The organism is Candidatus Marithrix sp. Canyon 246, assembly GCF_001723685.1.
Classification (GTDB): domain Bacteria; phylum Pseudomonadota; class Gammaproteobacteria; order Beggiatoales; family Beggiatoaceae; genus Marithrix.
The window spans coordinates 229733-327178 of sequence record NZ_MCBX01000038.1 but is presented as its reverse complement, the minus strand read 5'-3'; the positions used below and the strand labels follow the sequence as shown (position 1 = coordinate 327178).

Here is a 97446-nt window from a genome sequence, read left to right as displayed (position 1 = left end):
AGATGTGTATAAGAGACAGGAGCGATAGCGAAACCCACCATTGTTATAAATTTAAACGATTTGGTGGGTTTCGCTATCGCTCTACCCACCCTACATATATTTTTTGTATTTCAATTATTTAAATACTTATGTATAACTATGAGTGTTGGAACGTGGATGAGTCTGTTAATGGAATTATTTGATGTGTTTTTTTATGTTCCATTAGTCGTTTTTCCCAACTGGTTTCTATCAGGCTTATCATTTCATTTTGAAATCTAGCTTTGGAGAAGTATTTGGCATGTTCATGAATTTTCTTGGGTATAAATACTTGTTGTTCAAAACGTTGAACTGCCTCAATTATAGATTCTTCTGTTTGTTCTGAAAAAAATAATCCAGTTTCTCCATCTTTCACAGTCTCCGTAGCTCCGCCTTTGCCAAAAGCTATAACTGGTGTGCCACAAGATTGTGCTTCTACTGGTGTTATGCCAAAATCTTCTTCTGCGGCAAATACAACACATTTCAATTTATTACGCTTACTGGAACAAAACTCAAATATAAACCAAAGAGCCATAGCAAAAGAACTGCAAATAAGCTTAGGCAAAGCCAACTACTGCTTAATAAAATTGATAAATGATGGTTACATAAAAACCACAAAAACAGGCAAGAACAAATTCTTATACATATACACACTAACATTCAAAGGAATACAAACCAAAGCCAAGCTGACAGTACAATTTTTGAAAAGTAAGATCGAGAGGTCTAAACAATTGCAGGCGGAAATTGAAGAATTGAATCAAGAAGTTCAGCGATTAATTACAAAGACCTGACAGGTCTATACTGTTAAATCCACTTTTCAGGTGCAAAATTTGATACAATGCATGTTCACTATTTAAGCAAATACCATAATGAAATTAAAGCAAATAACCATAAATAATTTCAAAACCTTTGATGACTTTAAAATAGAAGGCTTAACGCAAATTAACTTAATTTCTGGAAAAAACAATATCGGAAAAACCACATTCCTAGAATCTTGTTATATAAATTTCGTTAGCCATGATATTGAACATTATATTAGTTCATTTATAAAACGAGGCAGCTTAAAATTTTCTGATTTTAGAAATAACAAAAAATTAGAGAAAATTTGTATTAATTCAAATCTTAATAAAACGGCTGTTAATGTTGAGACTGATTCTATCATTATAGAAGTAAACGGAATCAGTAAAATTTATCCTCATTATGAAATGCCAAAATTGATGGGGAATAGAACTGTTGATAACAACAACATCAACTTTATACCTTCTTTTCCTATCAATAATGATTTATTATCATATCTATTTTCAAAAATTCAAATAGCCAGAAAGAAAGATTTACTGAATAAATCCTTAGCTGAAAATTTTGATGAAAACATAGTAGAATTTGACTTCATTTTGGGTGAACCGAAATTATTTGTGTTAAATAGAGAAGAAGCTTGGGTACCTTTATCTGAATTTGGAGAAGGTATCAAGAGATTTATCAGCATAATTTGTGCTATTTGGGCTTCCCAAGATGGTGCTTGTTTTATTGACGAAATTGAAGACGGAATTCATTATCTTCACTATAAAAAGTTATGGAAAATTATATTTAATACTGCTAAAGAAGCTAACTGTCAAATCTTTGCCTCTACCCATTCAAAAGAAATGATAGAAAATTATTATCAAGAAGCCAAAAACTTAGAGATGAAAGATATATCATTTACAACTTTGGTTAGAGACAAAAAAAACCATATAAAAGCTATCAACTATGATTTTGACTGGTTCATCCATGAAATGTCTCAAAATCATGAGGTGAGATTATAAATCAGATTTATAAAATTGGATATCCAAATGAACCGTACAATTATGAACATCCTAATTTTAACGAGTTGAAGGAAAAGCTTAAAAAATTATATGTAAGACAGCAGACATAATAAGAAAACAAGGAATGCTCTGGAGTTCAAAGCGCAGCTTTGTTCTTCTATAGTACAACTAATTTAGAAATAAACTAATTTAATTACAAAGACCTGACAGGTTTTAAAAATCTGTCAGGTCTAGCAGCATAATCAAGTCTATAAAATAACACAACTTTTCCCTCAAACCTGAATATTTTTCAAAAACTGCCGTTAATGTAAAAGCTCGTAGGGTGTATAAGCGAAGCGTCATACACCCTACATAAATATGTTTTTATATCAATGATACATATAATTTTTGTAGGGAAAATCCTTTGTGGTTGCCCTTAAAATTGCATTACCCCCACCTCATCAAGTCTATAAAATAAAACAACTTTTCCCTAAAAACTGAATATTTTTCAAAAACTGCCGTTAATGTAACTAATAAAGAGTTGCAGACTAAAAATCACATTGAAAATATTAACAGTATTCGGCACACGCCCTGAAGCCATCAAAATGGCACCAGTAATTAAAGCACTAGATTCTGAAACAAACATTGAGTCAAAAGTTTGTGTTACTGCTCAACATCGTCAAATGTTGGATCAAGTTTTAGACTTATTTGCTATTAAGCCGGCTTATGATTTAAACATCATGCAAGCTAGGCAGGATTTAACAGACATTACTTGTTCAGTATTAGCTGGTTTAAAAAATATTATCAATGATTTTAAACCTGATAGAATTTTAGTGCATGGTGATACAACAACTACATTTGTAGCAACACTAGCAGCCTATTATCAACGCATTCCTGTTGGGCATGTAGAAGCAGGTTTACGAACAGGCAATATTTACGCGCCTTTCCCAGAGGAAATTAACCGTAAACTGACAGCAAGTATAGCCGATTTAAATTTTGCACCCACAGACAAAGCTAAACAAAATTTATTAGCTGAGGGTGTCAAAGAAGATGATATTTATATTACTGGCAATACCGTTATTGACGCTTTATTAGAAACAGTTGACAAATCTTCATCAAATATTAAATTTCCTTTTTTATCTAAAGATAAAAAAATAATTTTAGTTACAGGGCATAGAAGAGAAAATTTTGGTAGTGGCTTTGAAAACATATGTCATGCACTAAAACTACTAGCACAACGAAAAGACTTACAAATAGTTTACCCAGTTCATCTAAATCCAAATGTTAGGGAACCTGTATTAAGAATATAAGGTTTCAATAACACGCTAAGACAGCGTGAATAGCACTATCTGGCAATCATGTGGGGGCTATTTGGCATTTTATTTCTATATATCATAAAACATTATGTATAACATAATTTATTATATATAACTATCCACAGAGGACTACCATATTTGTTAATCCTGCCGAATTAAATTTTGTATCCCCCTGAATTTAATAATTATAAACTAACTATTTGAAACATATATTATATATAATGTTGTTAGGTGTTAATTAATTTGATTTATTATCTGTATAATTTTGAAATATTTTGAAACAAAAGTTTATTTTTATGGTAAGTAGTTACAAATCAAAAACTTTACAAGACTTATTAAAAGTATTATCGGGAAATATTGTAGCTCAAGGAATCGGATTTTTAACTATTATTCTTATTTCAAGAGACCTTGGTCCTGAGCAGTATGGAATATTCTCATTGCTTTTATCAATATTTACTATTGCAGTTCAAGTTTCAGATTTTGGAGTATCTACATCCTATGTAAAGTATGTAAGTGAAAATTTAGTTAAAGCAAAAGATATATTTGTTACTGTAGTACTCAGTAAGGTTATATTGTCTTTTTTAATTACAACAGTTCTGTTTTTTACATCTGATTTTATTTCTCTATACTTTTTTGAAATTTCTATATATTCACAATTAATACAACTTATTGCCTTCTCTATATTTTTTCATGCTTTTTTTGGAGTGATAGTAAGTCATTTTCAAGCCATCCAAAATTTCAAAGTTTTTGCATGGCTTAATATTGTCCATCATACTCTTAAGCTTTTAAGTGTGGTATTGATTGCAGTACTTTTTGAAAATGAAAAACATTTAGAATATTTTATATTGTCATATAGCTATGCTGTAGCATTGTTACTTTTTTTGATATTGCTAACAAATATTAAGTGTCTTACACAAATAAAAATTTTTAATTTTTATTACTTTATAGAGATATATAAACTTGGTTTTTGGGTGTTTTTATCTTCCTTAGCGACAATTGTTATCATGAGATTAGATATTATTATGTTACAAAAAATGAGTACTTCCGAAGAAGTAGGATACTATAGTGTTGCTATGAATATTGCTATGATTTTTCCTCTTATTACAGCATCATTAGTAACAACTTTACTACCCAAAATGGATCAGTTTTTAAAAGAAAGAAGTGTTAAAGAATACATTTTTAGAATACTTTCAAAAGCCAAATATGTTATTGGTATTTTGATTGTATTAGAAATAATGTCACCATTTGTTATTAAAGGCTTATTTGGAGATGAATATATACAAAGTATTTCAGTATTTCAAATACTTCTTGTAGCCTTTACATTTGGAGTGATTATAAATCCTATTTCGCTTATTATGTACTCTCTAAATAAAGTTTATCTTTTGACACTTATGAATTGGATACAGTTGCCACTAAATTATTTTGGAAATATATTTTTAATACCTTTGTGGCAAGCAGACGGTGCAGCTATTAGTACAATATTATTAAAAATAATAGGTGTAATTTATATTATTACATTTTTACTAAGGTTTAAAAATGATAAATAGATTAAAAAAATATCTATTAAAAAGAAGATTAGGAATAAGCAAGAAAAATATTGATATAACAGCGAATTCTACATTTGGGAATTATGAAAATATAATTTGGCATGACAATATTTATATAGATCCTATGGCTTATATATGGGCAGTTGGTGGCTTAGAAATTTGTGAAAATGTCATTATTGGTCCTAGGGTGACAATCCATACATCAAACCATAGATATGAAGATGCAACAATGCTTCCTTATGATGGCTATAGTTATAAAAAAAAGGTAACAATTGAAAAAAATGTTTGGATAGGTGATGGCACTTTCATAGTTCCAGGTGTAACAATAGGTGAAGGAAGCATTGTTGCTATGGGAAGTGTAGTGACAAAAGATGTACCTAAATACTCTTTAGTTGGAGGAAATCCAGCTAGAGTTATAAAAGAACGAAACATAAAAAAATATAAAGAGCTTGATAAAAAAGAGAGGCATTATATGAAACTAAGAAAATAAAGTAGAATGGAAATTTATATGAGTAAAAAGATAGTTATTTCAGGATGGTATGGATCTGGTAATATAGGAGATGAAGCAATTTTACAGGCAATGATAGATACATTTGAAGAAGAATTTCCAAATTGTGTTATCACAGCTTTGTCGTATAACCCTAAATACACAAAAAATACACAAAAAATAAATGCTGTAAGACAAGTGCCATCTAGTAAAAAAGGTTGGATTCGTTCAATTATCACTTTAGATATTTTTAAGACTATTAAAACAATTAAGAATTGTGACTTGTTTGTAATGGGAGGGGGAGGATTTTTATCTGATTGGCAACCAGAAGTTCCCAAGAGTTGGCTAAAACAGATGAAAATAGCAAAATTCTTTGGCAAAGATACTTGGCTTTATGGAATAGGAGCAGGACCTTTTTTGAGTGATGAAGGAAAAAAAACCACAAGGTATTATATAAATAATTATGTAGACCAAATTACTGTAAGAGATAAAGAATCGTATCGGCAGTTGGTAGAAAATGTGGGGATAAATAAGCCAGTTAAAATTGAAATAGATCCTGTTGCTAAAATGAAAGTAGAAAAATATTTTGACAAAAATCAAGTAAGTGACAAATCAATTAGTCTTATTTTTACTGAATATTTCAAAAGTAAATATTTTGATGTAACACACCATCAAAAATGGGATTTACTTTTTGATGCATTTTGTTCGCAAATTAAGGCCGTCATTGAAAATGGATTTACCCCAAAATTAGTTTTTTTTCAAAAAAATATTGAAGAGGATTTGGCAAACAAATTTTTAAATATTTTTGGTAAAAAAATACAAATTGAGTTTCCAAGTGATTATAAAGAAGCTATTAAGGTCTTAAATAAGTCTAACGCAATTATTAGTTTCAGGCTTCATGGTAATATTTTAGCTTATGCTCTGAATAAACCGATTTTACCAATCATATATCATCATAAAACAGCTGGATTTTTAGAACATATAGATTATCCATATAAGAATTTAATTCTTGAAATTGGAGATGGCCAAAATTGGAAAGATGTAGCCATCAATCAAAATGATTGGTATAAAAAAACAAAACAGTTTTTGGAGATGATGGATTGAAAATAGCATTTCTTACAGAATATACAGAAATGGGAGGAGGAGAATCAAATCTTATTAATCTTGCTCAAGAACTAAATAAAACAGAAGATGTGACTATTTTTTGTAGTGGTAAAGTTAAAGAAGAGGCACAAAAAATAGATATAAAAACTATAGATTTTACATCTTCTAAAAGATGGGTAAAGTTTTTCCCATTAATAGGTATAAATTCAAGATTGAAAGATCTGCTTGGAGAGTTCGATATAGTTCATGCATATTCAGTAAATGTACTGCCACTTTTGATAGGACTTGATAGAAAGATAGTATGGACAACACATGGATATTGGGAAAAGCCATTTGGTTTACGGGCTAGAGTTATCAACTTATTAGTTGATAAAGTTATTGCAGTTTCTACTGATGTTGAGAAAATTTGTGAATTTCCAAACAATAAACTTACTAAAATTTTTCTAGGTGTTAAACTTAATAATTCTAAAGTTACTCCAAATCAATGGAAACATAATATAATTAGGATTGTATCAATAGGAAGATTTCAAAAAATTAAGGGGCAGGATATTTTAGTTAAAGCAGCTAAAATTCTAACAGAAAAAAATCCCAACTTAGAGCTTAAAATTATTTTTGTCGGTGATGTAAATGGTAATAACCCAGAAAATATTCAATTTAAAGAGCTTGTGGTTAATTTAGCTAAAATATATGAAAACAATAGATTACAGTTTGAATTTGCAGGGTTTAAGAATGATGTCTCTAATTATATTGATGCTGCAAACTTCATAGTAATACCTTCTCGTTATGAATCATTTAGTATGGTTGCTATTGAAGGATTATCACGAGGCCGCCCAATATTAGCACCTAACATAGGCGGTCCAATAGATATTGTAACAAAAGAAGTTGGTTTTTTTTATGCCGTGGGGGAGGCATTGGCGATGGCTGAAGCAATGAATTGCTTAATTAATAATTGCAATAAATATAGTGATAAAAATTGTATAGAAAGAGCAAAATTATTTTCTATTGAAAAACAATGTGATGCACATATTGATGTATATCAGGAATTATTAAGTGACTAAATTAAAAATATTGATAGTAACACCTAACTATCCTTTTCCTGAGAATAAAGACGGTGTTAATAAGATTATTGTTAACCTAATAGCTGAAAATCGCTATTATAAGGCAGATGTTCTGTGTATAAATGGGAATGAATTTCATAATGAAACCCCTCCTAAAGGACAAAAAATTACTTCAATAAATCATACACAAAAAAAGCTATCATTTGTCAGTTTTATTTATAGATGGTTATTTTTGGAGTTACCATTTTCAGTGACTAAATACTATGCTGATTTACCTTTGCTTGCGAAGATCATTGAAGAAAAATCAAAACAATACAATGTAATCCATCTAGCAACACCAGCTTTAGCTTTGTTATCAAAGTATTTATCACATGAAACTATAAAAAAATGTATATTGTTTCCTATCGACTCCATAAGTCTTTTTTGGGAACGTCGTTACAAATATGAGTTTAATCTTCTAAAAAAACCAATATATAATTATGAATTATTAAAAGCTATAAAATTTGAGAAAAAAAATTATAGCGCATATAAATGTATTGTCTTTGTATCACCTATTGATGTAAAGCAATGTAGGTCATTATCTATACCAAATACAACTATAGAGGCTATTCCTAATGGGGTTGATATAGATTACTTTTACTTTTCAAAAAAAGAACCAGAAAATTTTTCTATGGTATTTACTGGTAATTTGGACTATGCACCAAATAAAGATGCAGCCTTTTTTTTAGTTAATGATATTATGCCTGAAATTTTAAAAATTATTCCACAAGCAAAAATTTATTTGGTTGGTGGCGGTGTTTCTGAAAAATTATATAAATTTCATGATGGAAAACATATTATCATTACTGGTTTTGTAGATGATTTACGTGTGTACCTTGAAAAAGCACAATTATATGTATCACCACTACGATTTGGTAGTGGGATTAAAAATAAGATACTAGAAGCCCTATCTATGGGGAAAATAGTGGTGGGATCTAAAGTTAGTTTTGAAGGAATCGAAGTGCAACATGGAAATAACTGTTTTTTAGCAAATATAGATTCAGGAAAAAAGTTTGCCACCTCTATTGTTCATATAATGCTCAACAATATTGATAATAATATTCAATATAACGCTCATGAATTAGTTAAAATGAAATATTCATGGGAAGCAATTAGGAAGTTATATGGAAAATTGTACAGTACGTATGAGTAGTCATATCAAGTTATCAGAACGCCTATTTTTTATTTTCCTGTCCTTATTTATTTTTACGTTACCGACTGTTCTTGTGTATAAAATTGGAGGTGAAAATGGGGTATCTATTGCATATTTGTTTTTAATGTTGATGGTTTTTTTATTTATTCCATCTATTATTCAAAAATTTTTTAAAAAAAAATTTACTTATTCATCTATTTTTCTCGTATTATGGTTTTTTTGGATTGTTATTACTGCTTTTATTAATGGTGGTATTGAACCAATTTACTTATTATCAGTCATTGTAATAATTTCTTCTTTTTTGTTTGCTCTTAATGGGCGTATTGGAGAATATTTCTTTATAAAACTTTTAAGTCTCTCAATGGTATTATCTTTAATAGGAGTGATTCTATTTTATGCCAAAATACCTCTTATAGATTTTTCTATAGCTGGTAATGATCAATATTTTTCAATTGGTCATGAAGGTTATTTTAGAGCAATGTCTTTATTTACAAACCCTAATGCTTTTGGCTATTATTTAATATTTTCAATACCTGTATTAATAAGTTTAAGGAAAAATATAGGAAAATTATATTTTTATTTTAATTTGCTATTGTTTCTTTTTGCTCTTTTATTGACCACTTCTAGATCATCAATTGCTTCTATTGTTATGCTAATTCCTATCTATATAATTCTATATTTTACAAAAAATTGCCAAATAAGAAAGGTTTTTTTAAACACTGTATTTTTCTTTTTGTTATTTTGTTTCTTTTTAATTTTATTGTTTTTACCAAATTTAGAGGAAACTAATGTAAGGTTCATAAAATGGCAGTCTGTTTTTAATTTTTATTATGTTAATTGGGAATATATTTTTACCGGCGCTCCATTTGGAATTAATTTATTTTACATGGGAGAATCTTTTAGTGATAACATGTTTCTCTATATTTTTATTAAAAATGGTTTGATAGGTTTGTTGTTTTTTTTACTGGTTCTATGGTTTGTTATGATCAAAGCAATACGTGTGTTAATTAAATCAAAAAAATATTGCAATTATGAAATTGGTTGTTCATATTTCATGGTATTAACCTTAATACCATTGTTTTTTTCAAATTTTCTGCTTTTTTTTCCCATATCTGTATTATTTGGCATTGCTTCAGGTGTAGTTATTAGAGCGCGGGAATTAAATATTATTAATAGCTTGCAACAAAATGAATATTCTACAAATAACTCTACGCGCTGATTATGGCGGTGGACCAGAACACGTCTATCAGTTATTAAAACACCATAACAGTAATACCAATTTTTATGTAGCTTGTCCAAAAGAGGAACCCTATTGGAAACGTTATGGCTCTTTTGTTCAAACAGAAATTTGTGAATTGCCTCATAGACAGTTTACTTTTTCTGCCTTATTCAAATTAATTAAATATATTAGGCAGCATCAAATTAATCTTATTCATACACAGGGAATGGGTGCTGGCGTTTATGGTCGTTTAGCCAGTTTTTTCACAAAAGTGCCGTGCATACATACGCCACATGGTATTCATGTTCTTCAATATGGAAGAATCAAAAAAATAGTTTATAAAATCTATGAAAATCTCACTGCTTATTCGGTGAAGCATATTTGTTTTGTTTCCAATTCAGAAAAACAACAAGCAAAAGAAATAGGTTTATGGAGCAAAATTCCTAACAGTGTCATTCCCAATGGTGTAGAAATTGTTGTCACCAAACAACGCTTAGCTTGGCATAATCAAATAAGAGCAAAATTAGAAATTTCTGAACAACAGCTGGTAGTTGCCATGTTAAGCCGCTTTGACTACCCCAAAAATATGCAAGAGGCATATCACATTGCGAAACAATGTCCAGAGTTTATATTTATTTGGATAGGAGATGGTGAAGATAAAAGTCTTTTAGAGCAACAAGCTAAATCAGAAAATGTGAATAACATAATATTTATTGGTTTTACTCAACAGCCAAAACATTATCTTGCAGCAAGTGATTTATATTTAAGTACTTCTAGGTGGGAAGGTATGCCTTTAGGTGTTTTAGAAGCCATGTCTTTGGGATTGCCAGTGGTGGCTAGTAATGTAAGAGGTAACTCTGATGTGGTGTTTAATGCTGAAACAGGATTTCGTTATCCTTTAGGGGAAATATCAATGGCAAAGACTTATTTAAAGAAAATTATGCAGGATAAAGAATTTCATCAAAGATTATCTAAAAAATCTATTGAAATACAACAAGAAATGTTTTCAGTACAAAATATGGCAAAGCAAATTGTAGGTGTATATAAGGGAATACTCAATGATTAATCGTTCACTAAAAACCATCATAACAGTACCATTTCAAAAACAACATTGGGTAGCATTTTATAACATGTATCACAATTACGAAAATTTTTATTGCAATTTTCGTAGATATGTGATAGGGGGGGGTAAGTATCCCTATGAATGCAAAATAAAAACACCCATTAGTTTAATTGTTCCCACTCTTTATAGCCATCATGACTTATTGACAGTTAATGAAATATTTTGCAGATTGGATTATTTTGCGAACACTGATATTAAAGTGGTTGTTGATGTAGGTTCAAACATTGGCATTAGTGCTTTATATTTTTTAAGCAGAAATAAACAAGCAAAATGTTATTTATTTGAACCTGATCCTAATAATATTCCCAAATTGCATCATAATTTATCAGATTATAAAGCGCGATATGAATTACATGAAAATGCAGTATCCGATGAAAATGCAGAAGTTAAATTTGGAATTGAAAGCACCGGGCGTTATGGCGGAATAGATGTGAAAACTGGCAATTACATATCTGTAACTTGCTTAGATATTAATGAAGCACTTGAAGATCTTCTCTCAAAAGAAAAACAAATTGACATCCTGAAGCTTGATATAGAGGGCGCAGAATTAAAAACAGTAGCGGCTATAAAACCGTCTTTTCTGAAAAGAATCAAACATATCTATATTGAGGCAGAACCTGAAATAGCATTACATAGGGAATTGTTTGAAGGTGTTCAATATGGGAACGTCTATCAGATGACAAATAAATATTTGTGAACAAAGGATAAGTGCCGGGTTTTAGACCTGACAGGTTTTTAAAACCTGTCAGGTCTGTCGTGTACCTTACTATTCCTTGTACTATATATATAAGTATCTATAACTACAAGGATTGCATATAAACAGGGATTATATAACAATATACATTACTACTATCCTTGCTTATATGCAATCCCTGTAGTTTTTAATTGAAAATTACCTTGTCATTCCGACAAAGATCCCTCCTATTGTCGGGATGACAAAAGCGCAAATTATGAAGATTCGTTGTACTATATATAAGCATCAATTTGCAAAATTTGATACAATAAATACTGACTGTTTAAACATAAATAATTTTGAGGATATAAAATGTATGCCGTTGAATTTGATGCAACTATAACAAATGGAATATTATCTATTCCTGAAAAATATCAAGAATTACGAAACCAAAAAACCGCTAGATGTATAATAATGTATAACCATCCTACAAGTTATAACATGAGTAGAGATGAAGTAAATGAAAGAATGGATAGTGTAGATATGATATTTGATAAATTTCAAATAGATTTTTCTAATTATAAATTTGATAGAAATGAAGCCAATGCTAGATAAAATTTTTATAGATACCAATGTATTACTATACCTTCTATCAAATGATTTAGAAAAAAGTCTATTGCTAAAGAAATATTAAAAAGTAACCATCACATTAGCATTCAAGTATTAAATGAGTTCTCAAATGTTAGCTTGAAAAAGTTTCAACTATCTCTTGATGATACTAGAGAAGCTATCAAAAAAATATCTGAGAAGACAATTGTATTTGCTTTTAATGAAAATACAATTCTTTCTGCATTGGATTTAAAAGAGATTTACAAATATCAGTTTTATGACTGTTTAATCATAGCTACAGCTTTAGAAAACAATTGTACTATTTTGTATAGTGAAGACATGCAACACAATCAACTTATAGAAAATAAGTTGACCATTATAAATCCATTTATGAAAAACATAAGTGCGGTTACAAACTGAAGCACAACCTGTAATACCATTACATAGGGAATTGTTTGATGATGTTCAATATGGGAGCGTCTATCAGATGACAAATAAATATTTGTGAACTTTAGACCTGACAGGTTTTTAAAACCTGTCAGGTCTGTCGTGTACATTTAAATCATATACATTACTACTATCCTTGCTTATATGCAATCCCTGTAGTTTTTAATTTTTATAATTCGTTTATCCACGTAATTCGCTGTACTTATTACTCAATAATAACTACAGTTTTGATTTTTTGACCTTTGTTTGTAGATGTGATAGTTAATTTTGTTGTCTGAATCATAATTTACAGGATTTCACTTTGATAAAGAATGATACATTACTTCGTTACTTCGTTTCTGTAAATCCTGATTCAGACAATATTGTTATTTATTTTTTTCTAAAATTTTAGATATTATCTATAACATCATTAAAAGTTTTACTAGGTCTCATCACAGCAGAAACATTTTCAAAATCATGTTTATAATATCCTCCTAGATCAACCGCTTGTTTTTGCACAGATAGTAGTTCTTGATTTATGGTTTCTTCGTTTTCTGCAAGATTTTTAAAGACTTCTGCAAACTTAGAAGCAAGTTCTGCATCTTCTGTTTGCTTGGCAACAGCTTCTGCCCAATACATCGCTAAATAGAAATGACTTCCTCTGTTGTCAATAGTACCCAATTTTCTTTGAGGTGATTTATTATTTTCCAGAAGTTTCTCAGTTGCTTTATCAAGCGCATTTGCCAAAATTTTAGCTCGAACATTATTATCCAATGCTGCTACTTGTTCCAAAGATGGCACCAATGCTAAGAATTCACCCAGAGAATCCCATCTCAAATAATTATCTTTCAACAATTGTTGCACATGTTTTGGAGCTGAACCACCAGCTCCTGTTTCAAATAATCCGCCTCCTGCCATCAAAGGTACAATTGACAACATTTTGGCAGAGGTTCCTACTTCCAAAATTGGATACAAATCAGTATTATAGTCTCGTAACACGTTTCCAGTAACAGAAATAGTATTTTCTCCAGCTCTTATTCTCTCAATAGAAACTCTAGCTGCATCTTTTACAGGCATTATTTCAATATCCAAACCAGATATATCATAGTCTTTTAAATATTCATCAACTTTTTTTCGGAGTTCTATGTGATGCTCTCTATCTTCATCCAACCAAAAAATAGTTTTCCAACCAGATTTTTGTGCGCGATTGACCGCTAGTTTGACCCAATCTCTAATTGATTCATCCTTGACTCGCACCAATCGCCAAATATCTCCTTCTTCCACTACTTGTTCATGAATAGTATTCCCCTTCGCATCAGTTACCATGATAGAACCATCAGCCGGTACTTCAAAAGTAGTAGGATGGGAACCATATTCTTCAGCTTTTTTTGCCATTAGTCCGACATTGGGAACAGTCCCCATTTTTCTGGGATCAAGCGCACCATTGGCAATACAATTTTTGATGGTTTCATCATAAAGAGGCGCGTAACTACTATCTGGAATAATAAACTTAGTATCTTGAAGTTCATCATTTTTATTCCACATTTTACCACCTGCTCTGATAGCCGCTGGCATCGAAGCATCAATAATCACATCACTAGGCACATGTAAATTGGTAATCCCTTTATGAGAATCAACCATCGCTACATCGGCTCTTGAAGCATAGATCTTTTGAATATCCGCTTCAATTTCTGCTGGCAGCGATTCTATCTTATTATACAGATCTCCAAAACCATTGTTAAAATTAACATTTAGTTGTTCTAAGGTTTCTGCGTGTTTATTGATGACATCAGCAAAGAAAACTTTCACTGCATGTCCAAAAATAATCGGGTCAGAGACCTTCATCATAGTGGCTTTCATGTGTAAAGAAAAAAGAACACCTTTATCTTTAGCATCTTCAAGTTGTGTTTCCAAAAATTGCACTAATGCTTTTTTGCTCATAAAAGTTGCATCAACAACTTCCCCTGTTTCTAAAGGAACCGCTTCTTTTAAGACAATTTCATTGCCATCTTGGCCTCGAAAAGTAATCTTAGCTTCAGTATTTTCTCCCATAGTAATAGATTTTTCATTACTACGGAAATCACCAGCAGACATAGTAGCAACATGAGACTTAGAACTTGATAGCCATTCACCCATAGAATGAGGAAACTTTTTAGCGTAATTTTTAACCGCACTTGGTGCGCGTCTATCAGAATTGCCTTCTCTGAGTACTGGATTAACTGCTGAACCTAAAACAGTAGTGTATTTTTCCCTGATTGCTTTTTCTTCGTCAGTTTGCGGATTTTCTGAAAAATCGGGGATCTTATATCCTTTACTCTGCAATTCAGCAATAACGGCTTTTAGCTGCGGTACAGAAGCAGATATATTGGGAAGTTTAATAATATTAGCGACTGGAGTTTTAGCTAAATCCCCAAGTTTTTGGAGTTCATTATCAATTCTTTGTTCAGCTTCAAGTCTTTCGGGAAATAAAGCAATGACTCTTGCTGCTAAGGAAATATCTCTGGTTTTTACTTCAATGTCAGCACTTTTGGTAAATGCTTGTACAATAGGAAGAAATGAATAGCTAGCCATTGCTGGCGCTTCATCAGTTTGGGTCCAAGTAATTTGTGACATTATATTTATCGAAAAAATATATAATTATAACACAAATTGTTGGATAGAAGAAGGGGCGGGAGAAAAGTGCAGTTATTTGGTTGCAGAGACAACCAAATAACTTGGAAAACTGACGATGGGCTTAATTAAATAAAAAAGTCAAAAAATGCAACAAAAACAATAGTGCTAGTTATTAAACTAACAATCATCACAGGTAAGCCTTTTCTTAACCATATTTGAGGAGTAATACGCGCACTTTCTACATTAAATTTTTCTGATTCAGACATACAAATAATATTGGCGGTGGCTCCTATATGAGTACCATTACCACCTAAACCAGCCCCTAAAGCTAATGCCCACCATAAAGGTGTAATATTCACACCTTGAGATTCAAGACTTTGTACAATTGGAATCATAGTAACAGTGAATGGAATATTATCAACTATAGCACTTAGTATTGCTGATACCCACATAAGTACTAAACAAGTTATTAATAGTAACTCTGGATCTTGTGCTAACTTTGCTAATTGTATACCAGTTAAATGTAAAAAACCAGATGCTTCTAAGCCACCTACAATCGCAAACAAGCCAGCAAAAAATATGAGTACTGACCAAAGAACTTCCCCAAATAATTCACTGGGAGATGGATTGATTAAGACTAAAGCAAGCCCCACACCTATTAGTGCCACATAAGCTGGATATAAATGCAAATAGTGATGGACAAAAAACAGTATTACTACAAGAGCCATCACTAATAAAATTTTATTTAAACGTTCTGGTTGTTTAATGGCTTTAGTTTCATCCAGATTTAAATTAAAACCTTGTTTATTAGTGCTGCCAAGATATTCTCGAAACATAAATGCCAACATCACCATACAAATTATCCATACTACACTGATTATTGGACCCATATGTATCAAAAATGTCATAAAATCAATGTTGGCTTGACTACCAATCATCAAGTTTGGGGGATCACCAATAAGGGTGGCAATTCCACCAATATTAGACATGATGGCTTCTGACATTAGATAAGGCAAGGGGTTCAACTTCAGCATACGGCACATCAGCACAGTCAAAGGTGCAAAAATAATGACAGTGGTCACATTGTCTAATAACATACTGATTAAACTAACTGCGAGGCTTAAATAAACCAGTAACCGCAGCGGGCTACCTTTAGCCATTTTACCAATGATGATAGCCATATATTCAAAACCACCAGTGGGTTTGATTAAAGTGATTAACATCATCATACCCATAAGTAACAATAAGGTATTGCCATCTATAGATTGAATAGCTTGTTCTTGTGTGTAAAAACCTAACAACATACCAGCACCAACCATAGATACAGCTCCTATAATAGCTGCATTAGTCCGGTGTATGGTTTCTCTAAAAATTAGAGTATAAGTAACTATTACAATAATAAGGGCGATCCACATATCGCCGGTCATAGTTTCATTCATTATCCTTCACCTGTTTTAAAATTTTTTTTGCCAGCCCTAGCATTGTAACTACACCTAAATACTTACCCTCATCAACAACAAAAATATAATTACTCTGATAATGGCGAATAAGTGCCAGCGCCTTGAGTAGAGGCGAAGTGGAGCTAATTGTTGGCAGAGTGGCAATTACAAAAGAATCTACTGATTTTTGCATTAACTGAGTTAATTTATCTACCGGGGTTCCCAAATGCGTTAAAGAATCACCTAATAAATAAGCATTTTTGAGAATATCATCAGGTAAGCAACCGCTAGATAACACATGTTTTAATGATATTCTTCCACAAATTTCGTTGTTTTCATTACAAAAAGGAATTCCCGGCACATTTAGTGAAATCATATCTGCAAATACTTCTCCAACTTTCATACCATATCTAGCTACTGGTGTGGAAATTATAATATCGCATTGATTAATATTAGGACAGAGTATAGTGTTAGAATTTTGTGTTTCTGTATTCATAATTAATATTCTCTTTGGAAATATGATATAAAGAATGATGATCATCAATCATTATGCCACTCTTCTAGCAGAGTAGAGTGTAATACATAATATCTTATTATTAATAATGAAAATTATCATTTGATTTTATATCAGATAATTTTCAGGATGTTGAAAATACGACACATTTTATATTATAATCATTTAAACAAATTCTATTATGCCAACAATTTCAGAACAAGACTTTATCCAAAGCATTGCCGATGCTTTTCAATTTATTTCTTATTATCATCCAGTTGATTACATCAAAGCCTTGGCTGCCGCTTATGATCGTGAACAATCAGTGGCTGCTAAAGATGCAATCGCACAAATTTTAGTTAATTCGCGTATGTGTGCTGAAAGTCATCGCCCAATTTGCCAAGATACCGGTATTGCCGTGGTATTTCTTAAAATTGGCATGAATGTACGTTGGAATACTAATAACAGTATTGCAGATATGGTAAATGAAGGGGTGCGACAAGCTTATAATAATCAAGATAATAAATTACGCGCTTCAATTGTCAGCGATCCAATCGGAACTCGTCGCAATACCAAAGATAATACACCCGCAGTAATTCACACTGAACTAGTTGCCGGTGACACTGTAGAAGTCACAGTTGCAGCTAAAGGTGGTGGCTCTGAAAACAAATCAAAATTTACTATCTTAAATCCAAGTGGTAATATAGTTGAATGGGTATTAAAAACAGTGCCTCAAATGGGTGCTGGTTGGTGTCCTCCCGGTATCTTAGGAATCGGCATTGGTGGTACCGCAGAAAAAGCCATGTTATTAGCCAAACAATCACTAATGCAAGCGATTGATATTCAAGAATTACAAGCACGAGGAGCATCAAATAAACTTGAAGAATTGCGCTTAGAATTATATGAAAAAGTCAATGCTTTAGGCATAGGAGCGCAAGGATTAGGCGGACTAACAACAGTCTTAGATGTAAAAATACTAGACTATCCAACTCATGCCGCCTCCTTACCAGTAGCAATGATACCCAACTGTGCTGCCACTCGTCATGCACACTTTACACTTGACGGCACTGGTCCAGCAAATTTAAACCCACCAAACTTAGAAGATTGGCCATCAGTAACATGGGAAGCAGGAGCAACAACACGACGAGTCAATCTTGATACAATCACAGCAGAACAAATTGCTGAATGGCAACCCGGAGAAAGCTTATTATTAACAGGAAAAATAATCACTGGGCGCGATGCAGCTCATAAACGTATTGCAGATTTACTAGCCGCAGGCAAACCACTACCAGCAGGAGTAAATTTTAAAAATAGTTTTATCTATTACGTAGGCCCAGTAGATCCAGTAGCTAATGAAATAGTTGGACCAGCAGGACCGACCACAGCAACACGCATGGATAAATTTACAGAAATGATGTTAGCAAAAACTGGCATTATAGGCATGATAGGAAAAGCCGAACGTGGTCCCGAAGCCATAAAAGCCATCAAAAAACATAAAGCAATATATTTAATGGCGGTAGGCGGAGCGGCATATTTAGTATCCAAAGCCATACGTTCAGCGCGAATAGTAGCCTTTGCCGACTTAGGAATGGAAGCAATCCATGAATTTGAAGTAAAAGACATGCCAGTAACAGTAGCAGTAGATGTAACTGGCAAATCAGTGCATCAAATAGGACCAGCCAGTTATAATAAGATTAGTTATCAAAAAAGATGAAAAAATTACCAATAGGTGCATCAACCTTAACTTCAATCAAATCTGAAAATTGTTACTATGTTGACAAAACTCATTTTGTTAAACAACTGGTTGACAATGGCAGATATTATTTTTTATCTCGCCCGAGACGCTTTGGCAAAAGTTTGTTTCTTGATACCTTAAAACAAGCCTTTTTAGCTGAGAAAAAATATTTTCAAGGGCGATTTTTGGAACCTTTGTGGGATTGGAATGTAAAATATCCCGTCATTCATATAAGTTTTGGTGCTGGAGTTCTTGAATCTCCAGAGCAATTAAATGAAGTCTTAAGCTACAATTTGGATCATCTATTTGAAAGTTATCAGATAGAAAATAAATACAGCTTACCCAATATAAGATTTCAAGAACTAATCCGAAAACTTTACCAAAAATATCAACAACAAGTAGTAATTCTAATTGATGAATACGATAAACCAATTCTTGACAATATCACCGACACTCCCCTTGCCATAAAAATGAGAGAAGGTTTAAAAAATTTCTACTCAGTCATCAAGGATTGTGATCAATGGCTGAAATTTGTTTTTCTGACTGGAGTGAGTAAATTTTCCAAAGTTAGCCTGTTTAGTGGATTGAATAATTTAAAAGACATTACTTTGGATAGTCGTTATGCTTGTTTGTGTGGTTATACATCTGAAGAACTGCAAACAACTTTTCAAGATAGACTGGAAGAGGTTGATTTGTCTCTGCTTAAACGCTGGTATAATGGCTATAATTTTTTGGGAGAACCTGTTTATAATCCCTATGATGTGTTGCTTTATTTAGATAGTATGCAATTTCAAAATTATTGGTTTGAAACTGCCACGCCTTCATTTTTATTAAAACTTATTAAAAATCAACAATATTTTCTACCTAATTTAGAAAATGTTAAAAGCACCGAAACCCTGTTAAGCAGTTTTGATATAGATAGAATTGAATTAGAAACCTTGTTATTTCAAACTGGTTATCTAACCATTACTGGACAAAAACAAGTTGGAGTTAGGCAAGTGTTTAAACTTTCTTATCCTAATTTAGAAGTCCAAATGAGTTTGACAGATTATATCCTACATGATTTAACTACAACAGATCTTACTACTCAAGAAAATAACAAAATTGCTTTATATGAATCACTAGAAGCGGCAGATTTTGAAACTTTAGAAAAAACATTTCATGCCTTATTTGCCTCGATTCCATATAATTGGTATGTAAACAATCCCATGAATGACTATGAAGGTTATTATGCCTCAGTGTTTTATTGTTACTTAGCGGCATTAGGTGTGGAATTAATAGGGGAAGATACTACTAATCGTGGCAGAATAGATTTAACTCTCAAATTAGATGACAAAGTTTATATTATAGAATTTAAATTAGCTGATAACTCAAACCAAAATAGTGCCTTACAACAAATAAAACAACAACGCTACTTTGAAAAATATCAAGATAGTGCTGCTACTATTTATTTGATTGGTGTTGAATTTGATACAGAGGCTAAGAATATTAGTCGGTTTGATTGGGAATTGGTTAGTTAATTTTTGAATCCTTGCTAAGAAAAATAAAAACTACAGGGATTGCATATAAGCATGGATTTGTTAATTTGCTTTATTCATTTATCCTGATAAAATGTCTCTGAAAACTTAATAATTGAGATTCATATGAAAATTTCAAATCAGGAACAATAAAATTCCTGATAACTGATAACTGTTTATATGTAATCCATGTAGATTTTGTGATATAATTTATATCAATCAGACGCTACGCTAAATAACAGTTCTAACATTGAGACCAAAATATGAATTTCCAACTCGAAATAGAGAAAGCCAATGCAGCCGAAGATCGCTATACACAATATAATGATATACAAGGTTTAAATGATGCCATTGAAATATGGAAAGAGATTTTAAATCATCCTGAGTTTGATAGTATTGACAATGATTCACGTTTGGGGCTACTTCATAATAGTGCTATTACATATAATAATCGTTATAAAGTGATAGGTAACTTGGCGGATTTAGATAAGTATATTTCATTAAAGCAAAAAGCCTTAGAGTTGACCCCCGAGACTGATTTGCCAAAAATACTCCAAAATCTTGCTGATGGTTTCAGAGACCACTACAGTAACAGCAAGAAACTGGCAGACTTGGAAAAGATCATCTGTTATTGTAAACAAGCAGTTAAGCATACCCCAAAGGATTCGCCAGAGTTGTCAAGGAGGTTCAACAATCTAGCAGTAGGATTCAAAGAATATTACTCTCACAGCCACGACCCAGAAGGCTTGGAAAACTGCATATTGTCTTGGCAAAATGCGGTGGAACAGGCTTCCAATAATTCCTCTGAGCTGCCAAATATGCTCAACAATCTAGCTAATCGTCTCAATGAACGCTATCATCGCTATGGAAAACGGGAAGACTTGGAAAACTGCATATCATATTTAGAAAAGGCGGTGAAACTGGCTTCTGATAATCATTTATCTGAGTTACAGCTAAGCTTGCATAACAATCTGGCTACTTTTAAAGACCGCAACAATAGCAACCACAAAGAATACTTGGAAAAAAGCATTTCTAACTTGCAATCGCTTGTGAAACATACCCCCAATGATTCGCCTGATTTGCCAAATAGACTTAACAATCTGGCTCTTGCATTCAAAGATAGCTACAATCACAGCCGCGATCAGAAGGACTTGGAAGAGAGCATTTTGTATTTACAAAATGCAGAAACGCTGACACCAGAAAATTCACGTGAGCGACCAAGTTTGCTTAACAATTTGGCTAATGGACTCCGTGACTACTACAAGATTAGCGGCAATCTGGTAGATTTAGAAGAAAGTATCGCGTATTCGCAACAGGCAATAAAGTTAATCCCAGATAATTCGTCTTATCTACCTAGTTTGCTGAATACTCTGGCTAACGGACTTCGTAAACGCTATGACACTAGTGGCAAACGAGCAGATTTAGAACAAGGCAAACAAGCCTATGAAACAGCAGCACAAAAAGGATTGGAAATTGCACTTGAAGCTGGATTAACAAGTGCTAAAAACTGGCTACAATGGGCTTTTGAACGTAAATCATGGCAGGAAGTTACAGAAGCCTATTCCTATGCTTATAAATCGGGTACACGCCTTGTACAAACCCAATTGTTACGTCAACATCAAGAATCATGGTTAAAAGATATTCAAGGTTTAGCTGCTAAAGCCGCTTATGCCTATGCAAAGACAGAACAATTTGAATTAGCCGCAGTGACGTTGGAACGTGGTTTAGCACAATTATTGAGTGAAACTTTAGCGCGTGAACGGGCTGATTTAGAAAACTTAAAGTCTCAGCGGCAAGATTTATATCAGGCTTATAAAGACGCGATTGCCGCTTGGCAAAAAGCACAAAGTTTAACAAATAGAGAACAATTACAATTAGCTCGTAAAAAATTAGATGCAAGCATTGCCGCTATTCGTGAAATAGATGGCTATGAAGATTTTTTAACAGAACCAGAATTTAAAGACATTGCCATAGCTGCTAAAAATACCATGCTTATTTATCTGCTCACCACTGATGAAGGTGGATTGGCTTTGATTGTTTCTGATAACAATCTTAAACCAGTTTGGCTACCGGAATTTGAGAACTTCAACAAGCTTATAACTATCTACTTAACATCTTATAAAAGATGGCATTATGCAGAAAATAAAAACGATAAAAAATCGTTTGAAGAAAAATGGCTTAAATTCCTAGAAGAAATCACACAATGGTTATGGTCAAGCATTATGGAACCCGTAATTGAGGCTTTACCAAAAGATGCTTACTGTACTTTTATTCCAACTGGTTTATTAAACTTATTACCACTTCATGCAGCTTGGAAAGTTGATGAGACCAAACCAACTGGTAAATATTATGCCTTAGATGCTTTAACTATTGCCTATGTGCCTAATGCTCGTAGTTTATATGCAGCTCAACAAATAGCAGCACAAATCAGCCCAGATAATTTATTAGCGATTCAAGAGCCTTTGCCAGTCTCCGCTAACCGATTACCTAATACCAAACCTGAAGTTAAAACCGTTATTTCTCATTTTCCACAACATGAAGTATTAAAAGAGAAAAAGGCAACACGCGCTGCTATTATAGAAGCTTTACCAAACTATAATGTCTTACATTTTTCTGGTCATGGTTTTGCAAACTTGGAAAATCCAGCACAAAGCGGCTTAGTCATGGCAAATAATGAGGCATTAACGGTAGCAGATTTGCTAAAATTACGCCTCAAGGGCATACGATTAGTAACATTATCAGCTTGTGAAACTGGTTTAGCTGGGTTAGATTTACCTGATGAAGTGGTAAACTTACCAACCGGGCTATTACAAGCCGGAGTAGCAGGTGTTGCCGCATCCCTTTGGACAGTTGCAGATTTAAGCACAATGATGTTAATATCATACTTTTATGATTTATGGCGTATCGAAAAATTAGAACCGGTACAAGCCTTACGACAAGCACAGATTTGGATGCGTGATACCACCGATGCTGAAAAACTCAAATATTTTAAAGACGTTCGCGCTGGTAAACAAACAGTCAGAATGGCAAAAGCAACTGCAACTCATTTGCAGCTCCACATGTCAAATTCAGACAAACGGACATATCAACATCCATTTCATTGGGCAGCGTTTGGGTTTGTTGGAATATAACCATCAGACCTGACAGGTTTTTAAAACCTGTCAGGTCTAAAATTATATTGGAGTATAAAACATGACAATAACAGAATTTAGTAAATTAACTCTATGCGTACTATCCGTTGGAACTTAGAAAAGAATAAAATATTAAAACAACAACGAGGTATATACTTTGATGATGTACTAATAGCTATTGAAGATCACCCAAACAAAGAGCAATATCCACATCAAAGAATTTTTATAGTCAATATTCAAGGATATATCCATATTGTTCCGTTTGTGGAAGATAAGCAAGGAATTTTTTTAAAAACGGTATTCCCTAGTAGAACTTATCACAAGAAATATAAACACCTTATTTCATAAGAGATCACAAATATGACATACACAGATGATGAAAAAGAACTTTTAGCCGCTTTAGATCGCGGTGAATTTGAACCTGAATTAGATCAAGAAACTACTATCAATGCTATTAAGCAAATGGCGTTAAATACTACACAAAAACAGAAAACAGTTACTGTAAGTCTGCTTGAAAATGATATTTCTAGGCTTAAAGCAGAAGCTGTAAGTCTCGGTATGCCATATCAGATACTTATGAGTTCGGTTATTCATCAGTATCTTGATAGAAAGCTATAAACTAATTTTTGGAGTATAAAACATGACAAAAACAGAAGAAATTTTATCAAAAGCTCGTAATTATCGTACTGATAATGAAGAATTAGAGCAACAATTAGAACAAAAACTAGAACAAGCAGATGCTCTAGCGGCGGATATTTCAGATTTATTGGAAGATACTGATTTTATGGATCAGCCGCAACAAAAACAAGCAGAGGCAACTAGAGGATATAATCCTCTACTAGGCAAAATGATTCAAGTACCTATAGGCATTAAAGTCTATAAATGCCCAAAATGCGACTATATTTGGCTACAAAATCGAGCTGGGGAAACTCCACCAGAATGTTCTGAACATAACCAACCACTACAACTCACTGACGAAATATAATGGCACCAGATTTAAGTGAAAATTCGATGAATAGTCCGATAGATAAAGGAATAACAATCCTAATAAAATCGGGCGTACTATTTTGGTTAGGTGGATTAATAGCGTGGTTATATCATCATGGCTATGGTCCGATAGATTTAATTGAATTGATCAACAGCACTAGCAAATCAGTATTAATAGTAACGATATTATCAATAATAATAATCATAGCAATAATATCAAGTATCCTAAGTCGTTTTGACACAGTAATAATCAGAATATTAGAAGGCTATTATTTGCCGAAATGGATAATCAAATGGCAAAATAAAATAATTGAACGAAAACAGCAACGTTTTCAAGAACTAGCTCAAAAAAATTACAAAGGACTTCCACCACTAAGCCGCTCCGAATTCGCAGAATATGCCGACTTAGATTGGCAACTAATGTACATACCCAAACTGGAACAACGCTTACCAACAAGATTAGGCAACCTACTACGAGCAATAGAATCACGCCCCGGAGAAAAATATGGACTAAACATATTCATATGTTGGCCCCGCTTGTGGCTAATTTTACCAGAAAGCGTAAAAACCGAACTGACAACAGCACGAGCCAATTTAGAAGCAACAGCTAGAATTTGGCTATGGGGATTATTATTTTTAGTATGGACTATATACAGTTACTGGGCAATAGCGATAAGTATAATAACGATTATATTAGCATACCGTTGGATGCTACAAGCAGCGGCAACTTATGGACAACTAATAGAATCCAGTTTTGACTTATATCGCCACGAATTATACAAACAACTACGTTGGAAACTACCAAGCAACGCGGCAGAAGAAAAACAACAAGGAAAAGATTTAACATCCTATCTCTGGCGTGGTTCCGAGGATGACAAATTGAAATTAATATAGGAGTAAACAAAAATGCACCCAATTACAATTATAGGCACAGGTTTAGCCGGCTATGCCGTTGCGCGTGAATTACGCAAAATTGATAAGGATTCCCCATTAAAATTAATCACTAATGATGATGGCAATTTTTATTCTAAACCAATGTTATCTAATGCTTTTGCTAAAAACAAATCTGCTGAAGCCTTAATAACAACTCCAGTAGCTAAAATGGCTGAGCAATTAAATGCTGAAATTTTAACCCACACTCAAGTCACAGATATAGAAAGTTTAAATTATAGTAAATTGGTATTAGCTTTAGGAGCGAAGCCAATACCCTTATCAGATAAAATTATTTCTGTTAATGACTTAATAGATTATGCTAATTTTCGCACAGCCTTAAAAGATGCCAAAACAGTAGCAATTATAGGTGCTGGATTAATCGGTTGTGAATTTGCCAATGATTTACAACAATATGGTAATTTTCAAGTTAGTTTAATTGATCCAATTTCACATCCATTAGGAAACTTAGTACCACCAGAAGTAGGGCAATGCTTAAAAACAGCATTAGAAAATATAGGGGTTAAATTTTATCTTGAACAGGCAATTAAACACATAGATAGTGGCTATAAATTAACACTTACAGATAATACAGAATTAGAGGCTGATGTAGTATTATCAGCCATCGGTTTACGCCCACGTATAGACTTAGCCGCTAACTTAGCAGTTAAACAAGGCATTGTAGTAGATAAATATTTAAAAACCAGTGCTGATAACATATACGCGCTAGGTGATTGCGCAGAAGTTGAAGGTATATTCTTACCATATGTTATGCCATTAATGAATTCTGCTCGTGCATTAGCAAAAACCCTAACCGGGCAAACAACAGCAGTAAAATATCCAGCCATGCCAGTAGTAGTAAAAACACCCGCATATCCAATTGTAGTTGCATCACCAGCGGCAGGAATTAAAGGAAAATGGAACATTGAAGCCGACAAAGAAAATATTAAGGCTTTATTTTATACAGAACAGCAACAATTAATGGGCTTTGTACTTACAGGTACTAAAGTTGCTGAAAAAGCCGCTTTAGCTAAACAAGTACCTTTTTTATTATAAATAGGAATTTATATGTCTCAAAACAATAAAAAATATAAATGTACAGTCTGTGATTTGATTTATGATGAAGCTCAAGGCTGGCCAGATGACGGCATAGCAGCAGGCACAGCATGGAAAGATGTACCAGAAGATTGGGTATGCCCAGACTGTGGTGTAAGCAAATCTGATTTTAAAATGGAAGAAATTTAAATAAACCTGACAGGTTTTAAAAACCTGTCAGGTTTTTTTTCGGAAACTAATTAAATTTATACTTATCTGTCATACCACGTAATACAATATCCGAATAACCAACAATACCAATTACCTCATTATCTTCAATGACTGGAACACGTAATACCTTAAACTGATCAAAGAAACGCGCACAATAGCGAATATCCATATCTGGTCTTACACTTAAAGCAGGTTTCACCATAATTTCATAAACATTAACTCGTTCAGGAGCGCGATCTTTTGCCAAAATATTACGAGCAATATCCTTAAAAAATAACATGCCAAATTCATCATTTTCATGACGCTTATTTACTACTAAAGCTCTGACTTCTGGATATTGCATATTATGCAAAGCATCAGCAACAGTAGTGATACCATCAACGCGATCAAATTTAGTTTTCATAACATCGCGCACTCGTATCAATTTAATCTCACTCATAATTGTTCCTCTATTACTGCTGTCAACTCTTTAACTTGATGAGATACACCCACTGCATCTTCAACATCAATTTGAAACGCAATGCCAGCTCCCATATCTTCTTCAAAACCAGCTACATCAGCGATTTTTTCTAAAATAGTGCGAGATAAATGTTCTTCAACGACTAATAATAAAACATCGCGTTGATTTTCTAAAGTTAAACCAAAAAAAGTTTTAGAAGGCGCACAACCTTCTCCTCTGGCATGATTTATAACTGTTGCACCTGTGGCACCAGCTTTACGAGCAGCAGCAAGCACTCTAGTAGTAGTATCATCATTGACAAACGCAATAATTAATTTAAAATGCACAATGAATTCCTATATTGTAGTTTCAAAGACATCACCATCGCCTTTAAGCTTAATAGTTTTTAAATCTGAAAACACGAGATAATTTCCACCTCTATTATGTTGTTTACTCCATTCACGAAAGTCAGCATTTCTAACTTTGCTGCCTCTAAAAAAATTTTTACCACCATAATTATTATTCATATTCCAATAACCTAAGTGTTGAGAACCTTTAAAATCAAAAGAATCGCGACTATAAATACCTAGTTCTTGAATAAAAATTGCATGTCCAGTTGCTATTGGTTTCACAACACCTTTGATCGCAATTCTTAAAGTTAATCTACCAAGTGATGCAAAAAGATCATCAGTAGGATCCCAGATACTACCAACAGTTCTATATTGTATATAATCATCATTGATTAATGGTACAGGTTTAGTAAAATCTCCAAACTCAGTTTCAGTATCAGTTAATTTGCCCTGTTGTTGTAACATTTTAACTACAACTATTTGGGCTTTATCATTTAGCCAAATTTTTTGTGATAACATTTGTTCATAAACGCGCCTAACTCGTCGGAATTGTAAAACCCAATCATCCATTTTAACCGTAGTGGTATCAGGAGGTATATTATCATTAGCAGGGTTATTAAACCATTGTTCCAACAAATTGGCAGCAATTACCCAATCATTAACTCGCATAACATGCGGTATTTGGGTAATATCAACAGAAGTTCTTGGTCTTATAAACATATAATTTAAAGATTAAAATAATAACAAAAGGATATATGATTACATTAATAATAATTGCAATATTGATTGCACTTTTTTGGTGGATAAAGCGTATAATATTACGGGCAAATAAAACCAATTGGCATGTAACATGGTTAAATTATGTAGAAGGATTAAATCAATTATTTTGTAAGTATTATCATCGCTTACAATATTCTAAACCGATTGATTTACCCAAAAATGGACCAGCAATCCTAGTATCTAACCATCTATCAGGTATAGATGGTTTTTTATTGATTGCCGCTACTCGTCGCCCAATACGTTTTTTAATTGCTCGTGAAGAATATGAGCGTTTTGGTTTACAATGGTTATTTCGTGCAGTTGGTTGTATTCCAGTGGATCGTAGTCGTCATGCTGAAATTGCTTTACGTGTAGCTTTGCGAGCTTTAGAAGCCGGTGAAGTCCTTGCAATATTTCCACAATCGACTTTTGTATTGCCGGGTGAATCACGTAGATTAAAACGTGGTAGTATATGGCTAGCAAAACAAATGAATTGTCCAGTTTATCCTGTTCATTTATCAGGTATTAAAGGAGCTGGGCATGTGGTACGTGGTGTTTTCTGGCGTAGTAAGGCAAAAATAGTGACATATCCACCACTTAATTTAGATGATGAAAATCATTTGCAACATTTACAATCTTTATTAGAAGGATAAATTTATGAAAATAAAATCTATTGTTATTACAATATTTCTGTGTTTTAGTATCAATACTGCATTTGCAGGAGATAATTTTAATATATGGTTATCAAAATATAAGATTTATGCCCAGAAAAAAGGCATTTCTCGTCGTACAATTGAAGCTGCTTTTGCTGGTGTAACACCTGATCCTGAAGTTTTAAAGAAAAATGCTAGACAATCTGAATTTGTCAAACCTTTATCAGACTATTTAGATCGAGCAGTTTCTAAAACTAGAATTTCTAATGGTAAGAAACGATATAAGCAATATTCTAGTTTATTAAAGCGTATTTCCAGAAGATATGGTGTACCCGGTAAATATCTGATTGCTATTTGGGGCATGGAGACGAATTATGGTAGCTATTTTGGTAAAATGAATGTGATTCGTTCTTTAGCAACATTTGCTTATACTGGGCGTAGAAAGAAATTTGGACGCTCTCAATTAATGGCAGCATTACGTATTTTAGATCGAGGGGATATATCAGTTGATCAAATGCAAGGTTCATGGGCAGGCGCGATGGGAAATACCCAATTTATTCCTACCACTTATGAAGCTTATGCTGTTGATTTTGATGGTGATGGTCGTCGTGATTTGTGGAATAGTATTCCAGATGCTTTAGCATCAACTGCTAATTATTTATCTAAAAATGGCTGGAAACGTTATAGAAAATGGGGAATGGAAGTTAAATTACCTCATGATATTAGATCAATAAGTGGTAGAAAACCTTTATACACTTGGGGTAATTTAGGTGTGACAACGGCTCATAATTCAGATTTACCAAAATCATATTATACAGCATCCTTATTATTACCAGTAGGTTATAAAGGTCCAGCCTTTTTAGTGCAAAAAAACTTTAAAGTTATAAAAAGATACAACAATGCAGATAGTTATGCTTTAGGAGTGGCTTATTTAGGAGATCAAATTGCAGGTGGTAGTGGAATTATAGCAAGCTGGCCCAAAGGAGATCGTCCATTATATTCTCGTGAGAAAAAAGAAGTGCAAAGATTACTAACATCAAAAGGATTTAATACCTATGGTGTTGATGGAATGCTTGGACCAAATAGTAAACGTGCTATTCGCGCCTATCAAAGAAAAATGGGAGAACGTCCTGACGGATATGCAGGACTTGAGTTATTAAAACGTTTAAAAGGAAGATTCTAATGCTAAAGACCTGACAGGTTTTTAAAACCTGTCAGGTCTGATAGTTTTTAAACACTCAGTTAATGACTTAGCTAAACCATTTAATAATTCAAAATATGACCCATTACCTAATGGGTCTAATATGCCATGTTTAACTGAAGTATCTTCAGTGAGAATTCTGATTAATGGTGACTGAAACTGAGGTTCACTAAAAATACAGCGGATATTTTGGCGTTTTATCTGCCTACGTAATTTATATACACGTCTCACACTTAGACGAGCTTCTGGTGATAATTTAATACTTGCTACAGCGGCTAATTTATAATGATGTTCAAAATATTTATAAGCATCGTGAAAAACTAAATATGGTAAATCTTGTATTGGAGCTAATTTTAGTTTTAATTGTTGATCTAATGCTTTAATTTTTATAACTAAATTATTAGCATTGTTTACATAAGTCTGAGCATGAACTGAATCAATCTTAGCTAAACTAGCGGCTATTGCTTGTACCATGACTTGTGCATTATTTGGATCAAGCCAAATATGTGGATCAGTATTTAATAACTTCAAATTTGGCAAATCAATTAGCTGTATTTTAGGAACCTTAATAGTTCTTAAACTCTTTTCTAAAAAACTTTCTATATTTGAACTAACCCATATAATTAAATTAGCGGCATGTAACCGCCGTACTTTCGATGGTCTTAAATTATAAGTATGTGGAGATTCACCGGGTTTTAATAATAAATATGGCTTAGCAACTCCCTTCATGACTTCTGTCACCAGACTATGAATAGGTGCTATAGTTACAACTACCTTTGGTTCATTAGCTTGTGCATTAAAAGCTAATATAGTTAATATCGTAATATATTTTAATTTTTTTATCATTCTCATTATTTGTTTATTGAATATCTGTAAAAACTTCGGGGTGTTGTTCTGCCACTCTTAAAAGAGATTTAGAAGGTCCTTTTGGGGATCGTCTTCCTTGTTCCCAATCTTGTATTGTTCTTACACTAACACCCATTAAGCTTGCAAAAGCTGATTGGGATAATTGTAATTTCTTACGAATTACATGTGCTGGTGAAGGGTCATTCAATGTTTTTACTTTTAGTTGAATTTCTCCTTTTTTATATTTTTTTATTTCTTTTATCCCTTCAAGTATCTCAATACCTATATCACGATTAGCCATTTTCAATTTCCTGTACTATTTGTTTCAGAATATGCCCTGCTATGGATTCTTTTTCATTTTTTGCGTATAAAGTAAGCATCCATGTTTCATCTGTATTATTTTTCCAATAGCCCAACGAACTTTTCTAACTCCACCACTTCCCCTAATTATACCAGCGTTAGGGTGTTCCATAAGATATACTTGTAATGCCTGATATTCATCATCGGATAGATAATCAGGCAAAATTTTAGTGAATAATAACGTTTCTATAAATACCATACGATTATTATACTGCATTGCCGTATATGTGTCAATAAAATAGATCGGTTATTTTACACTAATCAATTCCATAACAAATGGATCTGTATCCAACAGTTTAAATTTCGCTGAATATAAGTTAGAGTTGCTAGTGGTTTTAATGCAAAGAATTTTTATTTCTTTTGTATTCGCTGCTTTATAAACCACTTCACATCCTCTTGCTGTTAGGTTTATTGTTGCTTTTTCCTTTTCTTCAAGTTTGAATTCAATATCTTTGCTTTTATTATTGTTTGATAAACAATCTTTTTCTGTAAAACATTGGTCTAAATGTAAGTTGTCGCATTTATTTTTGTCGGTTAAATGAATAATTGCAATATCTGTTTCTAAACTATCTAGTTTGTTTGCTTTAATTGTATCTTCTGTAATCGAAAATACATAGTCATCCATAAAAATAGAACGTTTTACATAAGTATTTGATTGTGTCCACCGATTATAACAATATTTAGCAAAAACCCATAGCTTGATCAGGTAAAGCATGATGACCGGGTGGACGGGTACAACAAAAAGCTGCATCATATTACTAAATATGTTGCTAAAATCACTGCACCAGCAGCCCGTAAAGCTGCTTGAGGAGTTTTAGGAGTAATTAAAATGTCGGGATCGAGATAATCATTTTCATCTTTTGAAAATAAAGTACATTATTAATCTATTTTATGTCGTGTACGCGAGCAAGTTCTGAGATTGTTGCTAAGGGTGCTTCGTGATGATTTAATAAATAAAATAAGTTAGAAGTTTTAAGTTGCTCTTCTATTGCACTGATTCTTAGTGGACTTTCTGGATGTGTTGCACCCATATCATGGGCTATGCAGTCATTATGGTAAATATAGGCTAAACTCATTATTTATTCTCCTTATTAAATTAAAACCATAGTTTAGAGTAGCAATGCCCCATTTTTCATCAAATGTTTTTTGATAAAATTGAGTAAAAATTTGCCAATGAAATTGGCAATCATGACGAGTTAATAAATTTTTTTCATACATTGACATTGCCGCTATTAATTGTTGATCATCATCATATATGGCGATATTAATATTTAAATACAGTTCCGGGTTTCAATCCAAATACTGTATCTAAATTAAATTGACGAATCAAATTATCGACAACATTTTGCCCATGCTCACCCTGAATTTCGGCTAAAATCAGACGTACAGCATTACGATTATAACCGCCACCTAAATCAACTTGTATAGTTAATAGTTATCTTGCTTTTTGTAATGTTTTAATGGCAATGCGTAACATCACTTAGTAAATTATACCAGAACCAAGCACGCTATGTTATGGTATAATTTATAAAAAATGAAGGATTTGAACTATATATAAGCAAATGATACTATTGTGTAATTTACGATTTTTAGGGTTTAATGAAGATTTTACTTGATAAGTGTGCTTGAAATGAGTATACTTTGTCTTTCTATATTTTTTAAAGAGATATTAATATGAAATTACCATTTATCTTAAGTCTTGTAACATGTTATCTTCTCATAGGATTCTCTGGAAACGTGAGTGCTAAAAATAAACTAAAAATTATCTACAAAGGTAATGCTACATCAGGAGCTAAAATATTTAAGCAAAAGTGCAGTCGGTGCCATACTGTAGAGAAACATGGAAAACACAAAATGGGCCCTAATCTAAATGGTCTAATTGGAAAGAAAATTGGCACAACACCAAATTTTGCTTATACTGATAGTATGCGGAAAAAAGGAATCAATTGGGATGAACATTCGTTGTGGGTATTTCTAGAAAATCCAGCAAAATATGTTCCTGGAAATAATATGGTTTTTGCAGGTATTAAGAAAAAGCAAGAACGTGCTGACCTTATTAAATATTTAAAAGAAGCCACTAAGGATCAGTAATTCTCGGTATCTAATTATTAATTATAATGCTTTAAATAAACATAATGATGTAATTAGTGGAATTGATAAACTAGCGGCTGCTTATAAATCATCAGTTAGTGAAATTTTCACTAACTGATGATTTATAAAATACGTAAATACCATCACATAAATTTGTCTTTTTATCCAACCTAAAGCAATTTATCAATTTGTTTCTCCAACACTTAGCAATTCCATAACAAATGGATCTGTATCCAACAGTTTAAATTTCGCTGAATATAAGTTAGAGTTGCTAGTGGTTTTAATGCAAGGAATTTTTATTTCTTTTGTATTCGCTGCTTTATAAACCACTTCACATCCTCTTGCTGTTAGGTTTATTGTTGCTTTTTCATTTTCTTCAAGTTTGAATTCAATATCTTTGCTTTTATTAGATAGTATTGCTTGATATTGGGTATCATTTATATGAACACATGGAATCTTTAATTGTTGGTCATTGTAATTAGCTGTGCAAAGCTTGGGATTTGATGTACGTAGTAGTTTGTATGACGCTAAGCGGCAACTTTCATCTTGCCAGATTCCATTGTTTGATAAGCAATCTTTTTCTGTAAAGCATTGGTCTAAATGTAAGTTGTCGCATTTATTTTTGTCGGTTAAATGGATAATTGCAATATCTGTTTCTAAACTATCTAGTTTGTTTGCTTTAATAGTATCTTCTGTAATCGAAAATACATAGTCATCCATAAAAATAGAACGTTTTACATAAGTATTTGATTGTGTCCACCAATTATAACAATATCCTTGGTATTTGTTGCGGGTTTCGGGGGCTACATGAGGCACTGTTCTAACTAATTCAAAGCCAGTTTCAGCGTCTATCTTATAAACTAATAAGCCAGCAAATGTCATTATATCATGCTGCTCAGCTTTTTCACAAATATTCATTGGAAGTGCAAGTAATTTCTTGGAACGGAAATAGTTGAAAGCTAAATGATTTGTTGCCGCTTCAGAACTAGAACCGCGTGAACCAATTATTTCTTTATGAACTAAACTAGGTTTATTCATATTTGAAATATCGAAAATTTGCAACATAATACCTTGAAACAATGCAAAAGCGCCTTTGTCTATTGCATCATAGCCAATTGTAAGCAAGTGCTTATCATCAAGTGGGTGCATATAGGTTGAAAAGCCGGGAATTTTTAATTCTCCTGCAATTTCTGGTTGCTTAGGATTAGATAAGTCTAATACAAATAAGGGATCAGTTTTTTTGAAAGTAACAATATAGCCTTTATCACCAATAAATCGTGCTGAACGTATATCCTCTGTAGGCGCAATATTATCAATAATTCCAACATTAACTAGTTTATTATCTAGTTGTTCTAAAATAGAAATAGTGCTATGTGTATCAGGATTTGGCAAATGCCCAGTAGTTGTTGCAATACGGAAAAAACCTTTATATTCATCCATTGAAAACTGATTCAGCACTCGCCCTTTTACTGTGCCGCTACCACTATATTTAATAGTTGGTAAAGCAAATTTATTAATTTCCGTGGTTGTATCAAACCTAGAAGCAATATATAATGCAGAATTAGAGGCGTAAACTGCGCCTGATTTACCATAAATAGTTGTAGCATTTAGTTGAGTATCGGTATTTATATCTGTGGATAAAATTGATAAGAAGCTATTACCTTGTTCACCAACATAAAAATTATCGCATTGTTCAAATGGAGTTTTATTAAGAGAATCTTTAACTGTAGGTAAAAAATCTTCTATTTCTGTTGATTCAATTAATGCTTTATTTTTAGCTTTTAATTCATCGAAAATCGCTGTCATATCAGCAATAGGTTGCGGCTTTTCATCGCAAAATTGACTGTTATAAATGTCTTCAGGAAAATATTTAATTCCCTTAATTATTGGCTCTGGAAATACAACAACTGAATATACTGAATTATCAATTCGCCTAGAATTTAAATAAGCTCCAGAAAATTTAATTTCTCTAACTAAACGTGGTTGTTCGACATTAGAAATATCAAGCACAGTAATCTTTAATTCACGCCCATCGCCAGTAAATTCACAATCATAGCCATAAGTACATTCTTTCTGAATATTGTGATCTGTTCTTATATAAATATTTGGTGGTGTTGATACAATTGGTTCTAAAGAAGAATAAATAAAAGCGCGTTTATTATGGACATACATTTTTTTAGGAATACCTTCAATTTTAAAACTGGAAATTTCAGCCGCTGTTTCAGGTTTCCATGCTTTTACAATTTTAAATTGATTATGCGCTACAATATAAATATAAGTACCATCGTTTTTAACAAAATCCGCTTCATCAACACCAGATACTTGCACATTAGTTTCAGAATATTCTGTTGCTCCAGTTGTTGCTTCATCACCACTAGTGGATTTTTCGGGTGCAGCATTTAAAATTATTGGATAACACCAGTCGCGATTAAGAACCATCTCAAGATTGCGATCTAATCTTTGTTCCATTTTCTTAATAGCGGCTTGCTTAAATTCTGATACCATTGTAGAACAACTTTCTACCTTTTGTAAAGCATAGCTTTCACTAACAAGCAATAAATTAAATATAATAGTCAATAAAAATATCTGTTTCATAATACACCTCAATGTTAATTAGTATATATTATAGGTTATTTTTGTTTAAATGCAAAATATTTGAGCTTTTGACTATAAAACTATATTCTGTTATAATTATATTCTTTTTTACTAAAGGAGAATGCTTTTTAATGGAAAGTAAAAGGAATGCAGTTTTTATGACTGTATTATTAGGTGTTATGAGTGCGACTTGCTATTATTTACTCTATCATTTTAATGAACAAATTTTGGAATGGTCAAAACAAGGTGGATGGTATTTTATGGTACCTGTAAGTATTGCCTTTCTGTTTTCGATAGTACATGGTGGCTTTACTGGCCATTTTTGGGACTTATTAGGCGTTAAAGCAAAAACAACAAAAAAATCATAGGATTGTAACTTAAATGGAAATTAGTTTTATTAATCTAGAATTATCTAACGTACTTTTCCTCTTCTTTGTCGGTTTTGTCGGCGGCTTGGTAAGTGGATTTATCGGTTCAGGTGGTGCTTTTGTTTTAACTCCTGCTATGATGAGCATGGGTGTGCCGGCTATTATGGCGGTTGCTAGTAATATGTGTCATAAATTCCCTAAAGCTTTGATAGGTTCAATGAAACGAGCCAAATATGGACAAGTTGATGTTAAACTTGGTATTGTTTTAGGAATTTCTGCTGAAGCTGGAGTACTTTATGGTGCGACGATACAAACCCAAATTAAAGAAACTTTTGGGGATGTTGGATCAAATCTTTACGTCTCTATGGTTTTTGTAGTGGTATTAGCTGTAGTTGGTGGTTATGTTCTCCGTGACGCTATAAAAATTTACAAATCTGGTAGTACGGATGGTACTGCAAAAACCACTAAACTAGCACTTTGGGTACAATCTGTCAATATTCCGGGCACTATGATGTATTTTCCCAGTATTGGGGCAAAAGTATCAGTATTATTCACGATTCCGATTGGCTTTTTGACTGGAATGTTAGCTGCTACTATTGCTGTTGGCGGATTTATCGGAGTGCCAGCTATGATGTACGTCTTAGGTGTACCTGCTTTAATGGCATCAGCAACAGAATTAGTAATCGCATTTATAATGGGAATGGGCGGTACAATCAAATATGCTATAGCGGGTTATGTTGATATTCGTTTAGCAATGGTTATCCTAGCCGGTTCACTATTTGGTATTCAATTGGGCGCAATTGGAACTACCTATGTCAAAGATTACACAGTTAAAATCGTCATGGGCGTAATTATGATGTTGGTTTTAGTTAGTCGTGGTTTGATGGTACCAGTTTATCTCTCCAAAATGGGATATTTGGAAGAATGGTGGGGTATGGGTACTTTGAGTGAAAATACCATACAGTTTTTAGATAAGACTAGTTATGTTATGTTGATTTTTGCTTTGGGTGTTGGGGCAGTTATTATCCTTTACGCGCTCATTAGTGGCTACATGAAACATAATAAAGAACAAGCGGCTGCTAATTAATATAAACTATTATCAGACCTGTCAGGTTTTGAAAACCTGACAGGTCTTTAGACTACTATTCTATAACAATTTCCCCTTCAACAATATTAGATCTCAAAATAGCTGAATTTAGATCTTGCAAGTCTAAAGTCGCACCACTGTGAGTATAAACAGCACGAAAGATATATTTTCCTTCTTCAATATCAGCTGGTATTGTAAAGTTTAATAAATGATGTCGTCTTTTTGTTATTGCTACTGATGTTTGCCAAGCTTTTGCTTGTTGGTTAATTTTCCATGTTTGATCTTTTGAAGGTGTTAAAAATAATAAATCTGTTCCTTTTGATAAAGTTAGCCAAATATCTATTGGATAACTTCTGGCAGTTTTTTCTATTAAATCCAGTTTCAAGTTGTCTCCTATAGAATAACTAGGTTTTAAACCTTTAAGCTTAATTGTAGTTAATTGTATTTTACCTAATTTTAGCACCTCTAATCTACGCATAACTTGTGCAACGATTTCACGAAACATTTCTTGTTTTAACATTTCAGATTCCACTCCTGCTGCCAAAACTGCGGTTTCATCAAAACGATAATCACGTAATATACTGAGTCGTCTTTTTTCTAGTAATACCGTATCGTCTGGGCGACGAACTTCCATATCTACATGGAAATTTAATTCAAACTCAGCTATTTTACCGGTTGTAGATGAAATAGTTATCATACGTTCATCTACACCTTGATTACGTAAATAGACTATAGCTTGTGCGCCATCTGCTGTCTTTAATATTTGTATTCCGCGCTCTTTTAACAGTTGCATGACTTTAACAGCAACAGCATCAGCAGATTCTGATTGTATATATATATATGAAAAATCTAAACCTTTAGCTCCACGTAAATGAAAGCCGCAACTGTTTAGATTGATTAATAATGTTAATATTACAATAATTCTCATATGTTTAAAACAAAAATAAGTCTCGTGATTGTGTTGAAACTTGAGCTTTTGCAGTTGCACGTATTTTGGTAAATACACTGTAGTCTTTATTAAAACCTTTATCTAATATTTTATATGATAATAAACTTACTGTAATAGTTTTACGCATTTGTTGTATTAACTTGGTTTTCTTGTTTTTAGAAATATTGGGAAATAACTTGGACCAACTGATGTTATCAATTAAACTATTAGTTGCTTTTACAACCGCTTGACGTTTAGATGCTAAAATTGATTGTTTTTGGCAATCTTTAATTGTCATTGTGGTTTTACAAGCAAATGTTTTCTGAACTTGTACTTGTTTTTTCCGTTCAATTTCTGATTTGAAAATTTTGAAACGCGCTGCTGCTAATTCTCTATGTAATACATCTAGTTTTCTAACATAGGGTCTCATTTTTTTGCGCTCTGTTCTGATTGCTGCTTTAGCCGCTGCAATGGATCTTTGATGTTTAGCTAATGTTTGTTGACTTTTATTATAGCTTCTTAAAGCTGTTTGATAAGAATTATAAGTTTGCTTTTGTTTTTTCGCTGATACTTTGACATCTATACTATGTGCTTGTTCAAATTTTTCACGCCTTGCTTTTAAAGCAGTTTGATTTTTAGAAGCATTAGTTTGTCTCGTTTGAGCTTGTTGCTGTAATTTATTCAGAGTTTTATTAACAGTACGTAGTTGATTTAACTTGCTATTACAACGCTTTTGTTCACGCTTATAAGCCTTACTGATTTTGTTAAAAGAGCGGGGATTATTAATCCATATTTTTGATAATGCAGATTGACACAACAATTCATTTGGAATTGATTTAAAAGCATCATGTAATTGTAATTGCCATAATTTCACGGCACGATCAGCACCACCAGCAGCTAACCATTTAGCATCAGGAGAAATGGCAATTGACCATAACCAATCATTATTATTACCACCAGATACTGTATGTTCTAATTGCCCATCTGCTATATTCCAAAATTTGACGCTATTATCAATACTGGTTGAAATTATCCATTCGCTATCAGGAGAAAATACTACAGAACTAACTCCATTTCTATGAGCTTTCAAACTTTTCAATAAACGATATGACTTAGTCTGCCAAATTTTAATAGTTTTATCTTTACTAGCAGTAGCTAATAATTTACCATCAGGCGAAAAAGCTACTGACCAAATTTCATCTTTATGTTTAGAAAGTGTATCTTCTAATTGTCCAGTTTTCAAATTCCATAATTTCACCATACCACCAATACCACCTGAAGCTAAAATGTGACTATTAGGCGAATAAGCTACAGTAGCAACTCCATCTTTATGCCCTGCTAAGATATGTTGTAATTTCTTAGTTTTGATATTCCATGTTTTAATGGTTTTATCTTTGCTGCCAGATGCTAACCAAGCAGAATCTGGAGAAAAACCAACAGACCAAACTGAACTAGGATGCGCTGCTAAACGATAATGAAATTTACCAGAAGCTAAATTCCAAACTCTAACAGTACGATCTGCACTACTAGATGCTAACCATTTATTATCAGGTGAAAAAGCAATGGCTCTAATTAGCTTTTTATGCCCCTTAAAATGATATTTTAATCTTCCAGATTTCAGATTCCAGACTTTAATAGTCTTATCCATACTACCAGTAGCTAACCAATGACCATTTGGAGAAAAAGCTACACTTAAAATTGGAGCTTTATGTCGCCACCATTTGTGAGCTTCAGTAATTTTCCATTCCGCTATAAGTGTGGAACTGTAAGTGAATCCAAGTAATAAACAAATTAAATATGGTTTTTTCATTTTAAATTTCTCCATCAGTGAAAAGCTTATATTATATCAAAACACGCTATAATTGGCGCATGATCTGAAGGGCGTTCTAAACTACGAGGTTTAGTATCGATGTTACAACTCTGACATTTGTTACTTAAAAGCTTACTAGCTAAAATTAAATCAATACGTACACCGCGATTACGAACAAACGCGCCCATCCGATAATCCCACCAACTGAAACTATCGGTTTGTTGTTCAAATAAACGAAAAGTATCATCTAAACCTAAATCTTCTAATGCTTGTAAAGCGGCACGTTCAGCTGGGCTAACTAATATCTTACCTTGCCAAGCTTTAGGATCATAAACATCCGCATCTTCAGGGGCAATATTAAAATCTCCTAATACAATTAACTCAGGAGATTTTTTAATGTTGTCACTAATATAATCATGTACTTTTGCTAACCAATCCAATTTATACTGATATTTATCAGATTCAAGATTTGCTCCATTAGGCACATATAAATTTAAAATTCTGAGTTTGCCAAAAGTTGCAGCAATTATACGCCGCTGTGAATCTTCTAAATTGGGAATATCCCTAATAACATCTTGAGCTGGTAAGCGGCTTAATAAAGCTACGCCGTTATAAGATTTTTGCCCAGCAAAAACTGCATGATAACCAGCCGCTTCTATAGCTGCAAGTGGAAATTGTTCATCAATAACTTTAGTTTCTTGTAAAGCAATAATATCTGGTTCAAATTTTTCTAACCAATCTAATAGATGTTGAAGACGAACACGTATAGAATTTACATTCCATGTTGCAATTTTTAATTGTGTGACATTTTTTTGAAACTTTAGACTTGTATCTGACATAACATGGTATTAAAAAAATAATTAACTAATTGATTTTATATTATAAATATTTTGAACATTTATTTTAAAGGAAGAATATGAATCATAATACAATTTTTATGCTCTTATTTGCCACTTCTATGATCTCTAGCCAATTACTTATGGCAGATGTGAGAAGCAATCTTGAAGTTGATATTAAAAATCATCATCAGGGTGATAATATTGCAACTGCTGAGAGTTATGGTAGTGGTAATGAAAACATTATGAGTGTTAAAGCTGGTAGTGTCAATATAAATCTGGATTCAAAATGCTGTACTGTTGGCAACGGAGTTAGATAAATGGGGGAAGAGAATGCAATGCGATTTGTGTAGCTTGTCGCCAAACTCATGGGCTTTGGAAAGCTGTTGATGTTAAAAAAATTGACAGTTTAAACCTGTTAATATGGCACTACTATTGCATTATATAAGCTACCATACAAACAACTACTCCTACCTAGTTTATATGTGATGGTTTGGTGCAATGAATGCTGGTCACATTTAGATGCACCTACTCTTTCTAACATGAATGTATGGCATAATAACTGCTTATATATTCAGTATCATAATTTACAAACTACACCTACCTAGTAATAAATTATGATTAGGTGCATTGGATGTTGGTCGCATTCAATGTTACCTTCATTTTTTCTTGACAGATTCCCGATTTAAGTTATAAAATAAAAAAACCTCGATTGCATTAATCGAGGTTTTTTTTTGGAAAAAATTATGCCAGTCAAAACTATTATAAATAAAGCTAAAGTACCTATAAAAATATATACGGAAGATATTGATTCAGGCGCGATTGATCAATTAACAGATATAGCTCAATTACCATTTATTCATAGCCATATTGCAGCAATGCCAGATGTACATCTTGGAATTGGAGCTACTGTAGGTTCTGTGATTCCAAGTAGGGGCGCAATTATTCCAGCGGCAGTCGGGGTTGATATTGGATGCGGAATGAATGCCCTCCGTCTTTCACTCAACGCCAATGATTTACCAGATAGTTTAAAAAAGACTAGGCTTGCAATTGAGGAAACTATTCCGGTTGGTTTTAACATGCACAAGTCAATAAAGGTTCAAAATTCAACTATTAAAAGTCTTAATAAAGGTTTAGATGCTATTGTTGATAAGCATCCTGCTATTTTTAAGATGTTAAGAAAACCTCATATCACATGGTCACAACAATTAGCAACTTTGGGTGGTGGAAATCATTTTATTGAGATTTGTTTGGATGAAAATCAAGCTGTTTGGGTAATGTTGCATTCTGGTAGTCGAGGTATTGGTAATGTAATTGGACGTTATTTCATTAATTTGGCAAAGAAGGATATGGAACAACATATTCGTCAATTGCCTCATCGCGATTTAGCCTATTTTACTGAAGGAGCTAAGCATTTTGATGATTATGTCGAAGCGGTGCATTGGGCGCAGGATTATGCTTTATCTAATCGACGTGAAATGATGCGCTTGATTCTTGAGAAATTACGTAAAGTTTTTCCACATTTTGAAATTACTAAAGAAGCAATTAATTGTCATCATAATTATGTTTCTGTTGAGGAACATTTTGGCGAACAAGTATATTTAACTCGTAAAGGTGCTATTAGTGCTAATGACGGCGAATTGGGTATTATTCCCGGCAGTATGGGCGCTAAATCTTATATCGTGCGCGGCAAAGGTAATGCAGAATCTTTTTGTTCTTGTTCACATGGAGCAGGGCGGAAAATGAGTCGTAGTGCTGCTAAGAAGCATTTTAATACTGAAGATGTCGAATTACAGACTGAGGGAGTTGAATGTCGTAAAGATAAAGGAGTTATTGATGAAATACCCAGTGCTTATAAATCTATAGATGAAGTCATGGCAAATCAAACTGATTTGGTAGAAGTTGTACATACTTTAAAACAAGTTGTATGCGTAAAAGGATAATTAATTATGTCTAAAAGAATAAACCCACTAGTTCGCGCTCCTATATTAAGAAAAGGCGGAGCGCATATTAAAAGTAAGTCAAGCGAACGTGCTAAGGCTAAAAAAGATGTAAAAAAAGCTTTGGATCAATGGAAAGTAAATTGATATAATATACACATAATAAAGTGGGAATAAGAGTTGCATTTTGATTCAAAAACAATTAATTAATAAAGATTAATAATATGAATCAAGAACTCAATCCCACAAATGGATATGTATATATCCCAGAAGGCAGTCAGATTCTGATTGTACGTGATGAAGAAGAAGATGAAAAAGTAGATAATAAAAAAGAGAAAAATAAAAAAATAGATATTTTATATTATTTAAAAAATTTAAAAAATTATATATTTCTAATTATTCTAATTACTATTCTAATAACAGTATTAGGAACTATTGCTAGTTCTTTTCAAAAAAAACCAGTACCGATATACCCAGCTACTGCTTATTTATTTATTGAAGGTAAAAAACCATCTAAAATAGTATCTTTAGAGGAGGCTATCTATGGGAAAGGGAATGCTGATAAACATTTTAAAACACAATTACAAATTTTAAAATATAGAAGTTTGTTAGAAAAGCTAGTTGATCAACTTAATTTAGTTTCTCATCCAATATATAAGAACAAGAAACGTAATAAAATTATTGACAGCATTAAAGAAATACTACATATTAAACCTGTAAGTCAAACTCAAATTGTAGCAATTAGTTTTGAATCTGCTGATCGAAAATTAGCCGCTGCTGTGCCTAATGCTTTAGCTAAAATTTATATTGAAAGTGATTTAGATGCTCAATTAGAAATTGCTAATCAAACTACCTCATGGTTGACTAATCGTTTAGAGAAACTGCGTAATCAATTACAGCAATCTGAACAACGCTTGCAAGCTTATATGGAGAGTGAAAATTTAGTTAATATTACTGGCATTAAAACTATTGCAAGTCAGCAAATTAATGCAACTGCTGGGCAATTAGGCAATGCGCGTAATACACTGAGAGAAGCAAAATATATTTATCGACAAGTACAACAACATCGTGGTAATAGAACTGATTTAGAATCATTACCAGTTATTCTTAAGAATTCTCGAATACAAGAATTTAAAAGTGCAGAATTAAAAGCTGAAAGAGAGTTAGCTAAGTTACAAGTTAATTTAACTAGTAGTTATAGTGCAAGACATCCTAAAGTAATTGCCGCTAGAGCAGTTTTACAAAAGGCTAAAAATAATACAACTAAACAAATAAAAATTGTACTAAATAGTATTCGTAAAGAATATGAAATGGCACTAGCTAATGTCAAAGCTCTGGAACATATCTTAAAGGAAAATGAAATAGTAATTCAAAATCTTAACCGTAAAGAATATCAAAAAAAGGCTTTAGAAAGAGAAATAGCAGTTAATCGTAATCTCTATGAATTATTTTTAACACGTTTGAAAGAAAATAATGTTGCACAAGAAGTCAAACAGCTTTCTATGGTGGGGCGATTGGTTGAACCCGCATTAGTTCCAGCAAAAGCTAATCCAGTCTTATTGAATAAATATATATTTATTATTGGAAGTTTTGTCTTAGGATTATTAATTTCAATTGGGATAGCATTTTTATTAGCATTTATAAATAAAACTATCGCTAATGCAGAAGATGTTAAGCAAAAATTAAAATTACCTTGCTTAGGAACTTTACCAAAATTAAAATTCAGCAGAAAAAATAAATTTAATGCTAGATCAATGTTTTTAAAGGAACCTAATGCGCCATTTTCTAATGCAATTCGCATTATTCGCACTGAATTAATGTTATCAGATCAACAGAATCAAAATAATATAATCTTGATTACATCTTCATTACCAGAAGATGGCAAAACAACAGTGGCATTAAATCAAGCTTTTGCTTTTGGGCAAATAGATAAAACATTATTAATAGAAGCTAATATTCGGCAACCTACAGTAGCTCAAACATTAGGTTTAAATCCTAAATCTCCGGGATTATTTGAGTTATTTACTAAGGAACGTAAATGGGAAGAATGTATTTATCAAATCAATGAAGTGCCTCAACTTGATATAATTTTAGGCGGGCAAATTCCTTTTAATCCATTAGAATTATTCTCATCAAAATGGTTTAGTGAATTATTACAAGCAGTAACACCAGAATATAAATATATTATTATTCATAGCCCAACAGTGGCATTTACAGAAACTATAGTCTTAGCCAAACTAGCAACAAAAATCGTATTTGTGGTAAAAGCAAAAGCCAATCATTCAACTATGGTATTAGATAATATTAAACGTTTAGAAAAAGTTAATACAAAAATAGCAGGCATTATATTAAATAATTAGGAAATAAAAAAAATGAAAAAAATTGGAATTATAGGATTAGGTTATGTTGGATTACCTTTAGCAATTGAGTTTGGAAAATATTATTCTACAATAGGCTTTGATCTTAAAACTAAACGTATAGAAGAATTAAAATCAGGAAAAGATGCTACTTTGGAGGTGTCAGCAGAAGAATTTAAACAAGCTAAATATATAAGTTATACAGATAATTTAAACGATTTATCAGAATGCAATTTTTATATTATAACAGTTCCAACACCATTAGATAGTCATAAATGCCCTGATTTAACCTTGTTAGAAAACGCTAGTAAAATGATAGGTAAGCTTTTAAATAAATCTGATATTGTAGTATATGAATCTACTGTGTATCCCGGAGCTACTGAAGAAGTTTGCGTACCGATTTTAGAATATGAATCTAATTTAAAATTTAATCAGGATTTTTTTGTAGGTTATAGCCCAGAACGTATTAATCCGGGTGATCATACTCATCGTTTAACTAATATTGTTAAAGTAACTTCAGGCTCCACTCCTGAAGCTGCCAAGATTATAGATGAAACTTATAAGAGTATTATTGCGGCTGGTACTCATCAAGCTAGTAGCATTCGTGTAGCAGAAGCGGCTAAAGTAATTGAAAATACACAACGCGATGTGAACATTGCTTTAATAAATGAACTTGCAATGATTTTTCACCGTTTAGATATTGATACTTTAGAAGTTTTAGAAGCCGCTGGTTCTAAATGGAATTTTCTACCATTTCGCCCGGGTTTAGTTGGTGGGCATTGTATAGGTATTGATCCTTATTATTTAACTCAAAAAGCTAAGGATGTTGGTTATAACCCTGAAATGATATTAGCAGGGCGTAGAATTAATGATGATATGGGTTTTTATATCGCTTCTGCTGTGATCAAGCGTATGATCAAAAAAAGCATTCATGTTATAGGTGCTAATATTTTAGTAATGGGGCTAACTTTCAAAGAAAATTGCCCTGATCTTCGTAATACTCGCGTCATAGACATTATCCAAGAATTAGAAAGCTATGGAGCCAAGATAGATGTCTATGATCCTTGGGTAGATATGGAAGAAGCACAAGAAATGTATAAGATAAATATGGTGCAACAACCAGAAAAATATAAATATGATACGGTGATATTAGCAGTATCACATAAGCAATTCATTGAAATGGGTGTAGAGGCGATTCAAGCTCTGACAAAAACTAATGGGGTTATTTATGATATAAAATCTATTTTACCAACTGATATTGTTGATGAGAGATTGTAAAACGCTTTGCATTTCCTGAAGGGCAAAATAATGATGTAATGCGCCCTGATATGAGCTTATTAATCCATTCCTTCACAACCAAGTTATTATGAGGTTCAGCTACATGCTCAAATACCGCCTTGGAATTTATTCCTAGACAGTGTGTGCTCGATTGTTTTAATTATTTAATAAAACAACATTCTAGCAAACCAGCTTTTGATATTAGAATGCTAATAAAATAACAGCAATCAATTGGACAATAATTTGCTATAGTAGTACAGTAATAAACGACCAACAGGTAAATTATTATGAAGCAATTTGAAAATCGTGAAGTTCGTCTTTTTAATAAAGGAAACAAAATGAACTATCACATCTACAAACAAAGGTCAAAAAATCAAAACTGTAGTTATTATTGAAATTAAACATGAAAAAAGATATAATGTCCGTACTACTTCAGATAAATTAACAAATGAACAAAGAACTTTTTATCAATGGATTCAAGCATAGAATCAAAGAAAAATTTAATTTAACAGAAGCTTCTGCCTTTGAAATCCTTGTACTTGCTGCTTTTCTTGATTTAAGCTTTGATGAAGTTATGGCATATATTAGTACATTAATTAATGGTAAAGGTAGTAATGATGCTGGGATGGATGGAATTTATATTTGTTTATGATAATAGCTCTTCACTTCCTTTAAATCAAAAAGTCGCCACTGCATTAGAACGATATAAATCCATAGTCTCATCAGGAAAAATATTAGAAACTAATCTTTATTTTATTTTCGCTGGCGAAAAATCAGAACAGAATAGTCACATAATTCAAAGACATTTAGATTCCAATGAATATTTAGAAAAATAGATAGTTTAGTCTATCAGCATCGAAAAAGAAAAACAGTCAAATTTAGTTTTATGGCTGATAGATCTAATATATCTTTAAAAAAAGATCCTCAATCTATTATTTCATTTCAAATACAAAATATAAAAGCTGTAAATTTTAGACTTTCAGCTCTTAATTTGTGCAAATTACTTGATAATGAAAAAAACGTGAACAAAAGAGTGGATACAGTTTTTAATGAAAATGTCAGAGGATATTTAAGGTATAACAAAACCAATAAAAATATTCTTTCTACCTTAGAGAGTGATTATTCTGAATACTTTCCATTTCTAAATAACGGAATTACAATTATTGCAGATCAAGTAAAACTCCCACAAGAAATGCAAGCTGGATACTATCCAATTGAAACAGTAAATCCAGTAATTGTAAATGGATTACAAACGACTAGCGTTATATATGATGTCTATCAAAAAGATCCATCTAAACTGGATGGTGTTTATGTTTTAGCCAGATTGTACGAAACCAATGATAAAGAAATAGTAGATAAAATCACAGATGCAACTAATACTCAGTCACCTATCAATTTTCGAGATAAAATTAGCAATAGAAATTTTAATATCTATGCAAAAACTATTTTTGAATCAAATGAAATCGGCTATTTAATAAAACGAGGTGATACATTTGAGAATCATTTAAGTCAAATGCTCAAAGAATCAGTACATAGTGATACAGTTCTAAAATTTTGGTATGCAACTTTTAATGAACATCCAGAAGTTGCAAAAAATTCAAAATCTACAATTTTAGAAGAAATTTATGAAGCTACAGCCGATAAAAATCATAAATTGCATCATTTATTTTCTGGGGAAAAAGATTCACCAATATATCAACAGTTAATGGAAGCATATAAAATATATAAATTTGTTATAGATAAGCGAAACAGTGCAAAATATAATAACGATTTAATTTTATACGCAGATGAACTAATAAGTTATGGCATATACAAACTGAATGATGATTATGAAAAATCATATCAGAAAATTTATGATACACTGATTAAGCTAACAGAAAAAGAAAAAAAACTGTTTACAGAAAAAGGCATAACCTATTCACACAATAGCTATTTTAAATCAGGCAAATCTAAATATGATTTAAATAATGAATTGGGTATTATTGAAGTGCATTCATAGCCTAAATTGTTCTAATAAAGTTTTATGATGCGTAATTTATTTTTACAATAAAGACAAAGAGTTCTGGCGCGTTTAGTCGCCTTTATATTTAGCTTTACAAAATGCCTTAGTTAGCCGTGGTGGTTTATTGAGTTTTTTCCATGATTACTATGACCATGCAGAACATCCCAATACAGTAACAGTCCGCGATAATTTAGAAGATTGTCGAGCAGAAACAAATAAATAACAATATTGTTAATAAAGGAAAAAAACAAAATGAACTATCACATCTACAAACAAAGGTCAAAAAATCAAAACTGTAGTTATTATTGAGATTAAACATGAAATCTTTAAAACAACAAACTATATTAGACTTAGTTGCAAAATATGCAACTCCTTTATACGTATATGATATTAATATCATTAAAACTAAATATGAGTTATTAAAGCAGTATATTCCTAAACAATTTAAAATATTTTACGCTCTTAAAGCTAATCCTAATCCAAGTGTTTGTGCATTTATTCATTCGCTAGGTGCTGGTGCTGAAATTGCGTCATCTGGTGAACTTTGTATCGCTTTGAAATCTGGCTTTTTAGGCTCGGAAATTATTTATAATGGTCCGGGTAAAACTGATGATGATATAGCTTATGCTATTGAAAATAAAATTCATTTGTTAAATGTTGAATCAATGGATGAGCTTTATAGAATCAATACTATTGCTGAGCAAGCACAGTGTTTAATGAAAATTTGTGTCAGAATTAATCCTTTATGTGGTGCGGCGCAGGCTAAAATGCACACTGGTGGGGATTCGCAAAAATTTGGAGTTGATGAGGAAAAAGTAGATGGGCTGATTGAGGCGGCATTAAAGTTAGATTGGGTTACATTATCTGGTATTCATATCTATGTAGGTTCACAGATTTTAAGTCATAAGGTATTATTGACTAGTATAGAAAATACTTTAAATATTGCCTGTAAACTTGCTAAGCAATATCAGTTAAAGCTGGAAACAATTAATTTAGGTGGTGGTTTAGGTGTACCATATACTGATTCTGAACAAGAATTTAATGTAGAAGAATTTGGTTCAGGCTTAGCAGAGTTAATTGCTAAAATTTCAAACTGTTATGATTTATCAGAAACAGAATTGATTTTAGAACCGGGTAGATTTTTAGTTTCAGATGCTGGTATTTTGCTGACAAAAGTTCTAAGCGTCAAAGAATCACGTGGAAAAAAATATGCGATTGTAGATAGTGGCATCAATCACGCCTTTTTGCCATTTAGAATGAATAAAAAATATTCAACTGTGATTGCGAATAAAATTGATCAACCAATTGATAGTAAGGTAATTATAGGTGGAGCTTTATGTACCAGTATGGACGTATTCACCACCGAAGTAGAATTACCTCATATAGAGCCAAATGATATTATTTGTATATTCAATGCGGGAGCTTATGGATTTTCAGCAAGTTTATTATACTTTTTAAGTGCGCCTATGCCTGCTGAGGTAATTATTGATAATGATGGGCAAGATATTTTAGTCAGGCGTAGAGGCAGAAAAGAAGATTTTCTTTTGGGAACGGATTTTTAAGTTATAAGACATTATAAGCTTTAATAGTTTCAACGACTTCCTGATCTGTAGCTAAAGATAAAAGGTGTAATTGTCGCTGTTGAAAGAATTTTTCTAAGTCAGAATGTTGTTGTTCAAATTGTTGCTGATATTTTGCTGCTACTTCTTTGGAATTACTATTTATTATTCCATATTGTTGACCATTGGTTATATCATAAGTTCCCGCTGGTGGCAGATTTTTTTCCATTTGGTCATAGATAAATAATCCCATTATATAATTATTACGTGCTAATTTTATTAAGTGTTTTTCTGCTTGCTTGTCCATTGATTGAAAATCACTAATAATAAAAATTAAGCTGCCCGGATGAGTAACTCGTCGTAATTGCACTAAAGCATTAGTTAAATTATATTTATTATCATTAGAGATTGAAATAGGTTGAACTAAAGCATTTAATAACCGTAATACTCCATGCCTTCCACCTTGTGGGCGTAATTGATAAGATTTATCAGCTGAAAATACTAATCCACCAACTCTATCACCCTGTTCAGTAGCAGCCCATGCTAATAAGGCTGCCGCTTTGGCAGCAATGACAGATTTAAATGTCTTGCGTGTACCAAAAAACATACTAGAACTATAATCTACTAAGATAAAAATCGGACGTTCTCGTTCTTCAGTAAATATTTTAGTATGGGTTTTTTTTAAACGAGCTGTTACTCGCCAATCTATAGCCCGTACATCGTCGCCGGGAAAATAGCGACGTGTTTCTAAAAAGTCCATTCCATGCCCACGGAAGCTTGAATGATGAGAACCACCCATGATTGCCATAGCCTTTTTACGACTTGACAAATTTAAGGATCGCGCTTGCCATTTTAATTGTATTAATTCTTCCAGAGAAACTTTCATATTTAGATTATATCATCAATACTTTTTTTATGTTAAAATAAACTAAGTATTTATGCAAACAAAAGGAATAGATTTGTACCAATTATTGAGAGACTGTAACATAGATTTTTCTATGTTCAGCCCTTTTCAAAAAATTTTATTGATAGCTGATGGTACTTTAACAAACATATTATAAATTTTTTTTAAATGAACCTATAGCTGTTGTTAAATTGTCGGAGAAAATAGTCATCATTACCGAAGATATTCAGCCTTTAGAAATCAAAGCAGGCACTGAAGTGCTGGAAAGACAAATACTACTTCAAGACAAAACTAGCCAAAATTGTCAATTATGCTCAGGAACCAGCTGGAGATTTGTCCGATTATTTTGAAATTAAAAGACAGTTAAGCGGCTATGCCATAAAATATCAGGAATTTTTTCATTAGCTAAATTGAGCGTATGTAAAACTAATGCAGCGGCATCATCTATGGCATTATCAACCCTAATGGTATTATACAAAATAATTGCATTATAGCATTCACTAAATATATAAATAAAAATGTACCAAAAATTATTTAAAAACTTTGAAAATGTAAAAAACTTAGGTGGTAAAGCGTGGGAACATGCAATAGCGGTTGATTTTTTTAATAGCAGTAATATAGAAGATTGTTCTATTCATTGCTTTCATTATCAACAAATGCTGGAATGTTTTTTTAAACATATTTTAGAAACTAAAAGCCCTATTGGTTCTTATTCTAGAACACATAAGCTCAACAAATTATTAGAGGAACTTATTTTCTTAACGCAATTTCAAACTGATAAATCGAAATATCGCGCTGATTTACTTGCTATTACGGTTTGTGCAGCCGAATATAGGTATAATTTTGATTTATATTGTGAAGCCTATTTTGAAAGCGTGGTTGTTTGTGATGAATTACTTACAGAACTTATTAAATTTGAAGCTGATGAAAAATAGCAATATTTGATACGTAACATAACTTAATAATATATCCCTTCCTATGTTAAAATATAACAATGAGTGACTATCCCTATCCCGGTTTACGCCCATTTCAACGCAGCGAAACAGACATATTTTTTGGACGTGAAGAACATACTGATCAATTATTAGAAAAATTGGGAGATACCCATTTTCTTGCTGTGGTTGGACCCTCTGGTTGTGGTAAATCTTCACTAGTGAGAACAGGGTTATTAGCAGGTTTAGAATCTGGCTTTCTTGCGACAGCAGGGGTACATTGGCGGATCGCAGATTTTCGCCCCGGTAATCGTCCTTTTTTTCATCTCGCCAAAGCCTTATTAGTTGATAAAGCTTTAGGCCCTGAATATAGTAAGCCTTTTCCTAATTTAACTGAAAGCTTAGCTTTTTTACAAGCACAACTACGCCGTGGTTCTCTTAGTCTGCATGAAATTTTAGCGGAAACACCATTACCAAAACAAACTAATTTATTATTATTAGTTGATCAATTTGAAGAAATATTCCGCTATGAATCAGCCGATGAAGCAGTATCATTTATAGCATTATTATTAGCCTGTTGTCAACATAATGCCATTTATGTTGTCATAACAATGCGTTCTGACTTTATTGGTGATAGCAGCTTATTTTACGATTTACCTGAAAAAATAGCTCAAGGGCTTTTTCTAACACCTCGCCTAACTCGTGAACAAATACATGATGCCATTACTGAACCAGCTCAGGTATTTGGTGGCAGCGTCGAACCAAGTTTAGTAAACCGTTTGCTAAATGAAATTGGTAATGATCCAGATCAATTACCAGTATTACAGCATAGCTTAATGAGAATGTGGGATTTAGCAAGTCATCACGATAATCCTACAATTAATTTAACTCATTATGAACAAATTGGTGGATTAAGCAAAGCTTTATCTAAACACGCTGATGAAGCTTATGCTGAAATTACTGATAAAAAAATAGCAAGAACATTATTCTGTAATTTAACTGAACGAGGAGAAGGCTATCGTGATATTCGTCGCCCAGTTAAATTACAAGATGTAGCAAATCAAGCACAAGTATCTTGGCAACAAGTTGCCGAAGTCGTTGAAACTTTTAGAAAATACAGCTTTTTAACCCCAGTTATAGGGCAAGAATTAGACGCTGATAGTATTTTAGATATAAGTCATGAAAGCATAATTCGCCAATGGCAACGTTTAACAAAATGGATTCAACAAGAAGCAGAAGCTGCTGAATTTTATAAGCGTTTAGAAGATAGTGCCCATCGCTGGAAGAACAAACAAGCTGATTTATTATCAGGTATTGAACTAGACATAGCTTTAGCATGGTGTCATCGTACTCAAGCAAATCAAGCATGGGCAAAACGTTATGGTGTCGAACAAGGTAAACATTTTGATTTAACTATAGATTTTTTAAAAACCAGCAAAACCAAAAGACAAGCACAACAAGATAAAAAACGCTTAAAAGCAGCAGCGGCAAGATGGACAATATCAGGATTTATAATTACTATAGCATTAGCTATTTGGGGAATTTCAGAGCGTCATCAAACTGCACAATTAGAACAAGATCGCAGATTCAGTTTATTTAACTCACAACTTACACATGCCGCTTTATTAGCTCATGGTGAAGATTATCTTACTGCCAAAACAGTTTTAAATAAAACCTACCAAATTGATCAAGATATTCCACCACAATATCAGCACTCTCGTAATTTACTTGCTTGGTTTAATCAATCAATGGGTGCTACACCTATACAAATTTATCAAGGCGCGAATACACAATTATTAACACTTGCTATTAGCCCTGACGGTAAAACCCTAGCAACTGCGGGTGAAAATGGTAGCATTGTATTATTTGATGTTAAGACTGGCAAACTGATTAAGCGTTTACAAAAACACACTAAAAATATTCAAGCCTTAGTTTTTCACTCTAAATTTTTAATTAGTGCTGGTGATGATCAACAAATTATATTTTGGTCATTATCAACTGCCAAAGCTAAAATGACATGGAAAGCCCCTGCTGAAGTTAATGCTTTAGCCATTAGTCCTAACGGGGATATTTTAGCCAGTGGTGGTGAAGATAATAATATCACCTTATGGAATATCAATACAGGTCAAATACTTACCAGTTTAAAAGGTCATAAACAAGCTATATCAACAAATGGTTTAGCATTTGCATCTAATGCTTATATCTTAGGTAGCACCTCTAATGATCATACAGCCCGTCTTTGGAATGTCACACCTGACGCTCAAATAACAGATCAAACAGTAAGTTTATTAGGACATACAGATATATTACAAGGAATAACTTTTAGCCCCGATGGAGATAAAGTAGCTACTAGTAGTGCTGATGGTAGTGTGCGTTTATGGGATGTCAAGACAGGCAAAGCCTTACGTGTTCTTATTGGACATACAAATACCGTATTTGGAGTACGTTTTCTGGCAAATGGAACCGACTTAATTACAGCCAGTCAAGATCGCACCTTACGGCTATGGGATATTGAAAGTGGTATTACTAAGCGCGTATTGCAGGGGCATACAGCTGGTGTCACAGATGTAATCGCTAAATCAGGGCAAATATTTAGTGCTAGTCATGATGGCAAAATAATGCGCTGGAATGCAACTATAGCCGATCAATATATACTGAACTTACCTACTGAACCAGCCTCTGCTGCAATTTCACCAGATGGAAAATATATCGCTATAGGCTTTGCTAATGGCGCACTGCATTGGTATTCCTTAGCTAATCTGAGTTTATTATGGCAAAATAACACCGCTCATAGTGATGATATACAACGAATAGTATTTAGTTCAGACGCTACTATGCTAGCCACTGCCAGCTTTGATAAAACCGCCAAATTATGGCAAGTGAATAATGATAGATTATATGAAAAACAAATATTTACCGGCCATAAAAAACCTATAAATTCTCTGGCATTATCGCCTGACAATAAAAATTTAGCCACTGCTAGTTATGATGGAACAATTGGTTTATTTAGGATTGGTAATCAAGAAAAACGCTTTCAACAAATACATACAAAACGTGTGTATTCAGTTCAATTCAATAATGATGGAAAACAGCTACTTACAAGCGGTAGAGACGCAAATATTCAAGGTGGTTATACACGTTTATGGCAAATAAACGACAATTTATCACTAAGATTAGCAAGAGAATTTCCCAAAATATCACATAGAATCTTATGGAGCAGCTTTAGCCCAAATAATCAATGGCTTGCAAGTGTTGGACGTGATTGGATTGTTAATATTTTTTCCAACAATAACAAACAGATACATAAACGCTTAATTGGACATGAAAACTCAATTTTACGAGCAATTTTTAGCCCTGATAACAAGCAAATCGTTACTGTGAGCGGTGATGCTACTGTGCGTTTTTGGGATTTAAATAATAATGAAGAACTATTCAAGCTACGCTTACCAAGTCAAATAGATCAGGCAGCAGCTTTGTGGGATTTTGATTTTCGTTGTACATCAAAGACTTGTTGGATCATCGTACCGCTTACTAATGGTAAATTAGTCCTTTATAAATTAGGAAAAATTTACTAATTTCCTCTAGCTGGAACAAATTTTGCCAAATAGGTTTTTAACATAAACGAGGAAAAGGCAAAAAGGCTGTATGATGAACAAAAAACACACTAATTCAATTTTATCTACATTGGTATTAACAGGCGTATTATTATCAAGCTTAATGTTTGCGCCAATTAGTGAAGCAAAAATAAAAGAATCACAATCTGAAAAAGAATATCAGCCCTTATTAGTACATTATCTTCCTTAAATTGATTGGCAACATTATTGCATTAAAAATTAACTAAGTTAAAAGAATTTATTTAAATTTTTTATCAAAAAAAAATGGCCCCTCCCCTCCCTCAAGGGAAAGAGCCGTTCCCGTCGAGTCGATCTAGGGGAAAATGATAAAAAGTTTATTCTATAACTATATTCATTAACTTGGTTATTCTCAGTTCTATTTAAGGAAAATTTATTATGTCTAATATAACAAATATTATCACAAAAAGCAAGAGTTTTATAATAGTCTTTTTATCAACAATGCTAGTTTTAGCACCTATTATAGGCGAAGCTAGTATGAGAGAATCTCAAACTAAGAAATACCAACTAAAACTACTTTATTCTCAATATAACAAAAATAAATCATATAGTTATAAAGGAAGAAAACGTTTTACGGCTCGTCAAAATAAATCAAATAAGTCTAACAAAGCTCGTCGTTAAACCAGATGAAAAATTTAATAATAATAAAAATATTTAGAACGGGTTAATGCCCGTTTTTTTTTCCATTCTCAAACCCCCTTCATCATGATATAATTCAAATATTTTTATATTAGCTTGATTAATTATTAACTATGACCAACCATAATATATGGATTAGTTAGTCAATTTGCCTTTATTTTGTCATATAATAATGACATTACTCCCATTTTTATAAAAAATAGAATCATTCATGCCAGTCTATGTACCTAATTGCAAGCACGATATCTTTGTGAGCTATGCCCATGTTGATAATGAGCCGCTCATTGATGGCGATCACGGTTGGGTTACTACCTTAATCAATAGTTTGAAAGTTCTTTTAGGTAAAAAACTAGGTAGTGCTGATGCCTTTTCCTTCTGGATGGATAGTAAATTACAAGGAAATAGCCCAGCAACCGCAGACATTGTTAAACAATTAGAAGGCGCAGCTACATTGTTATTAATTTTATCGCCTGCTTATATTCAGTCACAAAAGTGTATGTTGGAATTGAATATATTTTTGGCTCAAATTAAAGAAGTTAATAATCGTGTGTTTGTAGTCGAACATGATGTAGTTGAAGAAAAACCTGCGGGATTAGACGATTTACTTGGTTATAAATTTTGGCTCTTAGATGATTATGGTAATCCACGTATTTTAGCATTACCAAAACCTAATCCAGAAGAATATCAATACTATCAAAGACTTGATGACTTATCACGCCAACTTGCTAATCAACTAAAAATTTTAAAACAAGAATATGGAAACAAGCCTGTTAGTACTTCAGAAAAAACCATTTTTTTAGCAGAAGTAACGCAAGATTTAGAAGAACAGCGTCAAGATATTAAACGTTATCTTGAACAACAAGGTTTACAAATATTACCTAATAAAAAATATTCATTTCCTAATATTCAACAAGATTTAGACGAAGATTTAACTAAATCTAGTTTATTTGTGCAATTATTGAGTGATAAAAATACTCATGCTTATCCTCAATTTCAATATGAACGCGCAAAAAATGCTGATTTACCTATACTCCAATGGCGCAGCCCAACATTAGATCTAACTAAAATAGTTGATGACCCTAACTATTCTCAGCTTTTAGAAAGTAGTTCTGTAATAGCCATAGGATTTGTGGAATTTAAGGCAATGATCATTAAAAAATTAGAGCCAGAAAAAGAAAAGCCTAAATTTAATGATTCTATTAGCGATAGTTTAGTATTTATTAATGCAGCACTTGAAGATATACACTTAGCTAATCAAATAAAAGATTTTTTAGATGAACAAGGTATTGGTTATAGTATGCCGCTTGAAGATTTAACAGGTGTTAAAGCTTCAGAAATACGCCAATATTTGGAACAAAATTTACTTTCTTGTGATGCAGTATTATTGCTTTATGATAATACCTCAGTATATTGGGTAAATGAACAATTATTATATTGCCGCCGTATGCAAGGGCGACGGGATGAACCTTTAAAATTAATCGCGGTATATGATGTTCCATCATCAAAAAAGCCAAAGTTAAGCGTTAAATTACCCAATATGCAAGTATTCAATTATCCTTCAAATGAAATTGAAACTTGTGTATCCCAATTTTTGCAAATGTTAGAACAAAAATGAGCGATTTTCCTTATCCCGGCTTACGCCCGTTTCAACGCGATGAAACTGATATTTTTTTTGGACGTGAAGAGCATACAGATCAACTGATAGAAAAGCTTGGAAACACGCAATTTATAGCAGTCATTGGACCTTCAGGATATGGTAAATCTTCATTAGTACGAACTGGTTTATTAGCAGGATTAGAAACCGGTTTTCTTTCAGAAGCTGGAGTTCATTGGCGTATTGCGGAATGTCGTCCGGGCAATCGTCCATTTCTAAATTTAGCTCAAGCCTTATTAGCCGAAAAGGCTTTACCAGAATATGCCACTCCTTTCACAAGCCATAGCGAAAGTTTAGCTTTTTTACAAGCTGACTTACGTCGTGGTCCATTAAGTTTACAAGAACTAGTATTACCAGATAATACTAATTTATTAGTTTTAGTAGATCAGTTTGAAGAAATTTTTCGTTATTATCATCAAGGTGCAGCCGATGAAGCTGCTGCATTTGTAGCATTATTATTAGCTAGTTGTAAAAAAAATATATATGTAGTAATCACATTGCGATCTGATTTTTTAGCAGATTGTGCAATGTTTTATGATTTTCCAGAAGCTCTAAATCAAGGTTTATTTTTAACACCCCGTCTAACTCGCCAACAATTACATGACGCTATCGAAATTCCTGCTAAAGTATTTGGTGGAAATGTTGATCAGCATTTAGTAAATCGTTTACTTAATGATATAGGTAATAATCCTGATCAATTACCATTATTACAACATGCTTTGATGCGAATGTGGAATTTAGCTAGTGCGGAAAATTCAAAAAATTTGACAATTACGCATTATGAAAAAATTGGACGTTTAAATACTGTATTATCTAAACATGCTGAAGAAGCTTATGAGGAACTTAATCCTAATCAGCAAAAAATTGCAGAAATACTGTTTTGTAACTTAACCGAACGTGAAGATGGACATCGTGATACACGTCGCCCAGTTAAATTGCGTGAAATTGTTGAACAAGCAAATGCCTCATTGGAACAAATAACTAGTGTCGTAAATATATTTAGACAAAAAGGTCGTAGTTTTATTACTCTAACGCCAAATGGTTTATTAGATATTAGTCATGAAAGCTTAATTCGTCAATGGGAACGTTTAAAACAATGGATAGAGAAAGAAACAGAATTTGCGGAATTATATAAGCGTTTAGAAGATAGTGCTTATCGCTGGAACAAGCAACAGGCAGAATTATGGTCTGGAATTGAGTTAGAAATGGCTTTAGAATGGCGTCATCAGATGCTACCTACAGCAGCTTGGGCAAAACGTTATAGTAAGCATGGCATAGAATCTTTTGATTTAGCTATGCGTTTTTTAGATGAAAGTGATAAAACACAACAACAACTTGTTGCTATAGAACAAAAGGCTATTTTAGCACATAGAACTGCAAAAAGAGCTGTATTAGGCTTCATAGTAGCTATCGTCATAGCAGTGTGGGTTTATTTAGAACGTAACCAAGCTATAATTGCCGAAAAGAAAGCGATAGTAGCACAGCAACATGCTGAAAAAGTAGAACAAAATCGTACCAATAGCTTATTTAAATCTCTGTTAATTCATGCCGCACTGTTGGCTAGGGATGAAGATTATGCCAGTGCTAAACAAATTTTAAATGAAACTCGTGAATTAGATCCAGATATTGCTATAGAGCATCGCCATAGTCGTGATTTATTAACATGGTTTAGTAAATTGATGGGTGAAGCACCGATGCAAATATATCATGGTGCTGATGCACAATTATTAGCAGTAGCAGTAAGTGATGATGGTAAAATTATAGCCGCTGCTGGCGAAAGAGGTACTTTAGTTTTATTTGATACTGAAACCGGTAAATTATTAAAACGTTTACAAGGACATACCGAAAATGTACAAGCCATTGTATTTGTACCGAATACTCAAATTTTAGTAAGTGCTGGTAATGATAAGCACATTATTGCATGGTCATTAAAAACTGGTTTACCGCTGTTAGAATGGGAAGCACCAGAAATTGTTAGTTCTTTAGCAATCAGCCCCGATGGAAAATTATTAGCTAGTGGCGGTGAAGATAAGAATATTACTTTATGGAATCCAGAAAATGGTGAACAATTAAAAACTTTAACTGGGCATGAGCAAGCAATATCTACTAATAGTTTAGCTTTTAGCCCAAATGGTAAAATATTAGGTAGTGCATCTTATGATAATACAGCTCGTTTATGGTTTTTAGAGCAAGATAGATCCGTGACTTTAAAAGGGCATACTGATAAATTACAAGGCATTGCATTTAGCCCCAACGGTTTAACAGTAGCAACTTGTAGTGTTGATGCCAGTGTACGTTTATGGGATATAAAAACAGCAAAAACCTCCAGTGTTTTATTAGGTCATAAAAATAAAGTATTTGGATTAGACTTTATTAAAAATGGAAAATATTTAGTTACAGCAAGTCAAGATCGTACTTTAAGGATTTGGGATACTGAAAGTGGTGTGACTAAACGAGTTTTACAGGGTCATACAGCCGGTGTAACTGATATTATTGCTCAAACAGGACAAATATTTACTAGTAGTAACGATGGTAAAGTCATGCGTTGGCAATCAGCATTACCTTATCAATATATTATAGATTTACCTAGTGAACCGGCATCAGTTGCCATTTCACCAAATGGTAAGCGTCTGATAGTAGGTTTTGCGGATGGTACATTACGTTGGTATTCTCAACCCGACTTAAAATTATTATGGGAAGATATAGCTCATTTAGCAGATGTACAACGTCTTGCTTTTAATGCAGATGGTAGCTTATTAGTTTCAGTAAGTTTAGATGGTGGCGCGAAATTGTGGCAAATCAAAGATGATCATTTAAAAATGATCAAATTGTATGTAGATCATAAAGAAGCGATTAATGCTGTAGCTTTTTCCCCAGATAATACAAAGATTGTAACAGCCAGTTATGATGATAATCTTGGTATATTTGATCTAAATAGTAACAAAGTGAAATTTTATCAATCTGATCAACATGAAGATTTTAATTCAGTATCATTTAATAAAAGCGGTACCAAATTACTGACTGCCAGTGATCATCATATGCGTCTTTGGTCAGTAAATGATGGAACTTCACTGCAACTATTGCATCCATTCCCTAAAATGCCAGATATGATTATGTGGGCTGCATTAAGTCCAAATGGCAAATTAGCAGCAAGTGTGGGGCGAGATTGGCTAGTGCATGTCTATTCTACTACCAATACTCAATTCTATCATCTATTTGTTGGACATGAACAAACTATACATCGGGCTATTTTCACTCCTGATAGTCATCAATTAATAACAGCCAGTGGTGATGCAACTATACGTTTCTGGCATTTTATCAATGATGGAGAATTATTTTCATTACGACTTCCAAGCCAAGTTGAAGAAGGCGCACCCTTATGGGACTTTAATTTTCGATGTACACCAACGGGTTGTTGGTTAGCAGTGCCGCTAACACGCGGTAAATTAGTATTATATGAATTGGGGGATATTTATGAATGAAAAAAAATTACTAAATACGATTAGGCTTGAAAATATATTGTCTTATTCTACAGGGATGAAAACTTTAACATTTGAATCCCTGAATGTACTAATAGGTACTAATGCTTCAGGTAAATCTAATCTTATTGAGATAATATCATTATTGGCAGCAACACCAAATAATTTATTGATTCCCATTCGTCAAGGTGGCGGTATTATGGAATGGCTGTGGAAAGGTAGTGATAGTGCTTCACCCATTGCTTCAATTGATAGTTGTTGGCAAAATATTCAATATCAGCTATCATTTACATGCAGCGGTAATCGTTTTGAATTAGTCAATGAAATGGTTAAAGCCACTACAGATAATAACCCTTTAATTTATTATGCTTACCAAAATGGCTATCCCACCTTAAATATGTTGATTGACTCTGAACAGAATTTAAGAACAGAACGTCAATTGCAACGACAAGATGTTAGCATAGAACAATCTATTCTATCTCAACGGCGAGGTGCTGATCTCTATCCAGAATTAACACATCTTTCTAGTCAATTTAATCAAATCCGCTTTTATAGAGAATGGAATTTGGGACATTATGCGATAATGCGTATGCCACAAAAAGCTGATTTACCCAATGAGTTTTTGTTAGAAGATGCCAGTAATCTAGGCTTAGTTATAAATAATTTACAAAATAACCCCCAAGTAAAACAACAATTACTATCACTTTTACAAGAATTTTATGAATATATAGAAGATATTACCACTAAAACTGAAGGAAATACGATTCAAATTTTTTTTCATGAACGAGGGCTTAGACAACCAGTACCAGCAACGCGACTTTCAGATGGAACACTACGTTATCTCTGTCTATTAACTATTTTGTGTCATCCAAAGCCACCACCGCTGGTTTGTATTGAAGAACCAGAATTGGGTTTACATCCAGATATTTTACCAAGCATTGTACCCCTTTTGAAAGAATGTGCAGAGCGTACCCAATTGATTGTGACAACTCATTCTGATGTCATAGTAGATGCACTGACTGATATACCAGAATCTATCATTGTATGTGATAGAGACGAGAATGGAACTCACTTAAAACGCTTAAATCAAACAGAATTAGAAGTCTGGCTTCAAGAATATTCTTTAGCTGAACTTTGGCGTAGTGGTGAAATTGGAGGAAATAGGTGGTGAAAGTTCATATTTATGTTGAAGGTGGTGGAGATCAAAACTTAACTTTGACAAAATGTCGTCGTGGTTTTAGCCAGTTTTTCAAGAAAATAGTGCCAAGCGGCTACCAACCGAAAATTATAGCTTGTGGTTCACGTATGCAAGCATACAACCGCTTTTGTACAGCAATTGTGCAATACCGAGATGTTTTGTGTATATTGTTAGTTGATAGTGAAGCTCCAGTAGCTGATAATCATGGTTCATGGAGACATTTGAAAGTTATAGATAATTGGAACCCTCCATCTTCAGCAACTGATGACAATGCATATTTAATGGTTCAGTGTATGGAATCATGGTTTTTGGCAGATCGAAAAACATTAGCCGAATTTTATGGTCAAGGCTTCAATCTTAATGCTTTACCCAAACAACAGAACATTGAAAAAATTGCTAAAAATGATCTCAATCAAGGACTTGATGCCGCTACTCGGCACACTAAAACAAAAGGAAAATATCATAAAGTACGGCATGGTTTTGATATTTTAGCAAAAATTGATCCTCAGAAAGTAGCTCAAGTTTCAAAACATGCTAAACGCCTTTTTAATCTATTATCACAATAATTTATAAACAATGACTTACAAAAACGATATTTTCATCAGCTATGCCCATGTAGATAATGAACCTTTTCCGGGTGCGGATAAAGGCTGGGTAACAACATTTGTCAATGGCTTAAAAAATGAATTAGGCAGACAATTAGGAAGGTCTGACGCTTATAAATTATGGATGGATTATGATTTACGTGGTAATCAACCAGTTACCGCTGATATTGATAATCAATTAAGTAGCTGTGCGACTATAGTCTTAATTTTATCGCGCGGTTATTTAGCCTCATCATGGTGTGTATTAGAATTAAACACCTTTTTGGCTCAAGTTGGTAATGGTTCTGGACGAATTTTTATGGTTGAACATGATTTCGTGCCATTTGAAGAACGTCCACCAGAATTTAATGATTTATTAGGTTATCCTTTTTGGATCAAAAATCCAGATTCAGGTAGAATTCGTACTCTAGGGATTCCAAAACCTAATCCAGATCGAGAACCAGAATATTATCAAACTTTAAATGAATTAGCGCGAGATATAACTACCACCCTAAATAAGTTAAAAAGCGAAACCGATAAAGAACCAGAAACTGGTGGTTTAGCTGGGATGAAGAAAAAGCGTCTGGAAAATGAAAAACAGCGTATTGAAGGGGAATTAAAGCTCAAAAATAAAGAATATGAATCAGTTTTAACCTCAATGAGTAATCCACGTATTCCTCAGACTACCAAAACTAATTTGAATAACAAGTTAGATCAATTGGAAACTGAAATTGGGGCTTTAGAACCAGAATTGGAACAAATTAACAGTCAATTAAAGAAGTTTAGTTAGCAAGATTTCAAAAAAATCATTATAATAAAGAGTTATTCAAAAAAATTAGTAACTCAAGTAGTATGACTAACAGTTTTATTGATCCAGATACCGAAAGATTCACAGTGGCTATATTTATAGCAATTATTATACATGCTATAATAATTTATTTAGTTGGTTTTGAAATGCCAAAATCAACTAAACATCATACAACTACCACTATGGAAGTAATATTAATTCAAAAACGCACTGAAGATTCAGCACAAAACGCCGATTATTTAGCACAAGTATCTCATAAAGGTGGTGGTGATCAAGCTGAAGATGTACGCCCAGTGACTCCTACAATCGCACCTTTTCCAGCAAATTCTGCTGCAATTGTATATACTTCTCCATCACCGCAATTGGCACATAAAAAACCTAAAATTACAACTTTAACTACAACAGAATCTACACATAAAATTATACAAAATAATGATTATTCACAAAATTTGTTGAATACTAAAGATAACTTATCATTGTTAAATGCCAGTGCTATTAATATTGCCAGTATTCAAGCAGAATTAAATAATAAATTTGAACAATATAGTAAACGTCCATTTCATAAATTTATTAGTTCTAGTACTAAAATATATAAATATGCAAAATATATGGATACTTGGCGTAGAAAAGTTGAAACTGTTGGTAATTTAAACTATCCAGATAAAGCGCGTAGCAAAAAATTATCAGGTTATTTAATATTAGATGTTGCACTTAATTCTAATGGTACAATATATAAAGTTGAAATTAAACAAGCGTCACCGTATAAAATATTAGATGAAGCAGCATTACGTATTGTGCATCTTGCAGCACCATTTGAAGCTTTTCCAGAAAATATACAACAAGACACAGATATTTTACATATAACCCGTACTTGGGAGTTTCGTTACAATCATTTAAGGAGTAGATAAGATAATATAATTATGATAGAAACCAGTTATCTCACTAATCAATTTTTAATTGCTATGCCTGATTTCGATCATCCTGATTTTTTTCAAACAGTAATTTATATTTGTCAACATAATCAAGAAGGTGCAATGGGCATTATGATTAATCATCCATTAGAAATTGATTTAGGTGTAGTTTTTCAAAATATGGATATTGAAAGTCATGATTTATTAATCAATAATACTACTGTATTTGAAGGTGGACTAGTCGAACCAGAACGTGGTTTTGTTATTCATCAGTCTGATCAAAAATGGGATGTTATGATGAATATAAATAATGATTTTAGTCTAACTACCTCACGTGATATTGTCAATGCTATGGCAGATGGTACAGGACCTAAAAATGCCTTAATTGCACTTGGTTATTGTGGTTGGGGGGCAGGTCAATTAGAAGAAGAATTAGCAAATAATATTTGGCTGACGACTCCAGCTAATAAAAATGTTATTTTTGATACTCCACCAGCAAAACGTTGGCACGCTGCCGCTGCTTCTATTGGCATAGATATAAACTTATTATCAACTGAAGTAGGACATAGTTAATTATGTATATCATGAGTTTTGATTATGGTAAAAAACGGATTGGAATTGCAATCGGTCAAAATATCACTGCTACTGCTAGCCCTTTAGAAATAGTGACAACTAAAAATAATAAAATTAATTGGTCACGTATTGATTTCTTAATTAAAGAATGGCAACCCAATCAATTTGTGATTGGGTTGCCAAAATATGCAGATGGCTCAGATAATCCAGTAACAATAGCTGTTAAAAGTTTTATTAAAAAATTATCAGCGCGTTATCAATTACCAGTTCATACCATTGATGAAACTCTATCTTCAGTTGCTGCTGCTGAAAGAACTAAAAGTAATGAACTTTTAGATGCAGTTGCGGCTCAAATTATCCTTGAAACTTGGTTTAGCGAATGTCCATAAATCATATTGAAATGCTACTTTTTAGCATGGCGAACGAATTAAAACAACGATACACAAATCGTGATGAATTATTAATCGTAGGCATACAGACAGGTGGTGTCTGGGTAGCAGAACGTCTGCATAAGTTATTAGAGTTATCACAACCATTAGGAATATTAAATATTTCTTTCTATAGAGATGATTTTAGTAGTATTGGTTTACATCCTTATGTTGATCCAACCGCCTTACCACTTGAAGTAGATGATCGTCATATTATTTTAGTTGATGATGTTTTGCATACAGGACGTACAATACGAGCTGCTCTTAATGAAATCTTTGATTATGGTCGGCCTGCAAGTGTGACACTTGCTATATTGATAGATCGTAATGGACGAGAATTACCAATTCAACCAGATGTTCTAGGTTGTTCAATATCTTTAGAACAAGGCAAGCATATAAAATTATGTGGTCCCGACCCATTATCTTTAGAGATTCGTCCAAACTCATGAATTCCATTCAACTAAACAATCAAGGTCATCTTAAACATTTTTTAGATATAGAAGGTTTAAATCGTAAATTACTAATTGAGATATTAGATATTGCAGATTCATTTCTGAATATCGACACTAAAGCAGTAAAAAAAGTTCCATTACTACGTGGTAAAACAGTAGTTAATTTATTTTTTGAACCCAGTACTCGCACCCGCACTACTTTTGAATTGGCAGCTAAACGTCTATCAGCAGATGTGTTAAATTTTAATATCAATAACTCTTCCAGCAGTAAAGGTGAAACTTTAATTGATATGCTGCGTAATTTGGAAGCTATGCATTGTGATATGTTTGTAATTCGTCATAATGCCGGTGGAGCTGTAACTTTTATGGCGAAACATGTTGCACCTAACATTAGTATTATTAATGCTGGTGATGGTCAACATGCTCATCCAACTCAGGCAATGTTAGACATGTTTACTATTCGTCAAAATAAGAAAGATTTTGCGCCGCTATCAGTTGCGATTGTTGGTGATATTCTGCATTCACGAGTAGCACGCTCTAATATTCACGCTTTAAATATTTTAGGAGTTTCTGAAGTGCGTGTAGTTGCACCAAAAACTTTAATACCTACTGGTATAGAAACTTTCGGTGTAAAAGTTTTTAATGATTTAAAAAAAGGATTAGCTGGTGTAGATGTGATAATGATGTTGCGTCTGCAACGAGAACGTATGAAAAGTGCTTTACTACCTAGCCCCTATGAATATTTTCAATATTATGGCTTAACAGAATCAGCATTAAAAGTAGCTCATCCTGATGCAATTGTAATGCATCCCGGTCCGATTAATCGTGGAGTTGAAATTGACTCTCGCGTAGCTGATGGTCCACGTTCTGTTATTTTACAACAAGTTAATAATGGTGTAGCCATTAGGATGGCTGTAATGGCAATGAGCTTAGGTGCAATTCAATGGACACAATAAGCATTACTGAAGGACGGGTAATTGACCCCGCCGCGAACTTAGATTTAGTCACAGACTTACACATTGCTGATGGTAAAATCATTGCTATTGGCAAAGCTCCTAGTGATTTTACTGCCGCTAGAGAAATTAATGCAAAAAATAAAATTGTATGCCCCGGTTTCATAGATTTAAGTGTCAGATTACGAGAACCCGGAGAAGAATATAAAGCTACTATTATAAGCGAAACCGAGGCAGCAGCCAAAAATGGAATTACCACCGTTTGTTGCCCACCAGATACCGATCCAGTTATAGATTCACCAGCTATAGCTGAATTATTACAACAACGATCTGCAAAAACCGGTATGGCAAAAGTTTTACCCTTAGCAGCTTTAACCAAAGGCTTAAAAGGTGAACATTTAGCCGAAATGGGTATTTTAAAACAAGCTGGTTGTATTGCTGTCAGCGATGTACGACCAATTGTTAATACCAATGTATTACGTAATGCTTTAGACTATGCAGCAACCTGTGATTTAACAGTATTTTTACATCCTCTTGATCCTTGGTTAGGAAATTCAGGTTGCGCTCATGAAGGTATTGTCAGTACTCATTTAGGCTTAACAGCTATTCCAGAGCAGACTGAAACCATTGCTGTAGCTCGTAACTTATTATTAGTGGAAAACTCAGGTGTAAAGGCACATTTTTGCCGTTTATCTAGTGGCAAATCGGTAGAAATGATACAGCACGCCCAAGACAAAGGTTTAGCTGTAACAGCTGATGTTAATATTCATCATTTATTGTTAGCAGATACAGATATTCATCTCTATGATAGTCAATGTAAGCTTTGTCCACCTTTACGTAGTAGTTTAGACAAGCAAGCATTAGGTGAAGGATTAAAAAATAATACTATTAATGCTATCTGTTCTGATCATCAACCTCATGAAAAAGAAGCAAAATTAAGTCCATTTTCTATGGCATCGGCTGGTATTTCAGGTTTAGATACCTTATTACCACTGAGTTTGCGTTTTGCTGAACAGATGGAGATGGATTTCATTACAATCCTTAGTTATTTAACTGAAAAACCCGCAGCAATTTTAGGTATAGATGCCGGTACTTTACAAGTAGGTACAGTCGCTGACGTATGTATTTTTGACCCTAATAAAAATTGGAATTTAACTCAAGATACTATGTATAGTATGGGCAAAAATTCACCCTTTTTCAACCAAGAATTAAAAGCTAAAGTATATTTTACTATTATTAATGGAAAAGTAGTTTATGAGTATTTATAGACAAGCCCAATATTTATTAAATGCCCATAAATTATCTCAATTACCTGAAGATAAAGGAATTGAAGTAGCATTCGCAGGGCGTTCTAATGCTGGAAAATCTAGTGCTATTAACGCTATTACTGGGCAACGCGGCTTAGCACGTACCAGCAAAACACCCGGAAGAACTCAGCATATTGTATTGTTTACCCTTGATGAAGATCGGCGTTTAGTTGATTTGCCCGGCTATGGTTATGCTAAAGTACCTTTAGCGATGAAATTACATTGGCAAAAAACTTTAGAACGTTATTTGCATACACGTAAATGCTTACATGGCTTAATATTGATGATGGATATACGTCATCCATTAACCGAGTTTGATCAACATATGTTGAATTGGTGTAATCAATCTAATATGCCAGTACACATACTGCTAACTAAAGCAGATAAACTTAGTTATGGTAAAGCCATGATGGTGTTACAACAAGTACGTAAAAGCATAGCAGAAAATAATACTATTCAATTATTCTCTGCTCTAAAGCGTACTGGAATTGAAGAAGTACAAACACGCTTAAATGATTTTTTTTAAAATACGGAGCTTATTTTGAAACATGCTGCTTTATTAGCCCTTGCAGATGGTAGTTTATTTTATGGTGAATCAATAGGTATTGCCGGACAACGTGTTGCTGAAGTCGTTTTTAATACAGCTATGACAGGTTATCAAGAAATATTAACTGATCCTTCTTATGCTCAACAAATTGTTACTTTAACTTATCCACATATTGGTAATGTTGGTGTTAATCCTGAAGATGAAGAATCGCAAGCAGTATTTGCTGCTGGTTTAGTCATTCGCGATTTACCAATATTAGAAAGTAACTGGCGTTCTACAGAAACTTTAGAAAATTATTTGATACGTAATCAAGTAGTTAGCATTGCAGGTATTGATACCCGACGCTTAACACGCTTATTACGTGAAAAAGGCGCACAAAATGGATGTTTAGTCGCAGGTGAAAATATTGATGCTGAGGCAGCAATTCAAGCCGCTAGAGACTTTGCTGGTTTACAAGGCATGGATTTAGCCAAACAAGTTTCTACTAAAGAAACTTATGAATGGCAATCAGATGCTACTAAATATCATGTTATAGCTTATGACTTTGGAGTCAAGCGTAATATATTAAAAATGTTAGCAGAGCGTGGTTGTCGTGTAACCGTAGTGCCAGCTCAAACCCCAGCTTCTGAAGTTTTAAAGCAAAATCCAGATGGAGTATTTTTATCAAATGGCCCCGGTGATCCTGAACCTTGTGATTATGCTATCGCGGCAATTCAAGAAATTTTAGCCGCTAATATTCCTGTGTTTGGTATTTGTTTGGGTCATCAATTATTAGGCTTGGCTAATGGTGCTAAAACTACAAAAATGAAATTTGGTCATCATGGTGCCAATCATCCGGTTCAAGATTTAGCCACTGATTGTGTCATGATTACCAGCCAAAATCATGGCTTTGCAATTGATGAATCTAGTTTGCCAGTTACTTTAAAAGCTACTCATCGTTCTTTATTTGATAATTCTTTACAAGGTATTAAGCTTGTTGACAAGCCCGCTTTTAGTTTTCAAGGTCATCCTGAAGCCAGCCCCGGTCCGCATGATGTCGCGCCTTTATTTGATCAATTTGTGGAGCTAATGAAATGAAACGTACTGATTTAAAATCAATTTTAATTATTGGTGCTGGACCAATTGTCATTGGTCAAGCTTGTGAATTTGATTATTCAGGGGCACAAGCTTGTAAAGCTTTACGCGAAGAAGGTTATCGTGTCATCTTAGTCAATTCAAATCCAGCGACTATCATGACCGATCCTAAGATGGCTGATGCTACTTATATAGAACCTATTCTATGGCAAACTGTCACTAAAGTTATTGAACAAGAACGTCCGGATGCGATTTTACCTACTATGGGTGGGCAAACCGCTTTAAATTGCGCCTTGGATTTGGAACGTGAAGGTATATTAGCCAAATACAATGTAGAAATGATCGGTGCTTCTAGTGAAGCTATCGAAAAAGCTGAAAATCGGGATAAATTCCGTACTGCGATGCTGAAGATTGGCTTAGAAATGCCATTTGCTATGATTGCACACAACATGGATCAGGCTTTTGAAGCGCAAAATAAAATTGGTTTTCCATTGGTAATTCGCCCTTCTTTTACTTTAGGTGGTAGCGGCGGCGGTATTGCTTATAACCGTGAAGAATTTATTGCTATTTGTGAACAAGGTTTAGAATTATCGCCAACCAATGAATTATTGATTGAAGAATCAATAGCTGGATGGAAAGAATTTGAAATGGAGGTAGTGCGTGACAGTAAAGATAATTGCATCATTGTCTGCTCTATCGAAAACCTTGACCCTATGGGTATTCATACTGGTGACTCTATCACTGTAGCTCCAATTCAGACACTAACTGATAAAGAATATCAAATTATGCGTAATGCCTCTATTGCGGTATTGCGTGAAATTGGTGTTGATACTGGTGGTTCTAATGTACAATTTGCGGTTAATCCTAAAAATGGCCGCATGATTATCATTGAAATGAATCCACGGGTTTCGCGTTCATCAGCTCTAGCCTCTAAAGCCACTGGTTTTCCAATTGCTAAGATAGCGGCTAAATTAGCTGTCGGTTATAGTTTGGATGAGTTATCGAATGATATTACTGGTGGTGCTACTCCAGCTTCTTTTGAACCGACTATTGATTATGTAGTAACCAAGATACCACGCTTTGCTTTTGAAAAATTCCCACAAGCTGAAGCGGTTTTATCTACACAGATGAAATCGGTTGGTGAAGTCATGGCAATGGGGCGAACTTTTCAAGAATCATTACAAAAAGCTTTACGTGGTTTAGAAGTCGGAGTTTATGGTTTAGATTCTCATACTGATTCTGAAATTAATTTAGCTGAGAAGTTGCAAAAAGTTGGACCAGAGCGTTTATGGTATGTAGCAGATGCTTTTAGATTGGGATGGTCTTTAGAACAAGTTGAAGATTTAACCGCAATTGATCCGTGGTTTTTAGTTCAAATACTCAATTTAGTAGATGAAGAACAAAGTTTATGTATTGGTTGTTTTGATAAATTAGACGCTGATCGTATGCGTAACTTAAAACGCAAAGGTTTTTCTGATCATCGTTTAGCTGAATTATTCGGAGTAAAAGAACAAGCTTTTAGAGAATTACGCCATAAGTTAAATATTCGCCCAGTATTCAAGCGCGTTGATTCTTGCGCTGCTGAATTTGCTGCCAGTACTGCTTATATGTATTCTACTTATGAAGAAGAATGTGAAGCGAATCCAACTGAACGCGAAAAAATTATAATACTTGGTGGTGGTCCTAATCGTATTGGTCAAGGGATTGAATTTGACTATTGTTGTGTTCAAGCTGCACTAGCATTACGAGAAGATGGTTATGAAACCATCATGATCAACTGCAACCCTGAAACGGTTTCTACTGATTATGATACCTCTGATAGGTTATATTTTGAACCCTTAACCTTAGAAGATGTATTAGAAATCATTGATATTGAAAAACCTAAAGGTGTAATTGTTCAATATGGCGGGCAAACTCCATTAAAACTAGCAAGGGCATTAGAAGCCGCTGGTGCGCCAATTATTGGAACTAGCCCAGATTCGATTGACTTAGCAGAAGATCGTGAACGCTTTCAACAACTGATTAATAAACTTGGTTTACGACAACCACCTAATAGAACAGCCCGTAATGCTGAACAGGCTATTGAATTAGCTAGTGAAATAGGTTATCCTTTAGTAGTACGTCCATCCTATGTTTTAGGTGGACGCGCTATGGAAATCGTATATAATCAACAAGAATTAAGAATATATATGCGTGATGCAGTTTCTGTATCTAACGATTCACCGGTATTATTAGATCATTTTTTAGAAGATGCTATTGAAGTTGATGTTGATGCAGTATGTGATGGCAAACAAGTTCTAATCGGTGGCTTAATGGAACATATTGAACAAGCTGGTGTACACTCAGGTGATTCAGCATGTTCATTACCACCTTACGGATTATCAGCCATGATACAAGATCAATTGCGTGAGCAAATGACTCGTATGACAACTGCATTAAATGTGATAGGATTAGCAAATGCACAATTTGCTATTCAAAATAAAACCATTTACGTTTTAGAAGTAAATCCACGAGCATCGCGCACCGTACCATTTGTATCAAAAGCTACCAGCTTATCTTTAGCACAAATAGCGGCACGTTGTATGGCTGGACGTAGCTTAGCAGAACAAGGTATAACAGAAACATATGTGCCTAATTATTATTCTGTAAAAGAAGCAGTATTTCCGTTTGCGAAATTTGCTGGAGTTGACCCATTATTAAGCCCAGAAATGAAATCAACTGGAGAAGTAATGGGAATTGGTCGTACTTTTGGTGAAGCCTTTGCCAAATCACAACTAGCTGCTGGTAGTAAGTTACCAGAATCTGGTTTAGCATTATTGAGTGTACGTGATGCTGATAAACCAGCCGCTGTTGATATTGCAAAAGATTTGCTTCATTTAGGGTTTGAACTTTTAGCAACACGAGGAACCGCAGAAGCACTGAAATTAGCTGGTATTCCTTGCAATATTGTTAAAAAAGTCAATGAAGGCAGACCACATATAGTTGACCGTATAAAAAATCATGACATTAGTTTTATTGTAAATACTACAGCAGGTAAACAAGCAATAGCAGACTCTTATGCGATTCGTCGCACAACGCTACAGCATCAAGTAACTTACACTACAACTATTGCTGGTGCTAGAGCTACTGTTTTGGCATTAAAAAGCTTAAATGCTACTGATGTTAATAGTTTACAAAATTTACATAAAGAATTAAAAGGAATCCCAACAATATGAAAAAATCACCAATGACCATTACAGGCGCACAAAAGTTGCGTGATGAATTACATCAGTTAAAAACTGTAGCACGCCCTAAAGTCATTGAAGCAATTTCTGAAGCTCGTGAACTTGGAGATTTAAAAGAAAATGCTGAATATCATGCCGCGCGTGAACAACAAAGTTTTATCGAAGGGCGCATTGCTGAAATAGAAGGTAAATTATCTAATGCAGAAATTATTGATATTTCAAAGATTAAAGTTGAAGATAAAGTAGTTTTCGGTGCTACAGTAGAATTAATTAATATTGATACAGATAAAGAAGTAAAATACCAAATTGTTGGTGATGATGAAGCTGATATTAAAGCCAACATGATTTCTATTAGTTCACCAATAGCACGTGCTTTAATTGGTAAATTCGTAGATGATGTTGCCGTGGTACAAGCACCTAGCGGTAAAACCGAATATGAAATTATAGCAGTTAATTATAAATAGTAAAATTAGAGAGAAACATGGAATTTAATGTAAAAAGTGGTCATCCAGAAAAACAACGTACAGCTTGCATTGTAGTAGGAGTTTATGAACCACGTCGTTTATCAGACGTTGCCAGACGCATTGATGAAGTAAGTAAGGGACAATTATCTGCTATTTTACGCAGAGGAGATTTAGAAGGTAAAGCTGGTCAAACTTTATTATTGCATAATATTAAAGGCACTATGGCTGATCGTGTCTTATTAGTAGGATGCGGGCGTGAACGTGAATTAGGAGACAATCAATATCGTCAAATTATTCGTAAAGCCATACAGACTTTACATGAAACTGGTTCAATGGAAGCTGTTTGTCACTTAACTGAATTAAATGTACGTGGACGTGATACAGCATGGCGTATTAGACAAGCTATTGAAGCGGCACAATCAGCCTTATATACTTTTGACCAATTAAAAAGTCAACAAGAAGCAACAAGACGACCATTGCGTAAAATAGTTTTTAGCGTAGCTTCACGTCGTGAATTACAAATGGCTGAACAAGCTAGTTTTGAAGCACAAAAAATTGCAGATGGAGTCAAATTAGCTAAAGATTTAGCAAATTTACCATCTAATCATTGCACACCTACTTTTTTAGCTGATAAAGCCAAAAGCTTATGCAAGCTGCATGATAATTTATCTTGCAAAATTCTAACAGAAGCTCGCATGAAAGACATGGGTGCTTTATTAGCGGTTGCCAAAGGTAGTAAAGAAAAACCACGTTTTATTGTATTAGAATACAATAACAACAAGAAAAAAGATCCTATAGTATTAGTAGGTAAAGGTGTAACCTTTGATTCCGGTGGAATTTCTCTCAAGCCATCAAAAGACATGGATGAGATGAAATATGACATGTGTGGAGCAGCCTCAGTATTTGGAACCATCTCTGCTGTTGCCGAATTACAATTACCAATAAATGTAGTTGGAATTATTCCAGCAGTTGAAAATATGCCCGGTAGTCAAGCTGTTAAACCCGGAGATATAGTTACAAGTTTATCAGGGCAAACTATTGAAATATTAAATACTGACGCTGAAGGGCGACTAATTTTATGTGATGCTTTAACTTATGCAGAACAAAACTATAAACCAGATGTTGTGATTGACATAGCAACACTAACTGGCGCATGTGTAGTAGCTTTAGGTAAATATCCTCACGGATTAATGACCAACCACAACCCATTAACTAATGACTTATTAGCAGCTGGAAAATTTAGTGGCGATAGAGCTTGGGAATTACCATTGTGGGATGATTACCAAAGTGATCTTGACAGTCCATTTGCTGATATTGCCAATATAGGTGGACGAGAAGCTGGTACAATTACAGCCGCTTGTTTCTTATCACGTTTTACCAGGAAATATAATTGGGCACACCTAGATATAGCAGGAACAGCTTGGACATCAGGCAAAAAGGACAAAGGGGCAACTGGTCGTCCGGTACCATTATTAACACAATACCTAATTAATCGCTGTAGCGATGACAGCTCCAGTTAATTTTTATATTTTACATACAACTAATTGGCAAGCAAAAGATCATCTAGCTTGCCAATTGGTTGAAAAAGCTTGGCAACAAGGTAATAGTATTTATATCCACACAAATTCCTTAGTTGCTGCACAACATATTGATATATTATTATGGACATATAAAGAAGAAAGCTTTTTGCCACACAACATATCATCAACGGGTCCAATCTGTATTGGTTATACCGAAGAAGTTCCTGAAAATATGGATGTTTTAATTAATTTAAGCGAAGTAGTACCACCCTGTATTAGCAAATTTAAACGTATTGCAGAAATTGTTGACGATATAGAACCAGCGCGTGAAGCTGGAAGAAGACGCTATAAATTTTATAAACAACAAGGGCATGAATTACAAAAATATAATATTAATCGTTAGTGATGGTTTTTATGGAAACAAATAATCTTAATTGATGATAAAAAAATTTTTAAAAAAAATCTCAAATTGGTTAAAATCAAAATTACCATACTTCATCGTGACTTTACTAATATTACTATTAATATTAGTATTTTTTTATAAACGTATTGTCATTACTATCCAGTCAGGTGAAGCAGGAGTTTTATATATGCGTTTTTTTGGTGGAACTGTGACTGATTATGTCTATCCAGAAGGTGTTAATATTATAGCCCCTTGGGATCATATGTACATTTATAATGTCAGAATTCAGACTAAGTTCCATGATTTTGAAGTGCTAACCAATCGTGGTTTACCAATTCAATTAAGTTTGGCTATTCGTTTTCATCCAGCATATGAAATGCTAAGTGTTCTCCATCAGCAAGTAGGTCCTGATTATATTAATACCATTATCATCCCTGAAATTGAATCTATTTTACGTAAACAAATCGGTCATTATAATCCAGAAGAGATTTATATCAACAAAGACAATTTTCTGACCGAAATTATTATGAAAGCCTTAGATGAATTGGGACAAAATTTTGTGAAAATCAATGACGTTGTTATTCGGGCAATAAGCTTGCCAGATTCTGTAAAAAAAGCCATTGAAGCCAAATTGGTTAAAGAACAACAGTATCAAGCTTATCATTTTCAACTCAAAATAGCAGAAGAAGAAGCAAAAAGAAAACGTATTGAAGCACAGGGTATTAGCAACTATCACAAAATTATTTCTGAGACGCTTAATCAAAAAATTATGAAGTGGCATGGTATTCAAGCAACCTTAGAATTGTCCAAATCTGCAAATGCGAAAGTTATCGTTATTGGTGCTGGTAAAAATGGATTACCCATTATTGGCAATATCCCTCTTGAGCAGGCTATAGAAAATGGAAAAAAGTAGATTATCAATAATTGTCAAAATTGTCGGAATGATGACTGTGTTGCTAATTTATGCCTGTAAATCATCTTCTGATGAGGAACCGAAAACAGAAAGGCTAAGTCAAGAAATTGTGATTGGTATTGCATGGCCTGATAAGAATAGTCATTTTGTGAAAGGTGCTAAATTAGCTGCAATGGAAATCAATAATCAGAAGGGCAAAATATTAAATCGAGAGCTTAAACTGATTATCAATGATAAAGAAAAAATTGTAACTTCACTCAAGCTAAAACCATCACAAGATGTTGCGGTGAATGTAGCCAATGAATTTGTAAACAATTCTCAAATAGTTGCAGTTATTGGACATAAATTTTCTAAGCTGGCGTTTCCTGCTTCTATTGTTTATCAATCTAATCATATTGTTTTCCTAGCACCCACTTCTACAAGTATCAATTTGACCAGTAACAATTTTAAGTATGTTTTTCGACTCAGTCCACATAACGAAGAAATAGCTAAACAATTAGCAGCTTATACTAATAAAGCTGGTTACAAAAAAATAATTGTCCTGCATGATCGAGGTAATTATGGTACTGAATTATCCAATTCATTTATTTATAATGTAGTTAAAACATATAATATAAAAATTATTTTGCGTCGCTCCTTTTTTAGGAGTAAAAACGATTTTACTGATATATTATTTGAGTTAAAACAAGGTCGGGAATTTGATGCTATTTTTGTTTCTACTGATGCCAGTGTAGCGGCACAAATTTATAAACAAAGCCGTGATATGAGGATTATGGCACCGTTTATTGGGGGATATAACTTAGAGACAGAGATATTTTGGAATGCCGTTCAAGAATGGGAAGGTTTTGATGGTTCTGAAATATTTACCAAAAAGTCAGTTATACCAACAGTATTTGATGGCAATAGTTTAGTCAAAGTCACACAATCATTTATCAAAAAATTTCAACAACAATATCAAGGACAACAAGCTAACCGTATGGCAGCATTGGGCTATGATTCTGTTAAATTGCTAGAACATGCTATAAAAAAATCTCAATCAAGCCTTCCAATCAGAATTGCAGATACACTGCGATATATGCAAGCTTGTCAAGGTGCAGCTGGGCAATACCAGTTTCAAATCAATGGTGATGTAATTAATAAACAATTATATTTTCAATTTTTCAAAGATCAGCAATTTGAATATGAAAGTTTAAAAAAATCAACAAAAAAGCTTGTTTCATTTAAAGAAGAATGTGGAAATATTGATCAGGATAAAGACAATATTCCTAATAACCTAGATTATTGCCCAGATAATAACACCATTGAAATGTCAAAAGGCGTTTATCAAAAAGGAGCTTTAAGAGGTTGTCCAATTGATAGTGATAGAGACAAAATTGAAAATTATCGTGATGATTGTCCAAATAATCTTAGACATGAAATTAGCAAAGGGGTTGATTCACTTGGTTGTCCAATAGATAGAGATAATGATACCGTGTCTGATTATCGTGACGATTGTCCAAATAATATCACTAATGAAATTAGTAAAGGTATAGATTTAAAAGGTTGTCCGCTTGATACTGATACAGATAGTATTGCCGACTATCAAGATGCTTGTCCAAAAAATAGTTCAACTGAACTTTCCAAAGGTATTATTCAACAAGGGACTCAAATTGGTTGTCCAATAGATAGTGATAATGATACCGTGCCTGATTATCGTGACAATTGTTCCAATGATAGCAGCCTTCAAATTAAAAAAGGAGTTGATTCTGTTGGTTGTCCGGTTGATCATGATCAAGATGGTGTACAGGATTATAAAGATCTATGTGAAGGAACACCTAGAACAGTTGCCATTGAACTAAATGGTTGCCCGGTTATAATTGAGAAAGAAAAATATATCCTATCCGGTAAAGCCAGTTTTGCCTCTGGCAAAGAAAAATTAAGCAAGCAAGCACAAATTTTTCTGAAATCTCTGGTTCAAAGGCTCGGTCTTGATTTATTGATAAAAGTAAATATTATAGCTCATACTGACAGTGTTGGTTCTATTATTTTTAATAAAAAATTATCGAAACAACGGGCAAATAATATTGCTGAATACTTCATTCTTCAAGGTATTCCTAGTGACAAAGTAGAAGCAATAGGTATGGGTGAATCTGAGCCAATAGCGTCTAACCAAACTCCAAATGGTCGGAATAAAAACCGTCGCATTGAAATTCTGATTACATATTTAAAAAAAAATAATATAAAATAGATTGACTAATGCTAATTAAAAGATATATAATAGACTATGCATGGTAAACATACCATAAAATTAATGTTATGCATTATTATTTAATCCTAGCCCTTAATATAGGTCTATGTTTATTCATTGGTTTCTTGGGTAGAAATCGAAACTTGGGGTTTTGGGGAGCTTTTTTTGGTTCTATACTCTTCACCCCAGTTATCGGACTGCTTTTGGTACTGGTATCATGCCGTGATAAAAAAACCTAAGATGTATTGTTTAACTATATTTTAAAATTAAAAAGGAACTATAAAATGGCAACAGAAACAGTACTTGCTAATGCAGTAACACATCCCATAACAACAGTTGGTGGTGCTACTAAAGCATTCCTTATAGCTCATCCTGTTGGAGTCGCCGTGGTTGGTGCTAGTCTAATCGGTGCTGGCACTTATTGGGCAATGAAAAAATTCATGGGTGAAAAGGAAGAATCAGTAGCTGCTGAGACCGCTTAATCGGTAACAGATAAATATACATAGTTTTTTAAAGACCTGTCAGGTTTTTAAACACCTGACAAGTCTATAGTTATTTTTGAACCAGAAGAGTTTCCGAACTTGATTTACCAACTCTAATATAAATTCTATCTGATAGCACAATAGTTGCAGCAAATACTTGATCCCCAACATTTTTTTGCAAATATTGAAGTTCGCTGGTAAAAATATGTTGATATATTAAGCTAGTACCATTAATAATAACTCCATCTACCGGTATAACCTCATTGGCATTAATTACAATAGTATCACCAATATTTAACTCTTCACACGGCACTTCGATCTCAACTCCATCTTTTAGTAACCAAACCACTTTTGGCATTTTTTTATAAATTTGTGTTGCGCGGATTATTTGTTCTATATATTTAACTTGATAAGCAAATCTTTTGCTTAAGTAATATATCCAATTAAGTAAAGCTAAGATAAAATAATGTCTAGTAATAAGAAGCAAAAGAAAGAGAAGAGAATCAAAAACTGCCATATCAAATTGAGGTTTTTTTAAACCATGAATCGCATTTTTCCAAATAGGAATCGTGGTATATATAATTCCTGCTACGCTAATGAAAATCAACACTGGAAAAAATAAACTACCCAGTGTTACTAGAGCTAGTGATGTTGATGCGATGGCATAGCGTTTCTGAATTGTGGTTCCAACATTAGCCATGTATTGCTTATTTTCATCACCTTTAGGATTTGATTTTACTTCCGTTTTGATATCATCATATAACTTGGTACCTAGATAGGTAATTACTCCAATAAATACTAATAGATAATGCATAATTACTCCTATTTATAATATACTAACTTACCAGATTGCATCTTCAATACTCTATCTGCAATATGGAAATATTTATCATCATGCGTAACCGCAATAATGGTTTTACCTTGTTGTTTTAAATCTGGTAATATAACTTCATAAAAATACTTTCTAAATTGAGGATCCTGATCCGCAGCTAATTCGTCGAAAATATAAATGGACCTATTTTCTAAGATAGCGGTTACAAAAGCCAATCTTTTCTTTTGCCCTGTAGATAAGTCAAGCTGAGTGAATTTTCCCTGTCGATATTTGGTTTTTTCATCCAGTTGCATTAAGCGTAATAAATCTTTAACTTGCCTGTCATCAATATTTGATAAACCATACAGTTTATCAAACAAGTGAAAATCAGTAAAGATAATTGCAAATAATTCGCGGTAACTTGCATATTGAGTTTGATCAATTTGGTCACAATTCAAATTCAGAGAACCGGTGCTTGGATAATACAAACCTGTCAATAATTTCAATAAAGTTGATTTGCCACTACCATTACCACCCACAATAAACACCATTTCCCCTTTTTTAATCTCCAGATTAATGGGACCGATAGAAAATAAAGGCTTACCATACTGATCTGGATAAGAAAAAGTAGCTTTGTCAAGCTGAATTTGCTTGAAATTAGACGTAATAGGTTGTTGTTGAAAATAAATTTCAATAATAACCTCATCCAGTTGTGCTTCAAGTTCACTTAAGTTTTCTAAAACCACATTGCTTTGAGATAAGCTTGGTAAAGATGACACCAACATGCCTATTGGTCCAATAATGAATAAAATCGTCGTTGATATCTTGTAGATTTCATCGGCATGAGTGGTGTGAAGCGATGGTAGAATAAAAACCACTATTGCCAACAACAGATAAAAAGATATACGAGAAAACATCAAAGTAGTGATTTGTTGTAAGCCCACATTTACTTTCAGTTTTTCAGTTTCCTGAGAAAGCATGTCGATATGATCAAATAAGTCATCACTTTTTTTACGATTCATTTTAAGTTCTTTAAAACCGTTTAAAATATGACTGAAATACTCGAAAAATTGCGCCTCCTTTTGGGTGGCAATATGGAGTTGTTTAGAAATTTGTTTCTCATAAAACCAGTAGATAGATACAGAAATACTAATAAATACAATAGTGATCAAAAAGCTGACAGGAGATAACCAAGCCAGATACAGAAAACTAAAAACCAGCACCATTCCAGATTGAGCAGCGGCTATCAGAAGCAGTCCAGATTGAGAAATAATGTTACTATCTTGAGTGAGTTGAGTGTACATTTCACCTCGTTTGCTATGTTCGATGAAATGCAATTCTGCCGAGCGAATTTTATCCGCAATTCTAACTCTGACTTTGCGAATGAACTTTTCAATCGCAACCACCGTTTGAGAAAGCGCGTACCTTTGCGTATAAACATATAAAACAAAAGCAATAATGTATAGCAAAAAATATTGTGTTTGTAAGTTATTATTTGAAACCATTTCAGCCGCAGTATTAATGATAACTAATATCATCGCATTAGCCATACCTGATAAGGCAGTCATAAATCCAATCTGAGCAATTGGCACATCATATTCTTCAAGATAGTTGAGTATTTTCATAAAAATTCAAAGACCTGACAGGTCTGAATACAATAAAATTAAGTTGACTATTTGCTGTCTTTTGCGGCAAACTTTTGTCCTTCTTCAAAAAGCTGTTGAAAATGCGCTTTCATGTTTTCAGGCTCAAAATCAAGAAAAGTGCCACCCGATTCAAAATGTTCAATAAATACCTTACCAATAGCATAAGAAGTGGCACCAAACATAACAGCACCACCAATAAAACCGGCAGCTTGTCCAATAAACGGAACCACTTTAACCAAACTACTAATTGATGTAGCCGTTGTGGCACTTAAAACACCACCGGTTAAAGCAGCTATCAGTGATTTCACTAAATTCTGAGAAAATGGTACTTCATATTTATTAGCAATGCTATGTACCATTTTAATTTGGAGACCCGTTACTGCTGCCAGATCCACTAGTGGCAATGGCACTGCCGCTATTGCCATAGCACCAAATACGTAATTTTTGACCATCTCATGAGCTTCATCAGCTCTTTCAACCCGTTGTTGTAGGTTTTCTTCCATGGAAGGGAGTGGCGTTTCGTTTGTGTTATTTGATTCAGTTATCATATTTATCCTTACTTTGTAAAACTTACTAATTAAGTAGCCACAACAAATTTTAACATAAAAAAAATTTTGATGATATAATCATAAAAATTCAGATCAATTTTTCAGGACAAAAATATGTTAGTTATTGGTGGGCTAATTATTGGTGGTTTACTGTATACTGGCATTAGGTCACGCAAAGTTAGCAATGAGAAAAAAATAAATTCGAGAAAAAAAACACCAAGTGAAAAAAATTTATCTATTGCGACTACTTCATTAGGCTGTATCGTATCTGGACCGATTTTTTTTGCCCCGCTTACATTGCTAGGAGTGGGAGGACTAGTTTACCTTGTTTTGCCCACTTGGAAACAGGGCTATAATGATTTGACCCAAAAACGACGTTTTACTCGCATGGTATTAGAATCTATGGTTCTACCGGGTACCATTTTAACTGGTCACTTTTTTGCAGCAGCAATCGCCTACTGGTTCTTGTATTTCGCCCTCAACATAGTATCCAAAGCCAAAGGGCTGACGACTAAAAATCTGGCAGATGTTTTTATTACCCCATCAAACCGTGTTGTATATATTATGCGTGAAGGAGTTGAGCTTGAATTTACATTGAAAGATGTGCAAGCAGGTGACGTTCTTGTAGTCGAGGCAGGCGAAATTATTCCCGTAGATGGCACAATCGTCAAAGGGAATGCGGCTATAGATCAACGCATGTTGACAGGTGAATCACAACTTGTTGAAAAACAGGTGGGTGATTTCGTCTTTGCTTCCACTATGATGCTTACAGGACGAATTCTGATCGAAGTCGAAAAAGCGGGTGAAGAAACTATTTCCAACCAGACTCAACAGATCCTTAATGAAATGACATCATTTACTGCCACCCTTGAACTACGAAGTATTGACATGGCAGATCGCTTGGCATTGCCCTATTTGATGTTGGGTTCTGCGGCAAGCGTGTTAAAAGGAACAAGCAGTGGATTAGCCATTTTCTGGTCTCCATTAGACGATGCTCTCTATGCTGTGGGGCCATTGAGTGTATTAAATTATCTTAACATTGCTTTGCGACGTGGTATCTTGGTCAAAGATGGACGCGCTTTGGAAATACTACGTAAAGTTGATACCATTGTTTTTGACAAAACAGGTACGCTTACTGAAGAAATCCCAAAAGTGGCCAAAATTCATGCTTGTGGTGAAGTAAGCCAAAGTCAGATTCTACGTTATGCTGGGGCCGCTGAACGTAAACATACTCATCCTGTCGCTCAGGCCATCCTTGAAGAAGTCTTGATGCAAGATATAAAGCTGCCTTCTATTCAAGAATCCGCTTACGAAACTGGCTATGGTATCAAAGTAATGATTGGTGAACAAACGGTATTAGTTGGCAGCCTTCGTTTTATGGAACAACAATCACTGTCTCTTCCTGAACAATTAGAAGCTGTGCAAATTGAATCTCAAGAACTGGGTGAATCACTAGTTTATGTGGCTATTGATGAAGCGATTGTTGGGGCAATAGAACTCCATGCAAGGATTCGCCCTAACACAGTAGAAGTTATAAGCAAACTTAAGGCACTAGGCTACAACATTTGCATCATTTCAGGTGATCATGAAAAGCCAACTCAACATTTAGCTAAACAATTGGGAATTGAACATTACTTTGCCGAAACTCTGCCAGAGGAAAAGGCTAATTTGATCAAAAATATGCAACAAGAAGGCAGGGTTGTTTGTTACATGGGTGATGGCATCAACGATACGATCGCCCTTAAGCAGGCAGAAGTCTCGGTTTCCTTACGCGGTGCATCAAGCATTGCTACTGATACTGCTCAGGTTGTTTTGATGAACGGACAGTTAGATCAGCTTATTGAACTGATTGAATTGGCAAAACAGCTTGATGTCAACCTCAAGAACACTTTCTTAGTAAGCGTTATTCCAACTGCTGCTATTGTCGGAGGGGTCTTAATCTTCAATTTAAGTTTAACGGCTGCCATCATTGTTTATATGGTAAGTATGGGGCTTAGTGTCACCAATGCAGTATTTCCATTATTAAAGGAAAAATAATTATCTGATATGACTACAAAATCAAAGCTGCTGGCGCTTGATCAATATTTTTTGACAAATTCTCCCGTAAGTTTGCACAATTACCGTGCTGCTATGGATGCAACGCAAACAGTTATTATCGAAAATTTTGCTATACTTGAACAAGCTTATTCTGGTAAATCCATTGCTGCCTTACAGAGTGAACTGAAAGCCAGTTCTGAATTTATGGAAACTCAGTCATTACCTGATGTGATCAAACAGATTGGCGAACAGATAGTTGAAAACTTAATTAATGTCAATCATCCTCGTTGTATAGCACATTTACACTGCCCACCACTTATTGCTTCTATTGCAGCAGAAGTAATTATTAGTGCTACTAACCAATCTATGGACTCATGGGATCAAAGTGCAGCCGCCACACTGGTTGAGCAATATGTCGTTGATTGGTTCTGCAAGCAGTACAGTTTGGGAGAACAGGCTGATGGTGTTTTTACTAGCGGAGGAACGCAATCCAATTTTATGGGTTTACTTTTGGCTAGGGATTATGCAGCACAACAACATTTTAATTGGTCAATCTCAGAACTAGGCTTACCTCCCGAAGCTAATAAATTTCGTATTATCTGTTCACAAGACAGCCATTTTAGCATTCGTCAAACTGCCCGTTTATTGGGTTTGGGTGATCAGTCAGTGGTTTCTTTGCCCCTTGACGAACATCACCATATGTTGCCCAGTGTGGTTAGGCAATATTTTAAGGCATTGACAGATGAAGGACTTTTACCCATTGCTTTGGTTTCAACTGCTGGCACAACTGACTTTGGAACTATTTCACCGTTAGATGCTTTGGGTGTTTGTGCGCAGGAACTTGGATTGTGGTTTCATGTAGATGCTGCTGTTGGTGGTGCCTTGATGTTTAGTGAGCAACATAGATACAGGTTGGCTGGTATTGAACTGGTTGATTCTTTAACTATAGATTTTCATAAATTGTTTTATCAGTCAATAAGTTCTAGTATTTTTCTAATAAATAACCGCGCTCATTTTAATCTCATGAAATTGAATGCAGATTATCTAAACCCAGAATCAAATGCTGGAAATGGCCTTCCCGATTTGGTCACAAAATCAGTACAAACCACCCGTCGTTTTGATGCCTTAAAGGTTTATATGACCCTGCAAGCTTATGGTCAAACAGTATTGGGGAAAATTATAGAAAGTGTTATGGAATTAACTCAGCAATCCGCTAAACTGATTGATGCAACAACCGACTTTGAGCTGGCTTTGCCACCATCCATCAATACCATAGTTTTTCGCTACCGACCTTCCATTACACCTGCTGGTAAGGATGAAGACCTTTGGTGTGATACTGTTAATGATCGAATTCGCCTAGTATTATTGCAAACGGGGCAAGCGGTGATTGGCTACACAAAATTCAATGGACGTTCCTACTTAAAATTCACTCTAATGAATCCTATGACACGTTTAAGCGATATTGAATCTTTATTGGTAAGAATGCGAAAAATATCATTACTATGAGTACACAAATATTTACCGAAATAGAATCAAATGTACGCTCCTATTGCCGGACATTTCCAGTTGTGTTTACAAAAGCCAAAGACGCGATTTTGTATACTGAATCTGAACAACAATATATCGATTTTTTCGCTGGTGCAGGTGCGCTGAACTATGGACACAACAATGATTATTTGAAGCAAAAACTAATTGAGTATTTAAGTGCCGATTTCATTACGCATGGTCTTGATCTGTACACTTCTGCCAAGCGTGAGTTTCTGATAGATTTCAATCAATATATCTTAAAACCGCGTAAGCTTGATTACAAAGTGCATTTTTGTGGCCCCACTGGCACAAATGCGGTAGAGGCGGCCTTTAAATTAGCTCGCAAAGTCAAGGGACGTTCAGGCATCTTCGCGTTTATGGGAGGATTTCATGGCATGACGCTTGGCAGTCTGGCAGCAACTGGTAATAAATACAATCGTGCAGCGGCTGGTGTGCCTCTGAACAATATTACCTTTATGCCCTATCCACATGGTTTTATGGCTTCCTTTGATACTATTGAGTATATCAGTAATGTCCTGAATGACCCCAACTCTGGCATTGAAAAACCCGCTGCCATGATTCTGGAAACCACCCAAGCAGAAGGTGGTGTTATTGTTGCTCCCAGCCAATGGTTGCGTAGCATTAAAGCTTTGTGTGAAGAGCATGATATTTTGCTTATTTGCGATGATATTCAAACAGGTTGTGGGCGTACAGGTACATTTTTCTCTTTTGAACGCGCTGGGATTATGCCGGACATAGTATTGTTATCAAAATCTATCAGTGGCTATGGTATCCCATTTTCACTAGCACTTTATAAACCAGAACTGGATGTATGGGAACCCGCAGAACACAATGGCACGTTTCGTGGCAATCAACTTGCCTTTGTGACCGGCACAGCAGCATTAGAACATTATTGGTCTAATAATAAATTAGTGGATGAAATCAAACAAAAAGAAAATTATCTGCGTACTTTTATGGAAAACGAAATTCAGCCCTTATGCTCTGAACTTGATATTCGTGGTCTTGGTTTAATCTGGGGTATTGATATGTCAAAATTGGGCAAGCCTAATTTGGCACAGGCTGTAACAAAATGTGGTTTTGCTTCAGGGCTTGTTATAGAATGCAGCGGTAGAAATGATCAGGTGATTAAGCTCTTACCGCCACTGATTATTAATCAAAAATTACTAGCAAAAGGATGCCAGATACTAAAACAGGCACTTATAGAAACTTTAGATTCCAATGCGCTTTTGCCTTTGAGCTTTAACTAAAGGCAGTGTCGCATTCCCCAAACTAACCACCAGTCCCGTTTGCTTCAATAACATCGTCTCAACCAGCCCAAAATTTAGAAAAAAAGCACCGCCCATGCCAATCACAGTGGGGACAATCATCATTTTAAAACTGCTTGTCATGGTTTTTTCAAATTCTTGAGCCAAATCAAATAACTGACCAAGTTGATTCAAGTTTGACATTAAGATAATCTGGGCTGTATCAGTAGCCACTGTTGAAGCACCCCGCATTGATATGGACACTTGCGCTTTTTTCAAAGCAATCGCATCATTGATGCCATCACCAATGTAACAGACTGTTTTTCCATCCTTTTGTAACTGATCAAGGATTTCAGCCTTATCTTGGGGCAGTACTTGGGCAAAGTAATGCTCAATGCCTAAATCTTGAGCCAGTTTCTGGGTAGGCATTTCTTGATCCCCGGAGAGAATGTGCATAGATTTAATCTGACACTTGCGCAGTTTATCAATAACCGCTTTGGCTTCGGGGCGCACGGTGGGAAACAGTTCAATCGCACCAATCATTTGATTATCGATGGCAATCATTACCAAAGAATTTCCTTGCTGGTGGCCTAAATCTTCCGCCAACTTGATTAATGATGGAATACTTATTTGTTCTTTTTCCATAAAGCTGCGGCTACCTACTTGAATAAGCTGCTGGTTTATAGTAACTTGAATGCCATAGCCCACTTGATATTCTGCCTCATCAATATCTGGTAAACTCAATTCTTGGCTCTGCGCTTCTTCCAAAATGGCCAATGCAATCGGATGAGTCTGTTTATATTCCGCAGCAGCAGCGTAGGCCAAAATATCGCCGGTATCATAATCTGAGCAGCTATGGATTTTTCCAACATAAGGCTGTGATAAGGTTAGTGTTCCAGTTTTATCAAAAACAATAGTATCCACTTGACTTAACAGTTCAAGTGCCCTGCCATCTTTAATCAGAATACCATTTTGAGACATCAGTCGAAAATAGCTTAGAACACTGATGGACGAAACCACTGACATTCGGTAGCCAAAATGAGCATTAATTATGGCAGCTGCGCCCATAGGTCCTAAAATAGGCAACGATATTGCCCCTAAAATAAGCGTTGGCAAAACCGTTTTATTCTCCAGTTTTTCGCCCTGCAATTGCCAATTTCCTTTGAAATTATCCATTTTATTGAGAACATGACCTATTTTAGCCACTATGGTTTCTTCACCAGCAGTTTCAACTTGGATAGATAGTTTGCCACCCAAAATAACGGTTGAGGCAAATACTTGATCACCTATTCCTTTTTCTACAGGTTGTGCTTCTCCAGTCAGAATATGTTGATCGACACTCGCCATTCCTTCCTTAATAGTGCCATCTACTGGGATAGTTTCCCCAGCATTAACAACCACAATTTCACCTTTTTCTAGTGCCTCAAACGCTGTTTTGACTTCAACCCCATTAACCAGCACCCAGACAAAGCGAGGATGTTCATTAAATATTTCTATAAAGTTTTCTTGAGAATTGCGTTTAACTTTTAACAGTAGTTTTTGATTTAAAACATAAAAAAATGCCGCCATGTTACCAATCGCATAATACCCACTTAAGAGACATACGATGGCAGTGATGGCAGATAGGGTATGCACATCGACTTTTTTATTTTTCCTAAGTGATTGGTAAGATTTCTTAAAAATGGGAACCGAGACATAAATCAAGCCGGGGACACTGAGAAGACTCAAAGGCGGATAGAATAAAGTCCCAGCTGTAGCTATGCCAAATGACGCAGTAGAAATGGCTAAATCACGATTAGCTTCTTTTTCTTCCTCGTTTTTCTTATTTTCCACCGTCTGCCCAAAAAAGTCAACATTTTTAACCACCTTTTTCATATCCTCATATAGAGATGGAGATATTTTTTTGTGGTTTTTTTTCGCTTTTTTCTGATCTGATGTTCTGATGGCATGAGCAAAGCCACCTAAAAGTAAAAGTTCTAATAACATATTTTTTAGCTTTCTTGATTTAGCTTGTATTGAGTATTGAGACTATTAAGTGCTAATTTCCAGCATAAATCTACATAGGTTCTGTTTTGCCAGCACGCTTAAACTCTAAAATGCTTCTACAATCTAGTAGAAATAAACTGAATTATACAAGTAATAATTGATGTTGTCAAAAAAAATCAATCAAAATATTTTTTCTTCTAATTGTGATAAAATAAGAACAATTACCATTAAATGTAGTTCCAATTATTCCAGCAGTTGAAAACATGCCCGGCAGTCAAGCAGTGAAACCCGGAGATATTGTTACAAGTTTATCAGGACAAACTATTGAAATATTAAATACTGACGCAGAAGGGCGACTAATTTGCTGCTGGAAAATTTAGTGGCGATAGAGATTGCGAATATAGGTGGAATAGAAGTAGGAACAGCTTGGACATCAGGCAAAAAGGACAAAGGAGCAACTGGTCTGCACAACAGATCCAATATGTATTATTTATACAAACTAAGTCGCTGATAATATTTATTTTTTAATTAATTTAAGCGATATATAACCAGCGCGTGAAGCAGGAAGAAGACGCTATAAATTTTATCAACAACAAGGGCATGAATTACAAAAATATAATATTAATCGTTGAAAAAAGTCATCATACCTGTCAGGTTTTAAAAACCTGACAGGTATGATGACCCTAATTCCTTTAATGATTAAAAATCTGAAGTAAAATAACTTTCTGGAAATTTCTCAGTAATCATCATCACAGGCTGATTATTAGAAGAAACACTATAAGTACGAGAGAGTAAATTATCTTGTCTTTTAATTTCAAAATAATCGGATAAATCTCCAGCTTGTTCCTGAGCATAATTGACAATTTCTTTAAAGGTTTCTGTTTTATGTTGTTGCCAAAGTTTTCCTATGGGTATATGAGACTTAATCAATTTGTCTCTAAACCTTTCCTCAATTCGCTCAATCACAATAATGGAATCAGCGTAAAGCCAATTATGATGGCTAGTTTGGTCTTGAAGTAGTATTTGTCTTTCCAAGACTTCAGTACCTGCTTTGATTTTTAAAGGCTGAATATCTTCAGTAATAATGACTATTTTCTCCGACAATTTAACAACAGCTATAGGTTCATTTAAAAAAATTTCTAATATGTTTGTTAAAGTGCCATCAGCTAGCAATAAAATTTTTTGAAAAGGGCTGAGCTTAGATGGGTCTATGTTACAGTCTCTCAATAATTGGTACAAATCTATTCCTTTTGTTTGCGTAAATACTTAGTTTATTTTAACATAAATAAAGTATTGATAATATAATCAAAACGGTATTATGCTTAAACTGATTATCAAGCAGCTTATACTAATAAAGCTGGTTACTTGCTTAATGGGTAAGATATAAATATATATTGTTTTTTTAAAGACTTGTTAGGTTTTTAAACACCTGATAGTTGCTGCAAATGCTTGATCTCCAATATTTTTTAGCCATGCAATTGCCAATTTTATTTGTGATCGACACTCGCCACTCCTTCCCTAATCGTGCCATCGACTGGGATAGTTTGCCCCGCATTCACTGGGTTGCTAAATATATAAATCAAATATTGCTATTTTTCGTCAGTTTCAAATTTAATAAGCTCTGTAAGTAATTCATCACAAACAACCACGCTTTCATTGTATAATACCATTAGGGTGTTTAATTTTAGGTACATTGCAAATATATGGAACAAATTATTAAAGAATTACATAGTATAGGTGATTTTATACGTTGGGGCGCAAGTGAATTTAATAAGGCTGAGTTATTTTTTGGGCATGGAACTGATAATGCCATAGATGATGCCGCTGTACTAGTTTTACATACGCTCAATTTAGCTAATGAAAAAATTCCTAATATTTTATGGCATAGCCGCTTAACAAGTTCAGAAAAACAAGATATATATAATATATTACAAAGACGAATTAATGAAGCTATTCCTACTGCTTATTTAACTAATGAGGCTTGGTTTAGTAATTTACGCTTTTATGTAGATTCACGTGTTTTAATTCCGCGTTCTCCAATTGCAGAATTAATAGAACAGGGTTTTGAGCCTTGGGTTGAGGCTGATCAAGTTAATTATATGTTAGATTTATGTACTGGTAGTGGTTGTATCGCTATTGCTAGCGCAATGTTATTTCCAAATGCAAAAATTGATGCAGTCGATATTTCGGCAGATGCAGTTGATGTTGCCAAAATAAATATTGATGCTTATGGATTAAATGAACGAGTAAATGCAATACAGTCAGATTTGTTTGCTAATTTAGATGGTAAAGTTTATGATTTAATAGTTTGTAATCCTCCTTATGTTGATGCTGAAGAATTAGCGGCAATGCCCAATGAGTATCATCATGAACCGCGTTTAGGCTTAGAAGCTGGTGATAATGGCTTATTATTGGTAGAACAAATTTTACGCCAAGCAGCTCAACATTTAACAGCTAATGGGGTATTAATAGTTGAAGTTGGTTTAAGTCAAAAATATTTGATGGAACATGAATTGCCATTTATGTGGTTAGATTTTGAACGTGGAGGAGAAGGTGTGTTTTTATTGACGGCTCAACAATTGATTGATTATTAATATGAATTTATTATTTTTATTACCCCCAGAAACAGCTCATTCTTTAGCTTTAAATACTTTAAAATTTCTTCATAAATTTAAATTTAAGAAAAAAATTCCATATAAACCTTGCACAGTCATGGGTTTAGATTTTCCAAATCCAGTTGGATTAGCGGCAGGTTTGGATAAAAATGCTGAATATATTGATTGTTTAGCTGGTTTGGGATTTGGATTTATTGAAGTAGGTACAGTTACACCTGAAGCTCAGCCCGGTAATCCTAAACCACGTCTGTTTCGGTTAAGAAAAAATCAAGCTATTATTAATCGTATGGGATTTAATAATCATGGCATTGATCGATTGTTAAAAAATGTCAAAGCGGCAAGGTTTAATGGTATTTTAGGTATTAATATTGGTAAAAATTTTAATACCCCCATAGAAGAAGCGATAGATGATTATTTAATCGGCTTAGAAAAAGCATATCCATTTGCAGATTATATTACTGTAAATATTTCATCTCCTAATACTCCGGGATTACGTCAATTACAACAAGCTGATCAATTAGATTCCATGTTGAAAGCTTTAAAAGAGGCTCAACAGGAATTGGCTAGTAAGCATAATAAATATGTGCCATTAGTGGTTAAAATAGCTCCTGATTTAACTGAGGAAGAAGTTAAGGATATTGCTAATACATTATTAGCATCTAAAATAGATGGGGTTATTGCGACTAATACTACCTTATCGCGAGACAATTTAATCCGTGAAACTCATATAAATAAAACTGGTGGTTTAAGTGGCGCACCTTTATTCACAAATAGTACTAACATCATAAAACAATTAAATGCCATCCTAAAAGGCAAAATTCCAATAATAGCTGTAGGTGGTATTATGACTGCCGCTGATGCTGAAGCAAAACTTGAAGCTGGAGCTAGTTTAGTTCAAATTTATACTGGATTAATCTATAAAGGACCAGAATTAATTGATGAAATAAAAAAAATGCTTGACAAATAAATTTCTGATGGTAGAATGTCGCAATTAATTCAAAACGCGGGAATAGCTCAGTTGGTAGAGCACAACCTTGCCAAGGTTGGGGTCGCGAGTTCGAGTCTCGTTTCCCGCTCCAGATTTCTATGGCTGAATGGCAGAGTGGTTATGCAGCGGTTTGCAAAACCGTGTACATCGGTTCAATTCCGGTTTCAGCCTATTAGTACGTACCATATGCCTGGGTGGCGAAATTGGTAGACGCAAGGGACTTAAAAAATTTGAGCATCTAGGGCGAAATCCTTAGATGAATGGAGTCTAATTCGATGAATCCTGTAATATGGTAACGTCGAGCTAAGCTCGATTAGGTTATATAAGAAATAATTGGGTAGGAACATCATGAATGATTCCCCTTTCCCCATTCCCAACCTATCCTTTTATTTCTTTCTTATGATTTAGTTGAGAAAGTGTAGAGGCCATACGGCTCCTGCCTGACTAAGTATTTAATATTTAAAGGCAAAGACATGGTCCAGACCACAAACAAGTTGATTAAATAATCAATATGGCAGTGAAAACTGTAGTTGGTAAGAAAATCCCTCGGTGGCAACACTGTACCGGTTCGAGTCCGGTCCCAGGTACCATTCTTATATGTACACAGCACATTTTGGGCTGAATACAGCACCGTTTTCTATAACACCAGATCCACATTATTTTTATTCAAGCACAAATCATAGTGAGGCTTTGGCACATCTTGTATATGGTGTCAATGAGGGCCCCGGTTTTGTATTATTAACTGGTGAAGTCGGTACTGGTAAAACTACTTTATGTCGTAGTTTAATTGAGCAATTACCCCACAATTTTGATGTAGCTTTATTGCTAAATCCTTGTCTATCTCCAATAGAATTATTGGCAGCCTTATTTGATGAATTAAGAATTAGTTATAGTCTGGAACAGTATCAACAAAAAGATTTTATTGATAAACTCACTAGTTATTTGTTGACGGCTGATAGAGTTGGTCATCGTACTGTACTTATACTTGATGAGGCTCAAAATCTTAGTTCAGAAGCATTAGAACAAATCAGGTTATTAACTAATTTAGAAACTGGCAATCATAAGTTATTACAAATAATTTTGGTTGGTCAACCAGAATTAAAGAAGTTATTAAAACGTAATAATCTGCGTCAATTATCACAGCGTATTACAGCGCGTTATCATCTCTTGCCTTTATCCAGAAAAGACACTAAAGCTTATATTAATCATCGTTTAGCTATTAGTGGAGTAGTTTCACGTCAGTTATTTTCCGATTCGGCTGTTAAATTAATTTATCGTTATTCTGCTGGTGTACCCCGTTTAATTAATATTCTTTGTGATCGCGCTTTATTAGGCGGTTATGTAAGTAATAAAGATCAAATCAATACGGAGATTATCTATCAAGCTATAGAAGAGGTTACTGGTGAAGCTGTTAGAAAATTTAATCCTCAAGTCTTAATAGTTGTTTGTAGTTTTTTATTAGTATTGGCTGGTGTTATTAATTGGGGGTTGTTAAAACCAGTTACTGTTTCTAGTTCTGCTCCCATAATGCCAACTGCTATGGTGAATAAGCCAGTATCAAATTTAGAATATTTATTAAATATAACTAATACAGAAACAGCTTTTAGAACTCTGTTTAATTTATGGGGAACTGATTATTTACCATTAGCTGGTGAAAAGGCTTGTGAAAGTGCGGCTAATAAGGGTTTAGCTTGTTTCTTAAAGATCGGTACATGGGATGATTTACGTTCTTTAAATCGTCCGGCTATAATTGAATTAGTAACTTTAAATGGAATGCAATATCATATAGTAGTCAAATACTTACTTGATGATATTGCTGTTTTAGTTGTTGCAGAGAGAACTTATGAAATACCAATTCATGAAATTAATAAGTTATGGCTAGGGCAATTTCTAATTTTATGGCAACCTCCGATGTTACCTATGCCGATATTAAAAGTTGGAATGATTCACCAAGGGGTTATTTGGATCAGAAAACAATTAAATATGGAATCGAGATCAGCTTTGTTTGATTATGCTTTAAGAACCAAGCTTATTGCTTTTCAAGCTGAACATAATTTAAAAGCTGATGGGGTTATTGGAGAACAAACATTGTTAGCATTGCAGGCTTTGAGGGGAGAGCCGTTGCTGCTTGAGTAAAAAGTAGCCAACATTTTGCTACCAACATTTATTCTGACAAAGTTGTTGATTAGCTTCATCAAGCGTTCCAAAATGATGCCATTCACCATAAAATCCATACCATATATTATTTTCTTTAGTGGTTAGAGCGGCTTGATATTCATTAGTATAAAAGCGCGAATATTGAATTTCATTTCCAGAACCAGAAACTTGTGTAGCAGTAGCTGGAAAAAAGTATTGAGCATAAACTTTTTCAACTAGATCAAAAATAATATTGGATTTGTTTTCAAATGTGATTGCAGGAGCAGTAGTAGCAGTTGAATTTGTACCATTTGATTTACCAAAAACTTGTACCCAATAATGCCGATATTTACTTGAATCTAAATGTGAATAACCGAAACCAATTTCTGTGTAATTACTATTGAGAATATTTTCACGATGCCCTTGGCTATTCATCCATTGATTAATAGTCTCCGTTGGTGTAGAACGCCCTGCTGCAATATTTTCTCCTACATAAGAATAATTATAACCAGCCGCTTCAGCACGATCCCATGGTTGGGAACCATTTAACCCAGTATGGCTAAAATAGTTATTTTTAGTCATATCATCTGCATGGCTTTGTGCCGCTTGATTTAATTGACTTGATAAGCTTAATGCTGGTAAACCAACTTTTTTCCTTTCCAGATTTGTGAGTCGTAATAATTCAGCGTCATATTGACTCGCTGCTGTAGCGGCTGGTTATAATTATTCTTATGTAGGAGAAAATATTGCAGCAGGGCGTTCTACACCAACGGAGACTATTAATCAATGGATGAATAGCCAAGGGCATCGTGAAAATATTCTCAATAGTAATTACACAGAAATTGGTTTCGGTTATTCACATTTAGATTCAAGTAAATATCGGCATTATTGGGTACAAGTATATTTTCAAATAAATGGTAAAAAATCGGTGAACCCAACTTATTTGTTGGGCGAGAACAAGAATTTGAATTATTTAACAATTGGATAGCCAACATTCCAAAAAGACTATCCAAATCCAAAGTAATTTTAGCACGCCGAAAAAGTGGAAAAACTGTTTTCGAGGCAAATGTACAACGCATCTGTAATCAACTTTGGAGTGCTAATGGAAAAGTTATTCCATTTTATTTTGACTTTGCTGAAAGCAAAATTTGGTATCCAGATTTAGCAATAGATTATTATCGTGCTTTTGCTTCACAGTATATTTCTTTTATCGAACGAGATAATAAGTTAGTTCAGGAACGATTATCATTAAAACAAATTCGAGAATTTGGTATAAAAAAATCATATCAACTCTTAGTTGATGATATAGATTCAATGTTATTTGATAAAGAAAATTTGTTATATGATTCAATGTGGAAAACTGCTTGTTCAGCACCACATCGCTTTGCTAATTTTTATGATCAAGGATTTTTAGTCATTTTAGATGAATTTCAAAATATTACTCAATATGTTTATCGAGATGAACAATGCAAAGGTGAACCAGATGAAACCCTAGCAGGTAGCTATCATTCTCTATCTGAATCAAAATTAGCACCGATGTTAGTAACTGGCTCCTATGTAGCTTGGTTAATTCAGGTTATTAATAAATATTTAGAAGCTGGCAGACTGAAAATAACACGTATGTTTCCTTATCTTACTAAAGAAGCTGGCTTACAAGCAGTTTATAAATACGCTGTCTTTTATAATCAAGCAATCAATAAACCGCCATAGAAATTAATGAATTGTGCATGTCTGATCCATTTGTTATTTATTGTGTAATTCAAAGTGACTATGAGAACAAAGATTTAACTACTCGTAAAGGAGTAATTGATACGGTTAGTTATGAATTTTCAGATAGAGATTCTGAAATGTCAATGACTTGGAATGAATATTTAGTATTAACCTTAGATCAAGTAAATGATAAAAACGCTAAAAATATATTACTTTGGTTATACAAATACCATAAGCGTTTTTGGAATCCAATTCAGTTAAAAAAGGAAATGAAACTTGCTTTGGATATCGATGATATTTATCGACAATTAATTATCCTATCTAATGCATAAATTATACAAAGAGGAACTTCAGACTATCAATTTAAAGCATTAAAGGATGGTACACTTAATTTCATTATTAAAAATCGTTTTCAAGAACAAATTCTTGGAATTGTGCCTGATTTAGCTCCGCTGACTTCGTATAAAACAAGACTTTGCCGATAAACTAGTTGCAGAAAATAAAGGCTTACAAGGTAAGGTTAATTATTTATCTGGCAAATTAGCTGAATCTCAATTAGCCACTGCTTTTAGAAGCAAAAAACGTTTTGCCCTGTCTGAATTTTTTTCAAATGTAAGTGATAATACAGTTTTAAACATTGTTGAAGTGAAAGAACGAATTCAATTTCAGCGTCAAGATGGTAAGGTTATGGAAGTTGATATTGCCGCTATTTCTGATTGTGGGCGCATTGTATTAGTTGAAGTTAAGAAAAC

Annotated in this window: 93 protein-coding genes, 2 tRNA genes and 3 pseudogenes (1 of these 98 running past the window's edge); 73 read left to right on the top strand and 25 right to left on the bottom strand. The window is 33.8% G+C overall.

From position 1 onward, the window contains the following. Positions 1-136 precede the first annotated feature (136 nt). On the bottom strand, positions 137-550 hold the full coding sequence (locus BHU68_RS14255) for a glycosyltransferase (RefSeq protein WP_083235055.1): 414 nt from the start codon (positions 548-550) through the stop codon (positions 137-139). Here BHU68_RS14255 and BHU68_RS18450 point away from each other — a divergent pair. The 13 genes from BHU68_RS18450 to BHU68_RS14190 all read left to right on the top strand — a co-directional run bounded on the left by BHU68_RS18450 (position 462) and on the right by BHU68_RS14190 (position 12541). Further along, on the top strand, positions 462-806 hold the full coding sequence (locus BHU68_RS18450) for a MarR family EPS-associated transcriptional regulator (protein ID WP_069473739.1): 345 nt from the start codon (positions 462-464) through the stop codon (positions 804-806). The two genes, BHU68_RS14255 and BHU68_RS18450, sit on opposite strands and share 89 nt — an antisense overlap. Positions 807-884: 78 nt before the next feature. Next, positions 885-1814, top strand: a complete 930-nt coding sequence (locus BHU68_RS14245) for an AAA family ATPase (protein WP_069472601.1) — start codon at positions 885-887, stop codon at positions 1812-1814. A gap of 539 nt (positions 1815-2353) precedes the next feature. Further along, a complete protein-coding gene (gene wecB / locus BHU68_RS14240; RefSeq protein WP_069472602.1) occupies positions 2354-3103 on the top strand; it encodes a non-hydrolyzing UDP-N-acetylglucosamine 2-epimerase in 750 nt (249 codons plus the stop codon). Between the two features lie 281 nt (positions 3104-3384). Next, a complete protein-coding gene (locus BHU68_RS14235) occupies positions 3385-4656 on the top strand; it encodes a flippase (protein ID WP_069472899.1) in 1272 nt (423 codons plus the stop codon). Further along, positions 4646-5146, top strand: coding sequence for an acyltransferase (locus tag BHU68_RS14230; protein ID WP_069472604.1), 501 nt, complete (start codon positions 4646-4648; stop codon positions 5144-5146). Before BHU68_RS14235 ends, BHU68_RS14230 begins: the two co-directional genes overlap by 11 nt. Positions 5147-5164: 18 nt before the next feature. Beyond that, positions 5165-6247: a polysaccharide pyruvyl transferase family protein gene (locus BHU68_RS14225; RefSeq protein WP_069472605.1), complete on the top strand. Its 1083-nt coding sequence runs from the start codon at positions 5165-5167 to the stop codon at positions 6245-6247. Further along, on the top strand, positions 6244-7305 hold the full coding sequence (locus BHU68_RS14220) for a glycosyltransferase family 4 protein (protein WP_069472606.1): 1062 nt from the start codon (positions 6244-6246) through the stop codon (positions 7303-7305). Before BHU68_RS14225 ends, BHU68_RS14220 begins: the two co-directional genes overlap by 4 nt. Next, entirely contained in the window at positions 7298-8497 is a 1200-nt protein-coding gene (locus tag BHU68_RS14215) for a glycosyltransferase family 4 protein (RefSeq protein WP_069472607.1), read from the top strand. Before BHU68_RS14220 ends, BHU68_RS14215 begins: the two co-directional genes overlap by 8 nt. Continuing rightward, positions 8469-9716: a hypothetical protein gene (locus BHU68_RS14210; protein WP_069472608.1), complete on the top strand. Its 1248-nt coding sequence runs from the start codon at positions 8469-8471 to the stop codon at positions 9714-9716. The genes BHU68_RS14215 and BHU68_RS14210 overlap by 29 nt, the downstream gene beginning before the upstream one ends. Further along, complete coding sequence (locus BHU68_RS14205) at positions 9685-10782, top strand: glycosyltransferase (protein WP_069472609.1); 1098 nt, start codon at positions 9685-9687, stop codon at positions 10780-10782. Before BHU68_RS14210 ends, BHU68_RS14205 begins: the two co-directional genes overlap by 32 nt. Beyond that, a complete protein-coding gene (locus BHU68_RS14200) occupies positions 10775-11536 on the top strand; it encodes an FkbM family methyltransferase (protein WP_069472610.1) in 762 nt (253 codons plus the stop codon). The genes BHU68_RS14205 and BHU68_RS14200 overlap by 8 nt, the downstream gene beginning before the upstream one ends. Before the next feature lie 348 nt (positions 11537-11884). Continuing rightward, positions 11885-12127 (top strand): hypothetical protein, encoded by a 243-nt coding sequence (locus tag BHU68_RS14195; RefSeq protein ID WP_069472611.1) that lies wholly within the window; start codon positions 11885-11887, stop codon positions 12125-12127. A 60-nt stretch (positions 12128-12187) separates the two neighbouring features. Further along, positions 12188-12541 (top strand): PIN domain-containing protein, encoded by a 354-nt coding sequence (locus tag BHU68_RS14190; protein ID WP_216092909.1) that lies wholly within the window; start codon positions 12188-12190, stop codon positions 12539-12541. A 414-nt stretch (positions 12542-12955) separates the two neighbouring features. Here BHU68_RS14190 and BHU68_RS14185 read toward each other — a convergent pair whose 3' ends face one another. The 3 genes from BHU68_RS14185 to BHU68_RS14175 all read right to left on the bottom strand — a co-directional run bounded on the left by BHU68_RS14185 (position 12956) and on the right by BHU68_RS14175 (position 17095). After that, positions 12956-15160, bottom strand: a complete 2205-nt coding sequence (locus BHU68_RS14185) for an NADP-dependent isocitrate dehydrogenase (protein WP_069472612.1) — start codon at positions 15158-15160, stop codon at positions 12956-12958. 125 nt (positions 15161-15285) lie between these two features. Beyond that, positions 15286-16599 carry an ArsB/NhaD family transporter gene (locus tag BHU68_RS14180; RefSeq protein ID WP_083234262.1) on the bottom strand — a complete coding sequence of 438 codons (1314 nt, stop codon included), beginning with the start codon at positions 16597-16599 and terminating at the stop codon, positions 15286-15288. Further along, positions 16592-17095, bottom strand: a complete 504-nt coding sequence (locus BHU68_RS14175) for a CBS domain-containing protein (RefSeq protein WP_069472613.1) — start codon at positions 17093-17095, stop codon at positions 16592-16594. The genes BHU68_RS14180 and BHU68_RS14175 overlap by 8 nt, the downstream gene beginning before the upstream one ends. Positions 17096-17294: 199 nt before the next feature. On the opposite strand from BHU68_RS14175, the gene BHU68_RS14170 reads away from it, so the two are divergent. From BHU68_RS14170 to BHU68_RS14130, 9 genes are all read left to right on the top strand, one after another. Continuing rightward, positions 17295-18806, top strand: a complete 1512-nt coding sequence (locus BHU68_RS14170) for a fumarate hydratase (RefSeq protein WP_069472614.1) — start codon at positions 17295-17297, stop codon at positions 18804-18806. Next, positions 18803-20347 (top strand): ATP-binding protein, encoded by a 1545-nt coding sequence (locus tag BHU68_RS14165; protein WP_069472615.1) that lies wholly within the window; start codon positions 18803-18805, stop codon positions 20345-20347. Before BHU68_RS14170 ends, BHU68_RS14165 begins: the two co-directional genes overlap by 4 nt. Positions 20348-20607: 260 nt before the next feature. Beyond that, complete coding sequence (locus tag BHU68_RS14160; RefSeq protein WP_069472616.1) at positions 20608-23475, top strand: CHAT domain-containing protein; 2868 nt, start codon at positions 20608-20610, stop codon at positions 23473-23475. Positions 23476-23568: 93 nt separating this feature from the next. Continuing rightward, entirely contained in the window at positions 23569-23823 is a 255-nt protein-coding gene (locus BHU68_RS14155; protein WP_069472617.1) for a DUF4258 domain-containing protein, read from the top strand. A 12-nt stretch (positions 23824-23835) separates the two neighbouring features. Then, positions 23836-24093 (top strand): hypothetical protein, encoded by a 258-nt coding sequence (locus tag BHU68_RS14150; protein WP_069472618.1) that lies wholly within the window; start codon positions 23836-23838, stop codon positions 24091-24093. 22 nt (positions 24094-24115) lie between these two features. Continuing rightward, entirely contained in the window at positions 24116-24460 is a 345-nt protein-coding gene (locus tag BHU68_RS14145) for a hypothetical protein (RefSeq protein WP_069472619.1), read from the top strand. Beyond that, positions 24460-25356 (top strand): hypothetical protein, encoded by an 897-nt coding sequence (locus tag BHU68_RS14140; RefSeq protein ID WP_069472620.1) that lies wholly within the window; start codon positions 24460-24462, stop codon positions 25354-25356. Before BHU68_RS14145 ends, BHU68_RS14140 begins: the two co-directional genes overlap by 1 nt. 12 nt (positions 25357-25368) lie before the next feature. Further along, a complete protein-coding gene (locus BHU68_RS14135; protein WP_069472621.1) occupies positions 25369-26448 on the top strand; it encodes an FAD-dependent oxidoreductase in 1080 nt (359 codons plus the stop codon). A gap of 12 nt (positions 26449-26460) precedes the next feature. Next, the gene (locus tag BHU68_RS14130; RefSeq protein ID WP_069472622.1) at positions 26461-26637 is read left to right on the top strand and encodes a rubredoxin; all 177 of its coding nucleotides are present in this window, start codon (positions 26461-26463) and stop codon (positions 26635-26637) included. A 46-nt stretch (positions 26638-26683) separates the two neighbouring features. On the opposite strand, the gene BHU68_RS14125 is transcribed toward BHU68_RS14130, so the two are convergent. Genes BHU68_RS14125 through BHU68_RS14115 form a run of 3 tightly spaced genes read right to left on the bottom strand, consistent with a single transcriptional unit; the run spans position 26684 to position 28167 of the window. Then, positions 26684-27097, bottom strand: coding sequence for a CBS domain-containing protein (locus BHU68_RS14125; RefSeq protein ID WP_069472623.1), 414 nt, complete (start codon positions 27095-27097; stop codon positions 26684-26686). After that, positions 27094-27444: a P-II family nitrogen regulator gene (locus BHU68_RS14120; protein WP_069472624.1), complete on the bottom strand. Its 351-nt coding sequence runs from the start codon at positions 27442-27444 to the stop codon at positions 27094-27096. The genes BHU68_RS14125 and BHU68_RS14120 overlap by 4 nt, the downstream gene beginning before the upstream one ends. Positions 27445-27453: 9 nt before the next feature. After that, positions 27454-28167: a DUF6402 family protein gene (locus BHU68_RS14115; protein ID WP_069472625.1), complete on the bottom strand. Its 714-nt coding sequence runs from the start codon at positions 28165-28167 to the stop codon at positions 27454-27456. Positions 28168-28202: 35 nt separating this feature from the next. Between BHU68_RS14115 and BHU68_RS14110 the strand changes: the two genes are divergently transcribed. Then, the gene (locus BHU68_RS14110) at positions 28203-28859 is read left to right on the top strand and encodes a lysophospholipid acyltransferase family protein (RefSeq protein WP_069472626.1); all 657 of its coding nucleotides are present in this window, start codon (positions 28203-28205) and stop codon (positions 28857-28859) included. Positions 28860-28863: 4 nt separating this feature from the next. After that, complete coding sequence (locus BHU68_RS14105) at positions 28864-30042, top strand: lytic murein transglycosylase (RefSeq protein WP_069472627.1); 1179 nt, start codon at positions 28864-28866, stop codon at positions 30040-30042. Between the two features lie 21 nt (positions 30043-30063). On the opposite strand, the gene BHU68_RS14100 is transcribed toward BHU68_RS14105, so the two are convergent. From BHU68_RS14100 to BHU68_RS17415, 6 genes are all read right to left on the bottom strand, one after another. Next, positions 30064-30906 (bottom strand): zinc ABC transporter substrate-binding protein, encoded by an 843-nt coding sequence (locus tag BHU68_RS14100; RefSeq protein ID WP_069472628.1) that lies wholly within the window; start codon positions 30904-30906, stop codon positions 30064-30066. A 13-nt stretch (positions 30907-30919) separates the two neighbouring features. Further along, the gene (locus BHU68_RS14095; RefSeq protein WP_069472629.1) at positions 30920-31207 is read right to left on the bottom strand and encodes a helix-turn-helix domain-containing protein; all 288 of its coding nucleotides are present in this window, start codon (positions 31205-31207) and stop codon (positions 30920-30922) included. A 39-nt stretch (positions 31208-31246) separates the two neighbouring features. After that, positions 31247-31483 carry a hypothetical protein gene (locus BHU68_RS14090; protein ID WP_216092613.1) on the bottom strand — a complete coding sequence of 79 codons (237 nt, stop codon included), beginning with the start codon at positions 31481-31483 and terminating at the stop codon, positions 31247-31249. Between the two features lie 30 nt (positions 31484-31513). Beyond that, positions 31514-31981 (bottom strand): hypothetical protein, encoded by a 468-nt coding sequence (locus BHU68_RS14085; RefSeq protein ID WP_141700000.1) that lies wholly within the window; start codon positions 31979-31981, stop codon positions 31514-31516. A gap of 169 nt (positions 31982-32150) precedes the next feature. After that, complete coding sequence (locus tag BHU68_RS14080) at positions 32151-32342, bottom strand: hypothetical protein (RefSeq protein ID WP_069472631.1); 192 nt, start codon at positions 32340-32342, stop codon at positions 32151-32153. After that, positions 32317-32484: a hypothetical protein gene (locus BHU68_RS17415; RefSeq protein ID WP_171899693.1), complete on the bottom strand. Its 168-nt coding sequence runs from the start codon at positions 32482-32484 to the stop codon at positions 32317-32319. Before BHU68_RS17415 ends, BHU68_RS14080 begins: the two co-directional genes overlap by 26 nt. 456 nt (positions 32485-32940) lie before the next feature. On the opposite strand from BHU68_RS17415, the gene BHU68_RS14075 reads away from it, so the two are divergent. Next, positions 32941-33357, top strand: coding sequence for a c-type cytochrome (locus BHU68_RS14075; RefSeq protein WP_069472632.1), 417 nt, complete (start codon positions 32941-32943; stop codon positions 33355-33357). Positions 33358-33540: 183 nt separating this feature from the next. On the opposite strand, the gene BHU68_RS14070 is transcribed toward BHU68_RS14075, so the two are convergent. Continuing rightward, positions 33541-35952: a beta-propeller domain-containing protein gene (locus tag BHU68_RS14070; RefSeq protein WP_069472633.1), complete on the bottom strand. Its 2412-nt coding sequence runs from the start codon at positions 35950-35952 to the stop codon at positions 33541-33543. Between the two features lie 131 nt (positions 35953-36083). On the opposite strand from BHU68_RS14070, the gene BHU68_RS14065 reads away from it, so the two are divergent. Both BHU68_RS14065 and BHU68_RS14060 read left to right on the top strand, forming a co-directional pair. After that, positions 36084-36320 carry a hypothetical protein gene (locus BHU68_RS14065; protein WP_069472634.1) on the top strand — a complete coding sequence of 79 codons (237 nt, stop codon included), beginning with the start codon at positions 36084-36086 and terminating at the stop codon, positions 36318-36320. Positions 36321-36333: 13 nt separating this feature from the next. Beyond that, a complete protein-coding gene (locus BHU68_RS14060) occupies positions 36334-37407 on the top strand; it encodes a sulfite exporter TauE/SafE family protein (protein WP_069472635.1) in 1074 nt (357 codons plus the stop codon). A gap of 55 nt (positions 37408-37462) precedes the next feature. Here the strand turns inward: BHU68_RS14060 and BHU68_RS14055 are convergent, their stop codons facing one another. The 3 genes from BHU68_RS14055 to xth are packed head-to-tail and all read right to left on the bottom strand — an operon-like array spanning position 37463 to position 40984. Further along, positions 37463-38335, bottom strand: a complete 873-nt coding sequence (locus BHU68_RS14055) for an LPS-assembly lipoprotein LptE (protein ID WP_069472636.1) — start codon at positions 38333-38335, stop codon at positions 37463-37465. Positions 38336-38339: 4 nt separating this feature from the next. Then, positions 38340-40145 (bottom strand): WD40 repeat domain-containing protein, encoded by a 1806-nt coding sequence (locus BHU68_RS14050; protein ID WP_069472637.1) that lies wholly within the window; start codon positions 40143-40145, stop codon positions 38340-38342. 26 nt (positions 40146-40171) lie between these two features. Beyond that, positions 40172-40984 carry an exodeoxyribonuclease III gene (xth, locus tag BHU68_RS14045; RefSeq protein ID WP_069472638.1) on the bottom strand — a complete coding sequence of 271 codons (813 nt, stop codon included), beginning with the start codon at positions 40982-40984 and terminating at the stop codon, positions 40172-40174. A 77-nt stretch (positions 40985-41061) separates the two neighbouring features. Between xth and BHU68_RS14040 the strand changes: the two genes are divergently transcribed. The 9 genes from BHU68_RS14040 (at position 41062) to lysA (ending at position 50120) form a co-directional block, all read left to right on the top strand. Continuing rightward, the gene (locus tag BHU68_RS14040) at positions 41062-41301 is read left to right on the top strand and encodes a hypothetical protein (RefSeq protein ID WP_069472639.1); all 240 of its coding nucleotides are present in this window, start codon (positions 41062-41064) and stop codon (positions 41299-41301) included. A gap of 426 nt (positions 41302-41727) precedes the next feature. Next, positions 41728-42924: an RtcB family protein gene (locus tag BHU68_RS14035; protein WP_069472640.1), complete on the top strand. Its 1197-nt coding sequence runs from the start codon at positions 41728-41730 to the stop codon at positions 42922-42924. A gap of 6 nt (positions 42925-42930) precedes the next feature. Beyond that, positions 42931-43068, top strand: a complete 138-nt coding sequence (locus tag BHU68_RS17410; protein WP_171899540.1) for a hypothetical protein — start codon at positions 42931-42933, stop codon at positions 43066-43068. A 77-nt stretch (positions 43069-43145) separates the two neighbouring features. Beyond that, a complete protein-coding gene (locus tag BHU68_RS14030; RefSeq protein WP_069472641.1) occupies positions 43146-45281 on the top strand; it encodes a GumC family protein in 2136 nt (711 codons plus the stop codon). 12 nt (positions 45282-45293) lie between these two features. Beyond that, complete coding sequence (gene tviB, locus BHU68_RS14025) at positions 45294-46556, top strand: Vi polysaccharide biosynthesis UDP-N-acetylglucosamine C-6 dehydrogenase TviB (protein WP_069472642.1); 1263 nt, start codon at positions 45294-45296, stop codon at positions 46554-46556. A gap of 448 nt (positions 46557-47004) precedes the next feature. Then, on the top strand, positions 47005-47208 hold the full coding sequence (locus BHU68_RS14020) for a hypothetical protein (RefSeq protein WP_069472643.1): 204 nt from the start codon (positions 47005-47007) through the stop codon (positions 47206-47208). Then, the gene (locus tag BHU68_RS14015; RefSeq protein WP_069472644.1) at positions 47186-47392 is read left to right on the top strand and encodes a hypothetical protein; all 207 of its coding nucleotides are present in this window, start codon (positions 47186-47188) and stop codon (positions 47390-47392) included. The genes BHU68_RS14020 and BHU68_RS14015 overlap by 23 nt, the downstream gene beginning before the upstream one ends. 185 nt (positions 47393-47577) lie before the next feature. After that, on the top strand, positions 47578-48555 hold the full coding sequence (locus tag BHU68_RS14010) for an AIPR family protein (protein WP_171899595.1): 978 nt from the start codon (positions 47578-47580) through the stop codon (positions 48553-48555). Positions 48556-48875: 320 nt separating this feature from the next. Continuing rightward, positions 48876-50120 carry a diaminopimelate decarboxylase gene (gene lysA, locus BHU68_RS14005; RefSeq protein ID WP_069472646.1) on the top strand — a complete coding sequence of 415 codons (1245 nt, stop codon included), beginning with the start codon at positions 48876-48878 and terminating at the stop codon, positions 50118-50120. A 1-nt stretch (position 50121) separates the two neighbouring features. Here lysA and BHU68_RS14000 read toward each other — a convergent pair whose 3' ends face one another. Continuing rightward, positions 50122-51003 carry a DUF58 domain-containing protein gene (locus BHU68_RS14000; RefSeq protein WP_069472647.1) on the bottom strand — a complete coding sequence of 294 codons (882 nt, stop codon included), beginning with the start codon at positions 51001-51003 and terminating at the stop codon, positions 50122-50124. A gap of 370 nt (positions 51004-51373) precedes the next feature. Continuing rightward, positions 51374-51499: a hypothetical protein gene (locus tag BHU68_RS18115; RefSeq protein WP_256359138.1), complete on the bottom strand. Its 126-nt coding sequence runs from the start codon at positions 51497-51499 to the stop codon at positions 51374-51376. Between the two features lie 40 nt (positions 51500-51539). On the opposite strand from BHU68_RS18115, the gene BHU68_RS13995 reads away from it, so the two are divergent. The 24 genes from BHU68_RS13995 (at position 51540) to BHU68_RS13885 (ending at position 79425) form a co-directional block, all read left to right on the top strand. Next, positions 51540-51956, top strand: coding sequence for a hypothetical protein (locus BHU68_RS13995; protein WP_069472648.1), 417 nt, complete (start codon positions 51540-51542; stop codon positions 51954-51956). A 59-nt stretch (positions 51957-52015) separates the two neighbouring features. Then, positions 52016-55528 carry an nSTAND1 domain-containing NTPase gene (locus BHU68_RS13990; RefSeq protein WP_069472649.1) on the top strand — a complete coding sequence of 1171 codons (3513 nt, stop codon included), beginning with the start codon at positions 52016-52018 and terminating at the stop codon, positions 55526-55528. A gap of 73 nt (positions 55529-55601) precedes the next feature. After that, entirely contained in the window at positions 55602-55757 is a 156-nt protein-coding gene (locus tag BHU68_RS17405) for a hypothetical protein (RefSeq protein WP_171900412.1), read from the top strand. Positions 55758-55963: 206 nt separating this feature from the next. Continuing rightward, the gene (locus BHU68_RS13985) at positions 55964-56206 is read left to right on the top strand and encodes a hypothetical protein (protein ID WP_069472650.1); all 243 of its coding nucleotides are present in this window, start codon (positions 55964-55966) and stop codon (positions 56204-56206) included. A gap of 229 nt (positions 56207-56435) precedes the next feature. Beyond that, positions 56436-57839, top strand: coding sequence for a toll/interleukin-1 receptor domain-containing protein (locus BHU68_RS13980; RefSeq protein WP_069472651.1), 1404 nt, complete (start codon positions 56436-56438; stop codon positions 57837-57839). Continuing rightward, the gene (locus BHU68_RS13975) at positions 57836-61360 is read left to right on the top strand and encodes an nSTAND1 domain-containing NTPase (protein ID WP_069472652.1); all 3525 of its coding nucleotides are present in this window, start codon (positions 57836-57838) and stop codon (positions 61358-61360) included. The genes BHU68_RS13980 and BHU68_RS13975 overlap by 4 nt, the downstream gene beginning before the upstream one ends. Further along, positions 61353-62528, top strand: a complete 1176-nt coding sequence (locus tag BHU68_RS13970) for an AAA family ATPase (protein WP_069472717.1) — start codon at positions 61353-61355, stop codon at positions 62526-62528. The genes BHU68_RS13975 and BHU68_RS13970 overlap by 8 nt, the downstream gene beginning before the upstream one ends. Continuing rightward, positions 62525-63121: a DUF4276 family protein gene (locus BHU68_RS13965; protein WP_069472653.1), complete on the top strand. Its 597-nt coding sequence runs from the start codon at positions 62525-62527 to the stop codon at positions 63119-63121. The genes BHU68_RS13970 and BHU68_RS13965 overlap by 4 nt, the downstream gene beginning before the upstream one ends. Positions 63122-63131: 10 nt before the next feature. Further along, complete coding sequence (locus BHU68_RS13960; protein ID WP_069472654.1) at positions 63132-63929, top strand: toll/interleukin-1 receptor domain-containing protein; 798 nt, start codon at positions 63132-63134, stop codon at positions 63927-63929. Positions 63930-63991: 62 nt separating this feature from the next. Continuing rightward, a complete protein-coding gene (locus tag BHU68_RS13955; RefSeq protein ID WP_069472655.1) occupies positions 63992-64855 on the top strand; it encodes an energy transducer TonB in 864 nt (287 codons plus the stop codon). A 12-nt stretch (positions 64856-64867) separates the two neighbouring features. Beyond that, positions 64868-65431: a YqgE/AlgH family protein gene (locus tag BHU68_RS13950; RefSeq protein WP_069472656.1), complete on the top strand. Its 564-nt coding sequence runs from the start codon at positions 64868-64870 to the stop codon at positions 65429-65431. 2 nt (positions 65432-65433) lie between these two features. Beyond that, entirely contained in the window at positions 65434-65820 is a 387-nt protein-coding gene (ruvX, locus tag BHU68_RS13945; RefSeq protein ID WP_069472657.1) for a Holliday junction resolvase RuvX, read from the top strand. A 26-nt stretch (positions 65821-65846) separates the two neighbouring features. After that, positions 65847-66308, top strand: a complete 462-nt coding sequence (pyrR, locus tag BHU68_RS13940) for a bifunctional pyr operon transcriptional regulator/uracil phosphoribosyltransferase PyrR (protein ID WP_253180918.1) — start codon at positions 65847-65849, stop codon at positions 66306-66308. Then, positions 66305-67267, top strand: coding sequence for an aspartate carbamoyltransferase catalytic subunit (locus BHU68_RS13935; RefSeq protein ID WP_083234088.1), 963 nt, complete (start codon positions 66305-66307; stop codon positions 67265-67267). The genes pyrR and BHU68_RS13935 overlap by 4 nt, the downstream gene beginning before the upstream one ends. Next, entirely contained in the window at positions 67255-68532 is a 1278-nt protein-coding gene (locus tag BHU68_RS13930; RefSeq protein ID WP_069472659.1) for a dihydroorotase, read from the top strand. Before BHU68_RS13935 ends, BHU68_RS13930 begins: the two co-directional genes overlap by 13 nt. Continuing rightward, positions 68519-69097 carry a ribosome biogenesis GTP-binding protein YihA/YsxC gene (yihA, locus tag BHU68_RS13925; protein ID WP_069472660.1) on the top strand — a complete coding sequence of 193 codons (579 nt, stop codon included), beginning with the start codon at positions 68519-68521 and terminating at the stop codon, positions 69095-69097. The genes BHU68_RS13930 and yihA overlap by 14 nt, the downstream gene beginning before the upstream one ends. A gap of 15 nt (positions 69098-69112) precedes the next feature. Continuing rightward, positions 69113-70195 (top strand): glutamine-hydrolyzing carbamoyl-phosphate synthase small subunit, encoded by a 1083-nt coding sequence (gene carA / locus BHU68_RS13920; RefSeq protein ID WP_069472661.1) that lies wholly within the window; start codon positions 69113-69115, stop codon positions 70193-70195. Further along, positions 70192-73407 (top strand): carbamoyl-phosphate synthase large subunit, encoded by a 3216-nt coding sequence (gene carB, locus BHU68_RS13915; RefSeq protein WP_069472662.1) that lies wholly within the window; start codon positions 70192-70194, stop codon positions 73405-73407. Before carA ends, carB begins: the two co-directional genes overlap by 4 nt. Then, positions 73404-73880, top strand: a complete 477-nt coding sequence (gene greA, locus BHU68_RS13910; protein WP_069472663.1) for a transcription elongation factor GreA — start codon at positions 73404-73406, stop codon at positions 73878-73880. Before carB ends, greA begins: the two co-directional genes overlap by 4 nt. Before the next feature lie 17 nt (positions 73881-73897). Continuing rightward, positions 73898-75400: a leucyl aminopeptidase gene (locus BHU68_RS13905; RefSeq protein WP_069472664.1), complete on the top strand. Its 1503-nt coding sequence runs from the start codon at positions 73898-73900 to the stop codon at positions 75398-75400. After that, positions 75384-75803: a DNA polymerase III subunit chi gene (locus BHU68_RS13900; RefSeq protein ID WP_069472665.1), complete on the top strand. Its 420-nt coding sequence runs from the start codon at positions 75384-75386 to the stop codon at positions 75801-75803. Before BHU68_RS13905 ends, BHU68_RS13900 begins: the two co-directional genes overlap by 17 nt. Before the next feature lie 34 nt (positions 75804-75837). After that, positions 75838-76716, top strand: coding sequence for a prohibitin family protein (locus BHU68_RS13895; RefSeq protein ID WP_069472666.1), 879 nt, complete (start codon positions 75838-75840; stop codon positions 76714-76716). Next, entirely contained in the window at positions 76703-78943 is a 2241-nt protein-coding gene (locus BHU68_RS13890; protein WP_069472667.1) for an ABC transporter substrate-binding protein, read from the top strand. The genes BHU68_RS13895 and BHU68_RS13890 overlap by 14 nt, the downstream gene beginning before the upstream one ends. A 284-nt stretch (positions 78944-79227) precedes the next feature. Further along, on the top strand, positions 79228-79425 hold the full coding sequence (locus BHU68_RS13885; protein WP_069472668.1) for a hypothetical protein: 198 nt from the start codon (positions 79228-79230) through the stop codon (positions 79423-79425). 70 nt (positions 79426-79495) lie between these two features. On the opposite strand, the gene BHU68_RS13880 is transcribed toward BHU68_RS13885, so the two are convergent. Genes BHU68_RS13880 through BHU68_RS13870 form a run of 3 tightly spaced genes read right to left on the bottom strand, consistent with a single transcriptional unit; the run spans position 79496 to position 82430 of the window. Next, positions 79496-80239, bottom strand: a complete 744-nt coding sequence (locus BHU68_RS13880) for a P-type ATPase (protein ID WP_069472669.1) — start codon at positions 80237-80239, stop codon at positions 79496-79498. 8 nt (positions 80240-80247) lie between these two features. Continuing rightward, a complete protein-coding gene (locus tag BHU68_RS13875; protein ID WP_069472670.1) occupies positions 80248-81861 on the bottom strand; it encodes a cyclic peptide export ABC transporter in 1614 nt (537 codons plus the stop codon). 47 nt (positions 81862-81908) lie between these two features. Beyond that, the gene (locus BHU68_RS13870; RefSeq protein ID WP_083234087.1) at positions 81909-82430 is read right to left on the bottom strand and encodes a YcjF family protein; all 522 of its coding nucleotides are present in this window, start codon (positions 82428-82430) and stop codon (positions 81909-81911) included. Between the two features lie 114 nt (positions 82431-82544). Here BHU68_RS13870 and BHU68_RS13865 point away from each other — a divergent pair, with 114 nt between their 5' ends. The 3 genes from BHU68_RS13865 to ectB all read left to right on the top strand — a co-directional run bounded on the left by BHU68_RS13865 (position 82545) and on the right by ectB (position 87262). Then, positions 82545-84467, top strand: a complete 1923-nt coding sequence (locus tag BHU68_RS13865) for a heavy metal translocating P-type ATPase (RefSeq protein WP_069472671.1) — start codon at positions 82545-82547, stop codon at positions 84465-84467. Positions 84468-84560: 93 nt separating this feature from the next. Next, positions 84561-85973 (top strand): pyridoxal phosphate-dependent decarboxylase family protein, encoded by a 1413-nt coding sequence (locus BHU68_RS13860; RefSeq protein ID WP_216092561.1) that lies wholly within the window; start codon positions 84561-84563, stop codon positions 85971-85973. Continuing rightward, on the top strand, positions 85970-87262 hold the full coding sequence (gene ectB / locus BHU68_RS13855; RefSeq protein WP_069472673.1) for a diaminobutyrate--2-oxoglutarate transaminase: 1293 nt from the start codon (positions 85970-85972) through the stop codon (positions 87260-87262). Before BHU68_RS13860 ends, ectB begins: the two co-directional genes overlap by 4 nt. Here ectB and BHU68_RS13850 read toward each other — a convergent pair. Beyond that, positions 87224-89245 carry a heavy metal translocating P-type ATPase gene (locus BHU68_RS13850; protein WP_069472674.1) on the bottom strand — a complete coding sequence of 674 codons (2022 nt, stop codon included), beginning with the start codon at positions 89243-89245 and terminating at the stop codon, positions 87224-87226. The genes ectB and BHU68_RS13850 overlap by 39 nt on opposite strands. Positions 89246-89472: 227 nt before the next feature. Between BHU68_RS13850 and BHU68_RS16655 the strand changes: the two are divergent. After that, a pseudogene (locus BHU68_RS16655) lies at positions 89473-89613 on the top strand (hypothetical protein); the annotation flags it as partial. Between the two features lie 331 nt (positions 89614-89944). On the opposite strand, the gene BHU68_RS13845 reads toward BHU68_RS16655, so the two are convergent. Then, a complete protein-coding gene (locus BHU68_RS13845) occupies positions 89945-90484 on the bottom strand; it encodes a chorismate--pyruvate lyase family protein (protein WP_216092908.1) in 540 nt (179 codons plus the stop codon). Positions 90485-90948: 464 nt separating this feature from the next. Here BHU68_RS13845 and prmB point away from each other — a divergent pair, with 464 nt between their 5' ends. The 5 genes from prmB to BHU68_RS13820 all read left to right on the top strand — a co-directional run bounded on the left by prmB (position 90949) and on the right by BHU68_RS13820 (position 94984). Beyond that, the gene (prmB, locus tag BHU68_RS13840; RefSeq protein WP_171899476.1) at positions 90949-91839 is read left to right on the top strand and encodes a 50S ribosomal protein L3 N(5)-glutamine methyltransferase; all 891 of its coding nucleotides are present in this window, start codon (positions 90949-90951) and stop codon (positions 91837-91839) included. Between the two features lies 1 nt (position 91840). Next, the gene (locus BHU68_RS13835; protein ID WP_083234090.1) at positions 91841-92827 is read left to right on the top strand and encodes a quinone-dependent dihydroorotate dehydrogenase; all 987 of its coding nucleotides are present in this window, start codon (positions 91841-91843) and stop codon (positions 92825-92827) included. A gap of 36 nt (positions 92828-92863) precedes the next feature. Then, positions 92864-92939 (top strand) — tRNA-Gly (locus BHU68_RS13830). 9 nt (positions 92940-92948) lie between these two features. Continuing rightward, positions 92949-93019, top strand: a tRNA-Cys gene (locus tag BHU68_RS13825). 426 nt (positions 93020-93445) lie between these two features. Further along, positions 93446-94984, top strand: coding sequence for an ExeA family protein (locus BHU68_RS13820; protein WP_069472677.1), 1539 nt, complete (start codon positions 93446-93448; stop codon positions 94982-94984). A gap of 18 nt (positions 94985-95002) precedes the next feature. On the opposite strand, the pseudogene BHU68_RS13815 reads toward BHU68_RS13820, so the two are convergent. After that, positions 95003-95650, bottom strand: a pseudogene (locus BHU68_RS13815) (CAP domain-containing protein); the annotation flags it as partial. A 64-nt stretch (positions 95651-95714) separates the two neighbouring features. Here BHU68_RS13815 and BHU68_RS13810 point away from each other — a divergent pair. The 4 genes and pseudogenes from BHU68_RS13810 to BHU68_RS13795 form a co-directional block, all read left to right on the top strand. After that, positions 95715-95972: pseudogene (locus BHU68_RS13810) on the top strand (CAP domain-containing protein); the annotation flags it as partial. A gap of 326 nt (positions 95973-96298) precedes the next feature. Beyond that, positions 96299-96694 carry a hypothetical protein gene (locus BHU68_RS13805; RefSeq protein WP_069472680.1) on the top strand — a complete coding sequence of 132 codons (396 nt, stop codon included), beginning with the start codon at positions 96299-96301 and terminating at the stop codon, positions 96692-96694. A gap of 17 nt (positions 96695-96711) precedes the next feature. Next, positions 96712-97026 (top strand): hypothetical protein, encoded by a 315-nt coding sequence (locus BHU68_RS13800; protein WP_069472681.1) that lies wholly within the window; start codon positions 96712-96714, stop codon positions 97024-97026. A gap of 313 nt (positions 97027-97339) precedes the next feature. After that, positions 97340-97446, top strand: the 5' portion of a protein-coding gene (locus BHU68_RS13795) for a hypothetical protein (RefSeq protein WP_069472682.1). 178 nt of this gene lie beyond the right edge of the window; 107 of the gene's 285 nt are visible here — the first part of the coding sequence; it begins with the start codon at positions 97340-97342; the stop codon falls past the right edge of the window.

What these genes read in the sequence shown, in the direction of transcription:
- BHU68_RS18450 (WP_069473739.1), top strand. Translation starts at nt 462, where the DNA reads ATGCCAAAATCTTCTTCTGCGGCAAATACAACACATTTCAATTTATTA.
- BHU68_RS14255 (WP_083235055.1), bottom strand. Translation starts at nt 550, where the DNA reads ATGGCTCTTTGGTTTATATTTGAGTTTTGTTCCAGTAAGCGTAATAAA.
- BHU68_RS14245 (WP_069472601.1), top strand. Translation starts at nt 885, where the DNA reads ATGAAATTAAAGCAAATAACCATAAATAATTTCAAAACCTTTGATGAC.
- BHU68_RS14230 (WP_069472604.1), top strand. Translation starts at nt 4,646, where the DNA reads ATGATAAATAGATTAAAAAAATATCTATTAAAAAGAAGATTAGGAATA.
- BHU68_RS14225 (WP_069472605.1), top strand. Translation starts at nt 5,165, where the DNA reads ATGAGTAAAAAGATAGTTATTTCAGGATGGTATGGATCTGGTAATATA.
- BHU68_RS14210 (WP_069472608.1), top strand. Translation starts at nt 8,469, where the DNA reads ATGGAAAATTGTACAGTACGTATGAGTAGTCATATCAAGTTATCAGAA.
- BHU68_RS14205 (WP_069472609.1), top strand. Translation starts at nt 9,685, where the DNA reads ATGAATATTCTACAAATAACTCTACGCGCTGATTATGGCGGTGGACCA.
- BHU68_RS14200 (WP_069472610.1), top strand. Translation starts at nt 10,775, where the DNA reads ATGATTAATCGTTCACTAAAAACCATCATAACAGTACCATTTCAAAAA.
- BHU68_RS14195 (WP_069472611.1), top strand. Translation starts at nt 11,885, where the DNA reads ATGTATGCCGTTGAATTTGATGCAACTATAACAAATGGAATATTATCT.
- BHU68_RS14185 (WP_069472612.1), bottom strand. Translation starts at nt 15,160, where the DNA reads ATGTCACAAATTACTTGGACCCAAACTGATGAAGCGCCAGCAATGGCT.
- BHU68_RS14180 (WP_083234262.1), bottom strand. Translation starts at nt 16,599, where the DNA reads ATGAATGAAACTATGACCGGCGATATGTGGATCGCCCTTATTATTGTA.
- BHU68_RS14175 (WP_069472613.1), bottom strand. Translation starts at nt 17,095, where the DNA reads ATGAATACAGAAACACAAAATTCTAACACTATACTCTGTCCTAATATT.
- BHU68_RS14170 (WP_069472614.1), top strand. Translation starts at nt 17,295, where the DNA reads ATGCCAACAATTTCAGAACAAGACTTTATCCAAAGCATTGCCGATGCT.
- BHU68_RS14165 (WP_069472615.1), top strand. Translation starts at nt 18,803, where the DNA reads ATGAAAAAATTACCAATAGGTGCATCAACCTTAACTTCAATCAAATCT.
- BHU68_RS14160 (WP_069472616.1), top strand. Translation starts at nt 20,608, where the DNA reads ATGAATTTCCAACTCGAAATAGAGAAAGCCAATGCAGCCGAAGATCGC.
- BHU68_RS14155 (WP_069472617.1), top strand. Translation starts at nt 23,569, where the DNA reads ATGCGTACTATCCGTTGGAACTTAGAAAAGAATAAAATATTAAAACAA.
- BHU68_RS14150 (WP_069472618.1), top strand. Translation starts at nt 23,836, where the DNA reads ATGACATACACAGATGATGAAAAAGAACTTTTAGCCGCTTTAGATCGC.
- BHU68_RS14145 (WP_069472619.1), top strand. Translation starts at nt 24,116, where the DNA reads ATGACAAAAACAGAAGAAATTTTATCAAAAGCTCGTAATTATCGTACT.
- BHU68_RS14140 (WP_069472620.1), top strand. Translation starts at nt 24,460, where the DNA reads ATGGCACCAGATTTAAGTGAAAATTCGATGAATAGTCCGATAGATAAA.
- BHU68_RS14135 (WP_069472621.1), top strand. Translation starts at nt 25,369, where the DNA reads ATGCACCCAATTACAATTATAGGCACAGGTTTAGCCGGCTATGCCGTT.
- BHU68_RS14130 (WP_069472622.1), top strand. Translation starts at nt 26,461, where the DNA reads ATGTCTCAAAACAATAAAAAATATAAATGTACAGTCTGTGATTTGATT.
- BHU68_RS14125 (WP_069472623.1), bottom strand. Translation starts at nt 27,097, where the DNA reads ATGAGTGAGATTAAATTGATACGAGTGCGCGATGTTATGAAAACTAAA.
- BHU68_RS14115 (WP_069472625.1), bottom strand. Translation starts at nt 28,167, where the DNA reads ATGTTTATAAGACCAAGAACTTCTGTTGATATTACCCAAATACCGCAT.
- BHU68_RS14110 (WP_069472626.1), top strand. Translation starts at nt 28,203, where the DNA reads ATGATTACATTAATAATAATTGCAATATTGATTGCACTTTTTTGGTGG.
- BHU68_RS14105 (WP_069472627.1), top strand. Translation starts at nt 28,864, where the DNA reads ATGAAAATAAAATCTATTGTTATTACAATATTTCTGTGTTTTAGTATC.
- BHU68_RS14100 (WP_069472628.1), bottom strand. Translation starts at nt 30,906, where the DNA reads ATGATAAAAAAATTAAAATATATTACGATATTAACTATATTAGCTTTT.
- BHU68_RS14095 (WP_069472629.1), bottom strand. Translation starts at nt 31,207, where the DNA reads ATGGCTAATCGTGATATAGGTATTGAGATACTTGAAGGGATAAAAGAA.
- BHU68_RS14090 (WP_216092613.1), bottom strand. Translation starts at nt 31,483, where the DNA reads ATGCAGTATAATAATCGTATGGTATTTATAGAAACGTTATTATTCACT.
- BHU68_RS14085 (WP_141700000.1), bottom strand. Translation starts at nt 31,981, where the DNA reads ATGCTTTACCTGATCAAGCTATGGGTTTTTGCTAAATATTGTTATAAT.
- BHU68_RS14080 (WP_069472631.1), bottom strand. Translation starts at nt 32,342, where the DNA reads ATGAGTTTAGCCTATATTTACCATAATGACTGCATAGCCCATGATATG.
- BHU68_RS17415 (WP_171899693.1), bottom strand. Translation starts at nt 32,484, where the DNA reads ATGTATGAAAAAAATTTATTAACTCGTCATGATTGCCAATTTCATTGG.
- BHU68_RS14075 (WP_069472632.1), top strand. Translation starts at nt 32,941, where the DNA reads ATGAAATTACCATTTATCTTAAGTCTTGTAACATGTTATCTTCTCATA.
- BHU68_RS14070 (WP_069472633.1), bottom strand. Translation starts at nt 35,952, where the DNA reads ATGAAACAGATATTTTTATTGACTATTATATTTAATTTATTGCTTGTT.
- BHU68_RS14065 (WP_069472634.1), top strand. Translation starts at nt 36,084, where the DNA reads ATGGAAAGTAAAAGGAATGCAGTTTTTATGACTGTATTATTAGGTGTT.
- BHU68_RS14060 (WP_069472635.1), top strand. Translation starts at nt 36,334, where the DNA reads ATGGAAATTAGTTTTATTAATCTAGAATTATCTAACGTACTTTTCCTC.
- BHU68_RS14055 (WP_069472636.1), bottom strand. Translation starts at nt 38,335, where the DNA reads ATGAGAATTATTGTAATATTAACATTATTAATCAATCTAAACAGTTGC.
- BHU68_RS14050 (WP_069472637.1), bottom strand. Translation starts at nt 40,145, where the DNA reads ATGAAAAAACCATATTTAATTTGTTTATTACTTGGATTCACTTACAGT.
- xth (WP_069472638.1), bottom strand. Translation starts at nt 40,984, where the DNA reads ATGTCAGATACAAGTCTAAAGTTTCAAAAAAATGTCACACAATTAAAA.
- BHU68_RS14040 (WP_069472639.1), top strand. Translation starts at nt 41,062, where the DNA reads ATGAATCATAATACAATTTTTATGCTCTTATTTGCCACTTCTATGATC.
- BHU68_RS14035 (WP_069472640.1), top strand. Translation starts at nt 41,728, where the DNA reads ATGCCAGTCAAAACTATTATAAATAAAGCTAAAGTACCTATAAAAATA.
- BHU68_RS17410 (WP_171899540.1), top strand. Translation starts at nt 42,931, where the DNA reads ATGTCTAAAAGAATAAACCCACTAGTTCGCGCTCCTATATTAAGAAAA.
- BHU68_RS14030 (WP_069472641.1), top strand. Translation starts at nt 43,146, where the DNA reads ATGAATCAAGAACTCAATCCCACAAATGGATATGTATATATCCCAGAA.
- tviB (WP_069472642.1), top strand. Translation starts at nt 45,294, where the DNA reads ATGAAAAAAATTGGAATTATAGGATTAGGTTATGTTGGATTACCTTTA.
- BHU68_RS14020 (WP_069472643.1), top strand. Translation starts at nt 47,005, where the DNA reads ATGAACAAAGAACTTTTTATCAATGGATTCAAGCATAGAATCAAAGAA.
- BHU68_RS14015 (WP_069472644.1), top strand. Translation starts at nt 47,186, where the DNA reads ATGGAATTTATATTTGTTTATGATAATAGCTCTTCACTTCCTTTAAAT.
- lysA (WP_069472646.1), top strand. Translation starts at nt 48,876, where the DNA reads ATGAAATCTTTAAAACAACAAACTATATTAGACTTAGTTGCAAAATAT.
- BHU68_RS14000 (WP_069472647.1), bottom strand. Translation starts at nt 51,003, where the DNA reads ATGAAAGTTTCTCTGGAAGAATTAATACAATTAAAATGGCAAGCGCGA.
- BHU68_RS13995 (WP_069472648.1), top strand. Translation starts at nt 51,540, where the DNA reads ATGTACCAAAAATTATTTAAAAACTTTGAAAATGTAAAAAACTTAGGT.
- BHU68_RS13990 (WP_069472649.1), top strand. Translation starts at nt 52,016, where the DNA reads ATGAGTGACTATCCCTATCCCGGTTTACGCCCATTTCAACGCAGCGAA.
- BHU68_RS17405 (WP_171900412.1), top strand. Translation starts at nt 55,602, where the DNA reads ATGAACAAAAAACACACTAATTCAATTTTATCTACATTGGTATTAACA.
- BHU68_RS13985 (WP_069472650.1), top strand. Translation starts at nt 55,964, where the DNA reads ATGTCTAATATAACAAATATTATCACAAAAAGCAAGAGTTTTATAATA.
- BHU68_RS13980 (WP_069472651.1), top strand. Translation starts at nt 56,436, where the DNA reads ATGCCAGTCTATGTACCTAATTGCAAGCACGATATCTTTGTGAGCTAT.
- BHU68_RS13975 (WP_069472652.1), top strand. Translation starts at nt 57,836, where the DNA reads ATGAGCGATTTTCCTTATCCCGGCTTACGCCCGTTTCAACGCGATGAA.
- BHU68_RS13970 (WP_069472717.1), top strand. Translation starts at nt 61,353, where the DNA reads ATGAATGAAAAAAAATTACTAAATACGATTAGGCTTGAAAATATATTG.
- BHU68_RS13960 (WP_069472654.1), top strand. Translation starts at nt 63,132, where the DNA reads ATGACTTACAAAAACGATATTTTCATCAGCTATGCCCATGTAGATAAT.
- BHU68_RS13955 (WP_069472655.1), top strand. Translation starts at nt 63,992, where the DNA reads ATGACTAACAGTTTTATTGATCCAGATACCGAAAGATTCACAGTGGCT.
- BHU68_RS13950 (WP_069472656.1), top strand. Translation starts at nt 64,868, where the DNA reads ATGATAGAAACCAGTTATCTCACTAATCAATTTTTAATTGCTATGCCT.
- ruvX (WP_069472657.1), top strand. Translation starts at nt 65,434, where the DNA reads ATGTATATCATGAGTTTTGATTATGGTAAAAAACGGATTGGAATTGCA.
- pyrR (WP_253180918.1), top strand. Translation starts at nt 65,847, where the DNA reads ATGGCGAACGAATTAAAACAACGATACACAAATCGTGATGAATTATTA.
- BHU68_RS13935 (WP_083234088.1), top strand. Translation starts at nt 66,305, where the DNA reads ATGAATTCCATTCAACTAAACAATCAAGGTCATCTTAAACATTTTTTA.
- BHU68_RS13930 (WP_069472659.1), top strand. Translation starts at nt 67,255, where the DNA reads ATGGACACAATAAGCATTACTGAAGGACGGGTAATTGACCCCGCCGCG.
- yihA (WP_069472660.1), top strand. Translation starts at nt 68,519, where the DNA reads ATGAGTATTTATAGACAAGCCCAATATTTATTAAATGCCCATAAATTA.
- carB (WP_069472662.1), top strand. Translation starts at nt 70,192, where the DNA reads ATGAAACGTACTGATTTAAAATCAATTTTAATTATTGGTGCTGGACCA.
- greA (WP_069472663.1), top strand. Translation starts at nt 73,404, where the DNA reads ATGAAAAAATCACCAATGACCATTACAGGCGCACAAAAGTTGCGTGAT.
- BHU68_RS13905 (WP_069472664.1), top strand. Translation starts at nt 73,898, where the DNA reads ATGGAATTTAATGTAAAAAGTGGTCATCCAGAAAAACAACGTACAGCT.
- BHU68_RS13900 (WP_069472665.1), top strand. Translation starts at nt 75,384, where the DNA reads ATGACAGCTCCAGTTAATTTTTATATTTTACATACAACTAATTGGCAA.
- BHU68_RS13895 (WP_069472666.1), top strand. Translation starts at nt 75,838, where the DNA reads ATGATAAAAAAATTTTTAAAAAAAATCTCAAATTGGTTAAAATCAAAA.
- BHU68_RS13890 (WP_069472667.1), top strand. Translation starts at nt 76,703, where the DNA reads ATGGAAAAAAGTAGATTATCAATAATTGTCAAAATTGTCGGAATGATG.
- BHU68_RS13885 (WP_069472668.1), top strand. Translation starts at nt 79,228, where the DNA reads ATGGCAACAGAAACAGTACTTGCTAATGCAGTAACACATCCCATAACA.
- BHU68_RS13880 (WP_069472669.1), bottom strand. Translation starts at nt 80,239, where the DNA reads ATGCATTATCTATTAGTATTTATTGGAGTAATTACCTATCTAGGTACC.
- BHU68_RS13875 (WP_069472670.1), bottom strand. Translation starts at nt 81,861, where the DNA reads ATGAAAATACTCAACTATCTTGAAGAATATGATGTGCCAATTGCTCAG.
- BHU68_RS13870 (WP_083234087.1), bottom strand. Translation starts at nt 82,430, where the DNA reads ATGATAACTGAATCAAATAACACAAACGAAACGCCACTCCCTTCCATG.
- BHU68_RS13865 (WP_069472671.1), top strand. Translation starts at nt 82,545, where the DNA reads ATGTTAGTTATTGGTGGGCTAATTATTGGTGGTTTACTGTATACTGGC.
- BHU68_RS13860 (WP_216092561.1), top strand. Translation starts at nt 84,561, where the DNA reads ATGGATGCAACGCAAACAGTTATTATCGAAAATTTTGCTATACTTGAA.
- ectB (WP_069472673.1), top strand. Translation starts at nt 85,970, where the DNA reads ATGAGTACACAAATATTTACCGAAATAGAATCAAATGTACGCTCCTAT.
- BHU68_RS13850 (WP_069472674.1), bottom strand. Translation starts at nt 89,245, where the DNA reads ATGTTATTAGAACTTTTACTTTTAGGTGGCTTTGCTCATGCCATCAGA.
- prmB (WP_171899476.1), top strand. Translation starts at nt 90,949, where the DNA reads ATGGAACAAATTATTAAAGAATTACATAGTATAGGTGATTTTATACGT.
- BHU68_RS13835 (WP_083234090.1), top strand. Translation starts at nt 91,841, where the DNA reads ATGAATTTATTATTTTTATTACCCCCAGAAACAGCTCATTCTTTAGCT.
- BHU68_RS13820 (WP_069472677.1), top strand. Translation starts at nt 93,446, where the DNA reads ATGTACACAGCACATTTTGGGCTGAATACAGCACCGTTTTCTATAACA.
- BHU68_RS13805 (WP_069472680.1), top strand. Translation starts at nt 96,299, where the DNA reads ATGTTATTTGATAAAGAAAATTTGTTATATGATTCAATGTGGAAAACT.
- BHU68_RS13800 (WP_069472681.1), top strand. Translation starts at nt 96,712, where the DNA reads ATGTCTGATCCATTTGTTATTTATTGTGTAATTCAAAGTGACTATGAG.